Genomic DNA, 111843 nt, shown 5'->3' with positions numbered 1-111843 from the left:
GCCCAGGGCGGCGGCGCCCCCAAAGGCATCGTCTCCAGCAATTTCGAAGCCCCCGATCCGGCAAGCCCGCACGCGAGGGTCTCGCTGGATATGCAGCCGGGGCAGTCGGGCATTTCCCAAGATGACGCGGCCGGGCAGGTTAAGCGGTTGATTGCCGAGGCGCGCAAGCTGATCATCGGCCGCGAACTGCAGGCCGCGGTGCCGCTGGTGCAGCAGGCCATTCAGATCGAGCCTCGGAACGCTGAACTGCATTTCATGCTGGGCGAAACGCTTGAGTTGATGATGCGGCCAGAAATGGCTATCCTGTCCCATTTGGAAGCCCTGAAGCTCGACCCTGGCAACGCCCAGTACCAGTGCAACATCGGGACCTACCTGATGCGGCTGAACCGGGAGCAGGAGGCGATCGGTTTTTTTGAGCTGGCTGCCCAGACGGATCCGAAAAATGCCATCGCGCTGGTTCGGATGATCTTCCTGAAGCTCCGGCACGCGGACTGGTCTGCCTTCAAGAACCTCAGCAAGACCCTGAAGGTCATCAAGAATTCAGCGAGCAACGTGGACCCGTTTGCGATGCTGCCCGTTACCGATGACCCTGCGTTTCAGAAAAGCTGCTCGGTAAAGGTTGCAAGAGCGGCAAAAGCCTCTCTTCAAGAGGAGGCTTTTGTCCGGCCCCAGAGGCAGCCCGGTAAAATCAGGCTCGGCTACTTTTCCAGCGATTTCCACGATCACGCGACCATGTTCCTGATCGGCCGCCTGTTCGAGCTGCACGACCGCGGCCGGTTCGAGGTGATCCTGTACGACTACGGCAAGGCGACCCACGAGGCAGGCCGCCTGCGGGCGGAGCGAGCTGCCGATGTTTACCGCCATGTTGCGGACAAGACTTATGCCGAAATCGTCGAGACCGCCCGCGCCGACGAACTGGATATCGCCATCGACCTGAAGGGCTACACCAGGGGCAACAAGGTCAATGTGTTCCAGTCCCGGCTGGCGCCGGTGCAGGTTGCCTATCTTGGCTATCCCGGAACAACCGGGATCCAGGCAATGGATTACATGGTGGCCGATCAGGTCACCATTCCGGCCAATCTGAGGAAGCACTACACCGAGAAGATCATCTATATGCCTGACTGCTACCAGGTGAATGACAACACCCGTCAGGCAGCCAGCCATGTTCCGTCGCGCGCCGAACTCGGCTTGCCGGAGGATGCATTTGTCTTTTGCTCTTTCAACGGGCCATACAAGGTGTCTCCGGCGGAATTCGATATCTGGATGAACCTGCTGCACAGCGTGCCGGGCAGCGTGCTGTGGTTCTATGCCAACCAGGAGACTGTGCGCACGGCCATCGCCAAGGAAGCAGAGCAGCGCGGTATCGCGGCGGAACGGATCGTGTTTGCCGGTACGCTTCCGCAGGCAGAGCATCTGGCGCGGTTGCGCCACGCCGATCTCTTCCTCGACACGTTCAATGTCAACGCCCATACCACCGCCAGCGACGCCCTGTGGGCAGGGGTGCCGGTGGTCACGAAAGCAGGCAAGCAGTTTGCCGCCCGGGTTGCGGCCAGCCTGCTGCATGCCGTGGGCCTGGATGACCTGGCAGCCGCGACGCCGCAACAGTACGAGGCGCTCGCCCTGAAGCTGGCCCGCGATCCGGCCTATCTGGCAGAGGTGAAAGCCCGCCTGAAGGACGGCATCCAGTCCGGCCCGCTCTATGACACCGAAAGCTTCACCCGCAGCTTCGAGGCGCTGATGGAAAAAGCCCTTGAGCGCTCTGAGGCAGGACTGAAGCCGGACCACATCAGCCTGGCGTAAGGCCAGCGGGAACAGCAAAAGGGCGCGGCATCCGCCGCGCCCTATGCCGTTTGCAGTGGGATCGAACCGGCTGGCAGGCCGCGGTTACAGCAGCCGCACCTGGGTGCCGATCTGCACCAGCTCATACAGTTCCTCGACGTGCTGGTTGTACAGGCCGATGCAGCCTGAGGAGCTTTGGCGGCCGATCTTGCGGGTGTCATGGGTGCCGTGCACCAGATAGGCAGGCCAGTCCAGATACATCGCGCGGGTGCCCAGCGGGTTGTTCGGCACGCCGCCTTCAATTGTCACCGGCAGCGTCGGGTCGCGCTCGCGCATGGAGGCGGTCGGCGTCCAGCTGGGGTTTTCTTTCTTGCGTACGACCTCGGTGTAGCCGCGCTTGGTCAGATCCTCGGTCATCGGCACCGAAGACGGGAACAGCCGGTAGGTTTCGCCGTCCGGTCCCCAGTAATGCAGCGCGCGGGAGCTGATGTCGGCCAGCAGGCAGCCGACGCCCAGGGTCTCGAAATGGTCCTGCCAGTTCTGCTGGGTGAAGGCGGACAGGTTGCGCTGAACCGGCACCTCGTCGCGGATGGCGGGTTCGTTCTGCGGGAAGGCGTCGGTGGACTGCGCACGCAGGAGGGCCGGGGTGGCCAGCGTGGCGCCAAGGCCCATCAGGGTTGCGCGGCGGGTGATGCGGAGTTTGGTCATGTTGCCTCTACCGTGCTGCTCGAAAACTCCGCCGCAAGATAATCATCGCTGCGGGTTTTCCTAGGGGCGGCATAGCGGAATTTCACCGCCTCACAAGCTTGTGTTGCGCCGGGCGGCGGAACACCGCCGCCCCGGCATCAATCGCGTATCAGGCCGGCAGGTTGCGGGCCTGGGCAAAGGACAAAAGACGCTTGCTGTCCTCGTCCCACAGGTGCAGGCGGGCATTGGCCAGGCTTTCGCGGATGGTCATCCTGTTGCCCTCGGCCAGCTCGGAATGGTCGCGCAGCACCTCGGGCAGCCGGTAAAAGGGGATGCGGCTGTAGAGGTGGTGCACATGGTGGATGCCGATATTGGCGCTGAGCCATTGCAGCACCGGCGGCAGCACGTAGTGCGAGCTGCCGTGCAGAGCGGCGTCATGCAGCTGCCATTCGCTGTCCTGCTGCCACTGGGTGTTCTCAAACTGGTGCTGGACATAGAACAGCCACAGGCCCGCGGTGGCGGCGATCAGCGTGGCAGGCAGGAAAATCAGCAGCAAAGGCATCAGCCCGCCGAAATACCAGATCAGCCCCAGCGCCGCGAGGATCGAGGCATTGGTGCCCATGGCGCTGACCCAGTAACGCATCTGCCCGGTCAAACCGTAGGGGATGCGGTTCTGCAGAAAGAACAGGTAGCCGGGGCCGATGCCGAACAAGGTGACAGGGTGGCGGTAGAGCCGGTACATCAGACGGCCCCAGCGGCTTTCGGCGCGGTATTCGGCCACGGTCATCGTGTGGATGTCGCCCATGCCGCGCTTTCCGAGGTTGCCGTGGGTGCTGTGGTGGATCGAATGGGTGCGGCGCCAGACGTCATAGGGGGTCAGGGTGAGCACCCCGATGATGCGGCCCACCCAGTCGCTGACATGGCGGTTGTTGAAGAAGGATCCGTGGCCGCAATCGTGCTGGATGGTGAACAGGCGCAACAGGAAGGCGGCGATCAGCACCGAAATGGCCAGCGTCAGCCAGTAGCTGACCGACAGCGACCACCAGGCCAGCGCCCAGAGCAGCAGGAACGGCACAACAGTCACCGCCAGCTCAAAGCTGCTGCGCAGGGGGCTGGGATCGCGGTATTGGGCCAGGATCTTGACCCAGTCGCGCGCGGGTCGTGCCGCCGCCAGCGGCTGGTTCGGTTCGGAAGTCTTGCTCATGCGCCTGCCGTTTGTCTGTCTGTTGCAGACCGGATAGACGAGTTACGCCGCGGAACAAGCAAAAACCGGCCTCCACCGCCGCTTTTCCGGCAAAAATCCAGTGCCATTGCAGGATCGCCATCATTCCCGCTCCTTTTGCGCCGACGCCCTGCGGAAATGGCCGCAGGGCGGCATTGTGGTCCCGGGTCTGCCTGGCGGCTGCGAGTCATAAGATGCTGGCGTTCCCTGATGCCAGGAACCTGAAGTTGGCCTTCCCGGCGGCCCCAACGGCAATCCGGTCAATCCGAAGCTGCCGGTTGCGGCGCTGTACCGGCAGTTCGAACGACGCATGAATCACCCGGAAAGTCGTCGGATCTGGCTGGACAGCCTGCTAGCGGCGGTGCTGCCGACCGAACAGCGAACGGCAGGAAATGAAAAAGGCCCCGGGATACCCGGGGCCTTTTCCTGATAAGGAGCAGGAGGTTAGTCCATTGCCTTGAAGTTGAACTCGCCACCTTCCTTGATGCCCGAGGGCCAGCGGGAGGTCACGGTCTTGGTGCGGGTGTAGAACTTGAAGCTGTCCGGGCCGTGCTGGTTCAGGTCGCCGAACATCGACTTCTTCCAGCCGCCGAAGGTGTGGTAGGCCAGCGGCACCGGGATCGGCACGTTGATGCCCACCATGCCGATGTTGACACGGGATGCGAAGTCGCGCGCGGTGTCGCCGTCACGGGTGAAGATCGCGGTGCCGTTGCCGTACTCGTGATCCATCGCCAGCTTCAGGGCTTCCTCGTAAGTGCCTGCGCGCACAGTGGAAAGCACCGGGCCGAAGATCTCCTGCTTGTAGATGTCCATGTCGGGGGTAACATGGTCGAACAGGTGGGCACCGACAAAGAAGCCGTCCTCGTAGCCCTGCAGTTTGAAGTCGCGGTTGTCGACCACCAGCTTGGCGCCCTGGTCGACGCCGGACTGGATCAGGCCCAGGATGCGCTCCTTGGCGGCCGCGGTCACAACCGGGCCCAGGTCCACGTCATCGCCGGCGGTGTAGGGGCCGACTTTCAGGGTTTCGATGCGCGGGATCAGCTTCTCGATCAGCTTGTCGGCGGTTTCCTCACCGACCGGCACCGCAACCGAGATCGCCATGCAGCGTTCGCCGGCCGCGCCGAAACCTGCACCGACCAGCGCGTCAGCGGCCTGGTCCAGATCGGCGTCGGGCATGATGATCATGTGGTTCTTGGCGCCGCCGAAGCACTGGGCGCGCTTGCCGTTGGCGGTGGCGCGGGAATAGATGTACTGCGCAATCGGAGTGGAGCCGACGAAGGACACGCCCTGGATGATTTCGCTGTCCAGGATGGTGTCGACGGCTTCCTTGTCGCCGTTCACGACCTGGAACACGCCTTCGGGCAGGCCTGCCTCGATGAACAGCTCGGCCAGCATCAGCGGCACGGAGGGGTCCCGCTCGGAGGGCTTCAGCACCACGGCGTTGCCGCAGGCCAGCGCCGGGCCGACGTGCCACAGCGGCATCATGGCGGGGAAGTTGAACGGCATGATCGAGCCGACAACACCCAGCGGCTGGCGCATGGAGTACATGTCGATGCCGGGGCCTGCGCTGTCGGTGAATTCACCCTTCAGCATCTGCGGCGCGCCGACGCAGTATTCGATCACTTCCAGGCCGCGCTGCAGGTCGCCCTTGGCGTCCGGGATGGTCTTGCCGTGCTCGCGGCTCAGCGCCTCGGCCAGCTTGTCCATGTCGCGGTTCATCAGGCCAACCATCGCCATCATCACGCGGGCGCGCTTCTGCGGGTTGGTGGCGCCCCATGCGGGCTGCGCCGCGGCGGCCTTTTCGATCGCATCGGTGGTCTCGGCAGCGCTGGCCATCGGGCACTGGTACTGCACTTCGCCGGTTGCGGGGTTGAAAACATCGTCAAAGCGGCCCGAGGTGCCGGAAACCAGTTTGCCGTTGATAAAGTGGCCGAGTTCTTTCATCGGATCCTCCTCTGTTCATCTTGCCCTTATCGTAGGCTTGCAAAAAACGTCGGAAAAGAGGAAACATTTCAAAGAGGCTTTGCAGGAACGCAAAAGGTTAATGTTGCGTTCGCAGGAAAACGGAGGACCCGGGGCCAATGGATCCGCAGTGGGATGATATGAAAGTGTTTTTGGCGGTGGCCCGGGAGGCGAGCCTGTCCGGCGCCGGCCGCATTCTCAAGATGGATCCTGCAACCGTCGGTCGCCGTATTGCCCGGTTCGAGGCGGCGCTGGAGACGCCGCTGTTCGTGAAATCGCCGCAGGGCTATGCGCTGAGCGCGGCCGGCGACCGGCTGCTGGTGCATGCCGAGGCGGCTGAACAGGCGATGCGGGCAGGGACCGAGGCACTGAGCGGCCCCAGCGACACTATGTCCGGGCAGATCCGCATCGGCGCCCCGGACGGCAGCGCCAACTACATATTGCCGCAGGTCTGTGCCCAGATCGCCGAGGAGAACCCGGATCTGGACATCCAGATCGTGGCGCTGCCGCGGGTGATCAACCTCAGCCGCCGCGAAGCGGATATGGCGGTCACGGTCAGTGCGCCGACCGCGGGCAAACTGCTGGTGCAAAAGATCTGCGACTATAAGCTGCACCTTGTCGCTTCGCGCCATTACCTGAAGGAGCATCCGGAGATCGAGACGCTGGAGGACCTTAAGGGCCACAAGATGATCGGCTATATTCCCGACATGATTTTCGACAAGGAGCTGGATTACCTGAACGATATCGGCGTCGAGCGCGTGGCGCTGGCGTCCAACTCCGTTTCGGTGCAGATCAAGATGGCAGCACAGGGCACCGCGATCTGCGTGGCGCATGATTTCAGCCTGCCGGCCCACCGGATGCTGCGCAAGATCCTGACCGACAAAGTCAGCCTGACGCGCAGTTTCCACCTGGTGCGGCATCAGGGCGACCAGCGCAGCGAGCGGCTGAACCGCTTTGCCCAGGCGCTGTCCAAGGGCATCCGCGACGAGGTGGCCCGGCTGGAAGCCTTGACTTAAAGCTGCGTTGCGGCAAACCTTGCTGTAACGCAATAAAATTTCGGAGGTTTGCTGTATGCTTGTTCAGGTCATTTTGAAGTCCAAGGCCAGCTCCGGTGTGGTGACAGTCAAGCCGGATGCAAGCGTGGCCGAGGCGGCAAAAGTGATGTCGGACAACCGTTTTGGCACCGTGGTTATTTCCGCAGATGGCGAAACGCCGGATGGCATCCTGTCAGAGCGCGACATTGTAAGGGAATTGTCGAAGGAAGGGGCCACCTGCCTGGATCAGCCGGTCAGCAGTTACATGACGCGGAAACTGGTCACCTGCACCAACCAGTCCAATGTCGGCGAGGTTCTGAAGCAAATGACAGACGGGCGCTTCCGCCACATGCCGGTGGTCGAAGACGGCAAGCTGGTCGGGATCGTGACGCTGGGCGACGCGGTGAAGGCGCAGCTGGCGCAGGTGGCGATGGAGAAAGACGCGCTGCAAGACATGATCATGGGGCACTGAGCCGCAGGCGCGGCGTCCGTATTTCTGCCCCCTTGCATTGGCGGCAGCAAATATGTTTGCGTGTGCAGAAATTTCTGACAAGGCAGGAGGCCGCCCATGCGCGTGGGTCTGTATCCCGGCACCTTCGACCCGATCACAATCGGGCACATCGACATCATCCGCCGCGCCAGCGCGCTGGTGGACAAGCTGGTCATCGGCGTGGCGATCAACCGTGACAAGGGGCCGCTGTTCGGCCTCGAGGAGCGGGTGGCGATGATCGAAGCGGAATGCGCCAAGCTGAGCGATGAGACCGGCACTGAAATCGTGGCGCATCCGTTCGAAAACCTGTTGATCGACTGCGCCCATGATGTCGGCGCCCAGATCATCGTGCGCGGCCTGCGGGCGGTGGCCGATTTCGAGTATGAATTCCAGATGGTCGGCATGAACCGGGCCCTGGACAGCTCGGTCGAGACGGTGTTCCTGATGGCCGAGGCGCGGCATCAGGCGATTGCCTCCAAGCTGGTCAAGGAAATCGCCCGGCTGGACGGCGACGTGTCGAAATTCGTGACGCCGCTGGTAAAGGACAAGCTGCTGCACCGGCTGGGCAAGTCCGGCTGACACCGGCCCGCGCACTGACGGACACAGGCAAAGCCGGGCTGACGCCCGGCTTTGTGCTTTCGGCGGCGCGCTGCGCGCGCAGACGGCGGCTGGCGCCGCCGGAAAATTTCAGAGAAGGGGCCAGGAGCGCGCCGAAGCGGCGGCCGGGGAAGGGCGGGTCAGCGCCAGAACGCCAGCCAGTCGATCAGGGCAAAGAGTTTCTTGCCAAGGAAAATCATGTGGCGGTCGCCCGCCAGGGCAATGTCGATGATAGCTGCGGCAATCAGGAACAGTCCCAAATAGAGTGCAATCCGGTTGGTCATGAAAGCTCCGCCGCAAAGGAAAACGCCCGCCCAGATAACCTGAGCGGGCGTGAATTCTCAAGGGGATGAGGGCGTTTAGCCCAGCTTGCCCATGGCCACGGCCACATCGGCCATGCGCACCGAGAAGCCCCATTCGTTGTCGTACCAGGCCAGCACGCGCACCATGCGGTCCTCGACCACGCGGGTCTGGTCCGGCGCGAAGATGGAGCTTTCCGGGGTGTGGTTGAAATCGGTGGAGACCAGCGGCGCCGGCTCATAGCCCAGTACGCCCTTCATCGGGCCTTCGGCGGCTTCCTTGACGGCGGCGTTGACTTGCTCGGCGGTCACGTCGCGGCCGGCGCGGAAGGTCAGGTCCACGGCGGAGACATTCGGGGTCGGCACGCGGATGGCGGAGCCGTCCAGGCGGCCTTTCAGGTTCGGCAGCACTTCGCCCAGGGCCTTGGCGGCGCCGGTCGAGGTCGGGATCATCGACATAGCGGCAGCGCGGGCGCGGTACAGGTCCTTGTGGCGGCGGTCCAGGGTCGGCTGGTCGCCGGTGTAGGCGTGGATGGTGGTCATGATGCCGTGCTCGATGCCGAACGCCTCGTCCAGCACCTTGGCCAGCGGCGCCAGGCAGTTAGTGGTGCAGGAGCCGTTGGAGATCATCTTGTCGCCGGCTTCCAGCTGGTCGTCGTTGACGCCGAACACGATGGTCTTGTCGACGTTCTTGCCGGGAGCGGACAGCAGCACCTTCTTGGCGCCGCGCTCCAGGTGCGCCTTGGCCTTCTCGCCGTCGTTGAACTTGCCGGTGCATTCCAGAACCACGTCGCAGCCCGACCAGTCCAGCTCGTTCATGTCGTAGGTGGAGAACATCTGCATGTCGCCGCGGCCCAGGTTCATGGTGCCGTCGCCGATGGTCACTTCACCCGGGAAACGGCCATGCACGGAGTCGTACTTGATCAGATGCGCCGCGGTTTCCAGCGGGCCGGTGGCGTTCACCTTGATCACTTCGATGTCGTCGCGGCCCGAGGCGGCGATGTGCGACAGGGTGCAGCGGCCGATGCGGCCAAAACCGTTGATCCCGACTTTGATGGTCATGAGTACGTCTCCAAGCGAGCAAAACCTTTGGCCGCCATATAGACCGGAGGCCCTGTGGTCTAAAGGGGTAAAAGCGTCATTAAATGAAACTGTTAGCGCAAAAAGCGCATGGTGGCGGTAACGGTTTCAGCCGGTGGCGGTAACGGAAATCCGCGCCTCCGGCGCGGTGGCGCTAACGCTTGTGCTGCGGCGCGGAAGCGGGCAGATTGCCACTCAGACGCGAACAGGGATTGAGGAAATTGGCATGAGCGGATTGCTGGCGCTGCTGGATGACGTGGCCGGAATTGCCAAGGTGGCGGCTGCTTCGGTCGATGACGTGGCGGCGGCGGCGGGCAAGGCCGGCGCCAAGACGGCAGGCGTGATCATCGATGATGCGGCAGTGACGCCCAAGTACCTGCAGGGGTTCGCACCTGCCCGCGAGCTGCCGATCATCTGGCGCATCACCCGCGGATCGCTGTTCAACAAGCTGATCCTCTTGATGCCGGTGGCGATGCTGCTGGCAAATTTCGCCCCTTGGCTTATCACCCCGCTGCTGATGCTGGGCGGCGGGTATCTGTGTTTTGAGGGCGCGGAGAAGGTCTTTCACGTGCTGTTCCCCAACGCCAGCCACGCCATCGACGAGGACATGAGCATCAAGGACCCCGGCCACCTGGAGGAGCAGAAGGTCAGGGGTGCGATCAAGACCGATTTCATCCTGTCGGCGGAGATCATGACCATCGCGCTTGCCGCCATCGAGGCGCCGACGGTGTGGATGCAGGCAGCGACCCTGGCGGTGGTGGCGATCGGCGTCACACTGGCGGTCTACGGCTCTGTCGCGCTGATCGTGAAGATGGACGATGTAGGGCTGTACCTGGCGCAGAACGCGCCGACACCGGTTGGGCGCGGGCTGGGGCGCGGGCTGGTCAAGTTCATGCCGGTGCTGATGAAGATCCTTTCGGTGGTTGGTACCGCAGCGATGTTGTGGGTGGGCGGCTCCATCATCGTCCACGGGCTGGAGGTGCTGGGCTTTGGCTGGCTGGGTCATCTGATCCACGACTGGGCCTATGCCGTCGGCCACGCGGTGCCTGAGGGCTGGACCGGCTTTGCCGAGTGGACCGCCAAGGCGGCGATGGACGGCGTGTTCGGCGTCGCGCTGGGGCTGCTGCTGATCCCGCTGGCGACCAAGGTTGTGGGGCCGGCGATTGCGGCGGCTTCGAGACGATAAGATATTGAAATAAATATTTTTTCTTATTTGCGCAGGCGGAAAGAAAATGGATTGGGAATTGTTGGATCCAAACGGACAACGGCTTTGCCGACTGCTTGTCGATCATTTGCTTTTTGACAACTTTGATCTCTACTCTCCAGAAACCTTGCGTGAAGGTGGCTTATACACAGGAACGCTCGTCGCAGGCACAAGGGATGCATGTCATGCGCTGCAAGAGGTTGGGATACTGGAAAGCAGAAAGCCCTACTACTATGTGCCCGCAATCAATGAAGAGGAATTCGAGACCTGGCTGGACAGAAAAGCATTCAGTGAGGTTGAGAGAGACTGGTTGTTGCGGGGAGCGTGTAATCTTTGGAAGTGGTATTATTCTAAGGATGTAACGTATGCTTCATCCCCTCTTGATTTAAGTGCGGACTTTTACAGTGCGCTCCACGCAAATGGTTTCGTGCAGGGTCGTTGGAAGTCATCTTCCTGGACCGTAAAGGCACTTCCATGGCTGATCGAATCCGGCTTAGCAGATTACAAATCTGCTCCTGGGGACGATCTGTCGGAAGGCTCATTATTGTTGTCGGCCATGCCTGGGACCACTGTGCTCGCGTATACGCAGATGGCGAAATCATATCCACGACGTGCGTTTTCACTCCTTTGTGCAAACTGGGATGGAGCGGAGTGGACGGATAAGGGGAATTCCCTCATTCTTCCACGGGAAAGCTGGCTGATGGGAGCGGCCAAGTCTGTGGTTGACACGCTCCGAACGTCCAAAGAGCCACTGTGAGTGCAAGATGCAAAGCATGCCTGTTTTGAGGCATTTACAAGAAAAAGTCATAGAGACGAAAAAGGGACGCTTGTTTGGAGCGCCCCTTAACTGGATTGATGCAAAGCTGCCTCAGCCCAGCAGCTCTTTCACCTTCGCCACGGTGCCTTCGGCGGTGATGCCGAAGCGTTCGAACAGCTCGCCTGCCGGGGCGGAGGCGCCGAAGCGGTCCATGCCGACGAAACCGGCTTTCTTCTCCTGGCCGCGCTCGCCCAAGAGCCAGCGGTCCCAGCCGCCGTCGCGGACAGCGGCCTCGATGCCGACGCGGACGGGGCCTGCGGGCAGGACCTTGCGGCGGTAGGCTTCGTCCTGCGCTGCAAACAGCTCCATGCAGGGCATGGAGACGACGCGGGTGCCGATGCCTTCGGCCTCCAGCTTGGCCTTGGCTTCCATTGCAACGGAAACTTCGGAGCCGGTGGCGATCAGGATCACCTGGCGCTTGTTCTCGGCCTCGGCCAGCACATAGGCGCCTTTTTCGACCATGTTGGTGAGCTTGTGCTCGGTCCGTACGGTCGGCAGGTTCTGACGGGTCAGGGTCATCACCGACGGGGTTTCCTTGGCGGTGAGGGCGATTTCCCAGGCCTCTGCGGTTTCCACGGTGTCGGCCGGGCGGAACACATAGGTGTTCGGGGTCGCGCGGCAGATCGCCAGATGCTCCACCGGCTGGTGGGTCGGGCCGTCTTCGCCGACGCCGATCGAGTCGTGGGTCATCACGAACACGGTCGGGATCTTCGACAGCGCGGCCAGGCGCATCGCCGGACGGGCATAGTCGGTGAAGCAGAAGAAGGTGCCGCCGTAGGGGCGCATGCCGCCGTGCAGCGCCATGCCGTTCATCGCAGCGGCCATGCCGTGCTCGCGGATGCCCCAGTAGACATAGCGGCCCTTGCGGTTGTCGGTGTCAAACACGCCCAGGTCGCCGGTCTTGGTGTTGTTGGAGCCGGTGAGGTCGGCGGAGCCGCCCACGGTTTCCGGCATCAGCGGGTTGATGACGGCCAGCGCCATCTCGGAGGATTTGCGGGTGGCAACCTTGGGCTGCTCCTCGCTCACCTGCTTTTTCAGCGCCTTGATGGCCGCCGACAGCTTCTTGGGGGCGTCCAGCGCATAGGCGCGGTTGAAACGGTCCTGCTTCTGCTGCGACAGCTCGGCAAAGCGGGCTTCCCAGGCTTCGCGCTCGGATTTGCCGCGGGCGCCGATCTCTTCCCATTGGGATTTGATCTCCGCCGGAACCTCGAACGCGCCGCCGGTCCAGCCATAGGCGTCCTTGGCCGCCTGCAGCTGGTCCTTGTCGGTCAGCGCGCCGTGGCCCTTGGAGGTGTCCTGCGCCGCGTGGCCCAGGGCGATGTGGGTCTTGCAGGCGATCATCGACGGCTTCTTCGATTTCTTTGCCGCGGTGATGGCCTCGTCGATGGCTTTGGGGTCGTGGCCGTCGATTTCCAGCACTTGCCAGCCCGACGCCTTGAAGCGCTGCACCTGGTTGGTGCGGTCGGACAGATCAACGGTGCCGTCGATAGTGATGTTGTTGTTGTCCCAGAAGACAATCAGTTTGCCCAGCTGGTGGCGGCCGGCCAGGCCGATCGCTTCCTGGCTGATGCCTTCCATCAGGCAGCCGTCGCCGGCGATCACGTAGGTGTGGTGATCGACAACCTTCTTGCCGTAATGAGCGCGCTGCATTTCCTCGGCCATGGCAAAGCCGACAGCGTTGGAGATGCCCTGGCCCAGCGGGCCGGTGGTGACTTCGACCGCGTCGATCAGGAAGTTCTCCGGGTGGCCCGCGGTGATCGCGCCGGTCTGGCGGAAGTTCTTGATCTGATCCAGGGTGACCTGCTTGTCGCCGGTCAGATACAGCAGCGAGTAGATCAGCATCGAGCCGTGGCCCGCCGACAGGATGAACCGGTCGCGGTCCGGCCAGGCCGGGTTGGATGCGTCGAATTTGAGGTGTTTTTCGAACAGCACGGTAGCCACATCGGCCATGCCGATCGGCATGCCGGTATGCCCGGAGTTGGCGGCGGCAACGGCGTCGAGGGCGAGCGCGCGGATGGCGGCGGCCTTGTTCCAATGCTCAGGGTTGGCGGTGCGCAGGGCTGTCAGGTCCACTGGGATTGTTCCTTTGGCGTTACAGGCAATTGCTGCGCTCAATAACAGCGATGAGCCAAAGATCAAGCGTGGTTGCGCCGATCGCCGTCAATCAGCACGAAGTAGGCGTGGCAAGTGGTTGAAACGCAAAGGGGGGTGTTTTATCCCTGAAAGGGAAGAACTGGCCCATGCCGGTGGCGTCTGCACGATTCGGGCGGGCGGCGGGCAGAAAACGGAACGGCAGGGTGCGGGTGAGGAACAGGCATGAACCAGATTGAAGAATTGCAAGGCCGCATTCAGGCCGCGCTGGAACGGATCAGCGCCGGCACTGCGGCGCTGCAGGAGGCGCGCGCAGCGGACAAGGCCCGGGCAGAGGACGCGGCTGCAGAAGCCGCCAAGGCTGCAGAGACGGCCGCGGCAGGCGCTGCAAATGCGGAGCTGGAACAGGCGCTTGACGAGGAGCGCACCGCCAATGCCCAGCTGGAAGAGCGGGTGAAGGTGCTGCACGCGCGTCTCAAGGAAGCGGAGAGCAGCGCCCCTTCAGGCACTGCCAGCGATGAAGACGTCGCCGCGATGCAGGCGGAACTGGAGCTGCTGCGCAACGAGGCCGGCGACCCGGCTGAAAAGCAGGCGCTGCGGGCCGAAGTGGCACGCCTCAAGGGCGAGCTGGAAGTGGCGGCCAACAATGCGGCCAATGCCCGGGAGGCGCTGGAGGATCAGCTTGCCGAAGCGCAGGCCGCCAACGACACCCTGAAAGCGCAGCTGGCCGCAGCGGACAGCGGCGACGGCGCCGGTTCGCCGGGGATGCAGGACACCGCCGCAGAGCTTGCGCGCCAGAATGATGCCCTGGTGCAGCTCGATGCAGAGCTACAGGAGCTGCGTATGGCCAACGAGGAGCTGCGCGCCTCCAACACGGCGCTGCGCGAGGCCAATGCCCAGAGCCTTGGCGACGCCGGGCTGATCAACGCCTCCATGGAAGCTGAAATTCAGGGCCTGCGCGCGGCCCAGGCCAGCGATCAGGCCCAGGTCAACGCCGTCCTGGCCAAGCTGGAGCCGCTGCTGGCCAATGCCCGCAACCTGCCGGAAGGAGAGGAAGTCTGATGCCCGAAGTGACCATTCATATCGGCGGCCGCGGCTTTGAGGTCTCCTGCCAGGAAGGCGAGGAAGACTACCTGCATTCCGCCGCCAAGATGCTGGACGACGAGGCACAAGTGCTGTCGGACCAGATCGGCCGCATGCCTGAGGCGCGGATGCTGTTGATGGCCGGCCTGATGCTGGCGGACAAGACCGCCGCGGTCGAGGACCGGATCAAGGAAGTGGAGGCCGAACTGGCCGAACGCATGCAGGAACTGGAAGCGCTGAAAAACGCCCCGGCGCCGGAGCCCGAACGCATCGAAATCCCTGTGGTGCCTCCGCAGGTCACGGAAAGCCTGGCCGAGCTGGCCGCCCGCACCGAGGCGCTGGCCCAGCAGGTCGAGGAACAGGCGGCAAGCTGAGGGAAGTCCCGCAAGTCGCTGCAGAAAAAGGAAAAGGCGCCGCTGGGGCGCCTTTTTTTTGTTGCCGCGGATGGCGCCTGGGGTCAGGCGTTGGCTTCGCGGATCTTGTCGGCGGCTTCCTTGTTGAAGGAAATGCCGTTGTCCTCGAACAGCGTGTCCAGCTCCGACGACAGGGCCATCTCGGTGATGATGTCGCAGCCGCCGACGAACTCGCCCTTGACGTAAAGCTGCGGAATGGTTGGCCAGTCGGAGTATTCCTTGATGCCCGAACGGATTTCCTCATCCGCCAGCACGTTCACGTCGGTGTAGTCCACGCCGATGTAGTTCAGCACCGCGGCCACGCGCGAGGAGAAGCCGCACTGCGGCATTTCCTTGGTGCCTTTCATGTAGAGCACCACGTCATTGGCTTTGACAGTTTCGTCGATGCGGGTCTTTGCGTCGGTCATTTACTCAGGTCCTTTTCGTCGTGCCGCCGTGGATGGACCGGCAGGAAGTCTTTGAGTGCGAGATACGTTACAATGGGCAGCATTAAAAGGGCCGCAGCAGGAGAAACTTGTTCTGCCGCAAACTCAAGCAGCCGGTGCAGCGGGTTATTCCGGCGCCTTGGTAGTCAGCGCCAGCGCGTGCAATTCGCCGTCGGGGCCGTCCATCTTGCCTTTCAGCGCGGCATAGACGGCGCGCTGCTGCTGGACGCGGTTTTTGCCGCGGAAGCTTTCGTCGACAACCATCGCCGACATGTGCACGCCGTCGGTGCCAGCCACCTGGATTTCGGCGTCGGGGAAGCTTTCGCGCAGCAGTTCTTCGATTTCGTGGGCTTGCATGGGCATCCGGAGAAGTCCTTTGTCTTGTTTGCCAAAAATGTAGGTGGGCGGCTGGGGCTGTGCAAGCAGGATTACCGGCTGTCCGGCGCAAAAGGCGCGATGGCCTCGACAAAATCCGGCACTGCCGCCAGGGCCTCCTGCACGCTGTCTTCCTCGAAATCCCAGATCGAGGACGGGGCGTCGGGGCACAGCGCCGCGGTCAGCTCCGCGCAGCGGTTTCGCAGGTCCTGGGGCAGCGGCAGCGCGGCGGCTTCCTGCAGCACCAACAGCGCCTCGTGGATCGGCCGCAGCACCCGCAGGGCATAAGTCATATGGGTCAGCAGATCCGGGTCGTCGTGCCAGGTCTCGCCCTCGAACAGGTTTTGCGTCACCCGCTGGCCGGCGCCGGCGCAGGAATAGGCCACACAGCCGCCAAAGCCGCATTTGGCAAGATCGGAATGAATGGAGCAGCGGAAATCGGGGGCGAGGTTGGGGCAGGGCGTGTCTGCCGCCTTCAAGAGGCCGAAATCCTCATGCGCCTCAAACGGATAGGCCACGCAGCAAAGGCCCGCGCAGCGGCTGCAATCCTCTGTCAGCTCAGGAAAAGTCATCGGCCGGTTTCCGGTCAAAGGAAAGGGCGGGACAGCTGCGCCATCCCGCCCGTTTAGTCTCAACGCTTTGCGCTGTTGGTCAAGCCACGGCAGCGGCAAAGCTGGAGCGGAAGATGTCCTTCAGCTCTGCCAGCGGCGCCTCGGAGCCACCGATCTTCACCATGTCGCCGCCGAATTTTCCGACAGTGGCGACCGGGACGCCGGCCTGGCCTGCGGCCAGCATCAGCGCCTCGGCCTGGTCGAAGTTGCAGGCGATCAGGTAGCGCGCCTGGTCCTCGCCAAACACGGTCTGGGTGTCGCCTGCGTCGATTTGCACGCCGACGCCGGCCTCTTCGGCCATCTCGAACGCGGCCAGCGCCAGGCCGCCGTCGCCGAGGTCGGTGCAGGCCTTGATCAGCTCGCGGTTTGCGCGGATGAATTCGCCGTTGCGCTTCTCGGCTTCCAGGTCCACCGCCGGGGCGTCGCCGTCCTCGCGGTTGAAGACCTCTGCCAGCAGCGCCGACTGGCCCAGGTGGCCGGTGGTTTCACCCACCAGCAGCGCCACATGGCCGTCGCGCGCCTCGCCGATGATCGGCTCCTCGCCCGCGGCAATCAGGCCCACGGCGCCGATGGTCGGGGTCGGCAGGATGCCCTTGCCGTCGGTTTCGTTGTAGAGCGACACGTTGCCGGAGACGATCGGCATGTCGAGCGCGGCAACCGCCTCGCCGATGCCCTTGATGGCGCCGACGAACTGGCCCATGATTTCCGGCTTTTCGGGGTTGCCGAAGTTCAGGTTGTCGGTGGTGGCCAGCGGCTTGGCGCCCACGGCGGTCAGGTTGCGGTAGGCCTCGGCCACTGCCTGCTTGCCGCCCTCAAACGGGTTTGCCTTGACGTAGCGCGGGGTCACGTCGGAGGTGAAGGCCAGCTTCTTGTCGGTGCCGTGCACCCGGACAATGCCGGAGCCTGCGCCCGGACGGCGCTGGGTGTCGCCCATCACGGTGGTGTCGTACTGCTCATAGACCCACTGCTTGCCGGCATAGTTCGGCGAGGACAGCAGCGCCTTAAGCCCGTCGATCGGGTCAATGGTCGGCACATCCGCGTCGGTCAGCGGCTCCGCTGCCGGGGTTTCCACCCACGGGCGGTCGTATTCCGGCGCGGTGGAGGACAGTTTCGACAGCACTAGATCGGCTTTCACTTCGCCGTTGTGCATGATCAGGAAGCGGTCCTCGGCAATGGTCTCACCGACGATGGCAAAATCCAGGTCCCATTTCTCGAACACCGCGCGCGCCTCGGCTTCCAGCTCCGGCTTCAGCACCATCAGCATCCGCTCCTGGGATTCCGACAGCATCATCTCGTAGGCGGTCATATTCTCTTCGCGCTGCGGCACCTTTTCCAGGTCCAGGCGCACGCCCAGCTTGCCCTTGTCGCCCATTTCCACGGCAGAGCAGGTGAGGCCCGCCGCGCCCATGTCCTGGATCGAGATCACCGCGCCGGTCTGCATCAGCTCCAGCGTGGCTTCCATCAGGCGCTTTTCGGTGAAGGGGTCGCCAACCTGAACGGTGGGGCGCTTTTCCTCGATGGTGTCGTCGAATTCTGCCGACGCCATCGTGGCGCCGCCAACGCCGTCCCGGCCGGTCTTGGCGCCTAGGTACACAACCGGCATGCCTACGCCGGATGCGGCGGAGTAGAAGATCGCGTCAGTGCGCGCGAGGCCCGCGGCAAAGGCGTTCACCAGGCAGTTGCCGTTGTAGGCGGGGTGGAAGCGCACTTCGCCGCCCGCGCAAGGCACGCCGAAGCAGTTGCCGTAGCCGCCGATGCCCTCGACCACGCCGTTGACCAGCTGGCGGGTCTTGTGGTGCGACGGCTCGCCGAAGGACAGCGAGTTCATCGAGGCGATGGGGCGCGCGCCCATGGTGAAGACGTCGCGCAAGATGCCGCCAACCCCGGTTGCCGCGCCCTGATAGGGCTCGATGTAGGAGGGGTGGTTGTGGCTTTCCATCTTGAACACAACGGCATCGCCGTCGCCGATGTCCACGATGCCCGCGTTCTCGCCGGGGCCGCAGATCACCTGCGGGCCGTCGGTCGGCAGGGTGCGCAGCCATTTCTTGGAGGACTTGTAGGAGCAGTGCTCGTTCCACATCGCCGAGAAGATGCCCAGCTCGGTGAAGGTCGGCTCCCGCCCGATGATTTCGAGGATCAGATCGTACTCATCGGGCTTCAGCCCGTGGTTTGCGATCAGTTCAGGCGTGATGGCGGGTTCCTGCATCCGTAAACGTCCCCAATGGCTGCGATTGCGCGCCTTTTAGAGCAAGCTTTGCCATTGGGAAAGAGGGGTTGCGCAAACGGATGCACGCAGAGTGGCCGCAAGGTCAGAACCGCTGCCCGACATAGACATAAAGCTGGGTTTCCTGCTGGTTGTTGCGGCTGAGATCAATGGAGAAATCGACCGGAAACTTCTTGGACACCCGGTAGCGGATGCCGGCACCGGCGGCGCTGTGGCTGCCGCCCTGCGTCAAATCGCCGAACTCCGCCCCGGTCCAGCCGGTGCCTGCGAAGGCTACGCCGCCCCAGCGCTTGCTGAACCGTCTGCGGTACTCGGCCTGCAGCGAGACAGAGCGCGGGCCGATGAACTGGGTGCTGTTGAAGCCGCGCATGTTGTCGGTGGCGCCGATCGAGCATTGGTCGAAGAACGGCGTGCTGGCGGAGGCGGCGCAGACGGTGCCGCGCAGGGCCAGGACGCCGCGGCGCCCCAGCGGGCGGTAGCCGTCGAGGATGGCATAGCCCCTGTCGTACCGGCGGCTAAGCCCGCCCAGGGCGTGGGAGCGGGTGGCAAAGGCGGTGAGCCGGGTGCCCCGGGTCGGATAGTCGCTGTCATCGCGGCGGTCCCAGTCCAGGCTGAGGCCGAAGGTGCCGATCTCCAGGCTGGCATCGGGCTGCAGCTCGGACGGCAGCAGGCCGGCATCCGGCGCCACCTCGGTTTCCAGGTAGCGCAGCACGATCCCGGCCGACAGATCTGGCGTAAACCCGTAGGCGGCATTGATCCGCACCAGTGACCCGTCCTGGCGGACCGGCAGCACGCCCACCCCCGTATAAAGGTCATAAGCCGCATCTGCCCGCGCCGCGAGCGCCTTGATCTGCCAGCGGTTGCCGGGAAAGGCGAAGCTGACCATACCAGCGGCCGCCTGGCTGCCATTGTCGGACCTGAGCCCGCCCAATCCGATCACCGAAGTATTGGCATCGGGGCTGGTCTTGAACAGATACCCGGCGCCCAGCGCCAGACCGGAGCCGATCATCGGGCTGGAAAACGGCACCGGCGCAACCACGACGGAGCCGTTGCGGAAGCCATAGCCCTCAGCCTTCTGCGCCGTCTCGATATGGCCGAGATGCCGCTCGGTCTGCTCGGGCCCAGCGGCCAGCCCGGCAGAGGCAAGGACCGCCACACCCGCCGCCAGGGCGGCGGACCTGATGGCACGGCACAGGCAGTTACTTCTTCTGCCCGGCACCGTCTTCGGCCCCTTCGGCTGCCTGCTGCTGCGCGGCGCTGCCGGCGGCGGCGGCGATGGCGGCCTTTTCGGTGTCGTTCAGCTGGTCGGAATCCTCCAGCCCCGGAATCGCCACCCGCACTTCGCGGCGGGCAAAGTCGATGCCGTTTTCGGCAAAGGCCGCCTTCACCCGGTTGTAGATCTCCTTGCGGATGGTGAACTGGGTGCCCGGCTTGGCCATGAACTTGCCGCGGATGATCATGCCGACATCGTCGAAGTCAAAGACGCCCTGGCTCTTGAACGGCTGCAGGAAGTCGTCCTTGTAAAGCTCATCCTCCAGCATCGAGGCGCCGATCTTCTTGAAGATCTTCTTCACCTTGTTGGGGTCGGTATCAAACGGCACCGTGAAGCGCAGCTTCATGATCACCCAGTCGCGGCTGTAGTTGGTCAGCTTGGGGATCTCGCCGTAGGGAATGGTGTTGATCGGCCCGCGGTGGTGGCGCAGCTGCATCGAGCGGATCGAGATCTTCTCGACCGTGCCGCGGGTGCCTTCGACCTCGACATATTCGCCGACCCGGAAGGCATCGTCGACCAGGAAGAAGATGCCGGAGACCACGTCTGACACCAGCTTCTGCGCGCCAAAACCGATGGCGAGGCCCAGAATCCCGGCACCGGCCAGAAGCGGCGTGATGTCGATGCCCAGCGCGCCGACCGCCAGCAGTCCGAAGATCACCACGATGGCGATCTGCGCGGTGACCAGCAAGAGCGGCAGCACCGTCGCCAGCCGCGAGCCGCCAGCGCCGCCGCCTTCGCCGCCAACCTCGCCCTCTTCGCCGGAGGTCTGCTCCTTGGCAAGCCGCCGGTTGATCCACAGCGACACGCCCTCGTAAACCACATAGCCCACCGCGATGGTCATCAGGCAGCCGATGATATTGCCTGCAATGCCCTCGGCACCGGAGGCAATGGCCATCAGGTCCACATCCCAGGCGTTGGAGATGATCATCAGCACGATACCGGCCACCAGCACGCGGCCGATCCGGATGTAGCTGCGCTTGGTGGACTTGTAAGCCTCCGCCGCCAGCTGCCCCTCGCCGGACATCGGCGGCACCAGATGCTTGACCAGTCCGCGGATCGCCGTGTCCAGGGCCGGCGCGGCCAGCAGCCAGAACATGGTGATGTAATGGGCGCCGTGGATCAGCTGCGCCACCTTGCCGAGGCCGACAAGCGTGCCGACCGCGACCCAGGTCAGCGCCGCCACCGCCATCGCGAAATAAGGATAGTAATGGGCCGCCACCTCGTCATAGCGGGTGCGGTCCGGATCGGTGCCGCGCATCATGTCGGTCAGGCCCTCGCGCGCGGTCCAGGCGATCCAGATGATGTAGACATAGACCAGGCTGTCCAGCCAATAGGCCAGGCGGATCGATTCCGGCGGCACGCCGTTGGCCGTGTTGAATCTGACCGAGAAGATGGCCAGGCCGGCCAGAAAGATAAGGCCGATGGTGTGCAAATGCAGGAAATCGGCCCAGCGGTCGCTGGCGTTGACCAGCCGCCGGTCCGGCCGCTCTGGCGCCATGATGAAGCGGGACGCCGCCGCGCCGACCCGCGGCAGCCAGATCAGATAGGTGACCATCGGCGCCGCAAATTGCAGCATCTGCGCGTCCAGCAATGTCCGGCCCACCGCGCGGATCACCACATAAAACACCACAAGGCCGACCATCTCGCGCAGGAAACGGCGGCCCAGAAAGCTCAGCGCGCCGGCCAGCGTGTCCGCATCGCCGCTGACCACTTCAAGGTTGCGCCAGCGGGCGATCAGCTGGCGCACGGCGTATTCCGCCGCCAGACCAATGGCGAGCGTCAGGGCTATCAGACCGAACATCGTCAGCACGCCGCCCAGTCCGCCGTGTTTCTGAACAAAATTGCCAATGGCGCGGGACTGGCCCTCCGGCAGCACCGGCAACTTGCGCACCGCATCCGTGACCGGCAGCGTGAAGGCGGTCCACAGCTGCACGGCCCGACCTGTCAGCGTCGCAGGCTGTGCCTCAGCCTCCTGACTGGCTGCCACCGCATCCAGCCGCTCCAGCAGCAGTGCCCGGACCTGATCGTCGGACATCCGGGCAACCATCTCGTGTATGGCCTCCTCGGTCAGCGGGTCGGGCAGGGCAGGTGACTCGTTAGTCTGCGCCATTGCAGGCGCCTGCCAGGCGGTTCCAAGAAGGACAACCGTCAAAACGATGCCGAAAATGTGGGCAAAGCAGTGGAAAAAGGACTTCATATTAACCTCGCGCACCATAAAAACAGGCCAGACAGGGAAAATCCCTGGGCCAATTGAACCGGCGAGTTGTATTCAGGTCAAAGAAAATCGTGTTTTCAGCGCAGGATGCAGCATCGAACATTGCCCCAAAGGTTGCCGTCCGGCCAAAAAAAAGGCCGAGCACTAAGCTCGGCCGAAGTCCAACAGGGAGGTATGAAGGGGGGCAGCGCCGCCGCCTTCATGAGGATCATTTAGGGCTCCGGGCCTGACCCTTCAAGAGGATTAACGCTAAAAGACCATCAATGCTGCTATGCGGTTTTTGCATGGCTCGCGCAGTGCGCAATCTCCTGCCGCGCGCCGGGCCTGCGGCGCAGCCGCCGGAAGGCGGCGGGCTGCGCACTAGGATGCTGAAAACTCAGAGCTTGCCGAGTTCCTTCATGTGTTTGCGGTGGGCCATGATTTCGCTCTGCACGAAGTCGCGGAAGGCGCCCACGCGCTGGGAGTGGCGCAGCTCCTCGGGGTAGGCCAGATAGACCGGAACCTCGTTCTGGTCCTCGTCCGGCAGCACCTCGACCAGCTGCGGGAACTCTTCCGTCACATAATCAGGCAGAATGCCGATGCCCAGATTGTGCAGCACCCCCTGCAGCACCCCGAAGTAGTTGTTGACCGTCAGCAGCGATCCCGGGTCCTGCGCCATCAGCTTCTTGCCCAGCACCGCAGCGGAGCCGACCTGCGCGGAGCGCTGGTTCTGGCAGATCAGACGGTGATTGGAAATGTCGGCGGAGGTTTCCAGGTTGCCGTGCTTCTCAAGATAAGAAGGTGTTGCATAAAGCCCCATGCGCACGGTCATCAGCCGCTTGCGCACCAGATCGGCCTGGCTCGGCTCCTTCATGCGGATCGCCACATCGGCCTCGCGCATCGGCAGGTCCAGCACCCGTTCCTCCAGCATCAGGTCGATCTTGAGGTTGGGGTACTGCTCATACAGTTTGGTCAGCCGCGGTGCCAGCCACAGGGTGCCAAAGCCAACGGTGGTGGTCACACGCAGTTCGCCGAACACTTCCTCCTCGCTGTCGCGGATGCGGGCAGAGGCCGCCTCCAGCCGCGCGGACATGGATTGGGTGGCGTCAAACAGCAGCTCGCCCTGCTCCGTGAGAATCAGTCCGCGCGCATGGCGGTGGAAAAGCGTCGCATTGAGGCTTTCCTCCAGCGCCCGGATCTGGCGGCTGACCGCCGACTGCGACAGATTCAGCTTGTCGCCCGCATGGGTCAGGCTGCCCGCATCGGCCACTGCGTGAAATATTCTGAGCTTATCCCAATCCATATGCGTTACTTTCTGTCCGTTCGGGGCCGACTGTATGAAATCTTAGTTATGTATCAGTTTTCGCGGCGCAAGCGAGCAAAATCGAAAAAAATGCGGCTATTCAGGTCAGCATTTATGACCTATTATTGCGGCCAGAAAGTGCAAGCTAATCCCGGTTGAGGAGGCCACGATGAGCACGCCGAAAATCTCGCTGAACGACAAATACGACCTGACCAAATCGCCGGTTCTGCTGAACGGCACCCAGGCGCTGGTGCGGCTGATGCTGATGCAGAAGCACCGCGACATGGCGGCGGGTCTCAATACCGCCGGGCTTGTTACCGGTTACCGCGGTTCGCCCCTGGGGGCAGTGGACCTGCAGATGTCCCGCGCCGAAAAGCAGCTGAAAGAGGCTGACGTCACCTTTCAGTACGGGTTGAACGAGGATCTGGCCGTCACCGCGCTCTGGGGCGCGCAGCAGGCCGAGGTCCGCGGCGAAGGCAAATACGACGGCGTTTTCGGCCTGTGGTACGGCAAGGGTCCGGGCGTCGACCGCTCCGGTGACGCGATCCGCCATGCCAACATGGCCGGCTCCTCCAAGCACGGCGGTGTGCTGCTGGCGATGGGCGATGACCACACCGGCGAAAGCTCCACCGTGCTGCACCAGTCGGAATGGTCGCTGTTGGACTGCTACCTGCCGATCGTCAGCCCGGCCGGCGTGCAGGAGATCCTGGACTACGGCATCTACGGCTATGCGCTCAGCCGGTTCTCCGGCCTCTGGGTCGGCCTCAAGACCATGAAGGACACCATCGAGGTGACCTCGGTTGTCGATGCCCGCCCCGAACGCATGCAGCTGGTCACCCCGGAATTCGACATGCCGGCCGACGGTCTGAACATCCGCCTGGATGACGACCGCTTCCGCCAGGAAAACCGCATCATCGACTACAAGCGCTTTGCGGCAGAGGCGTTCAGCCATGCCAACAAGATGGACAAGCGCATGTGGGGCAAGCCCGGCGCCAAGATCGGTTTTGTCGCCGCGGGCAAGAACTGGCTCGACCTGGTGCACGCGCTGAAGCTGTTGAACATCGACGAGACCATGGCCGAGCGTCTGGGCATCACCACCTACAAGGTGGGCCAGACCTGGCCGATGGACATGAAGGGCTTCCACGACTGGGCCCAGGACCTGGACCTGATCGTCGTGGTCGAGGAAAAGCGCAAGCTGATCGAGATCCAGATCAAGGAAGCGATCTTTGACGACCGCCAGGGCCGCCGCGTCTATGGCTGGTACAAGGGCGGCGCCGGCAGCATGCACCGCGAGGAGCTGTTCCCGACCCGCTATGCGCTGGACCCGATCATGATCGCCGAGAAGCTGGGCGAAATCCTGATCGAGGAGGGCCGCGAGACCGAGGCGATCCGCGCCGGGATGGAGGCGCTCGGCGAAGCCCGCCGCGCCGACAACGCCGAGGAAATCGCCACCCGCCTGCCGTATTTCTGCTCCGGCTGCCCGCACAATTCCTCCACCCGCCTGCCGGACGGCTCCCGCGCCTATGCCGGCATCGGCTGCCATTTCATGGTGCAGTGGATGGACCGCGAGACCACCGGCTTCACCCATATGGGCGGCGAGGGCGTCAACTGGGTCGGCGAGGCACCGTTCTCCAAGCGCAAGCATGTGTTCCAGAACCTGGGCGACGGCACCTACAACCACTCCGGCGTGCAGGCGATCCGCGCGGCGCTCGCCGAGGGCACCAACATCACCTACAAGATCCTCTACAATGACGCGGTGGCGATGACCGGCGGCCAGCAGGCCGAGGGCGGCCTTACCGCGCAGCAGATCGCGCATGAGCTGAAGGCGATGGGCGTCAAGACCATGGCCGTGGTCTATGACGAGAAGGAGGACGTGGACGCCGCCCTGTTCCCGGCCGGCATGCGGATGCACGAACGCGCCGAGATGATTAAGATCCAGCGCGAGTTCGAACAGGTCGAAGGCGTCTCCGCCATCATCTACATCCAGACCTGCGCCGCCGAGAAGCGCCGCCGCCGCAAGAAAGGCCAGTTCCCGGATCCGGACCAGCGGGTGTTCATCAACACCGACGTCTGCGAGGGCTGCGGCGATTGCGGGGTGCAGTCGAACTGCGTCTCCATCGTGCCCAAGGACACCGAACTGGGGCGCAAGCGCGCCATCGACCAGTCGTCCTGCAACAAGGACTTCTCCTGCCTCAACGGCTTCTGCCCGTCCTTCGTGACCGTCGAAGGCGCCAAGATCCGCAAGGAAGCAACCGCCGACATCGACCTGCCGCATCTGCCCAAACCGGTGCTGCCGGAGATCAGCGGCACCCACAATGTGGTGATCACCGGCGTCGGCGGCACCGGCGTGGTGACCATCGGCGCGGTGCTGGCGCAAGCGGCGCAGATCGACGGCAAGGGCGCCGGGCTGATGGAAATGGCCGGCCTCGCCCAGAAGGGCGGCGCGGTGCATATCCACTGCCGGATTGCCAACAACCCCGAGGACATCTCGGCGATCCGCGTCGCCACAGGCGAGGCGCATGCGCTGATCGGCGGCGACCTGGTGGTCAGCGCCGGCGCCAAGACCCTGGGCCTGACCACCTCCGGCCAAACCGGCGCGGTTGTGAACAGCCATGAGATCATCACCGGCGAATTCACCAAGAACACCGAGTTCAAGGTGCCGGTCGACCGTCTGGAAGTGGCGCTGCAGGCGCGTCTGCGCGACCGGCTGGACCTGTTCGATGCGTCCGAGCTGGCCCGCGCCACCATGGGCGACTCGATCTTCTCGAACATGATGGTGTTCGGCGGCGCCTGGCAGAAGGGGCTGGTCCCGGTCAGCCACGAGGCGATCGAACAGGCAATCGAGATGAACGGCGCCGCGGTGGAACGCAACAAGCGCGCCTTCGACATCGGCCGCTGGGCGGTGCTGCACCCGGAAGAGGCCGCCAGGCTGATCCAGCCCAAGGCCGCGGCAGCGCCGAAGACGCTGGAGGAAAAAATCGCCTTCCGCGCCGATCACCTGGTCGCCTACCAGGGCAAGGGCCTGGCCAAGCGCTATGGCAAGCTGTTGGACGGCATCAGCGATCCCGCGCTGAAGGAGGCCGTGGCAAAAGGCTACCATAAGCTCCTGGCTTACAAGGACGAATACGAAGTAGCCCGGCTGCTGCTCGACAGCCGCGCCAAGGCGGAGGCGGAGTTCGAGGGCGACCTCAAGCTTTCGTACCACCTGGCGCCGCCGATGATGACAGGCACCGACCCTGACGGCCGCCCGAAGAAGCGCAAATTCGGCGCGGGCATGGAGCGGTGGTTCCGCCTGCTGGCCAAGCTGAAGTCCCTGCGCGGCACGCCGCTGGATGTCTTCGGCTACACCGACGAGCGCAAGATGGAGCGCGCGCTGATCAAGCAGTATGAGGCCGACATGCAGGAGTGGCTGCCCAAGGCCAGCCCGGCGATCATGGAGCCGCTGATGGCGCTGGCAGAGCTGCCGCTGCAGATCCGCGGCTTCGGCCCGGTCAAGCTGGCCAACGAGCAGAAGGCCGCCAAGCGCCGCGAGGAGCTGCTGGCCGCACTGCGCCAGGGCGGCGTGCCGGTCAAGCAGGCCGCAGAGTAACACTGCAGAGTAATACCGGGGCAGGGCGGGCACTCCCGCCCGCCTTGATCCTTTCGAAGAAAGGCCCAAGACAGTTGGGCCCGGCGCCGCGCTGACGCGCGGCGTTTGCCGTTCCGCTGCTTCTGGCCGGCCGGGGTGCGGCGGCCGGCATTTTGCGCCGCAGTCTGCAGATTTCTGCTGCAGCGGTCGTTTTCAGCGCATTTTTCAGCGATTGCGGCGCGCGCTTTGGCGCGCCGCCGCTAGGCTCTGCCCGGATTGCATGTTCTTGCTGCACCGGAAAGGAGCCGCCCGATGTCCCTCTCACAGGCCTTGCAGGCTGCCCGCAACCTGCACACAAAACTGCCCGCCTTGCAGGAGTTCGCGCCCTGGCCCAGCGATCTGGAGCCCGCCGCGCTGGCACCCGCGGCGATGCCTGCGCAAGACCAGGTGGCGGGGTTCAGCCAGCCGGGCACGGCCGAGACCCAGCCCCTGATCGACGCGCTGCGCTGCGCAGCGGGCCAGGCGCATTGGACGCAGACCTACACCGAGGCAGAGGTGGGGGCGCATTTCCTGCAGAACTACGGCTATTTCGAGCTGTTCGGACCAACCGGCCATTTCCGCACCACCCAGCTGCGCGGCTATATCGCCTATTGGGGCGCCGGGCTGAAATACGACTGGCACAGCCACGAGGCCGAGGAACTGTACGTGGTGCTGGGCGGCGGCGCGCAGTTCCTGACCGAAGAGGATGAAAGCTGGCTGGGCGCCAGCGGCACGCGCCTTCACGGCGGCTGGCAGCCGCATGCGATGAATACCGGCGCGCAGCCGATCCTGACCTATGTCCTGTGGCGCGGGGCCGGGCTGGCGGGCCTGCCGCTGATGGGCGGCAAGCGGACTGCCGCAGCCTGAACTGCCAGAACAGGCCGGCCGGCTGCCGGGAACCGGCCTGTCACGCGGCTGTTACAGCCGTCTTGCACACTGCGCTCCCGGCCTTATACCGCCGGTGAATGCCAGACGGAGCCTCCCCTCAAGATGCACGCGCACCACCGCCTCGCCCGTGATATTTCCTATGCCCATTCGGCCTCCACCCGCGCAGGCCGCGCGGTGATCCGGCTGATGGAGAACTCCACCGGGCGGCTGAAGCTGATCCGCCGCGCCGCAGGCTATGAGCAGGAGGTGGCAGCAGGCCGCAGCTTCTGGTCGGTCATGGCAGAGCGCTACGGGCTGACGCTGGACGTGGCCGGCGGCGCGCTGAGCAATATCCCGCGGGACAAGCCGGTCATCCTGATCGCCAACCACCCCTACGGCATCCTCGACGGGCTGATGATGGGGCATATCCTGGCCGAGACCCGCGGCGATTTCCGCATCCTGGCGAACCAGGTGTTCCGCCGCGCCGAAGACCTGAACAAGATGATCCTGCCGGTAGATTTCGCCGAAACCCGCGAGGCGGTGCAGACCAACCTTCAGACCCGCAAGGACGCCCTCGGCTATCTGGCGCAGGGCGGCGCCATCGGCATCTTCCCGGGCGGCACGGTGTCCACCGCGGCGCACCCGCTGGGCCACCCGATGGACCCCGGCTGGCGCGGCTTCACCGCCCGGATGATCGCCAAATCCGATGCGGTGGTGGTGCCGGTGTTCTTTGACGGGCACACCTCGCGCCTGTTCCAGATCGCCAGCCACCTGCACGCGACCCTGCGCATGGGGCTGTTGATCCAGGAATTCCGCAAGCGTGTCGATACGCCGGTCCGGGTGGTGATCGGCGAGCCCATAGGCCGCGACGTTCTGGCGCCGCTGGCAAAAGACACAAAAGCAATGATGGATTTCCTGCGCAAAGCGACGTATGAGCTTTCTCCAGTACCTCTCAAATCCTACGGTTACGGGTTTGAGTTCGAAGAGAAACACCGCGCGTGAGAAATCGGAATGGCTGTAGGCATCTTTGATTCAGGCCTGGGCGGGCTGACCGTCCTGAACGCCGCGCAGCAGCGGCTGCCGGATGTGAATTTCCTGTATTACGGCGACAACGCCCGCGCGCCTTACGGCGTGCGCGATGCCGAGGATGTGTACCAGCTGACCAAGGCCGCGGTGCAGGACATGTGGGACAAGGGCTGCGATCTGGTGATCCTTGCCTGCAACACCGCCTCTGCCGCCGCGCTGCGCCGGATGCAGGAGGGCGGGCTGCCCCAGGGCAAGCGGGTTCTGGGCGTGTTCGTGCCGCTGATCGAGGCGCTGACCGAGCGGCAGTGGGGCGACAACTCGCCGCCGCGCGAGGTTGCGGTGCAGCATGTGGCCCTGTTTGCCACCCCGGCCACCGTCGCCAGCCGCGCCTTCCAGCGGGAACTGGCGTTCCGCGCCATCGGCGTCGATGTCGAGGCGCAGGCCTGCGGCGGCGTCGTCGACGCGATCGAGGACGGCGACATGATCCTGGCCGAGGCGCTGGTGCGCTCCCACGTCGATGCGCTGAAGCGCAAGATGCCGCACCCGGAGGCCGCGATTCTCGGCTGCACCCATTACCCGCTGATGGAGCAGACCTTCCAGGAGGCGCTGGGGCCGGAGGTCAAGGTGTTCAGCCAGGGCAGCCTGGTGGCCGACAGCCTGGCGGACTATCTGACCCGCCACCCGGACATGTACGGCAACGGCGCCGGCGGGTTCTTCACCACCGGAAACCCGGGCCGCGTCAGCGACCGCGCGACCCAGTTTCTCCGACGGGAAATCACCTTTCAGGCAGCCTGACCGCATCCGTCCGGAACCTTGTTCCAGGTCAAAGTGCGCGGGCGCAGTTTTCCCTATTTCTCTCCGCAGATGGCTGCGGAACCGGCATATCACATCGAAAGACGAGGTCTGACATGACCCATAAAGTGGCTATTCTTGGCGCTTCCGGCTACACCGGCGCCGAACTGGTGCGGCTGATCGCCCAGCATCCGAACATCGACATCGCGGCGCTGTCCGCCGACCGCAAGGCCGGCATGACCATGGCCGAAGTTTTCCCGCACCTGCGCCACATGGAGCTGCCGGTGCTGTGCAAGATCGACGAGATCGACTTTGCGGGTATCGACCTCTGCTTCTGCGCGCTGCCGCACAAGACCAGCCAGGAAGTGATCGCGGCGCTGCCCAAAAACCTGAAGGTCGTTGACCTGTCGGCGGACTTCCGGCTGCGCGACCCGGCGGAGTACGAGAAGTGGTACGGCAACAAGCACGCCGCGCTGGAGCAGCAGGAAGAGGCCGTCTATGGCCTGACCGAGTTCTACCGGGAAGAGATCAAGGCCGCGCGCCTGGTTGCCGGCACCGGCTGCAACGCCGCCACGGGCCAGTTTGCCCTGCGGCCGCTGATCGCGGCTGGCGTCATCGACCTGGACGAGATCATCCTGGACCTGAAATGCGCCGTCTCCGGCGCCGGCCGGTCGCTCAAGGAAAACCTGCTGCATGCGGAGCTGAGCGAGGGCTACAACGCTTATGCCATCGGCGGCACCCACCGGCACCTGGGCGAATTCGACCAGGAGTTCAGCAAACTCGCAGGCCGGCCGGTCAAGGTGCAGTTCACCCCGCACCTGCTGCCCGCCAACCGCGGCATCCTGGCGACCGTCTATGTGAAGGGCGATGCAAGGGCGATTCATGACACCTTTGCCAAGGCCTATGCCGATGAGCCCTTCATCGAGCTGCTGCCCTTTGGCGAGGCGCCCTCGACCCATCACGTGCGCGGCTCCAACTTCTGCCATATCGGCGTCGCGCAGGACCGGATCGAAGGCCGCGCCATCGTCTTTGCGGCATTGGATAACCTGACAAAAGGAAGCAGCGGCCAGGCCTTGCAGAACGCCAACCTGATGTTAGGTGAGGAAGAAACCGAGGGCCTGATGATGGCGCCGCTGTTCCCGTAAACGGGGGCGGCGCTGGCCTGGGCCTGATATGAGGACACCATGAAGAACCTGAAGAAACAGCGCCGTATCCAGGTCATCGCGGTAGCCGCGGTGGCCCTGATCGTAGCCACCGCCCTGATCGGCTATGCCATGCGGGACGGGATCAACTATTTCCGCTCGCCCAGCCAGGTGGCCGAGGCTCCGCCGAAACCGTCCGAGGTGTTCCGCATCGGCGGGCTGGTGGCCGAAGGCTCGCTGGAGCGCGGCCAGGGCGAGACCGTGCGCTTTGCCGTCACCGACGGCGGCGCCACGGTGCAGGTGGCCTATACCGGCGTTCTGCCCGACCTGTTCGAAGAGAACCAGGGCATGGTCGGCACCGGTAGCTACGTAAACGGTGTGTTCGAAGCCACTGAAATCCTGGCAAAACATGACGAAACTTATATGCCCAAAGAAGTCATGGACGCGCTGAAGGAGCAGGGGGTTTATCAGGAACCCGAGACCTGATCTCTTTCACGACTTAATGCAGATAGTCCCGCAGGGCTGGCGTCCTGCCGGGCTCATCGCCTCGGGGCTCACCAGCACACAGAACCAGGGTGTTGCGCACCCGGCGCACGGTGGTGTCAGGGGATATTAGCGCCTTTGCGGCATCCTGTTTTAGTTGGAAGTGGTGAGGTGATATGCAGACAGTAACGGAAATTGCGGAACAGATCGTGGCACGCGAAGGCGGCTTTGTGAATGATCCGGATGACCCGGGCGGCGCCACCAAATACGGGGTAACCATCGGCACCCTGCGGCGGCTGGGGCTAGACCTGACCGGCGACGGGCAGGTCGGTGTTGCGGATGTGAAGGCGCTGAGCCGGGCACAGGCAACGGACCTTTTCGTCCGCCACTACTTCGAGGCTCCCGGCATCGGCCGCCTTCCCGCATGCCTGCAGGCGTCAGTCTTCGACATGTATGTGAACGCGGGCAGCAATGCGGTGCGAATCCTGCAGCGGCTGCTGAAGGAAATGGGATTTGGTGTTGCGGTGGACGGCGCCATCGGCCCGCAGACCGCCGGCGCCGCGCATCAGGCCGCAGCGGTGGATGCAGGCGCCTTGCGCGACGCTTATGGGATTGCCCGCCGCAACTATTACTTCCGCCTCGCGGACCGCCGCGCGGCCAGCCGCAAATACGCCCGCACCCGCGGCGGCGCCAAGGGCGGCTGGATCACCCGGGCCGAGGAGTTCATCTCCGCCCAGTACCATCTGAGCCGCCAGGCATTTCAGCGGAGGACCGCGGCATGGGGCTGATTGCAAATGTCTTGGGATTGATTTTCGGAAGCCGACGCAATGTCTTGCGGGAGACCGTTGAAGTTTTCCGCGAGAACACAGAGGCCGGCGCGGCGCGGGCGCATCAGATGCAGTCCGCCGCGCTGAGCCAGCTGGCGGCGGAATTCCAGTATGGCGGCAAGAGCCGGTTCGACCGGTTCATGGACGGGGTGAACCGGTTGCCGCGGCCGATGCTGGCGCTGGGAACCCTGGCACTGCTGGCCGCAGCCCTCAGCGATCCGGTCTGGTTCGCCGCCCGGATGCAGGGGCTGGCGCTGGTGCCGGAACCGCTGTGGTGGCTCCTGGGCGTCATCGTCTCCTTCTACTTCGGCGCCCGCCACCAGGTGAAAAGCCAGGAGTTCCAGCAAGGGCTGGCCGCCAGCATCGCGCGGGTGCCGCAGGTGGCGCAGGAGATTGCGGTGCTGAACCGCCTGCGGTCAGACTCACCGGCAGCAGCCAGCACCGGCACCGATGCGGCTGCCCTGCTGGAAACCACCGCTGCCGATGCCAATCCGGCGCTGGAGGCCTGGAAAACCCGACGCAGCTGATCACAATTTGCCCTCTGCGGCGGCGTGGCGCGGCGTTTGCCATTGGCCCCCCCGGCAGACAGGCGTATAGGAAACCCCATGATTACAGAGCTTGGCCACTTCGCCCTTATCCTCGCCTTCATGATCGCCATCGTGCAGGCCGTTATCCCCTTGATCGGCGCCCATAAACGCTGGCCCGGCTGGATGGCCGTGGCAGAGCCGGCGGCGCAGGCGCAATTCCTGTTCACTGCCTTTTCCTTTGGTGCGCTGATGTGGGCGTTCATCACCTCCGACTTCTCGCTGAAGCTGGTGACGCTCAACAGCCATTCGGCCAAGCCGATGCTCTACAAGATCTCCGGCACCTGGGGGAACCACGAGGGCTCGATGCTGTTGTGGGTGCTGATCGTCAGCCTGTTCGGCGCTATGGCCTCGGTCTTTGGCGGCGGCCTGCCGCCGACGCTCAAGGCCCGCGTGCTGGCGGTGCAGGCGTCGATCGGGGTGGCCTTCTTTGCCTTTATCCTGTTCACCTCCAACCCGTTCCTGCGGCTGATGGTGCCGCCGTTTGACGGCCAGGACCTGAACCCGCTGCTGCAGGACCCGGGGCTGGCGTTCCACCCGCCGTTCCTCTACCTCGGCTATGTGGGGCTTTCGATGGCGTTCTCCTTTGCCGTCGCCGCCCTGATCGAAGGCCGCATCGACGCCGCCTGGGGCCGCTGGGTGCGGCCCTGGACGCTGGCGGCCTGGGTGTTCCTGACCATCGGCATCGCGCTGGGGTCCTGGTGGGCTTATTACGAACTTGGCTGGGGTGGCTTCTGGTTCTGGGACCCGGTGGAAAACGCCTCCTTCATGCCCTGGCTGCTGGCTGCCGCTCTGCTGCACTCCGCCATCGTGGTTGAGAAGCGCGAGGCGCTGAAGAGCTGGACCATCCTGCTGGCGATCCTGGCGTTCGGCTTCTCGCTGATCGGCACATTCATCGTGCGCTCCGGCATCATCACCAGCGTGCACGCCTTTGCCAACGACCCGGAACGCGGCGTGTTCATCCTGTTCATCCTCGCCTTCTTCACCGGCGGCGCGCTGACCCTGTTTGCTGCCCGTGCCCAGGCGATGGAGGCCAAGGGGCTGTTCGGCATGGTGAGCCGCGAAACCGCGCTGGTGGTGAACAACATCCTGCTGGCCGTGAGCTGCTTCGTGGTGTTCTTCGGCACCGTCTGGCCGATCGTCGCGGAGATGGTCTTTGCCCGCAAGCTGAGCGTCGGCCCGCCGTTCTTCAACTCTGCCTTCACGCCGTTCATGGTGGTGCTGGGTCTAATCATGCCGATTGGCGCCATGCTGCCGTGGAAGCGCGGCCGGATCGGCCGGGTGGCCTGGCAGCTGCGCTACATGTTCCTGCTGGCGGTGTCGCTGGGCGTCTTGGCCTGGGCAATGCAGACCGGCCGTTCCGCTCTGGGTCCGGTGGGGCTGTTCCTAGGCTCCTGGATGGTCTTTGGCGCGGTGGCCGACCTGTGGCTGCGCAGCGGCCGCGAAAACCGCCTTGGCCGCATGCTGCGGCTGCCGCGGGCGGACTGGGGCAAGGCCGTGGCCCATGGCGGCCTGGGCATCACCATCTTTGCCATTGCGGGCCTGACTGCCTGGGAGCAGGAGGATATCCGCGTGGCCCGCATCGGCGAGCCGTTTGAGGTCGGTGCCTTCACCCTGGTGCTGACGGACGTGAGCCGCGAGCAGGGGCCGAACTATTTCACCACCAAGGGCCGGGTCGAAGTCACCCGCAACGGCCGCCCGGAGGCGGTGATGTTCCCGGAGAAACGCGACTATCCGGTCAGCCGGATGCCGACCACCGAGGCGGCCATTGACTACCGCGTGACCCGCGACCTTTACGTGGTGCTGGGAGACGAGCAGGCGGACGGCAGCTGGACCATGCGCACCTATATCAAGCCCTTTGCCAACTGGATCTGGGCCGGCTGCATCCTGATGTCGCTGGGCGGTCTGCTGAGCCTTAGCGACCGGCGCTTCCGGGTCGCGGCGGGCGCGCGGAAGACTCCATCGGCGGGAGTGCCTGCGGAATGAAACTGCTGCGTTATCTGATCCTTGCCCTGGCCGGCGTGCTGGCTGTCTCCTTGGTGGTTCCGGCGCCTGCGCTGGCGGTGGAGCCGGATGAGGTGCTGGCCGACCCGGTGCTTGAGGGCCGTGCGCGGGAGCTGTCCAAGGACCTGCGCTGCCTGGTCTGCCGCAACGAGAGCATTGATGAATCCAACGCCGAACTGGCCCGCGACCTGCGTGTCCTGCTGCGGGAGCGGCTGGTGGCCGGCGACAGCGACCGGGAAGCGATGGATTTCATCGTCGACCGCTACGGCGAGTACGTGCTGCTGCGCCCCACCACCAGCGGCGCCAACTGGCTGCTGTGGGCGGCAGGGCCGCTGATGCTGCTAACAGCACTGGTCATCGGCATCTTCTATGTCCGCGGCCGGGCCAGAAAGCCCAAGGCGGCCGAACAGCGCTTGAGCGAAGAAGAGCAGGAACGGCTGCGGAAAATCCTCGAGGATTGACGCCGGGTCTGTCTTTCCGGCCAGCCCGCTTTGCGTCACCATGCCTGCCAACCGGCTGCGGGGTTTAAACAATCCTGTCGGCCAATTGGACTTTAGTTGGGGCAATCCGATGGAATACAAAGAAATCCTGTTTTCGATAGAGGACGGGCTGGCAGTCGTCACGCTGAACCGGGAAGCGCGCAAGAACGCGCTGACCAGCCAGATGCGTTCGGAAATCACCCATGCCATGGGGCTGGCCGCGCGCGAGGCGCGGGCCGTGGTGCTGACTGGCGCAGGCGATGCCTTCTGCTCCGGCCAGGACCTGAGCGACGCGGGCAGCGGCGGCGGTGCGCTGGACCTGGAACGCACCCTGCGCGACGAATACCTGCCGATGCTGCAGGCGATCTATGACTGCCCGGTGCCGGTGGTGGCAGCGGTCAACGGCGCTGCAGCCGGGGCCGGGGCCAACCTGGCGCTGGCAGCAGATGTGGTGATCGCCTGCGACAGCGCGTTCTTCATGCAGGCGTTCACCAGGATCGGCCTGATCCCGGATGCCGGCGGCACCTGGTTCCTGCCGCGCCAGATCGGCCTGGCCAAGGCGATGGGCGCGGCGCTGTTTGCCGACCGCATCAGCGCGCAGCAGGCCAGCGACTGGGGCATGATCTGGGAGGCGGTGCCGGACGCGGAATTCGAGGCCCATTGGCGCCAGCGCGCGGCCTATCTGGCCAGCGGCCCCAGCAAGGCCTTTGCCGCCACCAAATCCGCCCTGCGCGAAAGCTACGGCCGCACCCTGGCGGAGCAGCTCTCGGTCGAGGCGCATCTGCAGGGGGAATGCGGCAAGACACGCGATTTCCTGGAAGGGGTAACCGCGTTCATGGAAAAACGCCCCGCGAAGTTCGAGGGGCGCTGACGCCTGGGCGAGGCCGCCTGTTTTGCCCTGATCCCTGGAAGCGCCGCCGCAGCGTTTCCGGGCCGCCTTGAACCCCGGCCCAGACTTGCCCTTCCAAACAGAAAAACGCCCCGCAATGTGCGGGGCGTTTTTTGCTTTACGGCGGGCGCTTAGCGGCTTTCGATGTCCACGTAGTCGCGCAGTGTCTCGCCCAGGTACAGCTGGCGCGGGCGGCCGATCTTGTTCTGTGGATCGGCGATCATCTCTTTCCACTGCGAAATCCAGCCGACGGTGCGCGACAGCGCGAAGATCGGGGTGAACATCGAGGTCGGGAAGCCCATCGCCTCCAGGATGATGCCGGAGTAGAAGTCGACGTTCGGGAACAGCTTCTTCTCAATGAAGTAGGGGTCATTGAGGGCGGTCTGCTCCAGCTCCTTGGCGACCTGCAGCAGCGGGTTGTCGTCGACACCCAGCAGTTCCAGAACCTCGTCCGCGGACTGCTTGAGCACTTTGGCGCGCGGGTCGGTGTTCTTGTACACGCGGTGGCCAAAGCCCATCAGGCGGAACGGGTCGTTCTTGTCCTTGGCGCGGGCGATGAACTCCGGAATGCGGTCGACTGTCCCGATTTCCTTGAGCATCTCCAGGCAGGCCTGGTTGGCGCCGCCGTGGGCCGGGCCCCAGAGGCAGGCGATGCCGGCCGCGATACAGGCAAACGGGTTGGCGCCGGAGGAAGACGCCAGGCGCACGGTGGAGGTCGAAGCGTTCTGTTCGTGATCCGCGTGCAGGGTCAGGATGCGGTCCATCGCCCGGCTGAGGATCGGGTTCACGTGGTATTCCTCGGCCGGGACCGAGAAGCACATGTGCAGGAAGTTGGCGGCGTAATCCAGGTCGTTGCGCGGGTACACGAACGGCTGGCCGACCGAGTACTTGTACGCCATTGCCGCAATGGTCGGCAGCTTGGCGATCAGGCGCACCGCGGCAACTTCGCGCTGCCAGGGGTCGGTCACGTCCAGCGAGTCGTGGTAGAAGGCCGACATCGCGCCGACAACACCCACCAGGGTCGCCATCGGGTGCGCGTCGCGGCGGAACCCGCGGAAGAAGTTGTGCATCTGTTCATGCACCATGGTGTGGCGGGTCACGCGGGTCTCGAAGTCCTCCAGCTGCGCCGCGGTCGGCAGTTCGCCGTACAGCAGCAGGTAGCAGACTTCCAGGTAATGCGATTTCGCCGCCAGCTGGTCGATCGGGTAGCCGCGGTGCAGCAGCTCGCCCTTGTCGCCGTCGATGAAGGTGATGGTGCTGTCGCAGCTGGCGGTGGAGGTGAACCCCGGGTCATAGGTGAACACGCCTGCCTGCGCGTAAAGCTTGCGGATGTCGAGAACATCTGGCCCGGCCGTCGGTGAGAAAATGGGCAGCTCGTAGGTTTCGCCATTGAGGCTGAGCTTGGCAGATTTCTGTGTCTCGGTCATAGATGTCCCTTCCTGTTGCGGGCACGAAGGCTGCCCCGTTCGGGCGGCCTCATGCGGGGCAGCGCCTGCGCGGAACCGCGCAGGGGTTGTCGTCTCAAAAACAGGCGCGCCCGGGTGTCAGAACCGCAGTCAGCCTGTTGCGTCCTTGAGCCGGGCGAGGGTTTCCTCGCGGCCCAGAATCAGCATCATGTCGAACACCGAAGGCGTTACCGCCCGGCCTGCCAGCACTGCCCGCAAGGGGCCTGCAAGCTTGCCGAACTTGGTATCATGGGCTTCTGCAAATGCGTTCAGAAGCGCCTCCAGATCGTCACGGACCCAGCTAGCATTTTGCAGCTGCGGCGTCAATTCTTCCAGTATACCATCGGATACAGAAGACAGGGCCTTTTCTGCCTTCTCATCCCGTTCAAGAGGCCGTGAAGCAAGGATAAAATGCGCTTTTTCAAGCAGTTCAGGAAAAGTGCGCGCCCGGTCCTTGAGGCAATACATCGCACGTTCCAGCCCTTGTGACTGCGCGTCAGTCAGGGCGGGTTCCCCGGCAGCTGCCAGATAGGCGCTGATTTCCTGCCGCAGTGCGGCATCATCGCTAACAGCAATGTGCTGGCCGCAGAGATTCTCCAGCTTCTTGGTGTCGAACCGGGCCGGGCTTTTGCCGATGCCAGCGAGATTAAACCACTCTTTGGCCTGGCTGTCCGTAAAAAACTCGTCATCGCCATGCGACCAGCCAAGACGCGCCAAATAGTTGCGCATGCCGGCAGCCGGATAACCCATCGCCTGGTATTCCTGCGCGCCAAGCGCGCCGTGGCGCTTGGACAGCTTCTTGCCGTCGGCGCCGTGGATCAGCGGGATATGGGCCCAGACCGGCACATCCCAGCCCATCGCCTGGTAGATCATCATCTGGCGGGCGGCGTTGTTCAGGTGGTCGTCGCCGCGGATCACATGGGTCACGCCCATATCGTAGTCGTCGACCACCACCGCCAGCATGTAGACCGGGGTGCCGTCGGAACGCAGCAGGATCATGTCATCGAGTTGGTCGTTGCGGATGGTCACATCGCCCTGGACCTCGTCCTTGATCACGGTGGCGCCGTCCTGCGGCGCCTTGATGCGGATCACGTAAGGCGCGTCCGGGTGGCTGGCTTCATCGGCGTCGCGCCAGGGTGAACGGTAGAGGGTGGATTTGCCCTCTGCCTTGGCCTGGTCGCGGAAGGCGGCGATTTCCTCCTGGGTGGCAAAGCACTTGTAAGCCTTGCCTTCGGCCAGCAGCTGTTTCGCGACTTCCGCGTGGCGGTCTGCGCGCTCGAACTGGCTGATCACTTCGCCGTCATGGTCCAAGCCCAGCCATTCCATGCCCTGCAGGATGGCGGCGGTGGCCTCCGGCGTGGAGCGTTCGCGGTCGGTGTCCTCGATCCGGAGCAGGAATTTGCCGCCGCGGCCGCGGGCGTAAAGCCAGTTGAACAGCGCAGTGCGGGCGCCGCCGATGTGCAGATAGCCGGTGGGAGAGGGCGCGAAACGGGTGACAACCGGTTGGGTCATGTGCAGGATTTACCTTTTGGAAACCATGTGAGGCGTAGTGTTTCCGCCTGTCTACCGGGCCAGAAGGCGGGGGGCAAGCATGCGCCTTGGCACTGCCATCAGCGACGTTCTGCAAGCACAGCGCGGCAGCCTGTTTCCCTGGGCGCCGGTGTTTCTGGGCGCAGGGATCGGGGCCTATTTCAGCCTGAAAGCCGAACCTAACGCCGCGGCGGCCGCGGGTCTGGCCTGTGTTTCTCTTCTGTTTTGCGCGGGCGCGCTGCTGCGGCGGCCTTTGGCCTTTCTGCTCTGGGCGCCTGCACTGCTGGCGGCAGGGGTGTGCCTGGCTTATGCGCGGACGCATCTGGTGGCGGCCCCGGTTCTGGATTTCCGCTATTACGGCCCGGTTGAGGGGCGGGTGGCGGCGGTGGACCGGTCGCCCACGGATGCGCTGCGGCTGACCCTTGATCAGGTCAGGCTGGACCGGGTACCGCCGCTGGATACGCCTGCGCGGGTCAGGGTTTCCTTGAAGGGGCAGACAGGCATACCGCCGCCCGGCGCGCGGGTAATGACCACCGCGCATCTGCTGCCGCCGCAGGGGCCGGCGGAGCCTGGCGGCTTCGACTTCCGCCGCCACGCCTGGTTCAAGCAGCTTGGAGGCTTGGGCTATACAAGGGTGCCAGTGCTGCTGGCGGAAGCGCCGGGCAGCGAGGTGCCGGTTGAGCAACTGCGCCGCAGGCTGGCGCAATATCTGCAACAGCAAATACCTGGGGAGACCGGCGGGTTTGCCGCTGCCGTCACAGCCGGCGACCGCAGCGGCGTCGGCGAGGAGACACTGACCGCGCTGCGGAAAAGCAACCTGGCGCATCTGCTGGCAATTTCCGGCCTGCACATGGGGCTGCTCACGGGGTTTGTGTTTGCTGCGTTGCGCAGCCTGATGTGCCTGGTGCCCTGGATTGCACTGCGCTGGCCGGTCAAGAAACTGGCCGCCGCGGCGGCGCTGGCAGCCGGGGCCGGCTATCTGCTGCTGTCAGGCGGCAATGTGGCGACAGAGCGCGCCTTTGTCATGGTGGCCGTGATGTTTGGCGCTGTTCTGCTGAACCGGCGGGCGATCACCCTGCGAGCAGTGGCGGTGGCGGCGCTGATCGTGCTGCTGAGGCGTCCCGAAAGCCTGCTGAGCCCCGGCTTTCAGATGAGCTTTGCCGCCACCGCCGCGCTGGTGGCGGCGTTTGCCGCGATCAGGGACGGGGAGGTGGCGCTGGGGCCGCTCTGGCTGCGGCCCGTTGCTGCTTTGGTGATCTCCTCCGCCGTCGCCGGGGCCGCGACGGCCCCCTTTGCGGCGGCGCATTTCAACACCATCCCGCACTACGGTTTGCTGGCGAACCTGCTGTCAGTTCCAGTGATGGGCACGGTGGTGATTCCCGCCGCCGTGCTGGCGCTGTGCCTGGCACCGTTCGGGCTGGAGTGGATCGGCCTCAGGCTGATGCAATGGGGTATGGACTGGATCCTGTGGGTGGCCCGAAGTGTCTCCGGCTTTGACGGCGCGGTTTCCCATGCGGCGGCGCCGGGGCCTTGGGTGCTGCCGCTGCTGGCCGGCGGTTTTGTCTTTGCGGTGGTCTGGCAGGGACGGCTGCGGCTGGCAGGGCTGCTGCCTGCCGCAGCGGCGCTTTGGATGTGGACCATGGCGGAGCGCCCGGACATCCTGATCGCCGAGTCCGGAGGGCTGGTCGGGGTGATGGAGGCGGAAGGCCGCGCATTGTCACGGGCCAAGGGGCAGGGCTTCACCGCGGAGATCTGGCTGGAGAATGACGGCGATCCTGCCTCTCAACCCGTTTCTGCGTCCCGCTGGGCCGCCGAACTGGACGGCCTTCCGGTCTGGCAGGGCGACGGATTCCGCATTATACATGCGCCGGGCAAGCGCAAACTTTCGGCTGCAAGCAGTTGCAAAGACAGGGATATCGTTATTTCCACCGTGACGGGCTCGAGCAGCTGCCTGCTGCTGACACCGGAGGTAATGCGGCAGACCGGCAGCCTGGCCCTGACCCGTACAGGCAAACTCCTTACGGCGCGGGATGCGGCGGGCGAGCGCCCCTGGACCGGCTGGCAGCCGGAGGGGCGGGAAATCCGCCGCCTGCGGCAGCTGCTGACCGGCGCGGGAGGTCAGTAAGTGCGGATCAGCCCGACCAGGCGGCCCTGGACCTCCACCATATCCTCCGGGTAGCGGCGGGTTTCATAAACCGGGTTGGCGGCCTCCAGCGCGATCATCGAACCCTCGCGGAAATAGCGCTTCAGCGTTGCCTCCTGGCCTTCGACCAGCGCCACCACGATATCGCCATTGTCCGCCGCCGAAGTTTCGCGGATCACCACAATGTCGCCGTCGTTGATGCCGGCCTCGATCATCGAGTCGCCCTTGACCTCCAATGCGTAGTGCTGGCCGGAAGGAGCGATCATGCCGCCGGGCACCGAGACCTGGTGCGAAACCTGGCTGATCGCCTCGATCGGGACACCGGCGGCGATGCGGCCCATCACCGGCAGTTCGACCGCCGCCTGGCGCAGCGGGTCTGCTGATGCCGGGGCCGGCGCCGTGGTTTTCGCCTGGCCGCCCTCGATCACCTTGGGGGCGAAGCCCTGCGGCTCGCCGGTGCCGCCAAGGCTTTCGGGCAGACGGATGATTTCGATGGCGCGGGCGCGGTGCGGCAGGCGGCGGATGAAGCCGCGCTCCTCCAGCGCCGTGATCAGCCGGTGAATGCCGGATTTCGACCTGAGGTCGAGTTCGGTCTTCATTTCGTCAAAACTGGGGGGCACGCCATCGCGCTGCAGGCGTTTGTGAATGAATTCCAGCAGTTGAAGTTGCTTCTTTGTGAGCATCGCCGCTCCCTCCGTGCCTCGTGTTTTCTTTTGTTCTACGCATGTTCACGTTTTGTGTCAACATGGCTGTATTGCTGGAAAGGCAGGAGGACGCGCCAAGGGCGCGTGCTTCCCTTACGGTGGCAAAGCCGCCTGCCGGGCAATGGGGCAAGAGTATTTGTGCAAAGAAGAGGAGGGATCAGATCGGCAGGTATTGCACAGTTTCGCCGGCTGGGCGGGCGCCGTCGCTTGGCGGGCGCACCAGCAGGGCGTTGGCGTCTGCCAGAATGGTGAGCAGCGAGCTGTCCTGATTGTCAAAGGCCGTCAGCTGGCCGTTTTCGACCTGCGCCCGCATGTAATGCTCCCGCGGGCCGTTTTCCGGCAGGGGGGCCGCCAGGGCGGCTGTGCGCAGCTGCGGGGCCTCCGCCGGCAGGCCCAGCATGGTGCGGACCACCGGCGCCAGGAACACATGGCCGCAGACCATGGCGGAAACCGGGTTGCCGGGCAGGCCGACCATTGCAGCACTGCCCATGCGGCCTGCCATAAGCGGTTTGCCGGGGCGCATGGCAACCTTGTAGAAGCTGCGCTCCATCCCGAGGTCCTGCGCCACCTTTCCGACCAGATCGTGATCGCCGACCGAGGCGCCGCCGATGGTGACAACCAGATCAGCGCCCTCGGCCAGCTCAAACGCAGTGCGCAGGGAGCTCTCGGTGTCGCGGGCGATCGGCAGGATGCGGGCGCGGGCGCCCAGATCCTCGAGCATCGCCTTGAGGCCGAAGGTGTTGGAAGCGATGATCTGGTCCGGCCCCGGCGTGCCGCCGGGCATCACTAGCTCGTCGCCGGTGGAGATCAGCGCGACCTCCGGGCGGCGGGTGACGGGGACCGAGGGAATGTTCATCGCGGCCAGCAGGGCGATGTCCGCAGGCGTCAGCAGCTTGGGTGCGCTGACGGTCTGGCCATCGGTGAAATCACCGCCGCGGGGGCGGATATTGTGGTTGCTGCCGGGCTCATCCGTGATGGTGATGAGGTCGCCGTTGCGGGTCACATCCTCTTGAATGACAACGAAACTTGCGCCTTCCGGAACCGGGGCGCCGGTGAAGATCCGCACCGCCTGGCCTGCGCCCACACGGCCAGCGAAAGCGTGGCCGGCCGCGGCTTCGCCGATCACCTTGAACATGGCGTGCAGCTCAACCTCGGCGGCGTTGACCGCATAGCCGTCCATGGCGGAGGCGGAGAACGGTGGCTGGTCGCGGCGGGCCTGCACATCGCGGGCAAGCACCCGGCCTGCGGCCTGGTCCAGCGGCACTTCCTCGGTTTCCAGCTGGCTGACAAGCGCCAGAAGATGCGCGCGGGCTTCGCTGACGGGGATCATTTACGCCTCATACCTACCTGATTTTCCGCCATCTTTCAGCGTGACTCGGATGCCGCCGATCTGCATTGCCTTGTCCACTGCCTTGGCCATGTCATAAACGGTGAGCGCGGCGGTGGAGACGGCGGTGAGCGCTTCCATCTCGACCCCGGTCTGGCCGGTGGTCTTGACGGTTGCCTCAATCCGCACGCCCGGCAGGTCCGGATCGAGCGTCAGTTCCACCGCGACCTTGGTCACCGGCAGCGGGTGGCAGAGCGGGATCAGGTCCGGCGTCTTCTTGGCGCCCATGATGCCCGCGAGTCGGGCCACCGACAGCACATCACCCTTCTTGGCGCGGCCTTCGGCAATAATATCAAAAGTTTCCTGCGCCATGGTGATGTGGCCCTCGGCAGTAGCGATGCGCGAGGTCACCGCCTTGTCCGAGACATCGACCATATGGGCGTCGCCCTTGGTGTCGAAATGGGTGAGGCTCATGCCGCTCTCCTTTACATCATGCCCGGCATCAGCGGGTTGGCGAGCAGCGCGCGGGTGGCGCCGGCGACGTCGTCCTGGCGCATCAGGCTTTCGCCGATGAGGAAGGTACGGGCGCCGTAGCGGGCCATGTCGCTGAGATCCGCGGGTGTGAAGAGCCCGCTTTCGCAGACGATGGTGCGGTCAGCGGGCACCATGCGGGACAGGGTGCGGGTGGTGTCCAGCGTCGTCTCAAACGTCTTGAGATTGCGGTTGTTGATGCCCATCAGCGGCGATTTCAGATTGCAGGCGCGCTCAAGCTCTTCGGCGTCATGCACCTCCAGCAGCACGTCCATGCCCCATTCAAAGGCGCTTGCCTCCAGCTCCTGCGCCTGGGCGTCGGAGACGGAGGCGAGAATGATCAGGATGCAGTCGGCGCCAAGCGCGCGGGCTTCAGCCACCTGGTAGGTGTCATACATAAAGTCCTTGCGCAGTGCGGGCAGGGAGCAGGCCTCGCGGGCCTGGGTGAGGAATTCCTTGGCGCCCTGGAAGCTGGGAGTGTCGGTCAGCACCGACAGGCAGGTGGCGCCGCCGTCTTCATAGGCCTTGGCCAGTTCCGCCGGTTCGAAATCGGGGCGGATCAAACCCTTGGAGGGGCTGGCTTTCTTGATCTCGGCAATCAGGCCGTAACCGGTACGGCTGGCCTGCATCAGGCTTTCGGCAAAGCCGCGCACCGGGGAGGCCTCGCGCGCCTCGGCCTCGACCGCTTCCAGCGGTTTGGCGGCCTTGTCTGCGGCCACTTCCTCGAGCTTGTAGGCCTTGATCTTGTCGAGCACGTTTTCGGTCATACCGGCGTCTCCGTTCCTGCGTTCCAGTCTATGGCAGTTTCACCGCGGGCGGCGAGCCAATTGTTCACTTTTGAAAAGGGCCGGGACCCGAAGAAACCGCGCCGCGCCGACAAGGGCGAGGGGTGGGCGGTTTTCAGGATTAGGTGATCGCCCGGTTTGATATGTTTTTCAAGCTTTTGCGCGGCATTTCCCCAGAGAATATATGCCGTTGGGGTTTCCGAGGTCAGCGCCAGCACCTGGTGCACCAGATGGTGCCAGCCGAGGTGTTTGTGGCCGTTGGCTTCGCCTGCCGGGACCGACAGGGCGGTGTTCAGCAAAAGCACGCCCTGACGCGCCCAGGGGCGCAGGTCGGCGTTTGCAGGGGTTACGCCAAGATCCTCCTGCAGCTCCATGTAAATATTGGACAAGGATCGGGGAAACGGGCGCACATGCGGTTCCGCCGAGAAGGCCAGCCCGTGGGCGTGGCCGGGTGTCGGATAGGGGTCCTGGCCGAGGATCACCACCCTTGTGTCCTCAGGCTGGGTCAGTTCCAGCGCCGCAAACCGCTGGTGCGCGGGCGGCAGGATGACCCGGCCATCCGCTGCGATTGCAGCGGAGATACCGGGCCAGCGGTCGTTGAAAAAAGGCAGGCTGGACCAGGTGCCCAGCCCCGGCGGCAGGTCGGTCATGCGGCTGAGGTGATCCGGGCCAGCGCCTCGACCTTGGCCTTGGCCGCGCCGCTGTCGATCGATTCCGCAGCGCGGGCGACGCCATCCCTGAGATCAGAAGCCTTGCCCGCAACAACCAGCGCGGCGGCGGCATTCAGCAGCACCGCGTCGCGGTAGGCCGAGGGGGTGCCCTGCAGGAGCACGCGGAAGGCCATGGCGTTTTCCTCCGGGGTGCCGCCGACAATCTTGTCGAAGGAATGCACCGGCAGGCCTGCGTCCTCCGGGTGCAGTTCAACCTCGCGGATTTCGCCGTCCTCCTCCAGCGCCGAGACCCAGCTGACGCCGGTGATGGTCAACTCGTCGGTGCCGTCGGAGCCGTGGACCAGCCAGGCGCGCTCGGAGCCGAGGGCCTTGAGGGTTTCCGCCATCGGGCGGATCATCGCGCGGCTGAAGGCACCGGTCAGCTGCCGCTTGACGCCTGCCGGATTGGTCAGGGGGCCGAGGATGTTGAAGATGGTGCGGGTGCCCAGCTCCTGCCGGGTCGGCATAACATGCGCCACCGCCGGGTGGTGCATCGGCGCCATCATGAAACCGATCCCGGCCTCATTGATTGCCTTTTCAACAACTTGCGGGCCAACCATCACGTTGATGCCCATCTGGGACTGCATGTCGGCAGTGCCGGATTTCGAGCTGAGGTTGCGGTTGCCGTGCTTGGCGACCACAACGCCGGCGCCCGCCGCGACAAAGGCGGTGGCGGTGGAGATGTTGAGGGTGTTCTTGCCGTCGCCGCCGGTGCCCACGATGTCCATGGCGCCGGCGGGCGCCTTTACCGGGTTGCATTTGGCGCGCATCACGGCGGCGGCTGCAGCGTATTCGTCAACACTCTCGCCGCGGGTGCGCATCGCCATCAGCAGACCGCCGATCTGGCTTGGGGTGGCTTCGCCCTCGAACAGCAGGGTGAAGGCCTTCTCGGCTTCTTCGCGGGTCAGGGAACGCTCGGCGGCGGCGCCGATCAGCGGCTTCAGCTGGTCGCTCATGCCGGCACCTGCATCACGTCGAGGAAGTTCTTCAGGAGCGCGTGGCCGTGCTCCGAGGCAATCGATTCCGGGTGGAACTGGACGCCGTGGATCGGCAACTCCTTGTGCTGAAGGCCCATGATGGTGCCTTCTTCCAGCTCAGCGGTGATTTCCAGGCATTCGGGCAGGCTTTCGCGCTCCACCACCAGGGAGTGGTAGCGGGTTGCCTCAAAAGGCGATGGCAAGCCTTTGAAAACGCCGGTGTCCTTGTGATGCATCATGCCCATCTTGCCGTGCACGATCTCGTGGCAGCGCACCACCTTGCCGCCGAAGGCCTGACCGATGGTTTGGTGGCCGAGGCATACGCCCATCAGCGGCGTGCGGGTCTCCGCCGCCGCCTCGGTCAGGGCAAGGCAGATGCCTGCCTGATCCGGGTCGCAGGGTCCCGGCGACAGCAGGATGCCTGCGGGCTTCATCGCCATTGCTTCCTGCACGTTGATGGCGTCGTTGCGGTGCACTTCCATTTCGGCGCCAAGCTCGCCGAGGTAGTGGACGAGGTTGTAGGTGAAGGAATCGTAGTTATCGATCAGCAGCAGCATCTTGCGGGCTCTTTTAAGGGTGGCGGGCGGGGTGCGCGCCGCAGTATAGTGGTTGCAACATACTTGTTCAGGGATACGGGGCAGCGTCAAGGGCAGGATAGGCGAATGCAGGGGCGAACCGGCACAAGGGGCGCGCAGGCAGGCCGGGACGGCGCAGCACGGCAGAAAGATTGAGAGGCAAAACGGGCATGCGGGGATTTCTGGGCGGCGTGAGTGTCGGGGCATTGCTGGCCGCGGGCGGGCTGGCGATGCTGTCTTTGTCGGTGCCGCTTCCGGACACCGGAGCGGTGCAGGAGATGGCGCCGGAGCCGGCGGCGGACAGCACAGGCAAGGCACCGGAACCTGCTGCGCACGATCCGGGCGACGCCCCGTCAATGCCGAATGGCGGCAGCAAGGCGGTGGAGGCGCCTGACAGCGCCCAGGGGCCGGATGCCGACCTCGCCGAAGTGCAGCCGGAGGCGCCCGAAACGACAAGCGCGGATGATGATCTGAGCGCGCTGGCAGGCGCGGATACCGCCCCGGCAGGCAAACCCAAGGTTGGACTGGCGGCGGAAGTCGCCGGGGCCGGCGGGCTCACACCCGCATCGGCACCGGGCACTGCCGCGGTGACGGAGCGGCACCAGCCGCAAGCCGTCCAGCCGGCGGTGCCTGCGGCGCCGGGCAGCGAAAGCGCAGTGGTTGCGGCAACGGAGCCTGCGCCGGAACCCGCGCAGGAATCCGGGGCGCGCGAGGAGCCTGAGGACGCCGCAGAGCCGGTTGCCGCGGCGGAACCGCTGGAGCAGGCCGGTGCGCCCAGGGTTGCAGTGGCACCATCCGCCGCGGCGGTGCAGGCCCCGGAGATCGGCAGCGCGCCGCTGGCGACGACTCTGCCGGTGATCGGCGCAGCGCCTGAGGCGGCCGCCGGGGGACCCGGCATCGAAACCGTTGAAGACATTGAACCGGAGCTGTCCGTGCAAGCGGAGGAAGCTGCGCCGCTGTCACCCGGAATCGGCACGCCGGTGGTGCCGCTTACCGAACGGGACGAGGCGGAGGGTCTTGGCGCCGGGCAGCCGGGAGTTTCCCCTTTCACAGCCCATGCGGAGCCGTTCTTCAACCCGGAAGACCGGCCTCTGATGTCGATCGTGCTGATTGACGGCGCTGGCGCTGTCGGTTCTGAAGCGCTGGAGGATTTTCCCTATCCCCTCACCTTTGCCATCGACCCCGAGGATCCGCAGGCCGCTGAAAAGATGGCGGCGCGCCGGGCAGCCGGGTTCGAGGTGCTGATGCTGGCCGACCTGCCGCGCGAGGCCTCGCCGCAGGATGCGGAGACCGCCTTTGAAGTCTGGCGCGGGCAATTGCCGGAAGCGGTGGCGATCCTGGAAGGGGTGGAGACCGGCGTGCAGGGCAACCGGGCGCTGGCGGATCAGGTGGCGGCGTATGCGGCGTCAGCCGGCTACGGGCTGGTGACGCAGGACAGCGGCCTCAACACCGTGCAGAAGCTGGCGCTGCGCGATGGCGTGCCGGCCGGCGTTGTGTTCCGCGATTTCGACGGCGCGGGCCAGGACCAGCGGGCGATCCGGCGGTTCCTGGATCAGGCGGCGTTCCGGGCCGGCCAGGAGGGCGCGGTGATCATGCTGGGGCGGCTGCGGCCGGACACGATTTCGGCACTGCTGCTGTGGGGCTTGCAGGACCGCGCCGCACGGGTTGCGCTGGCGCCGGTGTCCGCCAGCCTGGTGTCGCTGCTGCCGGGCAAGTAAAAACGGCGCCCGATATGCGGGCGCCGCAGTCTCCGGCTGGAGTATTTCGGCAAAGCAGAAGGCCGGGGGACGGCCCTTTCAAGGCTAGCGGTTGCCGTTGCCGGTGAACCGGGCCGCGTCGGCGGCGGCGCGGCGGATGGCGTTGGATTTGTGCACCGTCTCCATATACTCTGCCTCAGGGTCGCTGTCGTAGACAACGCCGCCGCCGGCCTGGATATAGAGGTTCTGGTCCTTGACGATGGCGGTGCGCAGCGCAATGCACATGTCCATGTCGCCGCCGGCCGAGAAATAGCCGACGCCGCCGCCGTAGATGCCGCGTTTTTCCGGCTCCAGCTCATCGATGATTTCCATCGCCCGGACCTTGGGCGCACCGGAAACGGTGCCTGCGGGCATGCCGGCAAAGAAGGCGTCCAGCGCGTCCTTGTCGTCTGCCAGCTCCCCAACGACGTTGGAGACGATGTGCATGACGTGGCTGTAGCGTTCGATAATGAATTTCTCGGTTGGGCGCACGGTGCCGATCTTGGACACCCGGCCGGTGTCGTTGCGGCCCAGGTCCAGCAGCATCAGGTGCTCTGCCAGCTCTTTCTTGTCCGCCAGCAGATCGGCCTCCAGCGCCTTGTCCTCCTCCGGGGTGGCGCCGCGCGGGCGGGTGCCTGCGATCGGGCGGATGGTGACCTCCTGCCCGAAGACGCGGACCAGGATTTCAGGGGAGGCGCCCACCACCTGGAAGCCGCCGAAGTTGAAGTAGAACATGAAGGGCGACGGGTTGGTGCGCCGCAGCGAGCGGTAGAGCGCGAAAGGCGGCTGGCGGAATTCCTGGGTCCAGCGCTGCGCCGGCACCACCTGGAAGATGTCGCCTGCGCGGATGTATTCCTTGGCCTTCTCCACCGCGGCCATATAGCCCTCCTTGGTGAAGTTCGACTGCGGCGGGGCAACCTCGTCCGCGTCGCCAAGGTCGCGGCTTTCGGCGGGCATGGCGCGTTCCAGGTCTCGCACCGCGTCCATCACCCGCTCCGCGGCCTGGGCATAGGCCGCCTTGGCGGTCTGGCCGTCGCTGGCCCAGGCAGGGGACACCACGGTCACCTCGCCCTTGACCCCGTCGAGAACTGCGATGACCGAGGGGCGCAGCATCAGGGCATCGGGCAGCCCCAGCGGGTCCGGGTTGACGTCCGGCAGGTGTTCAACCAGGCGGATCATGTCATAGCCGAGATAGCCGAAGAGACCGGCCGCAGCCTGCGGCAGGTCATCGGGCAGGGCTATCTTGCTTTCGGCAATCAGCGCCCGCAGGTTGTCCATCGGGTTGCCGTCCTGCGCGGTGAAGTCATCCGCATCAAACCGGGCCGAGCGGTTCAAGGCGGATTGCTCCCCATGGCAGCGCCAGACCAGATCCGGTTTCATGCCGATGATCGAATAGCGCCCGCGCACCTCGCCGCCGGTCACCGATTCCAGCATGAAGGCGTCCTTTTGGGCGCCGGTCAGCTTGAGCATCAGCGACACCGGCGTATCGAGGTCGGCGGCAAGGCGGGTGTAGACGACCTGGTTCTCGCCGGCTTCATAGGCCTTGGCGAACGTGTCGAAATCGGGGGTCAGGGCCATGGGTCGGGTGCCTTGGTTACTGGAAGTTTGCCTGCGCTGCATTCAGCGCCTGCTGGTCTACACGGGGTTCGGCGCGGATCTGGACGTCCTGCACATAGGCCTGAAACAGCTCCTGGGCCAGCGACTGGTCCAGCTGCGCCTGCAGCGCCTGGGTGAGCAGGGTCATGTCGTCGCTTTGCTCCGGCGGCAGAATGGCGTCGAGACGGACAACCACGGCAGAGTCCGCGTCCTGCACCAGCCGGAAATCCCCAACCTCCATTTCGAACACCCCGGCGACCAGACCGGCCGGCACGGTGTCGATATAGGCGGTGCGGGTCAGGCCGCTTTCGGTTTTCACCTCGGCATCCTCCGCAAAGCTGCCCGCGGCCTCAGCCTTGGCCAGCAGATCTTCGCCGAGCGCTGTCAGTGCGCCGGCCAGGCGGTCGGCCTGCCAAGCAGCCAAGACCTTGTCCTTGGCATCTGCAAAAGGTTCCGGGCGCTCCGGCAGGGTGTCGTCCAGGCGCAGGGCAAAAAGGCTGCCGTCCTCCAGGAAGCCCACCTCCGGGAAATCGTCGGCGGTGACGGCGGCGGCAGCGGTGCGGAAGGCCTCGTAGGCGGCGATATCGTCGCTGCTTTCTTCGGTCCAGTTGATCTGGGCCAGCTCCAGCCCGCTTTCGGTTGCCAGCTCCTCCAGCGTGGCACCGCCGGCCAGCATGTCGTCGATGTCCTCAGACTGGGTTTCGACCAGGCGGCGAGCGCGGTCGGAGGCAAGCTCCTCGCGCAGTTCCGGCTCGGCCTGCTCAAAGGTGGTGATCTGCGCCTCCAGGCGGCCGTTCACGCGGTACAGCGCCGGGCCAAGGTTGGAGGGCAGGGGGCCGGCCACGGTGCCGACCTCAGCGGCGAAGACTTCAGTGCCGGCCGCACCCAGGTCGCCCATGGTCACGTCGCCCATGTCGATGTCCTGCAGGCTGAGGCCGCGGCCCTCAACCAGGCTTTCAAAGGTGGCGCCGCCGGTTTCCAGCTGCGCCTTGGCGCTAGCAGCGGCCTCGTCATCGGCAAACACCAGCCGTTCGACCAGGCGGCGTTCCGGCACCTGGTACTGGTCCGAACGGTCCTCGAACAGACGCTGCAGCTGGGCCTCGTCCACCTCGATTTCGTCCAGCAGCATGGAGGGGCGCAGGGCGGCATAGGTGATGACCTTGGTTTCCGGCAGCATGAACTGGTCCTGGTTTGCCTCGTAGAAGGCCTTCAGATCCGCGTCGGAGGGCGCTTCGGCGGTCAGCGCGATATCCGCAGCGTTGATCTGCACATAGGAGAAGCTGCGGCGGGCGCCGATGAAACCGGTCAGGGTTTCCGTCAGGGTTTCAGGCATCTTGGTGCCGGAAAGGACCGCATTCTGCACGATGGTGCGGGCGGCCTCGCGGCGCAGGTCCTCTTCGAATTCCTTTTCCGACAGGCCCGCATTGCGCAGGGCAAAGCTGTAGGCTTCGCGGTCGAACTGGCCGTTCACGCCCTGGAAGGCGTCAATGGCGGCGAGCTCTTCGATCAGGTTTTCATCGCCCAGCGACAGGCCCAGGCCCTTGGCCTCGTGATCAAGCGCTGCCAGCGAGATCAGGCGGCCCAGAACCACGCGGTCGAGGCCGAAGGCGGTCATCTGCGCCATCGAAACGGCCTGGCCGGTCTGCGCCTGCATGGCGCGCTGTTCGCGCTGCAGCTCGCGCACATAGTTGCCGATGCTGACTTCCTCATCGCCGACTGTGGCGATCGAGGAGGACGAGCTGGTGAAGTTCACCGCGCCAAATCCGGCAAGGCCGACAATCAGCATCCCCATCAGGATCCAGACAAAGGTTTTGGATAGGTGTTTCATGCCTGCGGCCATGATGCCCTCTTTATTGTTCTGCTGCCCCGAAATGCGGGCAGCGGGAAATGCCGCTGACTGAATACGCGGCTGCCCGCAGAGGGGCAAGATGATTGCGGATCAAACTGCTGGATGATCAGGGATTAAAGGCGGCGAGCCGGTCAAACAGCGTCCGGATGCCTGCGCGGTCCACATTGGCAAAGGCAATGCGGAACTGGCGGGCGCCGTCCGGGTCGCCCTCGGGCATGAACATGGAGCCCGGCAGCATCAGGACGGAAGCCTCTGTTACCAGTTTGCGGGCGATCTCCTCCGACGGCTGATCGAAAGGGTGTTCGACATAGGCGAAATAGGCGCCGCAGCCGAGCAGTTTCCAGCCTTTCGCCGCCAACACCGGAAAGCCTTCCTCGATCGCGAGGCGGCGGTCGAGGATTTCCTGGCGTTCGCCGCCAAGCCACTCCTGCAGGTTTTCGATGCCCCACAGCGCGCCGGCCTGGCCCAGCTGCGAGGGGCAGATCGTGACTGTGTCCAGAAACTTCTCCATTTCGAACAGGCGGTCCGTCGAGGCGGCGATGGCGCCGACGCGGTGGCCGGTCAGCCGGTAGGCCTTGGAGAAGGAATAGAGGTGGATCAGCGTCTGGTCCCACTCCGGCATCCGGAACAGCCCGTGCGGCGCGCCCTCGCGGCTGTCGAAGTCGCGGTAGGTTTCGTCCACGATCAGCGCCAGGCCGCGGGCGCGGGCGAGGCTGAAGAAGGCCTGCACCAGGCCCGCCGGGTATTCGACTCCGCAGGGGTTGTTGGGAGTGACCAGCACGATGGCGCGGGTGCGCTCCGTTATCAGGGCCTCGGCGGCGGCCACGTCCGGCAGCATGCCTTCGCCGACGTGCAGCGGAACGGCGGTGACGCCCGCCATGTCCAGCCACATTTTATGATTGAAGTACCAGGGCACAGGGATGATCACCTCGTCGCCTTCGCCGCAAAGCGACGCGATGGCGGCGGCAAAGGCCTGGTTGCAGCCGGAGGTGATGCCGACCTGCGCCGGCTGGACGTCGGCCCGGTAATGGGCGGAGATCTGGCCCGCCAGCGCCCGGCGCAGCGGGTCATTGCCCAGCACCGGTCCATAGAGATGAGCGGAGACGTCGTTTAGCGCGGCATCGGCCAGCGCCTGGCGCAGCCCTTCGGGCGGGGCTTCTGCCGGGGCGGCCTGGCTGACATTCAGGAGCGGGCGGTCCGGCGGGAATGCCGCTCCGGCCACCCAGCGGCGCGATTCGACGATGGGCGACACAAAGGTGGCTTGGGTGCGGGGCAGGGACATGGGCGGCTCCGGGCTGCGGCAGAAACTTGCGGCGCGCCGGCGTGCGCGCCGGCGTATGTCTGGCACGGCGGCCCGGACGGCTCAAGCGGGAACGGCGGTGCTGGAACGGCCAAAGAAAAAGGCGCGCAGTGATGCGCGCCTTTGAAATTCAAACACGGGGCCGGATCAGTCCTTGCCGCGGTAGGGCTCGACATACTGCAGGGCCATGTCCCAGGGGAAGAAGATCCAGGTGTCCTGGCTCACCTCGGTGATGAAGGTGTCCACCATCGGGCGGCCCTTGGGCTTGGCATAGACGGTGGCGAAATGCGCCTTGGGGTACATCTCGCGCACCAGCTCCAGGGTTTTGCCGCTGTCGACCAGGTCGTCGATGATCAGCACGCCCTCGCCGTCGCCCATCAGGCCCGCATCGGGGGATTTCAGCACTTCGGCTTCGCCCTGGGCCTGGTGGTGGTAGGAGCGCACCGAGATTGTGTCGACGGTGCGGATGTCCAGCTCGCGGCTGACGATCATGGCCGGCGCCATGCCGCCGCGGGTGATCGCCACAACGGCGCGCCAGGCGCCATCGTCAGGGCCTTGCCCGTCCAGGCGCCAGGCCAGCGCGCGGCTGTCGCGGTGGATCTGGTCCCAGCTGATGTGAAAGCCTTTTTCGTGCGGCAGACGATCGGTCATTTTTGGTGCTCCCCGCGGTGTCGCGTCAGCTGGCGCAAACCCGGGCGCCTGCCCGGGCTTCGCCGTTTTCAGTTACTTGGAAATATCCGGTGCATCCACCGCCTTCATGCCGACGACGTGGTAGCCTGCGTCCACATGCAGGTTCTCGCCGGTGACGCCGGAGCTGAGGTCGGACAGCAGATACAGTGCGGAATTGCCGACATCGTCGATGGTCACGTTGCGGCGCAGCGGCGAGTTGTATTCGTTCCATTTCATAATGTAGCGGAAATCGCCAATACCCGACGCGGCCAGGGTCTTGATCGGGCCGGCGGAAATTGCGTTGACACGGATGCCGTCCTTGCCCAGGTCCTCAGCCAGGTACTTGACCGACGCCTCCAGCGCGGCCTTGGCAACACCCATCACGTTGTAATGCGGCATCACCTGCTCGGCACCGTAATAGGTGAGGGTCAGCAGCGAGCCGCCATCCTTCATCATCTTCTCGGCGCGGTTGGCAACTGCAGTGAAGGAGAACACCGAGATGTCCATGGTCATCTGGAAGTTGCTGCGGCTGGTGTCGACGTAACGGCCGCGCAGCTCGTTCTTGTCGGAAAAGCCGATGGCGTGGACAACAAAATCCAGCTTGCCCCATTTGGCTTCCAGCTCGGCGAACAGGGCGTCGATGGACGCCTCGTCCGACACATCGCACGGCAGGACGATATTGCTGCCCAGCTGTTCGGCCAGCGGGTCGACCCGCTTCTTCAGCGCATCGCCCTGATAGGAAAAGGCAAGCTCGGCGCCGGCGTCGGCGCAGGCCTTGGCAATGCCCCAAGCAATGGATTTGTCGTTGGCCAGGCCCATGATGAGGCCGCGCTTACCGGCCATCAGTTGACTAGACATGCAGGTTCTCCGCCTGTGATCTCTTGAATTAGACGGTGTTTAATATGCTGGGCGGGCCGCTTCAAGAGCGCATCCCCTTGCCGCAGGGCAGTAAGCTGCATAGGTTGCTGCAAAATCCCCCGGAGAGGTGCCAGATGTCAGACCGTACAGGTATTTTTGCAGGTGAGGACCCGTTTGCCATTGCCCGGTCCTGGCTGAAGGAAGCGGAAGCATCCGAACCCAATGATCCCAATGCCATTGCGCTGGCAACGGTGGATGAAACCGGGCTGCCGAACAGCCGCATGGTGCTGCTCAAGGAAATCGAGGACGGCGCCTTTGTGTTCTACACCAACTATGAGAGCGCCAAGGCGCAGGAGCTGGATCACGCGGGCAAGGCAGCCTTTGTGATGCACTGGAAATCGCTGCGCCGCCAGATCAGGGTGCGCGGCGCCATCACCCGCGAGGACGGCCCGCAGGCGGATGAATATTACAAGTCGCGCTCGCTCAAGAGCCGCCTGGGCGCCTGGGCATCGAAGCAGTCGCAACCGCTGGACAGCCGCGGCTCGCTGATGGCGGAAGTGGCCAAGATAACTGCCATGAAGGGCCCCAATCCGGAGCGGCCGCCGTTCTGGGGCGGCTACCGGCTGGTGCCCGTTGAGATTGAATTTTGGGCCGATGGCGCGTTCCGTTTGCACGACCGTTTCCGCTGGCGGCGCAGGAACGCTAACGACGAATGGGAAATTGTCCGGCTCAATCCCTGACTGAATCAACCAGGGCTTACCTAGGGTCAACCCCTGTTTCATGACATTTTCAAGACTTTTTTGCTTGAATTCCAAGGTCAGATTGGCGCATCAGGGCACAAGCAAAAAAACAAGAAACGCGGTAGGGAAATTAACGTGGCAGAAGATCTCAGCAGCTTGCAGCAAATTCAGGGGCTGGTGAAATGGTTTGACCCCGCCAAAGGGTATGGGTTTGTCGTTTCCGACCTTGGCGGCCCGGACATTCTTCTGCACGTGAACGTGCTGCGCAATTTCGGGCAAAGCTCGGTTGCAGACGGCGCCCGGATTGAGATCGTCACCCATCAGACCGGCCGCGGCGTTCAGGCCGTCGAAGTGATTTCCATCCAGCCGCCGGAGCGCGAGGACACCCCGGTGCTGAGCGACTTTGCCGAGCTGGACATGGACAGCCTGCAGAACGAGCCGCTGGAACCTGCCCGGGTGAAATGGTTCGACAAGGGCAAGGGCTTCGGCTTTGCCAATGTGTTCGGCCGCAGCGAGGACGTGTTCCTGCATGTCGAGGTTCTGCGCCAGTCCGGCCTTGCCGACCTGCAGCCCGGCGAAGCACTGGCTATGCGGGTGATCGACGGCAAGCGCGGCCGCATGGCGGTCGAGGTGCTGGCCTGGGAAGCCGCTCTGGCTGCCGAAAGCCAGGACTGAACAAATGCTGCGGCGTCTTCTTTGCTGGAGTTTCGCCGCCGCCGCTTTGATTGCCGCCCCGGCCCTTGCCGCGGACTGCCAGCCTGGCAGAGTGGATCTGCGCGGCAGTTGGGGGCAGACCGGGTTTTCCGTTGAAATCGCCGATGACGAGCAGGAGCGCGCCCAGGGGCTGATGTTCCGGGAGAACCTGCCGCGCGGGGCAGGGATGCTGTTTGTCTACGACCACCCCCAGCCTGCCGCGTTCTGGATGAAAAACACGCTGATCCCGCTCGACATCATTTTTCTGGACAAAAGCGGCCAGGTGACCTCGGTTCACGAGAACGCCAGGCCGGGCGACCTGACACCGATCCCGGGCGGGGATCAGGTGTTTGCCGTGCTGGAAATCAATGGCGGGCTGGCACGCCGCTACGGCATTGCCGCAGGCACTGAGATGCGCCACGAAATTTTTTCCGCAAGCGGCGCAGTTTGGCCCTGTTAGGGGTTTTCAAATCATTCCGCCGGAGATAGGAAGGCGCACGGTCCGGGGCGTGGCGCAGTCTGGTAGCGCACCTGTTTTGGGTACAGGGGGTCGTGAGTTCGAATCTCGCCGCCCCGACCACTTCTCTCCATAAGATTGCAGCGAATCTCCGCTCACCTCAAATCCGGGGAAAGACTCTCTTCGCGCATAGGGTGTATTGTTTTCCACACCTGCAATCCCAAGTATTAACAGCCCGTTAACCGCCTGTTAATACACTCTTAACCAAATGCCGCTGACTCGCATCAGAATGCGCAAGCAGGCGCGCCCGGTGCAGGGAAGGCAGCATCAATCCCGCAACAGTTCAACATTAAGGAGAGTCCGGATTCGCTCTGCATGCTGTGCACGGAGATTGTGCACTATCAGCCGGCCCGGCGCTCCTGTTCGCCTCTCTGCAAGGCAGCAAGTCACTCGCTGGGCGGCATAAATCCGGTTCACTCAAGTATCCGCCCGAGGCGGAGGCAACGGCGGCGGGCTGTGGATGAATCGTAGCTGCGGCCGGGACCCGGCAATCCGCGGATAGCGTCAACAGCAAAGATCGTTGCCAACAGGTAAATTTAGCGTTGACCCCTTGTGTCAGAATACGCCAAATTGTGTTCACCGGTTGCATCGGCACTAGATCTGGTGGGTTCCAGAGCCGCAGCAACAACGCTGAAAACAGCACACAGTCCTGGAAGAATGGCCGGCGAGGGCCGCAAGTGCGCCAGATGCGGCGGGCACAGGCTGTTTGCGCGTTCTGCGGCCGGGAATGGCTGGTGCGGGGGCACCATGACACTTGACCGATGTGTGCTTGAGAAGGGGCAGAGCATGAAGATCGAACGGAAATTCACCAAACCCGGCCAGGATGCCTATTCCGAACTGGCCTTTGTCTCGGCCACTTCGGAAATCCGCAACCCGGACGGGACCATCGTTTTCCGGCTCGACAACATCGAAATCCCCGCGTCCTGGAGCCAGGTGGCCAGCGACGTCATTGCCCAGAAGTATTTCCGCAAGGCTGGTGTGCCGTCCCGCCTGAAAAAGGTCCGCGAGAAGGGCGTGCCGGAGTTCCTCTGGCGCTCTGTCCCCGAAGAGGGCGCCGAGCTGCGCGGCGAAACCTCCTCCAAGCAGGTGTTCGACCGTCTGGCGGGTGCCTGGGCCTATTGGGGCTGGAAGGGCGGCTATTTCTCCTCTGAGGAGGACGCGCGCGCCTATTACGACGAGATGCGCTATATGCTGGCAACCCAGCGCTCGGCGCCGAACTCGCCCCAGTGGTTCAACACCGGCCTGCACTGGGCCTATGGCATCGACGGCCCGGCGCAGGGCCATCACTATGTCGACTACAAGACCGGCAAGCTGACCAAGTCGGACAGCGCCTATGAGCATCCCCAGCCGCACGCCTGCTTCATCCAGTCGGTCTCTGATGACCTGGTCAAGGACGGCGGCATCATGGACCTGTGGGTGCGCGAGGCGCGGCTGTTCAAATACGGCTCCGGAACCGGCACCAATTTCTCCCATCTGCGCGCCGAGGGCGAGCCGCTGTCCGGCGGCGGCAAATCCTCCGGCCTGATGGGCTTCCTCAAAATCGGCGACCGCGCGGCGGGCGCCATCAAATCAGGCGGCACAACCCGTCGGGCAGCAAAAATGGTGATCGTCGACGCCGATCACCCGGATATCGAAGACTTCATCCAGTGGAAGGTGATCGAGGAGCAGAAGGTCGCGTCCATCGTCGCGGGCTCCAAGATGCACGAGAAGATGCTGAACGGCATCTTCGAGGCGATCCGCAGCTGGGACGGGGCTGAGGCCGATGCCTATGACCCGGCGGTCAACGACGGGCTTAAGAAGGCCATCCGCGAAGCCAAGAAGGTTGCGATCCCGGAAACCTACATCAAGCGGGTTCTGGATTACGCCAAGCAGGGCCATACCTCGATCGAGTTCCCGACCTATGACACCGACTGGGATTCGGAGGCCTACAGCTCTGTCTCCGGGCAGAATTCCAACAACTCGATCCGGGTTACAAACGCCTTCCTGCATGCGGTCGAAAAAGACGCCGACTGGGAACTGTTCAACCGTACAGACGGCAAGGTCGCCAAGGTGATCAGGGCCCGTGATCTGTGGGAGAAGGTCGGCCACGCGGCTTGGGCCTGTGCCGATCCGGGCATCCAGTTCCACGACACCGTGAACGAGTGGCACACCTGCCCGGAAGACGGTGAGATCCGAGGCTCAAACCCTTGTTCGGAATACATGTTCCTGGACGACACCGCCTGCAACCTGGCGTCGCTGAACCTGCTGAGCTTCCTGAAGGACGGGCAGTTCCAGGCGGATGACTTCATGCATTCCTGCCGCCTGTGGACGCTGACGCTGGAAATCTCGGTGATGATGGCGCAGTTCCCGTCCAAGGAAATTGCGCAGCGCTCCTACGACTTCCGCACCCTGGGCCTGGGCTATGCCAATATCGGCGGCCTCCTGATGAACATGGGCTACAGCTACGACTCGGATGAGGGCAGGGCGCTTTGCGGTGCGCTGACTGCGCTGATGACTGGTGTCGCATATGCCACTTCTGCCGAGATCGCATCGGAGCTGGGTGCGTTCCCGGGTTATGCGAAAAACGCGGACCACATGCTGCGTGTGATCCGAAACCACCGCACCGCTGCAAAGGGCAATGCTGACGGCTATGAAGCGCTGTCGGTCAAGCCGGTGCCGCTGGATATCGCCAGCTGCCCTGATGCGCTGCTGACCGATTTGGCTGCCAGCGCCTGGGACGAAGCGCTGGAACTGGGTGAGAAGCACGGCTACCGCAATGCCCAGACCACGGTGATTGCACCGACCGGCACCATTGGCCTGGTGATGGACTGCGACACCACAGGCATCGAGCCTGACTTTGCACTGGTGAAGTTCAAGAAGCTGGCCGGCGGCGGCTACTTCAAGATCATCAACCGCTCGGTGCCGTCGGCGCTGGAGGGGCTGGGCTACAGCTCCTCGCAGATCGAGGAAATCGTATCTTATGCGGTGGGCCATGGCTCCATCGGCAACGCGCCGGGCATCAACCACACCTCGCTGGCAGGCCACGGCTTTGGCCCCAATGAGCTTGCCAAGGTGGATGCAGCACTGGAATCGGCCTTTGACATCCGCTTCGTGTTCAACCAGTGGACCCTGGGCGAGGATTTCTGCACCGGCGTGCTGGGCATCCCGGCAACCAAGCTGAACGACCCGACCTTCGACCTGCTGCGCCACTTGGGTTTCACCAAGAAGGACATCGAGGCCGCCAACGACCACGTCTGCGGCACCATGACCCTGGAAGGCGCGCCGCATCTGAAGGAAGAGCACTACGCGATCTTTGACTGCGCCAACCCCTGCGGTAAGAAAGGCAAGCGTTTCCTGAGCGTTGACAGCCACATCCGCATGATGGCGGCAGCGCAAAGCTTCATCTCCGGTGCGATCTCCAAGACCATCAACATGCCAAATTCGGCGACCATCGAGGATTGCCAGAAGGCCTATGAGCTGAGCTGGAGCCTGGGCATCAAGGCGAACGCCCTGTACCGCGACGGCTCCAAGCTGAGCCAGCCGCTGGCGGCGGCGCTGGTCGAGGATGACGACGATGCGGCGGAGGTGCTGGAAAGCGGTGCTCCGCAGGAGAAGGCTGCGGTGCTGGCCGAGAAAGTCGTCGAGAAAGTGGTCATCAAGGAAGTGCTGAAATCGCACCGCACCAAGATGCCGCAGCGGCGCAAGGGCTATACCCAGAAGGCGGTTGTCGGCGGCCACAAGGTGTATCTGCGTACCGGCGAATATGAAGACGGCAACCTCGGTGAGATCTTCATCGACATGCACAAGGAAGGCGCAGGCTTCCGGGCGATGATGAACAACTTCGCTATCGCGGTGTCGGTCGGCCTGCAGTACGGCGTGCCGCTGGAGGAGTTTGTCGACGCCTTCACCTTCACCAAGTTCGAGCCCGCGGGCATGGTCCAGGGCAACGACTCGATCAAGAACGCGACCTCGATCCTCGACTATGTGTTCCGCGAGTTGGCGGTATCGTATCTCGACCGCACCGATCTGGCGCATGTGAAGCCGGAGGGCGCGACGTTCGACGATCTGGGCCGCGGCGAGGAAGAAGGCGTGTCGAACCTGTCCGAACTGAGCGAAACCGCGGCGACCCGGTCGCTGGAAGTGCTGAAGCAGATCTCCTCGACCGGCTATCTGCGCAAGCGCCTGCCGCAGGAACTGGTGGTGCTGCAGGGCGGCCAGCCGGAAGCCGGCGTTCTGGGCACAGGAACCGATCCGGTGGCGGCACTGCAAACCCTGGTGCCAGAAACCACAGAAGCACCGGCGCAAGCCACCGGCGGCATGGACGCGCGCACCAAGGCAAAAATGCAAGGCTATGAGGGCGAAGCCTGCGGCGAATGCGGCAACTACACGCTGGTGCGCAACGGCACCTGCATGAAATGCAACACCTGCGGGGGAACCTCTGGCTGCAGCTGAGGACCTTCGCTTGCGGCGCCGGTCAGCAACCCCCGACGGCGCCGCAACCAATGACCTGAAGCGGAAGCGGTTCTGCTTTTGACGAAATCAGGAACGGGTGCGCCCGTTCTGAACACCGGGATGGCCCAGGTAAGAAAATACTTTCGGGCAGTCAATGAAGGAGCCTGACCGGTGACAACTGGCTTCCTCTGGATCAGAGGGAGCCATTTTCTTTTTTTAGGGGGGCTCTGTTTTAGGTCGACTCAACACCCTTATAATCAGAATTATGTTAAATAGTGAGGCGGTCAGCGTAGCTGTGACAGCCAATTCCACATAAAATCAGCGTTTTAACGGCCTCAGCAGACCTTCCTGGGCCACGCTGGCGACCAGTTGCCCGTCTTCGGTATAGATAGATCCGCGGTTGAAACCGCGGGCGCTGCCGGTGAATGGCGCATCCATCGAATACAGATGCCAGTTCTGCAACTGCACCGGCGCGTGGAACCACATGGCGTGGTCAAGGCTGGCCGTCATCGCTTCCGGATTGTGAAACGTCAGCCCGTGCGGACGCATCGACGACCCCAGCAGCCCGAAGTCCGACACATAGGCCAGCAGGATGTGCTGCAGCTCAGGCCCTGCGCCTTGCGCCGCTTCCATACGGATCCACATCTGGTTGGCATCGCTGGTCTTTTCCGGTGCCAAGGGATCGCGCGGTTCGACCTCCCGGATTTCAAACGGCCGCGGCCGCAGCAGTTCGGCCTGTTTCTCCGGCGCAAAACGGCTGGCGTTTCGTTTGAGGATCTCGTGGCGCGGCTCCAATCCGCCGGGCACCGGGACATCCGGCATGGCGTGCTGGTGGTCCCAGCCGTCTTCCTGGGCATGGAAAGACGCCGCCAGGTTCAGGATCTGCTTGCCGTTCTGCATCGCAACCACCCGCCGCGTCGTGAAACTGCGGCCGTCGCGGGCTGGATCGACCTCATAGATCACCGGCCGCGACGGATCGCCCGGGCGAATGAAATACGCGTGAAGAGAATGGCATAACCTGCCAGAAACAGTGGCATATGCCGCTGTCAGCGCCTGCGCGATCACCTGGCCGCCGTAGATGCGCGTCGGAGTTTCGCCGCCGGATCCGGAGCCGCGGTAGAGATTGGTATCCAGCGTCTCAAGATCCAGCAGATCAAGCAGAGCTTTGGCGGTATCTGTCATGTGCATCGTCGTCCTTTGACCGGCCATCAGCGGGCCTTGCGTCCCGGCCGGGTGTGCCGCGCCTGAGGTTAAGCTGTCATGGCACCGTGCACCAGTGCCTTGAGTTCGGGCCGCGACGGGTAAGAGCTGGACGGCGCCAGTTGCGTCAGAAAAACCACCGTGAGATCAAGCTGGCGATCTATCCAGAAAAAGGTCGACGCAATGCCGCCCCAGCTGAAATCGCCAACCGACCCGGGACAGCGGGCGCGCGCCGGATTGAGCACCACGGCACCGCCAAGCCCGAAGCCCATGCCCTCCATCGGTTGTTCGGCAAAACTGCTGGGCCCCATTGACGCGATGTCGCCATCAAGGTGATTTTGCATCATGATATCAGCAATTTGCGGACTGATAATGAAGCCGCCGTCATAGCTGCCGCGGCGCCGGAGCATCTCGGCGAACTTCATGTAATCGTCAATTGTGCCGACCAGCCCGCCGCCGCCGGAGTGCATCGCGGCCTGCTCAAACGGAGAGTTGCCGCAGCGATCCGTCAGGCGCAGGCTGTCACTTCCGGTTTCGGCGGAATTCAGCGCCATCGCATCGCCTTCAAGCGGCGTGTAAAGGGAGGCAAAGCGGTTCTCTGCCCCGTCCGGCACCCGGAACCCGGTGTCCGCCATGCCCAAGGGTTCGAAGATTTCCGAAGCCAGAAACGCGCCCAGCGGCCGTCCGGCCACCACCTCGACAACCCGGCCAAGCACATCGGTTGCAACCGAATACTCCCATCGGGTGCCGGGCTGGAACGCCAGCGGCAGCTCTGCCAGCCGTGTGACCATGGCGGACAGCGGTCCGTGGTCCGGTTTGAACAGAAGATCCTCCGCCGCCATAGCCTCCGGCAGGACGCCCGGGTTGAACGGATAGCTCAGCCCGCTGGTATGGGTCAGCAGCTGATGCAGCGTCGGCGGCGGGCAGGCTTCGGTCTGATCAATGGTCGTTGCCCCGGGTACCAGAGCCCGCATGTTTTTGAATTCCGGAAGAAAGTCGCTCAGCGGCGCGTCCAGGTGAAACAACCCGCGCTCCAGCAGCATCAGGATTGCAACCGATGTCACCGGTTTGGTCATCGAATACAGGCGCACCAGCGTGTCGCGGGTGAACGGCAGGTTCTCTTCAATGTTGCGCAGTCCCTCAGCGCCGAAATAGATCTCCTCTCCGCCGCGCCGGATCAGCAGCGCGCTGCCAGCATATTTCCGTTCGGCCACATAGCGTTGCTGCCAGGACCTGATCCTGTTCAACCGCTCTGAAATCATTACTGCCTCCTGCTGTCTGCCGGCCTGAGCGTGTCCGGAAGTTCCGCGATGATGCGGATACAGACCAGCCGCGTCGAGCGAAAACGCACAAATCCGAGCGCTCTGTAGCGCCCGCGAGTTTCTGCAACCCAGAGCAGGTTACGCAGTGTTTTTTTCTGCCGCGTGCGTTTGTGTATTCGCTTTCGAAACAAATTTGTCTTAGTAGTTCAAAGGGAAAGACGGCAAGGAAATAAATCTTATGGCGAGTATTCTGGTATTGAACGGACCCAATTTGAACCTGCTGGGCACGCGCCAGCCGGAAGTATACGGTTCTGTCACTCTAGCCATGGTAGAAGAGGCCTGTGTAGAGCACGCCAAAAAACTGGGTTTGGACGTGGCCTGCCTGCAGTCCAACCATGAGGGCGCCCTGATCGACGCCATCCACGAGGCCAAGGGCCAGCATCAGGGAATCATTCTGAATGCCGGCGCCTATACCCACACATCGATCGCGCTGATGGACGCGCTGATTTCCGTTGAGATTCCTGCCGTTGAAGTGCATCTCTCAAACATTCACGCGCGGGAGCCGTTCCGCCATACGTCCTATATCTCCAAGGTGGCACTGGGGCAGATCTGCGGTTTTGGCGCCCAGGGTTACCTTCTGGCGCTGGATGCACTGGCAGCGCGGCTGAATGAGGCCCCCGCAGCATGAACTTAAAATCTTATCTGAGCTTTGTCTGCAGCGCGCAAAGCCTGGAGGAGCTTTGGGACGGCCACGTCCGGCAAATGGCGGAATACGGGTTCGACAGGCTGATCTACGGCCATACGCGCTACAAGACCGAAACGTCGCTGGGAGACCCGGATGACTTTGTCATCCTGTCAAACCACGACAGCGCCTATCTGGAAGGATTCCTGCACCAGGGGCTGTACTCCCAGGCGCCGATGCTCCGCTGGGCGCTGGATAACGAAGGCGCCGGCAGCTGGCGGATCGTGCAGGAGCTGGCCGCCAGCGGCAAGCTAGGCGCGGCAGCTAGCAAGGTTCATGAGTTCAATCAGGCCCTGGGCCTGACAGCCGGATACACGGTCAGCTTCTCCTCCGTATCACCGCGGTTCAAGGGGGCGATCTCGCTGGCCGCCCGGCCGGGCATGACACAGGATCAGGTGGACGCCGTGTGGCTGGACGCAGGCGATGACATCGTGCTGATGAACAATGTCGCCCACCTGAAGATCCTCACCCTGCCCTACGCTGCGCCGAACCGCAGCCTTACCAAGCGGCAGCGGGAGGTTCTGCAATGGGTCGGCGACGGCAAGACCACCCAAGACATTGCTTTGCTGATGGGTCTGACGCCTGCGACCATCGAAAAGCACCTGCGGCTAGCCCGGGAATCCCTGTCGGTGGAGACCACCGCGCAGGCGGTTCTGAAGGCGGCGCTGCACAACCAGATGTATCCTATGGACGCTTGACCACGCTGATACGCAGCGGCACCGCGGACCTTATCTTTGCGGCGCAGTATTATGTAATTACAACGTTTTTCTGCTGTTGCGCAGCGCTTTCCCTGGTGCGGCCCAGTGATGTTTTTAGCAAGACGCCAATTAGCGTCAAAAAGTATGGTTTTCTGTACTACCGCTAAAGGGTAATTCGTTGCAATTTGCACATGTTCCGTGAGTGGTGGCTTTGGCCAAGGAACTTTGGGTATCGAACCTTGCGATTACAAGGCTCTCCTACCTGATCGGGGGCAGGCGCGTATAGATCCGCGACCTGCCCCGATATTTGAGGGGCCCTGCCCATCCCCATCAGCGGGGCCCCTCGCTCTTCTCCCAAGACACATCCAATCAAGGCATGCTGGTCCTCGTGCGGAACGGGCGGCTGCATGCGCACAAAAAAACCGGCGGGACTGATGTCCCGCCGGCCTATCATTTCCGGATTTCCGGGGCCGATCAGCCCTGGGCAGCCTTGGCCACTTCGGCTGCGAAGTCTTCTTTCTCGACTTCGATGCCTTCGCCCACTTCCACGCGGACAAAGCCGGTGATGGTGGCTCCAGCTTCCTTGGCAGCGGCTTCCACGGTCAGGTCCGGGTTCACCACGAACTGCTGGTTCAGCAGGGTCGACTCAGCCACGAATTTCTTCATGCGGCCTTCGATCATCTTCTCGATCACCTGCTCCGGCTTGCCGGATTCGCGGGCGATGTCCATCTGGACCTGCTTTTCCTTCTCAACAACGGACGCGTCCAGGTCAGCTTCGGACAGCGCGGCCGGGTTCACGGCTGCGATGTGCATTGCAACCTGCTTGCCGATGGCCTCGTCGCCGCCGTTCATGGCAACCAGAACGCCGATCTTGCCCATGCCGGCGATCGCCGCGTTGTGGACGTAGGAGATGACGGTTTCGCCTTCCAGCTTCTCCATGCGGCGCAGCGACATGTTCTCGCCGATGGTGGCGATCTTGTCGGTCAGGGTGTCGGCAACGGATTTGCCGCCCAGGTCGGCAGCGGCCAGCGCTTCGATGTCGCCGGCGCCCAGGGCTGCGGTGGCGATCTTGCCGACCATTTCCTGGAATTCGCCGTTTTTGGCAACAAAGTCGGTTTCGGAGTTCACCTCAACAGCAACGCCTTTGCCGCCTTCGACGACAACGGCCACCAGGCCTTCGGCTGCGGTGCGGCCGGATTTCTTGGCGGCTTTCGCCAGGCCTTTGGTACGCAGCCAGTCAACAGCGGCTTCCATGTCGCCGTTGTTTTCGACCAATGCTTTCTTCGCGTCCATCATGCCTGCGCCGGTGGATTCGCGCAGTTCTTTCACCATTGCTGCAGTGATTGCCATCTTGGGCTCTCCTCAATTCAAAAACGGATTTGGGGCAGGTGATACCCTGCCCCGCATGTCAGTTCCGTGACAGGACGGATCAGGCTTCGGCGGCTGCTTCTTCAGCCACGGCTTCTTCTGCCGGTGCTTCTTCCAGCGCGCCCAGGTCAACGCCTGCTGCGCCCAGCTGAGCCGACATGCCGTCCAGAGCTGCGCGGGCAACCAGGTCGCAGTACAGCGAGATGGCGCGCGATGCGTCGTCGTTGCCCGGGATGATGTAGTCCACGCCATCGGGGGAGCAGTTGGTGTCGACGACGGCCACAACCGGGATGCCCAGTTTCTTGGCTTCGGCGATTGCCAGTGCTTCTTTTTTCACGTCGATGACGAACAGCAGGTCCGGCACGCCGCCCATTTCGCGGATGCCGCCCAGGGAGGCCTGCAGCTTCTCCTGGTCGCGTTCCATGCCCAGACGCTCTTTCTTGGTCAGGCCTTCGGCGCCGCCCGCCATTTTCTCGTCGATTTCCTTCAGGCGGTTGATCGACTGGGAAACGGTTTTCCAGTTGGTCAGGGTGCCGCCCAGCCAGCGGTGGTTCATGTAGTACTGAGCGGACTTCTCGGCGGCTTCGGCGATCGGGCCGGCTGCCTGACGCTTGGTGCCGACGAACAGCACGCGGCCGCCTTTGGCGACGGTGTCACGGACAACCTGCAGAGCCTGGTCCAGCATCGGGACAGTCTGGGTCAGGTCCATGATATGGATGCCGTTGCGCGAGCCGTAGATGAACGGCGACATGCGCGGGTTCCAGCGCTGAGTCTGGTGGCCGAAGTGAACGCCAGCTTCCAGCAGCTGACGCATGGTGAACTCGGGAAGAGCCATGCTATTCTATCCTTTCCGGTTTCTATCCTCGGCGGGGGTTCAGAGCATTTGCTCCAACCGGAGGTCCGTCAGGGATGTCTCCCCTGATCAGGCCAAACCCCGCCTGCGGGTTCGTAGGCGCGCCTATAGATCAGAAATTGCCGACTGGCAAGGGCCGTGCCGCAGAAATCGGCGCCCTGCCCCGCATTTCAGGCCTTCAGGGCCTCTTGATGACCGCTGCGCACCAATGCCTCAGCCCGGGCAGCCAGCGCCTTGCGGTCCGGGAAATCCGCCACCTTCAGCGGCGGGTGATAGATCAGCTCCACCCCGCCTTGGCGCGGGGCGGCCAGAATCTTGAGAAGATGGGGGCCGAAGTCCATCTCCCCCCACCAGCCGTAGAATCGGGCGGGCGCCCCCTTGGGCGCGTGGTACACCACGGAAACCGGCTGAACAAACAGGCCGTTGCGAAGCTGATCGGTGAAAAACGCGGCAAAGAGTGTTGTTTTGAAACGCAGAACCCGCAATCCGTCCGTCGACGTGCCCTCCGGGAAGAACAGCAGCTTATGCCCTGCGTGCAGCCGCTGCTCGAACAACTCTGCCTGCTCCCGGGCTTTCTTTGGGTTTCTCTCGATGAACACGGTGCCGGTGGCCCGCGCCAGCCAGCCGATGCCCGGCCATCCGGCAACCTCGGCCTTGGACACGAAGTAAATCCGCTTTCGCGCGTTCAGGGCGAAAATATCCAGCCAGGAGGAGTGGTTGGCAACGACCGGCCCGCGCTGCCGCATCAGCGTGCCGCGGGTCTGGTAGCGGATCCCCATGATACGGAAGGCATTACGGCAGACGAACTGGGTGATGAACGGTGTGACCGGCCGCTGGTGCCCGAACAGCGGCCGCTCGGCCAGCCGCACGGTCAGCAAAACCAGCAGCCCGCCGAACACCAGCAGCGCTAGCGGCAGGCCGCGCAGCAGCACCAGAACCCAGCCCAGCGGCCTGATCCGGACCGGATCAGGCCTGTCCTCGCTTTGCCAGCTGATACTCATCCGCGTCCCTTTCCACCAGTATAGATCTTGCGCTGACGCTCGTTCATCCGCGCGGTGTCCAGGATCAGGCAGACGTCGGTGGTGTTGAACGCATGGTCAATGTAGGCGCCCTCGCCAACAAACCCGCCAAGCCGCAGGTAGGCCTTGATCAGCGCGGGCGTATCCACCATCGCGCGCTTTCGGTCCAGATCATCAGCGGCAACCAAGTCCATGGACTGAAACGCTTTCGACCTGACGCGCAGCTCCGGCGGCGCCAGGTGGTTGTGATGCAGCATGGCCAGCGGATTGGCCAGTTGCTGCGGATCGGTGCCATGGAAGCTGGCAACGCCGAACAGAATCTCGATCCCGTGGCGCTCGACATACTCCGCCAGGCCGGACCAGAGGTGAAACATCGCCATGCCGCCGCGGTAGTCGGGGTGCAGGCAGGAGCGCCCCAGTTCCAACAGACGTCGGCCAGAATCCTTGAGAATACTCAGGTCGTATTCATCCTCGGAGTAGAACTGCCCAGCCTTTGCCGCCTGGTCATCGCGCAACAGCCGGTACACGCCCACCACCGCGCCCCTGGCTTCATCCGTCACCAGCATGTGGTCAAAGAACGGATCGAACCGGTCCCGCTCCAGCCCGGCCTCGTGATCGACCATCTCGCCGCCGCCGCCCAGTTCGCGTACGAACACGTCATACCGCAGCGCCTGCGCGGCCTGCAGCTCGTCCTCCGTTTCGGCGATCTTTACGGAAAATTCCGGGGCGGCGTCTGGCATTCGGTCACCTAGCGTAGTTCAGGCTTGAGCGCCTTCCGCCAATGAGGCAAAGAACGCGCAGCAAATCGGGAGAATTTGAGGGAATTCGTTAACTCTTCATAAACCGTTATGGATCAAAGACGGGAATAAGGGAGACACGCGCTCCGTCAATCACGAGCTTGCCCTGATCGGGAAAGTTCACCGTGATCTTGCCGCCCGCGTTCGACTGCACCTGGCCGACGCCCCATTCGGGGTGGTCCGGGTGCCGGACAAACATGCCGGGGGCTAAAATAGCGTTAAGGTCATTCATATGCGGGTGGCCCAGTTCGGAGGAAGTATACGTTATGGGTGTAGATAACGCCAATCTGGCCGCATTGGTAGGGTCCCGGATCTGCCACGATCTGATCAGCCCTGTCGGCGCCATCAACAACGGCCTGGAACTTCTGGGTATGGCCGGCAGCATGTCGGGGCCGGAGCTGGAGCTGATTTCCGACAGCGTTGCAAACGCCAATGCCCGCATCCGCTTCTTCCGCATCGCTTTTGGCGCCGCGGGCGACCAGCAGATGGGCCGGGCCGAGGTGGTTTCGGTTCTGGAGGACGTCAGCAAGGGCGGACGGATCCAGTACCAGTGGTCGCCGCTGGAGGGCTGCACCCGAAGCGAGGCACGGCTGGCGCTGCTGTCGGCACTGTGCCTGGAATCAGCCCTGCCATATGGCGGCACGGTCAAGATCTTCTCCGCAGACGGCAAATGGACGGTTGTGGGCGAAGGCCGCAAAGTGACCGTCGATGATGAGTTGTGGGCGCGGGTCAGCGGCGGCACCTCGAACGCGGAAATCACCCCGGCGCTGGTGCAATTTGCGCTGCTGCCAGAGGCCGCCAAGGAAGCCGACCGCACGGTGCGGCTGGAGCTGAACCTGGAGAAGATCACGCTGCAGTTCTGAGCAGCCGGATCCCCTGCATGGAAACGCCGAGCTGCCCGCCCGGCGTTTTGCTTTTTGTGCTGGTCAGGCGCGGATGGTTCCGTTGCCGCGCACCAGGTATTTGAAGCTGGTGAGCTGCGTTGCGCCGACCGGACCCCGGGCATGCATCTTGCCGGTGGCAATGCCGATCTCCGCACCCATCCCGAACTCGCCGCCATCGGCAAACTGGGTCGAAGCGTTGTGCATCAGGATGGCGCTGTCGAGTTCGGCAAAGAACTTCTGAACCGCGTCCTCGTCCTCGGTGATGATGCAATCGGTGTGCTGTGAGTGATGCGTGCGGATGTGCTGGATCGCTTCATCAATGCCTGCTACCTGCTTGGCAGCAATAATGGAATCCAGATACTCCTTACCCCAGTCCCCAGCCGTGGCAGCGGTCATGCCGTCCGGTCCGGGCAGCCCTGCCTCGGCACGGATTTCAACGCCGGCAGAGGCCAGGGCCTCCAGAACCATCTTGCCGAGCGTTGCCGCGATGTCCTGATGGATCAGCAGGCATTCCGCGGCGCCGCAGATGCCGGTGCGGCGGGTCTTGGCGTTCAAGACCACATCCAGCGCCTTCTGCGGATCGGCAGCCTTGTCGAGGTAGATGTGCACGATACCCTCAAGGTGGGCAAAGACCGGCACCCGCGCCTCGCGCTGGACCAGGCCGACCAGCCCCTTGCCGCCGCGGGGAACAATGACATCGACATAGTCCGTCATCGTCAGCAGCTCCTGCACCGCGGCGCGGTCGCGGGTCGGCACCAGCTGCACGGCGTCTTCCGGCAGGCCTGCGGATTTCAACCCCTCTGCCAGGCAGGCATGGATGGCTTGCGACGAATGGAAGCTTTCGGAGCCGCCGCGCAGGATCACCGCGTTGCCCGATTTCAGGCACAGCGCGCCGGCATCGGCGGTCACATTGGGACGGCTTTCATAAATCACGCCGATGACGCCCAGCGGGGTGCGGACGCGCTGGATTTTCAGGCCGGTGGGCTGTTCCCACTCCTCCATCACCTCGCCCACCGGGTCGCGCTGTTCCGCGACCGCGCGCAAACCGTCGACGATGCCCTGAATGCGGGCTTCGTCCAGCATCAGCCGGTCCATCATCGCGTCCGACAGGCCCTTGCCGCGACCGAACTCAAGATCCTTGACGTTTGCGGCGATGATCTCTGCCCGGCGGTTCCAGACCGCTTCTGCGGCGCCGATCAGTGCCGCGTGTTTGCGTTCCGCGCTGGCTGTCGCCAGGATTTGCGCCGCTTGCTTTGCACGTTTGCCAAGCTCCGCCATCACGGCGGGGATATTTTCATTTTCTTTCATATGTCTCGTGCCCTTGCCGGTCCCTGTCTGGCACTGGGTGCCGTCCCGGCTGGAATAAACCATCAGTGGATGCGGTCAAAGCGCCATATCATCGCGGTGGATCAGCGCGGCGCGGCCGGGATAGCCCAGCGTGGCCTCGATCTCCTGCGACTGGCGCCCCTGGATGGCACGGGCCTCATCGGCGGTGTAGCGCGACAGACCCTGCCCCAGTTTGCGCCCGTCTGGGCCGAGGATGGCCAGCGGATCGCCGCGGCCAAAGTCACCCTCCACATGACGAACACCTGCGGGCAGCAGGCTCTTGCCGGACATCAGCGCGCGGGCGGCACCCTCATCGATCGTCAGCACGCCGCGGGTCTTCATCGCCGCAATCCAGTGCTTGCGCGCGGCCTGCGGATCACCCTGCCCTGCAAACCAGGTGCAAGGCGCGCCTTCTTGAAGTGTTTTCAGAGGGTTCAAGGGAGAACCTTCAGTGATCGCCATGGCGCAGCCTGCGGCGGTTGCCATCTTGGCGGCCAGCAGTTTGGTGATCATTCCGCCCTTGGACAGGCCGGAGACGCCATCGCCGGCCATCGCCTCGATCTCCGGGGTGATCGCGTCAATCCGGTCAAAACGCTTGGCGTCCGGGTTCAGCGCCGGGTTGGCGCTGTAAAAGCCGTCAACGTCGGACAGCAGGATCAGGCAGTCGGCCCCGACCGTCACCGCGACCTGCGCCGCCAGACGGTCGTTGTCGCCATAGCGGATCTCATCCGTGGCGATGGTGTCATTCTCGTTGACAATGGGCACGGCCCCCATTGCCAGCAGCGTTTCCAGCGTCGCGCGGGAATTCAGGTAGCGGCGGCGGTTTTCGCTGTCCTCCAGCGTCACCAGCACCTGCGCCGTGGTGATCCGGTGCGGCGCCAGGGCCTCCTCATAGGCGCGGGCCAGACGGATCTGGCCAACCGCGGCGGCCGCCTGGGATTGCTCCAGAGGCAGGTCGGCGCGCGGCAGGCCCAAAACGCCGCGGCCCAGGGCGATGGAGCCGGAGGAAACCAGAACCACATCGGTGCCACGCGACTTCAGCCAGGCAACGTCATTGGCCAGCGAATGCAGCCAGCCTGCGCGTAACTCGCCGCTGTCGCGGTCGACCAGCAGGGCCGAGCCGATCTTGACGACAATCCGTTTTGCCGACGTCAGGGCTGCCAAGGCTTTTCCTCCTCGGCGGGCTTCATCCGCAGGCGGTCGTCGTCGATCTCATTGCGCAGGGCGCGCAGGATCTCGTTCACCCCTTCGCGGCTGACGCCGGACATCAGATACACCGGACCGCCCACGGCCGCTTCCAGGGCGGCGCGTTTCTCGTTCAGCTCTTCGGGATCGATAGCATCAACCTTGTTGAGCGCGGTGATCCGGATCTTGGTGGCGAGAACACCGCCATAAGCCTCCAGCTCTCCGATGATGGTCTCGTAATCCTCGACCACAGTGTCGGAGGTGCCGTCTACCAGGTGCAGCAGCACCGCGCAGCGCTCTACATGGCCCAGGAACCGGTCGCCAATCCCCTTGCCCTCATGCGCGCCTTCGATCAGGCCCGGGATGTCAGCCACCACAAATTCGGTGTTGTCGATGCCGACCACGCCCAGGTTCGGGTGCAGCGTGGTAAAGGGGTAATCCGCAATCTTGGGACGTGCGTTGGAGGTGACCGACAGGAAGGTCGATTTACCCGCGTTCGGCAGTCCTAGGAGGCCCGCATCGGCGATCAGCTTGAGCCGCAGCCAGATGGTACGCTCGACACCCTCCTGCCCCGGATTTGCGCGTCGCGGCGCCTGGTTGGTGGCGGATTTGAAGTGCAGGTTGCCAAAGCCGCCATTGCCACCCTTGGCCAGCAGCACGCGCTGCCCGGGTTCGGTGAGGTCCGCCAGAACGGTTTCCTCATCCTCGTCCAGGATCTCGGTCCCCACAGGCACGCGCAACACGATATCGTCGCCGTCCTTGCCGGTGCGCTGGCGGCCCATGCCGGACTGGCCGTTCTTGGCAAAGAAATGCTGCTGGTAGCGGAAGTCGATCAGGGTGTTCAGCCCCTCGGTGACCTCAGCCCAGACCGAGCCGCCCTTGCCGCCATCGCCCCCGTCCGGGCCGCCGTATTCGATGTACTTTTCACGGCGGAAGCTGACGCAGCCGTTCCCGCCGGCGCCCGAGCGGATGTAGACCTTTGCCAGATCGAGGAATTTCATGACAGCTCCTTAATGCGGCAGGCCCCTGTGCCCGCCCGTGCAGTACAAGTGTCCCGCCAAAGCCCAAGGCCATGGCGGGACTGTTTCGATTGCCTTACCGCAAAGCGCGCGCCGCGCCAATCACAGTTTTCGGCTGTATGTCCAGGTTGGAACGGAGGCGTCACGCGCCACCGAATAGCTTTCGGCATCGCCGAGATAATCAAAACCGCAATGGATCAGCACCCGGGCCGAGGCCGGGTTGTCTTGAAAGACGGAGGCAAACATCGCGTCATTCTTCTGCGGGTTGGCATCAACCAGCGCCTTCAGCGCCGCAGAGGCAAGCCCGGTGTTCCAGAACGGCGGCGCCGTCCAATAGGACACTTCGGACTGGTTGCGGTCCATCCGCTTGAGGCCGATGACGCCTTTCAGCTCGGAATCTCCCTCGACGGTGCCGTCGATCACCCAGACGTCCTCATCCCGCTCTTCCGCCATGGTGCGGGCCACAAAGGCCTCAGCCGCGCCGGGCGGCAGCGGGTGCGGAACCGACCGGGTCATGCGGGCAACGCGCGCATCGCTGACATAGTGTTCAATCAGGCCGGCGTCGGACTTTCGCAGTGGCCGCAGGACAAAACGCTCAGTTTCAATCACCTGCTGGCACACGATCTGCTCCAAATTCATGGATGTGCTCCTCCTCTGCCTAAATTTATGTGGCGGCAAACGCCTTTGTTGTTGTTGCGACGAATTCCAGATGTGCATGCCAAGCCGTCACGGCAAGTCACGCGGCCTTCAAATATTGCAAAACTTCCCGTTCGCCCGGCGTGAACACCAGGCTGGGACACTGCACTGTGCTTGGTTCCGGCCACCAATGGAAAACTCATCACAAGCTCAAGTTACAAAACAGAAAGGGGGACCGGCCTTATAGCCGATCCCCCTAAAGATTTCTTCACCCTTCGGGTCGGCTTACTCAGCGGCCTCCGCCACTGGGAGAACCGATACAAAGGTGCGGCCTTTCAGGCCCTTGCGGAAGCTTACAGCACCGTCAGCAGTTGCAAAGAGAGTGTGGTCTTTGCCAATGCCCACGCCTTCGCCCGGCCAGAACTTGGTGCCGCGCTGACGCACGATGATGTTGCCTGCGATGGCTGCCTGGCCACCGTAGAGTTTCACGCCAAGGCGGCGACCGGCAGAGTCGCGGCCGTTACGGGAGGAACCGCCAGCTTTTTTATGTGCCATTCTCTCTCTCCTTAGCCTTTGGCCAGCTCTTTGGCCTGCTCAACCCACTCGGGCTTCACTTTGATTGCTTCGATACCAGCAATGTCGTCTGCGGACAAGGCTGCGATCTGGGCAAAGCTGGTGAGGCCTGCTTCTGCCAGTTTCTTGGCAGCTGCGGGGCCGACGCCGGTCAGCTGGGTCAGGTCGTCCGAACCTGCAGCAGCTTCAGCAGCCGGAGCGGCCTTGGCTTTGGCAGCAGCTTTCGGAGCGGCTTTGGTTGCGCCCGATGCCAGGATCTCGGTGATCCGGACCAGGGTCAGTTTCTGACGGTGGCCTTTGGTGCGCTTGGAGGAGTGCTTCCGGCGGCGCTTGACGAAGTGGATCAGCTTCTCGCCTTTGATCTGCTCGATCACTTCTGCCTTGACGGCTGCGCCGTCAACCAGCGGAGCACCGACAACCGGAGCGTCGCCGCCCAGCATCAGAACTTCGTCGAATTGGATGGTGTCGCCGGCATCTGCAGCAAGTTTCTCAACGCGGAGCACGTCGCCCGCCTGAACCTTGTACTGCTTGCCGCCAGTCTTGAGGACCGCAAACATGTGCGTCTTTCCTTTTCTAACCGCGTCCTACGGCCCCCTTGCGGGCGTTTCGGCAGATGCCGCCTCGAACAGCGCGCCCTTGGTTGGGCGTATGACAAATAAACCCCGGCGCACGGATTCCGGGCCGGGATGCGGGCTTATGGTTCGGAACAGGCAGTGTGTCAACCGTTTTCCACAGGCTTTTCAGACAACCCGCGGAACTCAGATATCCTCGCCCGGTGTCAGCTCCGCCATCCGGTGGGCCAACTCCTCAAACCGGTTTGCGGTGATTTCGTACTGCACTGCGTTTAGCAGCTCGTAAACCCGCTGCATCGGCGCCTCCTCCAGCGCCTCGACATAGGCCTGAACTTCGGCATCGGTAAATTCCTGATAGGTATAGGCAGCTGCGGCAAGGCTTGACGCCTGCAGGCTGAGCCGCAACTCGCCCTCCTGATCCTTCATCAGCGCGCGCAGCTCATCCGCGTCCAGTTCCAGTTCGATCACGCCCGCCGCGGCTGCCGCCATGAGAAACCGGAACTGGATCTGCTGCAGCGCCTTCACGCCTGTGCCGGCAGCATCAATCGCCGATCCCATCCGCTGGTACATCGCGACCCGCTTGCTGCCGGCCTTGACTAGGTCGGAAATGATGCGGTTTCCCGCCAGCTGCTTGACCTCGTCATCCTCCACCAGGTGCGAGGAGTTTTCCGCCCGCACCAGCCGCTTCCCGAGATCGCTGGCATAAAAGGCGGCGGCGTGATCCAGCGCCTCGTCATCCAGGGTGCTTTCCAGGATATCCAGGGCCAGGCCGCGCATCTGCGTGGTATCAAAGACTTCCTCAGACATTTCGGTCCACTGGCTGCCGAAGGCGCCCGCATCGACTCCCAGCATATCCGGGGCGCTGGAAGCCGACAGCGCGATGCTGTCGAGCGCCACATCAAACCCCGTGACCTCCAGAAACGCCTCGACCCGTTCGCGGTCTGCGGCCGCGGCCGGGTGGGCCATTGCCCAGCAGGCCAGGCACAGAGCGGCAAGGATGCGCAGCGGAAAAGCGGGAATTGAGAGGATCATCTGCATATTGCAAATTTAGGCAAAAAGCCTTGGCTGGCAACGGAAATCCGGCTTTTTTTGCCGAAGCTGCAATTCGCCCCTTGCGCCGGTCCGGAATCAACATTAAACCGCGCCTCACCCCCCGCGGAGAGGTGCCGGAGTGGTCGAACGGGGCGGTCTCGAAAACCGTTGTGGGTGCAAGCCCACCCAGGGTTCGAATCCCTGTCTCTCCGCCACTTTCCCTTACAGATCGCTTCTGATTTTGTGATATCGCCCTTGGAGTCACGGACGCCTTCACCCCTAGCCTGTTTTCATCAGACGGTTTTGTCATGGCTGGCAGCCGACGAAGCTATCTTTTAGTTGCAGGAATTGGCTTTACTCAACCTTAAGTCCAAGCTGTTTCAATTTGCTGGCCGGACCCGACCCTTACCGGCGCTTCGCCTGACCGGTCTTAGGGCATTGGGCTGCAGCGGACAGGATTTCGCAGACGGAGGCAAAGTGACAGATGGAAATACTGCACCGGATTGTTTACCTCAGCTCGGCCGCCCGGGCGCTGTCAGACTCCGACATCGAAACGATCCTCGCCACGGCCCGGCAGCGCAATGCGCAGGACGGGATCACCGGGCTTATGCTGTTCCATGACGGATCCTTCCTGCAGGTTCTGGAAGGCCCGCGCGCAGCAGTGGAAGCCTGCTACGCCAGGATTGTCAGCAACCAGCGGCACCACCAGATCGCCAGGATGAGCAGCAAGGACGTCGACAGCCGGATTTTTAGCGAATGGGAGATGGCGTCGCTGCCGTTCAGTCAAGTATCCCGCGAAGCCCAGGACAGCTTTCACAATATCCGGGACTTGCAGGCCAGCGAAACGATGAAACGGGCAGAGAATGATCCTGTGACCAAGGCCTTCCTAAAGACGTTTCTGCTTTCGCTGAGATAGGCGGCGGCATCGGGCCGCCGAACGGCCAAAACAATGCCATGTAAAACGAGGACAGCAACCGGTTTATCCGGAAACGAAAAAGGCCAGGCACACCGCCTGGCCTTTCCACTGTTGCGCTGACGGCAAATCAGGCGCGGCGGCGACGTCCGCCGGCGCGGCCGCCACGGCCGCGGCCTTCTTCGCCTTCCGCTGCCGGAGGCTTGTTGAACTTGATCCAGTCGCCGCCGTGCGGGTCGTTGTTGGTCAGCAGGTTGGCGGCACGGATGGCCTCCATTTCCTTGCCCGCGCGCGGTTTGGTCGAGCCCAGGCCGAACATGGTCACAAACGCCTCGTCGTCCATGCCTTCCGGCAGGATGATGCCGGCCGCTTCCACCAGGGCCTTCTTCTCGGCGATTGCCTTCTGGGTCACCGGCAGCGCCACCGGGTTCATGATCGCAGAGGTCATGCCCGCGCCCATTGCCATCGGCAGGAAGGCGTTGTTGATGCCGTGGCGGTTCGGCAGGCCGAAGGAGATGTTGGACGCGCCGCAGGTGGTGTTCACGCCAAGCTCTTCGCGCAGGCGGCGCACCAGGGCAAACACCTGCTGGCCGGCGGTCGCCATGGCGCCGATCGGCATCACCAGCGGGTCGACCACGATATCATGCGCAGGGATGCCGAAATCGGCCGCGCGCTCGACGATCTTCTTGGCCACCGCGAAACGGACATCGGGGTCTTCCGAGATGCCGGTATCGTCGTTGGAGATCGCCACAACCGGCACGTTGTACTTCTTGACCAGCGGCAGAACGTGCTCCAGGCGCTCTTCCTCGCCGGTGACGGAGTTCAGCAGCGGGCGGCCTTCGGCAGCCTGCAGGCCGGCTTCCAGCGCGCCCGGAACCGAGGAGTCGATGCACAGCGGCACATCGGTGAGGCCCTGCACCAGCTCGACGATCTTGGTCATCAGCGGCGGCTCGGTCTCGTTCGGGTTCGGGTTGGAGTTGTAGACCACGCCCGCGTTGATATCGAGGATGTTGGCACCCGCCATCACCTGGGCCAGCGCGTCCTTCTCGACGGTGGAGAAATCGCCGGCTTCCAGTTCCGCTGCGAGTTTCTTGCGGCCGGTCGGGTTGATCCGCTCGCCGATCACGCAGAACGGCTGATCAAAGCCCAGGATCGCGGTTTTGGTTTTTGATTCTACGACTGTACGGGTCATTTTTGATCCTTAGGCTCTTAGGAGTTGACCGGCTTTGCCGAGGCGCCGCCGTTGTTGATGGCCCAGGTGGCATTGGTCTTGATGCCGCCCAGCGGGAAGAAATGCACGTTGGTGATGTTGAAGTCCGGGTTTTCCGCCTTGTAGGCGGCCAGCTCGGCAACCACATCGGTCGGCTCGTAGGGCAGCAGCAGCTTGGACACGTCCATTGCACGCTTCTGCAGGACCTTCAGCGACGGGCCGACACCGCAGGCGATGGCGAACTTGATCAGGGTCTGCAGCTTGGCCGGGCCGGCGATGCCGATGTGGATCGGCAGGTCCACGCCCGCGGCCTTCAGCCCGTTTGCCCATTCGATGATCGGCTTGGCCTCAAAGGCGAACTGGGTGGCCAGCGCCATTTTGGCGTCGGTGCGCTCGGAGAACTTCTGCTTCCACTGCACTGCCTCGGAGACGTTCTTGGTGGAGCCGTCCGGGTCGATGTCCTTGTTGCCTTCCGGGTGGCCGGCAACGTGCAAGTTGGTGAAACCCGCCTTGTCGAACAGGCCGGTTTCCAAGAGCTGCATGGAGCTGTGGAATTCGCCATGCGGCTTGGCAACGCCGCCTGCCAGCATCAGCGCCTGCTTGACGTCGGCTTCGCCTTGGTAGCGGGCAATCCAGTCGGCCAGGGTGGCCTCGTCCTTGATGATGCGCGCCGGGAAGTGCGGCATCACAGGGAAGCCTTCCGCGTTCAGGCGCTTGGCAGTGGCAACCATGTCCTCGATCGGGGTGCCTTCGATGTGCGCGATGTAAACGCGGGTGCCGGCCGGCAGCAGGTCGCGGAAATCGTCGACCTTCTCGGCGGTGCGCGGCATCACCTCGATCGAATAGCCCTGCAGGAAGGCCTCGACCTGCGGGTTGACGGGCTGGGCAGCGCCAGAGTCACGTTTTTTAAAATTCAGCAAAGCCATCACGGCCTCCCATAAGTGGTGTCAGGCTCACGCCCATCCGTCATTTGCGATCAGCGCCTTCAGGCGGTCCTGATCGTATTCCGTTTCCAGGCGGGTTGCTTCGGCCTCGGCAATCTCAGCAGCCTCGCCCTCGGCAGCGAAAGGCTCGGCCTTGCGCCACTCGGCAAGATAGGCGTCCGCGTCCTTGGCGTTCACCTTCATGGCCGCGCGGTCAATGGCCTGCTCGAACCGCTCTTCGAGCTGCCGTTTGGCGCCGCGGCGGCCTTTGCCAACGATGACCTGCGCGGGGATATCGCGCCAGTATACGATCGTAACGTCGGGCATGCCTTGCTTTCCTCCTAGCCTGGATAGACCACGTTCTAGTGCGGTGGCGCGCCGCAAGTTGGTCGATTTTCGACAACACGATGGGATTGAGCGACGTTTTGCTGCCGCGACACTAGCTTTGTACACCTGCGAATGCCACAGCGGCTTGGTGCCAAAATATTCATGTGGATTATGAGTTTTCCGGGAAGCGGCGGAAATTGCTTCACTTCTGCCTCCGGGGCGCTTGCGCCGCCGCATCTGCGCACCTATTGTCACAGTTAACACGATAATCGGAGGGCGTGAATCATGGCGCCCAGGCGCTCGAAAGGTGCGGGCGCGTTTCCCAAGGCGGTTGAGACCCCTGCACCGGCCCGTCCCGATCCTGATGCGCTGTATGCGGCGCTGGATCTGGGTACAAATAGCTGCCGCATGCTGATCGCCCAGCCCAAGGGCAGCGGCATTCATGTGGTCGACAGTTTCTCCAAGTCGGTGCAACTCGGCGCCGGGCTGGAGCGGACCGGACGGCTGTCGCGGTCCTCGATGGCGCGCACCATTCAGGCGCTGCGGATCTGCCAGCAGAAACTCAAGCGCAACAAGGTCAAGCGGATGCGGCTGGTGGCGACCGAAGCCTGCCGCAGGGCCAAAAACGCGCGCGACTTCATCCGCCAGGTGAAACGGGAAACCGGGCTGACACTGGAAATCATCCAGCCGGAGGAAGAGGCGCGGCTGGCAGTGATCTCCTGCGCGCCGCTGGTCTCCACCAAGACCGAGCAGCTGCTGGTGGTCGATATCGGCGGCGGCTCCACCGAACTGGTGTGGATCGACGTCTCCTCGGTGCCGCGGCGCGACCGCCCGTCCGCCATCATGCGGCTGCACAACGGGTTCCACCCGACCGAAAGCCCCTTCCCCGCCGCCAAGGTAGTGGACTGGATCTCGGTGCCGCTGGGGGTTGCCACGCTGCGCGACCAGTTCAACGATGTGGAGGACGACGCCGCGCGCTTTGCCCTAATGAGCTGGTTCTTCGAGGAGAACCTCGCCGATTTCGCCCCCTACAAGGACGAACAGGCGCGCGAGGGCTTTCAGATTGTCGGCACCTCCGGCACGGTCACCACCGTGGCCGCGTCGCATCTGGGGCTGAAGCGCTACGACCGCACCAAGGTCGATGGCCTGCGGATGACCAGCGATCAGATTGACAAAGTGATCCGCGGTTATCTAGAACTCGGCCCTCAGGGCCGCCGCCGCGACCCCCGCATCGGCGAGGACCGGCAGGCGCTGATCATGTCCGGCTCCGCCATTCTGCAGGCACTGTTGCGCTGCTGGCCCACCGACCGGCTGTCGGTCGCGGACCGCGGCCTGCGCGAAGGCCTGCTTTATGCGCAGATGAGCGCGGATGGCGTTCTGGAAGACGGCCCCTATTAACTGGGGCCTGTAGTATTGGATTTTTCCGGGCCGGAGGTGTCGAAACTCCGGGCACCCGGCGCAAATGGTGGCAGTCATGGCAAAGACACCGACAGGAAAGAACACATCCGGCCGCGGGCAGCGCGATCTGAAGGTGAACGTGAAAACGGCGCGCGGGCGCAAGCTCAGCTCGACCCGCTGGCTGCAGCGGCAGCTGAACGACCCCTATGTCAAACGCGCCCAGGCCGAAGGCTACCGCGGCCGCGCGGCCTTCAAGATCATGGAGCTGGACGACAAGTTCCGCTTCCTGGTGAACGGCGCCCGGGTTGTCGACCTGGGCTGCGCACCGGGCGGCTGGGCGCAGGTTGCGGTGAAGCGGATCAATTCCCTGGGCGAGAAGCCGGGTAAGGCCGTCGGCCGCATCATCGGTGTCGACCTGCAGGAGGTCGAACCGCTGGCGGGGGCCGAATTCCACCAGCTCGACTTCATGGATGACGGCGCTGACGAGCAGGTCAAGGAATGGCTTGGCGGCAAGGCGGATGTGGTGATGTCGGACATGGCGGCGGCCAGCTCCGGCCACAAGCAGACCGACCATTTGCGGATCATCTCGCTGTGCGAAACCGCTGCCTACTTCGCCTTTGACGTGCTGGAAGAAGGCGGCACCTTTGTTGCCAAGGTTCTGGCCGGCGGTGCCGAGGGTGAGCTGCAGAAGCTTCTGAAGCAGAAGTTCACCAAGGTGATGAATATCAAGCCGCCCTCCTCGCGGTCGGACAGCTCTGAAAAGTTCGTGGTGGCAACCGGTTTTCGCGGCTGAGCCGGATCAGACCCGGCGGCTGTGCGGAACGGTCAGCGACCGCGCCGCCAGAGTGCGCAGCATGACGGCCTCCTCGCCTTCTTCTTCGGTCAGCCGGGACACCCGCAGCTTGCGGCTGGCATGGCCGGCCATCCCGCGCTGGCGCATCAATTCGAACAGGCGCATATGGCGAAGTTTGCTGTGCAATTTTGTCATGGTGGCCCCTTCTGGATCGTCTGCTTTCCAGCAGAACTAAGGGGCAATTGGGATCTCAGATGGGCGCAATTGTGGCAACGTTGCCTTATTGTTGAATAAACGGAAACAGTTGCACGTAAGCCGCAGCTGCTATGTCCGCCCCATGCCGTTGGCCATGTCGATCAGCGCACCGTTAAATTCCGCCCCCAGGATCAGGATGGCGGAATTCAGGTACAGAAATATCATCGCCGCCATGGCGCCGGCAAGACCGGCGTAGGTGGCGGAATATTGTGCAAATGAGCCCACATAAACCGCAAACCCGCTGCCGCAGGCCAGCCACAGAACAAGTGTCAGAACCGCCCCCGGCAGGATCCGCCGCAACCGGTGCACGCGGCCCGGCAGCAGGACGTGAAACGCCAGCACGGCTCCAACAGGCAAGGCCAGCGCCAGCAAACCTCTCAGCCCCTGTTCCCAGCCTTGCGGCACAGTGGCAAACGGCAGCAATTTCGTAATGTGGCGAACGTACAGCGGCATGATCACTTCGAAAACGGTGACCGCCAGAATGCCGGCCCCGCCCAGAATGACCAGCCCGATGCACAAAGCACGCGACCGCCAGAATGGCCGCGTGTCGGTGTCGTGATAGGCCTGCACCATGGCCGTCCGAACGGCATCGACCCCGTTTGAGGCAAAATAGAGGGCAAACAGGCCGCCCAGGGTGACAAGCTGCGTATTGGACTTTTCCAGAACAGATTGCAGCTCGCGCAGGATCGGGCGGGCCACCGCATCCGGCCAGACGCTGAACACCTGCTCTGTCATCGCTTCCATTGCAAATTCCTGCGACAGCAGCCCGGCCACCGTGCCCGCCAGTGCGACGGTAAACAGAACAAAGGGAAACAGCGCCAGCATCATCGACATGGCAATATGGCTGCTCATCACCCAGCCGTTTTTCCGGTTGAAACGGCGGGCGGCAGTCAGCAAAGCGGCTGGCCACATGGGGATTGGCGGCAGGATCGGCATAGCGGCAAGGTTCCACAACTGCAGGGAAAATGCCAGCGGCAATGCACCCCTGCTGCCAAACAGCCCTGCACGCGGCGGCGCCGGGTATGGCAGGCAGCTGCAATCGGCATTAGGTTGACTCTAAGGCAGTTTTTGGAGCCATCGATGTTCGGGATCGTTCTCAGCACCGCCGCCCTGGCCGCAACCTGGACGGCTGCCGGGCTTGCCGCGCTCAGCGCGGCCCGCACTGCGCGCACCCCGCAGGGGGCAATCGGCTGGGTGGTATTCCTGCTGGCAGCCCCCGTCCTCGCGCTGCCAGCTTATCTGATTTTTGGCCACCACCGGTTCAGAGGTTACTGGAAAGCCCGACGGGCGGCGGAACAGGCGGTAATCGCAAAACGCAATTACACCTCTGCCCAATCCGAAGATGTGCCGGCGCTGAGCGTCAAAACCGCCCCTTTTGAAGCCATTGCAGGTCTGCAGGTTTGCCGCGGTAACGGCATGGAGCTGCTAATTAACGGTTCAGAAACATTCAATTCTATCTTCGAAGCCATTGAAAACGCGCAAGAGTACGTCCTTGTACAATATTACATTCTGCACGCTGACGATCTGGGAGCACAGTTGCAATCCCGGCTGATTGCGGCAGCAGAGCGCGGCGTGACCGTCTGGTTCATGACCGACAGCATCGGCAGCCGGAAGCTCCCCCGCGAGTACAAGCGCGCGCTGGAAGCTGCGGGTGTCAACATGATCGACCCTGCTGTCCAAAGAGGCCCCTGGCACCGTCTGCGCATTAATTTCCGCAATCACAGGAAAACCGTCATTGCAGACGGCCGCGTCGGGTTTACTGGCGGCCTGAACGTCGGTGATGAGTACATGGGGCTGGACCCGGGGTTCGGCCCTTGGCGGGACACGCATGTGAGGCTGTCCGGCCCTGTTGTCCAGCAGCTTCAGCTGTCGTTTGCCGAAGACTGGCATTGGCGCACCCAGGAACCGATCCTGGATCTGCTGAACTGGGAGCCTGAGGCCTCGCCCCAGGATCGCCCTGCCCTGATTGCCTCCACCGGACCGGGCGACACTATCGGCAACGGGTCCATGCTCTACTTTTCTGCAATCACCGCGGCCCAGTCCAGGATCTGGATTGCATCCCCCTACCTCGTGCCCGACCAGGACGTTTTTGCTGCCCTGAAACACGCAGGCTTGCGCGGTGTCGATGTCAGGATACTGCTGCCAGAGACAATCGACCATTACCTGCCCTGGCTGGCTGGTTTCGCATTCTTTGATGAATTAAGGGCGGCCGGCGTGCATATCTTGCGCTACCAGGGCGGCTTTATGCATCAGAAGTGTTTTGTGGTCGATGACACGATTGGCGGTGTCGGCACCTTAAACTTGGACAACCGCTCTTTCCGGCTCAACTTCGAAACCATGGCTCTGTTTTTTGACCAGGCGACGGCATCGGCCATTGCGGACATGCTGGCCGAGGATTTCAGGCGTTCGACAGAACTTTCCGCCAGCCTTGAGCAGCAGACCATTGCAATCCGTCTGCTGGCCCCGGCGGCGCGGCTGCTGGCGCCCGTGCTTTAACTGCTGCTGCCAGAACGCTGGCCGTTAAAGGAAAACAGGCGCCCCATCGCGCTGACGAGAAACGCGGTGCTGATCCCGAAACCGAACAGGCCGGTCACCGCAGCGAAAGCGGCGAATATCCGCAGCGCTGGTCCCAAAACGACATCGCCGTAGCCAAGCGTGGTATAGGTCACCAGCGAGAAATAAACCGAGGTGTTCCAGTCCTCGATCGCGCCGACCAGCACAAATGCCGAGGACCAGATCCAGACCTGCGCGGTGTGGCTGCCAAGGATTATGAAAATTGCCACTACAAGGATCAGGCCAAGCTGCCAGGGCCTGTAGGGTTTTGCAAACTTGCAGGACAACCTGTTCAGCACTGAGGCGCACCAGACCAGGATCGAGATTTCTAGGATCAGGCAGGCGCTGAGATAAATTGACCCCCACAGCAGCTGGTTCCACAGCGTCATGCCGGACCTCCCGTTCTGATCGTGCTCTGGCAACCCATAGCTGCACCTTGGCACCGCTGTCTGCAATACGAAAATTGCCGCGTTCCGTCTTGCCGCAGGTCCGTTGCTGCGCCGGTACCGGGCTGGACATCCCCGGGTCTTGGGTATTGAGTGCCCTTGCAGCACGTGCAATCCAAGCGCCCGGAAAGTTGCCGACAATGGTTCTGACGATCCGCAATGTGACCAAGTCCTACCCCGGCCAGCAGGCGGAAACGACCGTGCTGCGCGGGGTGTCAATGGACCTGGCAGCAGGCAGCAGCCTGGCGCTGACTGGCGACAGCGGCTCCGGCAAGAGCACCCTGCTGCATCTGGCTGGGGCCTTGGACCACTTCGACAGCGGCGAAATCGAGATTGACGGAACCCGCCTCTCAGACCTTGGGGACCGCCAGCGGGCAGCGCTGAGGCGGCACAAGGTTTCCCTTGTTTTCCAGCAGTTTAATTTAATCCCTTCACTTGATGTCCGGAAAAATATCGCGCTGCACGCCCGGCTGGGAAACAGATGGGACGAGGACTGGGGGCAGCATCTGGCCAGCCAACTGGGCCTCTCCGGCCTGCTGGAACACTACCCCGAGCAGCTGTCCGGCGGGCAGCAGCAGCGCGTGGCGATCGCGCGGGCACTGGCCCTGCGGCCCAAGCTGCTGCTGGCGGATGAGCCTACCGGCAACCTGGATGAAACGGCCAGCGCCAGGGTGATGGAGCTGATGCTGGAACTGGTGCGGGAAAGCAGCGCGGCGCTGTTCCTGGTGACCCACTCATCCGCCATAGCGCAAATGCTGGACCGGCGCCTGCATCTGCAAAACGGCTTGGCTGCATGACAGGCGCTGCGCTGCTGGCCATCCTGTCGCACTGGCGGCGGCACCCGCTGCAGCTGGCAACTCTGATCCTGGGTATCGCGCTGGCGACCGGCCTGTGGTCGGCGGTGCAGGCGATCAACACTGAAGCCCGCGCAAGTTATGCCCGGGCGGCGGAACAGCTTGGCACCGCAGGGGCGGATCGGCTGATTCCAGAGACGGGAATGATCCCGCTTGGCCAGTATGCGGCATTGCGCCGGGCAGGATGGCAGCTCGCGCCGGTGCTGGAAGGCACTGTCAGGTTCGAGCGGCAAAGCTTTGATATCATGGGGGTTGACCTGCTGCAGCACCCGCTGGCAGCCGCGCTGTCCGAAGCCGCAGAGCATGACGGTGTTCCGCCCCTGGATGCGCTGCTGCCGCCCGGACGGCTCTTTGCGCATCCTGAAACGGCGGTTCTGCTGCAGGCCTCCCAGACTGTGCACCCGGTGACTGCTTTGGCGGATCTGCCGCGCGGCGTGGCCGTGGCCGACATCAGTCTCGCCAGTACACTGCTGCGGCGGCCGGACAGCCTAAGCTACCTGCTGGTGCTGCCGGACCAGCGCCCCGGGTTGTCACCGCTCAAGGAACTGGCACCGGAGCTGAGGCTTGCAGCGGCCCGGTCAGCCGCCTCCGACACCGCGCGGCTTACCGACAGTTTTCACCTGAACCTCACGGCTTTCGGCCTGCTGGCCTTTGCCGTCGGCCTGTTCATTGTCCAGGGCACCATTGCGCTCAGCATTGAACAGCGCCGCGGAATGATCCGAACACTGCGGAGCCTTGGGGTGCCAATGCAGCTGCTGACAGGCCTCTTTGCTGCGGAACTGGCCGTTGTCGCGCTGGCCGCCGGTGCAGCGGGGCTTGCAGGCGGCTTTGTCGTTGCGGCAGCCTTGCTGCCGGACGTCAGCGCCACCCTGGCCGGGCTTTACGGAGCACCGGTGGATGGCGGCCTGTCGCTGCGTCCCGGCTGGGCAATATCCGGACTGGCAATGGCGCTGGGCGGTACTTTCCTGGCAGGGTCGCAGGCGCTTATTGCGCTGTGGCGGATGCCGCTGCTGGCTGCCCCTGCCACTCGTGCCCGGGGTCAGCAAGCCAGCCGGTCGCATATTGCCGGAGCGGTGTCCGGTGCCCTTCTGATCGCGGGCGGCTTCCTGGTGCTGAATATTTTTCAAGGGCTTATTGCAGGTTTCGCATTCCTGGGCGCATTAATGCTGGGGGCCGCGCTGCTGCTGCCGATGCTGATATCAGCCGGGCTACGCTTCGGGGCGCGGCTGGCCAAAAGGCCCTTTGCCGAGTGGCTCTGGGCCGATACACGCGCACAGCTTCCAGGCATGTCGCTTGCCCTGATGGCCCTGCTGCTGGCGCTGGCGGCGAATGTCGGGGTTGGCACCATGGTCTCCAGTTTCCGCCTGACTTTCACCGGCTGGCTGGATCAGCGGTTGTTCGCGGAGGTATATGTCACCGCCAGCAGCGATGACCAAGGCGCCGCATTGGCAGAATGGTTTGATGCAAAGGGCATCACAGCCCTTCCGCGCCGCTATAGCGACACCCGGTATCAGGGCGCACCCTTGCGGATCTACGGGGTAACGGATGATCCGGCCTTCCGGCAGAACTGGCCGCTGCTGGACGCGCTGCCGGATGCCTGGGATCAGGTTGCGGGTGGTCGGGCCGTTATGGTCAATGAGCAACTAGCCCGCCGCTACGGAATAGCCCCAGGCTCTCTCCTGCAGCTTGAACCCGGATGGGATTTGACCGTCGCAGGGATCTATTCCGACTATGGCAACCCAAACGGCCAGGTGATGGTTTCCCTGCCTTCGCTTCTGGCCCGCGCCCCGGGCATTCCAAACCGTCACTTCGGAGTACGGGTGGCCCCTGAGCAGATTTCAATTCTTATCAGAGACATCAGGGAACAATTTGATCTCCCGCGTGAAAACATTACCGATCAGGCCACAGCAAAGGCGCGCTCGCTTGCCGTGTTCGAAAGAACCTTTGTCGTCACCGCGGCGCTGAACCTGTTGACGCTTGGTGTTGCAGGGTTTGCCCTGCTGACCAGCCTGCTTACCCTGTGGAACCAGCGCCTGCCGCAGCTTGCGCCGGTCTGGGCGATGGGGCTGACCCGCCGCCAGCTCGCCCGGACCGAAATCCTGCGCAGCTTGCTGCTGGCGGCGGTTACCGCGGTTCTGGCGCTGCCGCTGGGCCTTGTCCTGGCCTGGGCATTGTTGTCGGTAATCAATGTGGAGGCCTTTGGCTGGAAGCTGCCCATGTATCTGTTTCCCCTAGACTGGCTGCGGCTGTTCCTGCTGGCGCTGCTGGCCGCGGTTATTGCCGCCGCGCTGCCTGCCCGGCGGCTCAGCCGGATCGACCCGGCAGAACTGCTCAAGGTGTTTGCCAATGAACGCTAAGTTTTTCCTTTGGGCCGCCGCCGCAGGCTGGGCCACCACCGCACAGCCACAGAGCTACGCCGGGCTGGGAACCGAAGCGGAGGGGTTCGCCATTCCGCAGCCCGGCACCCAGCTGTCCTTTCCTGCGGACCATGGCCCGCATCCAGATTTCCGCATTGAATGGTGGTACTTGACCGCCAACCTTGAAGGACCCGACGATGCAGATTACGGCATCCAGTGGACGCTGTTTCGCTCCGCTCTGGCGCCTGGCGAGGCGGACGGCTGGCAAAGCCCGCAAATCTGGATGGCTCATGCGGCTGCGACCAGCCAGGACCAGCACCTGTTTGCAGAGCGCATAGCCCGCGGCGGGGTTGGTCAGGCTGGGGTCCGGGCGGCTCCGTTTGAGGCTTGGATTGATGACTGGCAGATGCTCTCCACTGGAGAGTCTCTTGAAAACATATCACTTTCCGCCGCAGGCAACGGCTTTTCATACGACCTCAACCTCACCGCAGATGGCCCGCTGGTGCTGCATGGGGACGCCGGATATTCGGTGAAATCCGCCAGCGGCCAGGCGAGCCATTATTACTCCCAGCCGCATTATCAGATCTCTGGCACGCTTGAGCTGCAGCAGGGACCGGTAAAAGTCACCGGCCGCGGCTGGCTGGACCGGGAATGGTCCAGCCAGCCTTTGGCGGAGGATCAAAGCGGCTGGGACTGGTTCTCTCTCAGCTTTGACAGCGGCGGCAAGCTGATGGGGTTCGTGCTGCGCGGCGAATCCGGTGATTTTACTTCCGGAACCTGGATATCCCCTGACGGCACGGCGGAGCCATTGGCACCGGGGGCCTTTCAGGCTGCCCCCCTGGAATACAGCGATGTTGAGGGCCGCAAGATACCGACGCGCTGGCAAACCAGTCTGCCCGAAAAGGGGGTTTCCGTTGAGGTTCAGGCGCTTAACCCGCAAAGCTGGATGGGCACCTCGTTCTCTTATTGGGAGGGGCCGGTCACGGTAACCGGCAGCCACAGCGGCACAGGATACCTTGAGATGACCGGATATGAATAAGGGCGCCCGAAGGCGCCCTTATTTTCTTCAGCGGACCACGAAGACCGAACAGTCAGAGTGGCGGATCACCCGGGCCGCGTTTGGTCCCAGCAGGTAATCCTTCAGGTCCGGTTTGTGCGCCCCGATCACGATCAGGCCGCTGCCAGCGGTTTCGGCAACCTTCAGGATCTCCTGATAGGCGGTACCGGTTGCAACCAGGTGGCGGACCTTGGCATTGCGGTCCTTGCCCAGAACTTGGGCACACAGATCGCTCAGACGCTGGGTGGCGTCCTTGACCGCCTTTTCGTGGTGATGCTCCTCGAAGAAGCCGGACACCCAGCTTTCGCCGAAATCCGGCAGGACATTGACGACATCCAGCTGTGCCCCGTCCAGTTCGGCCAGCCGCCCAGCCTGGGACAGGACCATTTCGTCCAGGTTCTGATCGTTCAGCTCCAGAGCGCAAAGAACGGGTTTGCTCATGCTGTTACTCCTTCTTCTTCACGCGCGCGCCCGCGCTGCATCAGGGCAACCAGCGCCACCAGCAGAAGCGCCGGCAGGAACATCAGCTCCTTCGGCAACTGGCTGGCGGGTGCTTGGATAGCAATGATCTGCACCGGCGCGTCGGCGTAGAAATCAAAGCTCTCAAGATTGGGGGCTGCCGGGGTGCCGAACATCGGCTCTTCCAGCTTCACCGCGCCATCTTCCTCCAGCAGCAGCAGGCCGTAGGCATCCACCGCCGCCTGCCCGTCCGTGCCATCGGCGGTTATGATCATCGTGGTGCTCTTGATCTCAGAAGTGTCGAAATCCGGGCCTTCCACGGTGATCCGCAGCTCTGAGCCAGGTTCCGCATCGTCCAGCGCCTGCGCCAGCTGGGCCGGCGGGACCTGGGCAAAGGGAGGCATCACCCGGTCCATGAAGAAGTCCGGCCTAAACAACGCAAAGGCTGCAAAGACCAGCAGGACGCTTTCATAGATGCGGCTGCGGCTCACGAAATACCCCATGGTGCCGGCGGTAAAGACCAGGATGGCAATGGTGGCTGAGATGGCAACGATGATGCCCTGTATCCAGTTCACGTCGATCAGCAGCAAATCGGTGTTGAAAATGAACACAAACGGCAGGGCCACGGTCCGCAAGCTGTAGAAGAAGGCGGTGAAGCCAGTGCGGATTGCATCCCCGCCCGACACCGCCGCCGCCGCAAAGCTGGCAAGCCCCACGGGCGGCGTCACATCGGCCATGATCCCGAAGTAGAACACAAACAGGTGCACGGCGATCAGCGGCACGATGAGACCGGACTGCGCGCCCAGTTCCACCACCACACCGGCCATCAGCGAGCTGACAACGATGTAGTTGGCGGTGGTCGGCAGCCCCATGCCCAGCACCAGCGACAGCAGGCCGACACAAGCAAGTACAAAGACAAGCGTTGTTCCGGTCATGTCCGCAGCCCGTTCAGCAATCGTACCCTCAAAGCTCGTGATTCCGACAAAATCGGTCACCGGGCTGATTGCGTGAACACCAATTGCGGAAAGATAGGTCAGACCATAAGCCATATTCTCGACAAGATCCGCCATCACTTGGCCAATTCCGGTGAGCGTAACCGTGCCAACAATCACCCCGGCCGTGGCAGTGGCCAGTGCAATGCCGATCATATTACGCGCACCGTCGATCAAACCGGTCCACAGATCCTGCACTCCTTCCACAAAGGCGTTGGCCATATTGCTTTGCCCGCGGAAAATAGACTTAAGCGGCTTCTGAGTCAGCAGGATCACAAACAGCAGCGCAGTCGCCCAGAACGCCGACAGGCCTGGAGACTTCTGTTCAATCATGAGGAAGTAGACCAACACCAAAATCGGCAGAAGGTAGTGCAAACCTGCCTTGTAGATCTTGGTTACATCCGGCAGCTCCACATCTTTTGCATTAGGGTCGTCTGGCTCCAAATCGGGGATTTGCGCTGCCAGTGCTACCATGGCGACATAGATAAGCATAATCACCGCGAACATGACCAATCCAGCTGCGCTCGGCACCCATGCATAAGCCAAATCCACCGGGAATTGCGATCCATAACACAGTCCCGCAAACACAGCGAAGAAGCTGAACATGCCCAGTACCGTGCGTGCCAAATGCACTTCGCGGTTGCCCAGCGTCGGCATGTTCCGCTTCACGGCCTCCAGATGCACGATATAGACCAGCGCGATGTAGGAAATCGCAGCCGGCAGGAAGGCATGGGTGATCACCTCGACGTAAGAGATGCCCACGTATTCCACCATCAGGAAGGCTGCAGCGCCCATAACTGGCGGCATGATCTGGCCGTTCACGGAGGACGCGACCTCGACCGAGCCTGCCTGCTCAGAGGTAAAGCCCACCCGCTTCATCAGCGGGATCGTGAAGGTGCCGGTGGTGACCACGTTGGCGATGGACGAGCCGGAAATCAGGCCGGTTGCGGCAGACCCGACAACAGCCGCTTTGGCCGGGCCGCCGCGCAGGTGGCCAAGCGCGCCAAATGCCATCTTGATGAAGTAGTTGCCCGCACCTGCCTTATCCAGCAGCGCACCGAACAGCACAAAGAGGAAGACGAATTTGGTGGAGACACCCAAGGCAATGCCAAACACGCCTTCGGAGGTGATCCACATATGGCTCATCGCCTTTTTCAGGCTGGCGCCCTTCCAGCGGATGACTTCCGGGACGTACTCGGAAGATCCGAAGAACACGTAGAGCAGGAAAATCGTCGCGATGATCGCCATCGCCGGACCGAGCGCACGGCGGGCGGCTTCGAACAGCAGGATCAGGCCAGCGAGGGCAAACCACTTGTCCATGTCGTCGGCAAGGCCGCCGGAATCAACGATCTTCTGATAGAAAATATAGCCGTACATCGCGATCGCAGTGCCGGCCAACGCGAAAATCCAGTCTTGCACCGGGATGTAATTCCGCGGGCTGGACTTCAGCGCGGGATAGGCCGCGTAAGCCAGGAAAATGGCAAAGGCCAAATGGATTTGGCGCGAGTTGTTCACCACGCTGCCAGGCAGCAGCAAGTTGGCCACCGGCGAGGCCAGGATGACTTGGAACACGGACCAGATGACGGCGACGATCGCCAGGAACAGCCCCACGCTTCCCACCGGGTTGCGGGCGCCGGCGTCGGAGGACGCGACCAGTTCCTGAAGCTCTTCTTCGCTAAGCGGCCGATTTCCCTGAGCATCGGATGTCATGGATAATCTCCCCTGCGGCCGCCGTTTCTTCGGGGCCGGAATAGTCATGCCCGGGCCTTTGGCCTCAGGCGAAAACGGGGCGCCTGATGCGCCCCGTTCCTATTGTCTGGCGGATTATTCGATCCAGCCTTTTTCTTTGTAGTACTTTTCTGCGCCCGGATGCAGCGGTGCCGACAGGCCGTCCGCGATCATCTCTTCCGGCTTCAGGTTGGCAAAGGCCGGGTGCAGTTTCTGGAAGGCCTCGAAGTTTTCAAAGACCGAGCTGACCACCGCGTACACAGCATCTTCGGACACGTCGGCAGAGGTCACGAAGGTCGCGCCGACGCCAAAGGTGTTGGTGTCGTTGTCGGACCCGCGGTACATGCCGCCAGGAATGGTCGCGGTGCGGTAGAAGGAGTTGTCTGCAACCAGTTTCTCAACCGCTTCGCCGTCCACAGTCACCAGGACCGAGTCACAGGCGGTGGTGGCTTCCTGGATGGAGCCGGACGGGTGGCCAACGGTATAGATCATCGCGTCGATCTGGTTGTCGCACAGCGCTGCGGACTGCTCCGCCGCCTTCAGCTCAGTCGCCAGGGCGAAATCTTCCATGCCCCAGCCCTTGGCTTCCATCAGCACTTCCATGGTGCCGCGCTGGCCGGAACCAGGGTTGCCGATGTTGACGCGCTTGCCTTTAAGGTCATCAAAGGTGGAGATACCTGCATCCGCACGGGCAACAACGGTGAAGGGTTCCGGGTGCACCGAGAACACGGCACGCAGACCTTCGAACGGGCCTGCTTCCTCGAACTTGGAGGAACCGTTGTAGGCATGGTACTGCCAGTCGGACTGGGCCACGCCGAACTGCAGCTCACCTTCGCGGATGGTGTTGATGTTGTAGACCGAGCCGCCGGTGGACTCGACGGCGCATTTGAAGCCGTGTTCCTTACGGCCCTTGTTCACCAGACGGCAAATGGCGCCGCCGGTCGGGTAATAAACGCCGGTCACGCCGCCGGTGCCGATGGTGATGTATTCCTGAGCAAATGCTGCGGGTGCCCCAAAGGACGCCGCCACCAATGCACCGATAGCCAGCTTGGTGTGTTTCATGATCAAGTCTCTCCCACTTGTCTTATGATTTGCAGCCCTGCTTGAACGGCTGTCCAACTGGTGTCCGGATTTCGTCCCGGTGAGGGAAACTGGCCTGCCAATCAGGGTGCGTGCCGAAATTTTTTGCACGCGCAGAAGGGTTTCACTGCCACCTGTCCAAGTCAAGGGTGCTATTTATTGCCGCACCCATTTTGCCCGCCTTTTTCGTGCTGCTGACGACAGTTAGCCATTTTTCCCCGTAAAACCTCCGGCTTCTTCACCCGCTGGGCCGCAAAGTTTTTTCTTGCAAGGAAAATCACCTTGTACGCGATTCCACCTGCCCGGTGCCGGCTAGGGGCACCCGGGACCGGAGGTACAGTTCCCAAAGCGTCTTCTGCAAACTTGCCCGCTTGTAAAACAGAATGGTGACAGACGCTGAAAACGCCGCTATCAAGCGTCACACAAAAAAAATACGCGGCACGGTCATTTGGGACCGAAGCCGCATCAGAATTGACAGGGAGCTTGCAGCGATGCTGCTTAGCCAAGTGATATTTGACAACCCGTCCCTGACGGATTTCTGGGCTTTGGAGCGGTGCGTCTCCGCCGAGGCCCGCAAAATGCCGAAAGGCGCCAGCGCGCCGTTGACTTGCGATGTGGAGCCGGAGTTCCGAAGCACGCCGCGGAAGTGGGAGCTGATCCTGGCGACTGCCCATGAACGCGGTCTTCGCGCGCGTCTGGGCTGACACCGCGCGCCGCGCCGAATTCCCAGCCATGGATTGAAACACCCCGCCAGCCGGCCGGCTGGCGGGGCAAACTGTTTTAGTCTGCCGGGCTTGCCGCAGGCGCTCCTTTCACCCGCTCCCGCAGGCCTTGCATCATCGCATAAAGCACCGGCACGACAATCACGCCGACGACGGTGGCCGCCAGCATGCCGCCGAAGACCGCGATACCAATGGCGCGCTGGCTGGCAGCCCCCGCACCGGAGGCGATCATCAGCGGCACCACACCCAGCAGGAAGGACAGTGCCGTCATCATCACCGCGCGGAAACGCTGTTTGGCAGCTTCCTGCGCGGCTTCCCTGATGGTCAGGCCCGCGGCCCGCTGCTCCATCGCGAATTCAACGATCAGGATGGCGTTCTTTGACGCTAGGCCGATCAGCATGATCATCCCGATCTGGGTATAAAGGTTGATGTCATTGCCGGCGATTGCCACCGCTGCCACGGCCCCGAACAGCGCGACAATGACTGACAGCAGAATTGCCACCGGCATCGTCCAGCTTTCATACTGCGCCACCAGGAACAGGTAGCCGAACAGAACCGCCATCGCCAGAATGACGGTGACCATCCCTGCTGAATCCAGCTGCTGCTGCGCGGTGCCGGTCCATTCAAACGCATAGCCCGGCGGCAACGCGGTCGCGGCTTCCTCCTGCATCACCCGGATCGCGTCGCCAGTGGACAGGCCAGGCGCCGGAACCGCGGTCACCGTGGCGGAGCGGAAGATGTTGTGGCGTTTCAGAAGCACCGGCCCCAGCACATTCTCGACGTCGATAAGCGTGGACAGCGGCACCATCTCCCCGGATTGCGCCCGCACGTACAGGCCGCCGATGTCCTCGATCTTGTCGCGGTAGGACCCCTCCGCCTGCAGCATCACCTTGTAGACGCGGCCGAATAGGTTGAAGTCGTTGACATAGTACGATCCCAGATGCGCCTGCATGGTCTGGAACACCTCGGCAATCGGCACGTTCAGCGTCTTGGCCTTCTCGCGGTCCAGATCGACAAACACCTGCGGAACGTTGGCCCGGAAGGTGGTGTAGGACTGGGCGATCTCGGGCCGCTGATTGGCAGAATAGACCAGCGAGCCGACAGACTGCGCCAGATCCTGCGGGGTGCCGCCAGCGGTCTGCTGCACCGCCATTTCAACACCGGCCGACATGCCCAGACCGGAGATCGGCGGCGGGTTGAAGGCAACAATGCTGGCCGCGGCCTCGCCGTTGGCGATGCCGTAGATCTGGCCAAGGATGGCATCGGGTTGCAGCGCTTTTTCCTGCCGGTCATCCCAAGGCGCCAGGTTGGCAATGATCATCGCCCCATTGGCACTGGAGCCGTTCAGCAAGCTGAAGCCGTTCACCAGAACAGTGCCCTTGACCCCGGGGATCTGGCGGATCTGCTCGTCGATCCGGCTGGTCACCGTCTCGGTCCGCCCCAGCGCCGCGGCATCGGGCAGCTGAACATCCACAAACAGATAGCCGTTGTCTTCCAGCGGCAGGAAGCCCTTGGATGTCGAATTGAAGACCAATCCGGTGCCGAAGGCCACGGCGGCAATGATCGCAAGCCCGATCACCGGCAGCCGCAGCAAACGGGTCACGATGCTCAGGTAGCCGCCGCGCACACCGCCGATCATGTTCTCGAACATCGCCAGCAGCCCCTTAGGCGGGCCGGACCGCGGTTTGAGAACAATGCCGCAGAGAGCAGGCGACAGCGTCAGCGCGTTTACCGACGAAATGACCACGGCGACAGAAATCGTCACCGCAAACTGCGAGTAAAGCCTGCCGGTGATTCCCGGCATGAAGGTAACCGGCACAAACACCGCCAGCAGCACCAGCGTGGTGGCAATCACCGGGCCGGTGATCTGGCCCATTGCCTTGCGGGTTGCCTCAGGCGGAGACAGCCCCTCCTCGGCAATGATGCGCTCGACGTTTTCGACCACCACGATGGCGTCATCCACCACGATGCCGATCGCCAGCACCAGTGCAAACAGCGAGATGGTGTTGAGCGACATGCCAAGCGCCAGCAGGAAGGCAAATGTGCCGATCAGCGAAACCGGAATCGCCACCGCAGGAATGATCGTGGCACGGAACGACCCCAGAAAGATGAACACGACCGAGATCACCAGCACGAAGGTCATCATCAGCGTGGTGATCACGTCGTTCAGCGACTGTTCGACAAAATCCGTGGTATTGAACGGCACCGAATAGGCGACATCCTCGGGGAAGTCCTCCGAAAGCCGGTCAAGCTCTGCCAAAACGGCCTCCGATACTGCCAGCGCGTTGGCGCCAGGAGCCTGGTAGATGGCCAGAATGGTCGCCGGCACGCCGTCGAAATAGCCGGACGCGCTGTAGTTGGAAGCGCCCAGTTCGACCCTTCCAATATCGGCAAGGCGCACAGTGCTGCCGCCCTCGCCGGTGCGGATCACGATGTCTTCGAACTCGCTGACCTCGGTCAGGCGACCCTTCGATTTGATCGTGTACTGAAACACCTGGTCACTTGGCACCGGGGGTGCACCCACCTGCCCGGCTGACACTTCAATATTCTGTTCCTTCACCGCATTGATGACGTCACCAGGCGAAATCCCCAGTCCCGCCATCTTGTTCGGGTCCAGCCAGACCCGCATGGCGTATTCGAAATTGGTCAGAATATCCGCCTTGCCGACGCCGCTGACCCGCGCCAGCGCATCCTTGATGTTGATGGCGGCATAGTTCGACAGGAACACGCTGTCATAGGACCCGTTGGGCGAAGTCAGCGCCGTCACCAGCAGCATGTTGGAAGAGCTTTTCTGGGTGACAACGCCATTGGCATTGACCTCGGAAGGAAGGGCTGCGGTTGCCTGTGCCACCCGGTTCTGCACGTTGACCGAGGCGATATCCGGATCAGTTCCGACCTCAAAGGTCACCGCCAAAGAATAGCTGCCGTTGTCGGCGGACGTGGAGGACATGTAGAGCATTCCGTCCACGCCGTTGACTTGCGCTTCGATTGGTGCGGCGACGCTCTTTTCAACGGTTTCCGCATTGGCGCCGGTGTATGTGGCGGTGACATTCACCACCGGCGGCGTGATTTCCGGGAACTGCGCCACCGGCAGCGCGAAATAGCCGATGACACCCATAACCGTCAGCACCAGGGAAATGACGATCGCGAATTTCGGCCTTGAAATGAATGTGGAGGAAAACATCGCTTACTCTCCAGACTGGGCGGCCATGACCGGATCCACCTCAACGCCGGGGCGGATCTTCTGCAGCCCCTCGACCACCACGGTTTCACCATTGGTCAGCCCGTCCAGCACGATGATCCCCGTGCCCTGCACATCGCCCGTCGCAATGTAGCGCTGCTGCACCTGGTTGCTGTCATCCACCACCAGAACAAACGGCCCCTGCTGATCGCGCTGGATCGCGGCCTGGCTGATGACAATCCGGTCGACCGCTTGCTGGGATTGCAGGCCCACGGTGAGGAAAGCACCGTCCAGGATCAGCCGGTCCTCGTTCTGGAACTTTGCCCGCACGGTGACCGCGCCGGTCGCGGGATCCACCCGGTTGCCGGCAAAGGCAATCCGGCCCTTCTCCTCCAGTTCTGCGCCGTTGGGCAGCACCACGAACACCTCCGGCGCGGATTCGGTGTTGCCGCGGTCGACGCCGTTGGCTTCCAGCTCCTGCAGGATCTCGACGAACTGCTTTTCATTCAGCGAGAAGGACACATAAACCGGCGCTTCGCGCACGATGTTGACCAGCGGTGAGCCGCTGGGGCTAACCACGTCGCCGATACTGACCTCGACACGCCCGACGCGGCCCGAGAAGGGGGCGTGAATTTCGGTGTAGCTCAGGTCCAGCTCTGCCTGCTGGATGGCCGCCCGGGCAGCCCGCACCTGCGCCTCTGCCACAAGTTCATTGGCGCGGGCGGTGTCGCGGTCGGTTTCCGGGACAGAGCCGCGCTCGAACAGCTCCTGCTTGCGCACCAGTTCCAGCGACGCCAGCTCTAGGTTGGCTTCTGCCTGTGCCAGTTCCGCCCGGCGGCTTTCCAGCACCGCTTCATAGGCGCTGCGCTCGATCCGGAACAGAATGTCACCCTTTTCAACTTCTGCGCCGTCCTGGACCAGCACTTCCTCCAAGTAGCCGCTAACCCGGGCCATGATATCGGCTTTGTCGATCGCCTCGCCGCGGCCGATAAAGGTTGCGGTGTCCTTGATCGGCTTGATCACCGCCTCGGAGACCGACACCTTGGGGGCGCCACCCTGCTGCTGCGCCAGCGCCGCATCCGCAGCTGCCAGGCCTAGCGCGGCCACCATTGCAAGCCCGGTCCGGCCGGTCAGGCCCCTGTTCCAGAAACACGTCATTCTTGAGCCTTTCAATTAAACAGAAAATTTCAGCGCAGCCGTAAACCCGGCGTGCCGCCCCGTATCCAAATCGTTGCCCTATTGAATACCGTCCCAGCACACATCTGCAAGCTGCACACGCGTTGCCCTGAAACTTCCGTCGTTTCCGGAAGGCCACCAGTGACCAGATATCAATGGAACCGCGGCCCGCAGGCAGGCGTTCTTGGTATGCAGGGGCGGGCCACCCGTGCTTACGGGATTTGATAACGGGTGCAAGGCCGTTACCTTGTTCCGGCAAAGAAGCCTGGCCTGCAAGCAAGGAGAATGACATGCGGTGGAGAGGGCGGCGGGGAAGCCGGAATATCGAGGACCGGCGGGGCCGCCGGATGACAGGCCGGACTGCAGGTTTCGGCGGGGCCGGCCTTCTTCTGATCGTTGTTGCAGGTGCCTTTTTAGGGGTGGATCTGACTCCGCTGCTGCAAGGCTCCGCACCGCAAAGCGGCAGCCCGGCGCCGGTCACGGCAGCCGACCAGGAAGCCGCGGAATTCGTCAGCGTTGCCCTCGCCGATACCGAAGACGTCTGGGCCTCCGTCTTCAAACAGCAGCTCGGACGCCGATACAGCCCGGCGGTTCTTGTTCTGTACAAAGGGGTGACACAATCGCCCTGCGGCGGGGCCTCCGGTGCAACCGGACCGTTTTACTGCCCGCTGGACGAAAAGGTTTACCTCGACACCTCCTTCTTCACCACACTCAGCCAGCGGCTGGGCGCACGCGGCGATTTTGCAGCAGCCTATGTCGTCGCCCACGAAGTTGCCCATCATGTCCAGAACGAGCTTGGCATCCTGGGCGAAACCCAGCGCATAAGGGCCCGCGTGAGCGAGGTTGAGTCCAATGCCATATCTGTCCGCACAGAGCTGCAGGCCGATTGCTTCTCCGGGATCTGGGCACGCTACGCACAGGACGCGCTGGGCACGCTGGAACCCGGCGACGTTGAAGAGGCGATGAACGCAGCCAAGCAGATCGGCGATGACACGCTGCAGCGCAATGCCGGCCGGGTGCCGCAGCCGCATACGTTTTCCCACGGCACCAGCGCACAGCGGCAGGAATGGTTCGCCCGCGGCTATCAAACGGGTGATGTGAACGCCTGTGATACCTTCTCTGCCAATTCCCTGTGACACTTTTATAGTCCAGGCCATTGAAATCTCTTGAAGCTGATGCTTGTGTAACCCCACAGGCAGCACCGCACCGGGCGTGCCCGGCCGGCCGTTTCCGGCCGCCTGTGCAGTGCCGCGCCAACCCAAGGGAGACAGCCGAATGAAAGTTGACGGGACGCACTACCGGTCGCTGTGGTGGGACTACGAACGGGATGCGTTGCAGATCATCGACCAGCGCTGGCTGCCGCATGAGTTCCGCATTCAGCAGGTGGACACGCTGCAGGAGTTTGCCGATGCAATTGTTGAGATGCGGATCCGCGGCGCCCCCCTGATCGGGGCGACGGCCGCCTATGGGATGGCGCTCGCAATGCGGCTGGACCCGTCTGATGCGGCCATGGATCAGGCCTGGAGCTTCCTCAACGCAACACGCCCGACCGCGATCAACCTGCGCTGGGCGCTGGACCGCTGCCGCAGCCGCCTGAGGCCGCTGGATGAGGGAAAGCGTGCCGCAGCTGCCCTGGCCCTGGCGCATGAGATTGCGGATGAGGATGTCGAAATCAACCGCAGCCTCGGCGCGCACGGGCTGGAACTGATCCGGCAGATCGCCGCCGGAAAACCCGCGGGTGAGCCGGTCCGGCTGCTGACTCACTGCAACGCCGGCTGGCTGGCAACTGTCGACTGGGGCACTGCCACCAGCCCGATGTACCAGGCGCATGAGGCTGGCATTCCGATTCACGTCTGGGTCGACGAAACACGGCCCCGCAACCAGGGGGCGCTGACCTCCTGGGAGCTGGGCAGCCACGGCATCAGCCACAGCTACATCAGCGACAACGCCGGCGGCCACCTGATGCAGCACGGCCAGGTCGATCTGGTCATCACCGGCACCGACCGGACCACCCGCCAAGGCGACGTTTGCAACAAGATCGGCACCTATCTGAAGGCGCTGGCCGCCCGCGATAACGGAGTGCCGTTCTATGTCGCCCTGCCCTCGCCGACCATCGACTGGACGGTCTCCGACGGCGTTGCCGAGATCCCGATCGAGGAGCGCAGCGAGCGGGAGATCACCCATGTTCAGGGCAAGACCGAAGACGGCGCAATCAGCGTTGTACAGGTGACACCGGACGGCACCCCCGGCGGCAACCCCGCGTTTGACGTGACGCCAAACCGGCTGGTTACCGGGCTGATTACCGAGCGCGGCATCTGCGACGCCTCCGAGGAAGGCCTGGCAGGCCTGTTTCCGGAAATGGCCGCAGCAAAATCCGCCTGATGCCGGACGCCGCACCATGAAGCCGCCGTATCACGACTGCACCGAACTACGGCAGGCGGTGATTGACGCCTGCCTGGAAATGAACGCCGCGGGCATCAATCAGGGCACCTCCGGCAACATCTCGGTTCGCGCGGAAAATCACATGCTGATCACCCCGTCCGGCGTTCCTTATGAGAAACTGGCACCTGAAGATCTTGTGCTGATACCGCTGGGCGGCAGCCCTGAACAGCAGGGGCAGCTGAAGCCCTCGACCGAGTGGCCTTTTCACATGGCGATCCTTCAGGCCAAACCCGGCGTGAATGCCGTGGTCCATGCCCATCCCGTCTACTGCAGTGCGCTGGCGATGAACCGTCAGACTATACCGGCGTGCCACTACATGGTCGCAGCCTTTGGTGGCAGCGATGTTCCAGTAGCGGATTACGCGCTGTTCGGCAGCCGGCATCTGTCGGAAAATATCATCCGCGCCTTGCAGGAACGCAGCGCCTGCCTGATGGCCAACCATGGTGCGGTGGCAACCGGGGACAGCCTGCCGCGCGCGCTGTGGCGCATGGTGGAATTGGAAACACTGGCAAAGGGTTACACGGCAAGCCTGACCATCGGAAAGCCGCACATCCTGAGTGAAGACGAAATGGCGGAAGTGATCGCTGCCTTCACGGACTACGGGCTGAAAGACAGCCGCTGATCATGCGTTGACGCAAAATGGAGGCTGAATGAAACACCCGCTGATCTTCGACGGGCACAACGACCTGCTGCTGCAGATTCAGTCTGGCAGTGTTGCTTCTGACAAGGACGGTTTCTTGGGCTCTGGCGGCCATCACATCGACCTGTTCAAAGCGACGATGGGCGGTTTTGCGGGCGGGTTCTTTGCCATCTTCGTCCCGCACGACGGTGATGCTTCCTTCATGGAAGATATGATGGCAGACAGCTACGACCTGCCGCTGCCACCCGCAGCGGACTGGCCGCGGTCTGCGCCGATTGCCCTTGCTCAGGCCGCAATTCTGATCCGTCTGGAAACACAAGGCGCGCTCAAGATATGCCGCACTGCGGCTGACATTCGCGGCGCAATGCAAGACGGTATCATGGCAGCCGTCATGCATATGGAAGGCGCCGAAGCAATCGACCCGGATTTCCATTTGCTGGAGGTGCTGCACTCCGCGGGATTGCGCTCGCTCGGCCCGGTCTGGAGCCGCCCCACGATATATGGCCATGGCGTGCCGTTCCGCTTCCCCTCCAGCCCGGACACCGGCCCCGGCTTGACAGCCGATGGTGTTCGCCTGGTGAAAAAGTGCAATGAACTGAACATCCTGATTGACCTCTCTCACCTGAACGAAGCCGGGTTCTGGGATGTTGCAAGACACTCCAGAAAGCCGCTGGTGGCGACCCATTCCAATGCTCACGCTCTCTGCCCGCACAGCCGGAATCTGACAGACAGGCAACTGCACGCCATCCGCGACAGCGACGGCCTGGTGGGGCTGAACTTCGCCGTCGCCTTCCTGCGCGAAGACGGGCGGATGGACGCAGACACGCCGGTCAGCCGGATGATTGACCATCTAGATTACCTCATCTGCGAACTTGGTGAGGACAGGGTCGGACTGGGTTCGGATTTTGACGGCGCAACCGTGCCCGCCGAGATCAAGGATGTCTCAGGGCTGCCGGTTCTGCGCAAGGCAATGAAGGCGCGTGGGTACGACGACAGGCTAATGGCAAAGCTGTGCCATGGCAATTGGCTGCGCCACTTGGAGCAGACCTGGGCCTAACAGCGCCCGCGCATCACAATCACGGCACAAGCACTTGGTTTTCATAGGATTGCGGTGGTGCCCAAGGAGAGACTCGAACTCTCACGATGTTGCCATCGGGGGATTTTGAATCCCCTGCGTCTACCATTCCGCCACTTGGGCCACGGTCTGTTCCTAGCCAAGCAATCAGCCGAGGTCCAGAGGCAAATCGGGGCTTCGCCGCTGAAATTACTCTGCGCGGCAAATTCAGCAGCCTCGCAGCTTGACGGAGCGCCGCGCGCATGCCACCTCCCATGGCAAAAGCCGTTGAGGACGCAGGACCCAGCATGCTGAAACCGCTATATGACCGGACGATGGCCCTGGCCGATCATCCCAGGGTGCTGTGGTGCCTGGCTGTTGTCGCCTTTGTCGAAAGCTCGGTGTTCCCGATCCCGCCGGACGTTCTGATGATCCCGATGATCCTGGCCCGCCCGTCGCGTGCCTGGCTGATCGCGCTGGTGGCGCTGATCGCCTCCGTGGCCGGGGGTGTGCTGGGATACGCTATCGGTGCCTTTTTCTACGAGGGTATCGGACAGCCGGTTCTGGAAGCCATGGGCAAGGGCGACGCCATGGCGGAGTTCAACACCCGGTTCAACGATTTCGGGTTCTGGGCAGTGCTGGGCGCAGGCATCACGCCATTCCCCTACAAGGTGATCACCATCATGTCGGGCTGGACCGGGATGCCGCTTGGCACATTCATTGCCACTTCTATCCTGGCGCGCGCACTGCGTTTTTTCATCGTCGCGGGCCTACTGTGGCAGTTTGGCGCCCCGGTCCGGGATTTTATTGAACGCCGCCTGGGGCTGGTTTTCACAGCCTTCATGGTGCTCCTGTTCGGCGGCTTCCTGATGGTGAGGTACATTTGATCATGCACAGGCTTTTGATCGTATTGGCCGCCGGCGGCTCTGCCGCGCTGCTTCTGGGCGCGCTGGGTTTTCAGTACATCGGCGAAATGGCGCCCTGCAAGCTCTGCTACTGGCAGCGCTACCCCCATGCCGCTGCCGCTGGGATCGGCATCCTTGCGCTGATTATCCCAGGCGCAGTTCTGCCGTATCTGGGTGCGCTGGCGGCGCTGGCCACCGCCGGGGTCGGCGCCTATCACACCGGGGTGGAACGCGGCTGGTGGGAAGGGCCCACCACCTGCACCTCCGGCCCCATTGGCGGGCTGTCACCCGACCAGCTGATGGAGCAGATCATGGCTGCGCCGCTGGTGCGCTGCGACGAAGTCCCGTGGGAGATGCTGTCGCTCTCCATGGCCACCTGGAACGCCATCGCCTCCTTCAGCCTTGCGCTGCTGTGGATTGCCGCAGCCAACCACATCCGCAAACAGAGTTAACATTCCAGCAGGCTGCAATGCGGCCGCCAAACCACTGGCCGCATTGGAGCACCTGAACTTCTCAGGTGTCTTTTTTGGTTGCCAGCAGCAGATTGGTTTCACTGCTCACGACGCCTTCGAACGTCCGGATTTTGGCCAAGGCGGCATCCAGGGTTTCCAGCGTCTCGGTGCCCAGTTCAACAATCAGATCCCAGCGCCCGTTGGTGGTATGAATCGCCCGCACTTCCGGCAGCCCCTGCAACTGCCTGGTGATGCGGCTGGTGCCGCGGCCTTCGATCCCGATCATCATCAGCCCGCGCACCGGGTCGCGCAAGACATCCTCCTTCAGGACAACGGTAAACCCCAGGATATCGCCGCGCGCCTGCAACCGCTCGATCCGCGCCCGCACGGTGGTCCGCGACAGGTTCAGCTCCAGCGCCAGATCCGAAAGCGACGCCCGTGCATTGTGCCGCAGGGCTGACACCAGCCGCTCATCCGTTTTGTCCATACCTTACCCCGTTTTGATCAATTGCCCCTCATCATGGGCAAATTGATTGCTGGATTCCATCACGTTTCGGAAGTTTCTAGTATTAAACCTGAGATTTTGGGAGATCAAAACAGTGACCTCACAACACTGCATCCTGATTGGCGCCCCGGTAGACAGCGGCAAACGCCGGGCGGGCTGCCTGATGGGCCCCGACGCCTACCGCACCGCCGGCATCACCGAAGCCCTGCAAAGCCTGGGCCACACAGTGGAAGACCTTGGCAACCTGGCCCCGGACACCCACGCCAAGGACACAAACGACGGGCTGGTCTATGCCCGCAACGAAACCATCGGCTGGACCTCGCGCCTGGCGCAGGCCGCCGAAGACGCCCTGGGGCGCGGCATGCCGGTTTTCCTCGGCGGTGACCATTCGCTGTCGCTGGGGTCGGTTGCCGGTGCCGCCAACCATGCCGCCAAGGCAGGCCGTCCGCTGTTTGTCCTGTGGCTTGACGCGCATACCGACTTCCATACGCCGCAGACGACCGACAGCGGCAACCTGCACGGCACGCCGGTTGGATATTTCACTGGCCGCAACGGCTTCGAAGGCTTTCCTGCAGTGAACAACCCGGTGCCGCAGGAGAATGTCTGCATGATCGGCCTTCGGTCTGTCGACACGCAGGAAAGGCTTGCGCTGGAAGGCAGTGCCATCCGCACCCACGACATGCGCCACATCGACGAAAACGGTATTGCCGGACCTCTGAACCGCTTCCTGGATCACGTCGCGCAGGCCAATGGCATGCTGCATGTCTCGCTGGACGTCGATTTCCTGGATCCCTCCGTGGCCCCGGCCGTCGGCACCACCGTACCGGGCGGCGCCACCGTGCGCGAGGCGCACCTTGTCTGCGAGATCCTGCATGATTCCGGCCTGATGACTTCGCTGGACCTGGTTGAACTGAACCCCTTCCTGGACGAGCGCGGCCGCACCGCGCATCTGATGGTGGACCTCTGCGCCTCTGCGCTTGGCCGCCGCGTCTTTGACCGCCCGACACGGAGCTACCAGTGAGCAGCCTGCAAGCCCCCTCAGCGGTGGTGATGGTGCGCCCGCACCACTTCCGCTCCAATCCTGAAACACAGGGTGATAACGCCTTCCAAACGCTTGCGAATACCTCGGCGGAGACCACCGCCGCGCAGGCGCTGGCGGAGTTCGACGGCGCGGTCGAGACCCTGCGCGGCGCCGGAGTCACGGTGCATGTCTTTGACGACACCACCACTGAAACGCCGGACAGCGTGTTCCCGAACAACTGGTTCTCCACCCATGCCGGCGGCCACGTAGCGGTTTATCCGATGTACGCCGAAAACCGTCGCAAGGAACGCCGCTGGGATGTTATCGAGCTTCTGAAACGCGACTACCGGGTGCAGGACGTGATCGACTATTCCGGCCTGGAACAGGACGGCCTGTCGCTGGAGGGCACCGGCGCCATGGTGCTCGACCATATCGGGCGCATTGCTTACACGGTGAAATCCAACCGCGCAGACCCGGTGCTGCTGGAACGGTTCTGCACCCATTTCAACTTTGAACCCATGGTGTTCGAAGCCAAAGATGATGCAGGCCGCGACGTTTACCACACCAATGTCCTGATGGGCATCGGCACCGAATACGCGCTGATCTGCCTGGACATGATCGTTGATCCCGCCCGCCGTGCGGAAGTTGCGGCGCGGCTGGAGGAAACCGGCCGCCAAGTCATTGACCTGACACCGGAACAGATCGCCAGTTTCGCCGGCAACGCGCTGGAGCTGACAGGCCGCAGACGCCTCTTGGCGCTTTCCGCAACGGCACTGCAGGCGCTGCGTCCGGATCAGATCGCCATCATTGAGCAGAGCGCTGAGCTGCTCCCCTTGACCATTCCAACCATCGAAACCGCAGGCGGGTCGGTGCGCTGCATGCTGGCAGGCATCCACCTCAGCCCCCGTGAAAGGAAATCCGCATGACACAGCCTTCGGACAAGGCACTGGTGCCTTTTGTCAGCGTCGACAACATGATGCGCCTCATTCATCACGTTGGCATCGAGCAGATGCTGCGCGACTTGGCGGATTATGTCGAAGAGGACTTCAAGCGCTGGGAGCTGTTCGACAAGACCCCGCGCGTTGCCAGCCACTCGGATGTCGGCGTGATCGAACTGATGCCGACCTCAGATGGCGAGGCCTATGGCTTCAAATACGTGAATGGCCACCCCAAGAACACCTCCGAAGGGTTGCAGACCGTCACCGCCTTTGGGCTTCTGGCGGATGTCTACACCGGTTATCCGGTGCTGCTGACCGAAATGACCATGCTGACCGCGCTGCGCACCGCGGCAACGTCAGCAATGGCCGCCAAGTATCTGGCGCCCAAGGGCGCGACCACCATGGCGATGATCGGCAACGGCGCCCAGTCTGAATTCCAGACCCTCGCAATGAAGGCGATCATCGGCCTGAAATCCGTGCGCCTGTATGACAAGGATTCAGCTGCCACCGAAAAATGCGCCCGCAACCTGCAAGGCCTTGGGATCGAGGTCGTTAGCTGCAAGACACCGGAAGAAGCCATTGAAGGCGCGCAGATTCTCACCACCTGCACCGCCGACAAGCAGTATGCCACCATCCTTACCGACAACATGGTCGGCAGCGGCGTCCATATCAACGCCATCGGCGGCGACTGCCCCGGCAAGACCGAACTGGCAGCCGGCATCCTCAGCCGCTCCGACGTGTTTGTCGAATACCCGCCGCAAACGCGGATCGAAGGCGAGATCCAGCAGATGCCGGAGGATTTCCCGGTCACCGAATTGTGGGAAGTGATTTCCGGCAAGAAACAGGGACGTACCGGCGACCGCCAGATCACCCTGTTCGACAGTGTTGGTTTCGCGATCGAGGATTTCTCGGCGCTGCGGTATATCCGCGATCGCATCAAGGGCACGGATTACTTTATCGACCTGGATATGCTGGCCGACCCCGACGATCCGCGCGACCTGTTCGGCATGCTGCAGCGGGCCAAGAGCTGACTTAGGCCAGCATAGGGCATCTCCCTCCCGGCAGCCCTTTGAAAAGATCTGCAGCCGCGCGGGAACCAACGCCCGCCTGCAGGCGTAGAGCACCTGCAGGCAGCCTGAACCTGCTTCAGGACCAATACCAGTCTGGTCCTTCAACGGCCCCCGCTACTGTCCCGGCGGGGGCCGTTTTCCGTTTCAGCGCCAGCCTTCCGCGTTTCCAGCTGTCGGCGCGGAACCATTCGCCCGCCCAGCCGTTGTTCTGTCACACGGCGCTAAGAGCGGCGCACAACTGAAACAGGAACGAGAGACATGCTTGGCTGGGCATTCACATTCTTGATCGTGGCACTTATCGCTGCCCTTTTCGGCTTCAGCGGCATTGCGGGCGCGTCAGCCGGGATCGCAAAGATCCTGTTTGTGATTTTCCTGGTGCTCTTCGTCCTTTCGATTGCCCTGCGCCTGATCCGCAAGTGATCCAGCTCACCCCCATCCGAAAACCCAAGAGGAAGTTGATATGACCAGCACGACCGAAACCACGCGGCGTCCCGACACCAAGGCCAGCGCCAAGGACTCTTCCGCTGACAGCCTTGCGGACCGCGCCAAAGAGCAGGCCTCCCAGGCTGTACAAACGGCGCAGGAACACTTGGATGCCGGGATGAAGTACAGCTCGGGCGAGGTGCAGCGCTTTGCCGGCCAGACCCAGGACTTCGTCAAGAAGAACCCGGGGCTTGCACTTGCAGGCGCACTTGGCGCGGGCATTCTGCTGGGGCTTGCCATGCGCAGGCGCTACTGATCCGAACTGCGGACAGCCGTATTCCGACCAAGCCGCGCCAAACGCGCGGCTTGGTCGTTTGTCACGCTGTGGCGCTCTGCGAACAGCGGGGTCCCAGTCGATACAAAAAACAAGGAACCATCTCCTGCTGCCCGCGTTGAGCTTGCGGAACCGTTATTTCCAAGGGGGGCCAAGTCATGATCTACGAACTTGCCGGACAGCTGTTTCTGTTGTCGTTGATCCTCGGCTTTTGCCGCTTTGCAGCAGCTTCCGGGGCAGTTTCCTTGCCAGTTCGCGCTTGACGTTTCGATGCGTCCGGATCCAACCCACTTTTCCCCGGTACGTTTCCCTGTGACAGCCCGGCAGCAGAAAGGCAGATGACATGACCGATACGTCCGATCTGGAACAGCAGGCCCGACGCAAGGCTGCGGATCTGTGGCACCGGGCCAAGGGCGCCGTGGAGGAGACGCTCCGCACAGGCGCCGGGCCCGCGGCGCAGGCCTTTGATCCCGGCCAGCGACTGCGCCGCCTCCATCTGGAGGAAACCGTGCAACAGGTGAGTGCCTTTGCCCGCCTCAACCCGCTGCTGTTCCCTGGCGCCGCCGCCCTGGGCGACAGCGCCGCGCCCCGCACACTCAAGGCCACTGCGCCGCAAAACGCCGCGCACTGATGCCTGGTGTCCTGATAACAGCTCTCAGCGGCCGCGGCGTGCGGGTGATGCTGCTCATCCTGACGGTCATAGCTGTCACCACAGCCCTGCAGCTGGCACAGCAAATCCTGGCGCCGATGAGCTTTGCCCTGGTGCTTGGCGTCGTGGTGTCGCCGCTGGCGGACAAGCTGGCACGCCACGGGGTGCCGCGGCTGGTGATCGCCCTGTCGCTGCTCCTGCTGTCTACCCTGTTTGTGGCGGTGATCCTGTTGCTGATCGAGCCGCTGATCAACGTGCTTATCGAGGAACTTCCCCGCATCAAGGCGGTGATGGCACGCCTGATCGGCGAGGCATCGCATCTGCTGCGCGGCATCGAGACGATCAGCCAGGAAATCGAGGAAAGCGTCGGCGCCGAAGCGGTGGAGCCGCAGACGGCGATCCCTTCGGTGGGCGATGCGCTTTGGCTGGCGCCCAGCTTTGTCTCGCAGGTGTTCATCTTTGTCGGCACACTGTTCTTCTTCACCCTGACACGCAACGATCTCTACCGGCTGACCGGGCCGCTGAAAGACCGGCTCAAGCACGCTGACACGGTTGTGGCGCGCTACTTTGCAGCAATCACTCTGGTCAACGCCGGACTCGGCGCGGCCACGGCGGCGGCGATGATGGCGCTGGGAGTTGAATATGCGCTCCTGTGGGGGCTTGCCGCGGGGCTGTTGAACTATGTGCTGTATCTTGGCCCGCTGCTGGTGGCATCGGGGCTGGCGCTTGCAGGCATCTTGCAGTTCCATGGCGCCTATGCGGTGCTGCCGCCGCTGGCGTTCCTCGCGCTCAACATGGCAGAGGCGAACATCGTCACGCCGCTGGTGGTCGGCCAGCGCATGGCGATCAACCCGCTGCTGATCTTTCTGTCGATTGTCTTCGGCCTGTGGCTGTGGGGACCGGTTGGCGCCTTTGTAACGCTGCCCCTGCTGTTGTGGCTGGGTGTGCTGCTGGAGCCGAACCCCGGCGCTGCGGACGACACCGCGGACGACCCTTTGCAAAAGGTAGTCTGATAGCCGCTGCTGCGCGCCTGGAAGCTCGCCGCCGAGGCCTGCCCGCTACCCGGCCCCGCATCGCGGCGCCGGGACTTAAACCATGACAATTCGAAGAAGCGCGGCCTGCCGCCCAGGCACTGCAAAAACTTACTACAGCCACGCTCCAGGACTGTAACTTATATTTATTTTATCAATATCTTACAGCTCACTCCTTGTGTTTAATCATCCTCCGAGCTTCCCAGGCCCGGCTCTGAGGTTGCAGTCAGCTGCGGATTTTTTTCTCCCTGATATGTCACAGTTTAATGAGAACCCCGAGTGCCGGTGGCAATTCTCCTCCACAATTTGAGGAGACCTTATGGGTACTGAGACTACCGGTGCGGAAGCACCCATTCTGATCCTGACCGGAAACACGTTGGAAGCTGTCGATATCACCGACTATCTTATGCGCCGCGGTCTGGACAACGTTATCAGCGCAACCAAGATCGAGCTTTGCACGGCCTTTCTCGATGACCGCACGCCGCCGCCGCGGCTGGTGTTTTTTGCCTTTTCCCTCAGCGATCCGGCGGCCCGGGACTGGCTGCTTACGGCCCGTGCCAAGGGCTGGCGCATTATTCTGGTGAACGGGGAAAGCACGGAGCCGGAGCTGCAAGACCTGCCGATGCTCACCCGGCCGTTTTCGACGAGCCATCTGGACGCGGTTATGATTCTGGCCGGTGAATAGGCCAAAGCCAGCAGTGCTGAGCAAGGTGAAAAGGCCGGTTGGCCTTTTTGCAGTCCGCAACAGGCCTGTCCGGCCGAGAATTGCATCTTGTCTAAAGAGCCGCAGCGATGCCGTGCACGGCCCTCGCGGCAGTGTCCTCGTGTTTCAGGCTTGGCAGCGCCGAACCAGGCGGTCTTTCTCAAGCGTCCAGCTCGGTATCCCAGTAAAGGAAGTCCATCCAGCTTTCGTGCAGGTGGTTGGGCGGGAACTTGCGTCCCGTGTTGCGCAACTCCTCCGCGCCCGGGCGCCGCGGCGGTTTGCGCAGCGACATTCCCGCCCGGTGCAGCGACTTTGACCCCTTCTTGAGGTTGCAGGGGCTGCAGGCCGCAACCACGTTTTCCCAGCTGGTCACACCGCCGGCGGCGCGCGGCACCACATGGTCGAATGTCAGTTCGCCCTTGCTGCCGCAATACTGGCAGCAGAATTCATCCCGCAAAAACAAATTAAAGCGCGTGAAGGCCACGCGCTTTTGAGGTTTTACATAATCTTTCAGAACCACCACAGACGGTATTCGGATCTCGGTGCTCGGACTGTGCACGACCTCGTCATACTCGGCCACGATGGCCACCCGGTCGAGCCATGCTGCCTTAACTGCATCCTGCCAGGACCATAGAGAAAGCGGGTAATATGATAGCGGCCGGTAATCCGCATTCAGCACCAGCGCGGGGTGCTGTTTCAGCGCCCCTGGAGATCTGACAAACTCTGCTCTGAAATCGCCATCCATTTTTGAACGTCTTCCTCGCCCTGATCTTCCGTTTCCCGGAACCAGAGCGGGGAACCCGCCCCAGCCTCACTTTGACTATATATCGTGGTTGGCACCTGACAAGCCCCAATGATCCACAACATGTCGGGAGCTTTTTAGCCGCTTCCGGTAACACAACGGTGACAGTTATCCACAAGCAGCTGCGCCTCGGGCCTCTTGCTCTGCCGTCCCACCCCGCCTATTGCCCTGCCATGACCCGTTTGATCCGCTTCAACAAACCCTATGACGTGCTGCCCCAGTTCACCGACCGCGGCAGCCAGGACAGCCCGCGGGCAACGCTCAGCCAGTATATCGACTGCCCCGGCGTCTATGCCGCCGGCCGT

Annotated in this window: 105 protein-coding genes and 3 tRNA genes (2 of these 108 cut by a window edge); 53 read left to right on the top strand and 55 right to left on the bottom strand. The window is 63.2% G+C overall.

The window, feature by feature from the left end; translation table 11 throughout:
- Window positions 1-1800, top strand: the 3' portion of a protein-coding gene (locus KUW17_RS03275; protein ID WP_222475874.1) for a hypothetical protein. 30 nt of this gene lie to the left of the window's left edge; only the last 1800 of its 1830 coding nucleotides appear in the window; its start codon lies off the left edge, out of view; the stop codon is at window positions 1798-1800.
- Between the two features lie 84 nt (window positions 1801-1884).
- Here KUW17_RS03275 and KUW17_RS03270 read toward each other — a convergent pair whose 3' ends face one another.
- The 3 genes from KUW17_RS03270 to KUW17_RS03260 all read right to left on the bottom strand — a co-directional run bounded on the left by KUW17_RS03270 (window position 1885) and on the right by KUW17_RS03260 (window position 5632).
- Entirely contained in the window at window positions 1885-2487 is a 603-nt protein-coding gene (locus KUW17_RS03270) for a L,D-transpeptidase (protein ID WP_222475873.1), read from the bottom strand.
- A gap of 148 nt (window positions 2488-2635) precedes the next feature.
- Window positions 2636-3670 (bottom strand): fatty acid desaturase, encoded by a 1035-nt coding sequence (locus KUW17_RS03265; protein ID WP_222475872.1) that lies wholly within the window; start codon window positions 3668-3670, stop codon window positions 2636-2638.
- 462 nt (window positions 3671-4132) lie between these two features.
- Window positions 4133-5632: a CoA-acylating methylmalonate-semialdehyde dehydrogenase gene (locus KUW17_RS03260; RefSeq protein WP_222475871.1), complete on the bottom strand. Its 1500-nt coding sequence runs from the start codon at window positions 5630-5632 to the stop codon at window positions 4133-4135.
- 137 nt (window positions 5633-5769) lie between these two features.
- On the opposite strand from KUW17_RS03260, the gene KUW17_RS03255 reads away from it, so the two are divergent.
- From KUW17_RS03255 to coaD, 3 genes are all read left to right on the top strand, one after another.
- A complete protein-coding gene (locus KUW17_RS03255; RefSeq protein ID WP_222475870.1) occupies window positions 5770-6666 on the top strand; it encodes a LysR family transcriptional regulator in 897 nt (298 codons plus the stop codon).
- Window positions 6667-6721: 55 nt separating this feature from the next.
- Complete coding sequence (locus KUW17_RS03250; RefSeq protein ID WP_222475868.1) at window positions 6722-7156, top strand: CBS domain-containing protein; 435 nt, start codon at window positions 6722-6724, stop codon at window positions 7154-7156.
- Window positions 7157-7252: 96 nt separating this feature from the next.
- Window positions 7253-7753: a pantetheine-phosphate adenylyltransferase gene (coaD, locus tag KUW17_RS03245; RefSeq protein ID WP_222475866.1), complete on the top strand. Its 501-nt coding sequence runs from the start codon at window positions 7253-7255 to the stop codon at window positions 7751-7753.
- Window positions 7754-7911: 158 nt separating this feature from the next.
- On the opposite strand, the gene KUW17_RS03240 is transcribed toward coaD, so the two are convergent.
- Together KUW17_RS03240 and gap are read right to left on the bottom strand one after the other, a co-directional pair.
- On the bottom strand, window positions 7912-8055 hold the full coding sequence (locus KUW17_RS03240) for a hypothetical protein (RefSeq protein WP_222475863.1): 144 nt from the start codon (window positions 8053-8055) through the stop codon (window positions 7912-7914).
- A gap of 75 nt (window positions 8056-8130) precedes the next feature.
- Entirely contained in the window at window positions 8131-9132 is a 1002-nt protein-coding gene (gap, locus tag KUW17_RS03235; RefSeq protein WP_222475862.1) for a type I glyceraldehyde-3-phosphate dehydrogenase, read from the bottom strand.
- Between the two features lie 244 nt (window positions 9133-9376).
- Here gap and KUW17_RS03230 point away from each other — a divergent pair, with 244 nt between their 5' ends.
- Both KUW17_RS03230 and KUW17_RS03225 read left to right on the top strand, forming a co-directional pair.
- Window positions 9377-10336 (top strand): DUF808 domain-containing protein, encoded by a 960-nt coding sequence (locus KUW17_RS03230; RefSeq protein WP_222475861.1) that lies wholly within the window; start codon window positions 9377-9379, stop codon window positions 10334-10336.
- Between the two features lie 46 nt (window positions 10337-10382).
- Window positions 10383-11111, top strand: coding sequence for a hypothetical protein (locus KUW17_RS03225; protein ID WP_222475860.1), 729 nt, complete (start codon window positions 10383-10385; stop codon window positions 11109-11111).
- Between the two features lie 111 nt (window positions 11112-11222).
- On the opposite strand, the gene tkt is transcribed toward KUW17_RS03225, so the two are convergent.
- Window positions 11223-13244, bottom strand: a complete 2022-nt coding sequence (gene tkt / locus KUW17_RS03220) for a transketolase (RefSeq protein ID WP_222475859.1) — start codon at window positions 13242-13244, stop codon at window positions 11223-11225.
- A 243-nt stretch (window positions 13245-13487) separates the two neighbouring features.
- On the opposite strand from tkt, the gene KUW17_RS03215 reads away from it, so the two are divergent.
- On the top strand, window positions 13488-14324 hold the full coding sequence (locus tag KUW17_RS03215) for a colicin transporter (protein ID WP_222475858.1): 837 nt from the start codon (window positions 13488-13490) through the stop codon (window positions 14322-14324).
- Window positions 14324-14719, top strand: coding sequence for a cell division protein ZapA (locus tag KUW17_RS03210; RefSeq protein WP_222475857.1), 396 nt, complete (start codon window positions 14324-14326; stop codon window positions 14717-14719). The genes KUW17_RS03215 and KUW17_RS03210 overlap by 1 nt, the downstream gene beginning before the upstream one ends.
- An 83-nt stretch (window positions 14720-14802) precedes the next feature.
- Here the strand turns inward: KUW17_RS03210 and grxD are convergent, their stop codons facing one another.
- The 7 genes from grxD to KUW17_RS03175 form a co-directional block, all read right to left on the bottom strand.
- The gene (grxD, locus tag KUW17_RS03205; protein ID WP_222475856.1) at window positions 14803-15165 is read right to left on the bottom strand and encodes a Grx4 family monothiol glutaredoxin; all 363 of its coding nucleotides are present in this window, start codon (window positions 15163-15165) and stop codon (window positions 14803-14805) included.
- Window positions 15166-15309: 144 nt separating this feature from the next.
- Window positions 15310-15546, bottom strand: a complete 237-nt coding sequence (locus KUW17_RS03200) for a BolA/IbaG family iron-sulfur metabolism protein (protein WP_019297755.1) — start codon at window positions 15544-15546, stop codon at window positions 15310-15312.
- A gap of 65 nt (window positions 15547-15611) precedes the next feature.
- Window positions 15612-16130, bottom strand: a complete 519-nt coding sequence (locus tag KUW17_RS03195; protein WP_226428363.1) for a hypothetical protein — start codon at window positions 16128-16130, stop codon at window positions 15612-15614.
- Window positions 16131-16209: 79 nt separating this feature from the next.
- Entirely contained in the window at window positions 16210-18375 is a 2166-nt protein-coding gene (gene purL, locus KUW17_RS03190; RefSeq protein WP_222475854.1) for a phosphoribosylformylglycinamidine synthase subunit PurL, read from the bottom strand.
- A gap of 103 nt (window positions 18376-18478) precedes the next feature.
- Complete coding sequence (locus tag KUW17_RS03185) at window positions 18479-19549, bottom strand: BamA/TamA family outer membrane protein (RefSeq protein ID WP_315899379.1); 1071 nt, start codon at window positions 19547-19549, stop codon at window positions 18479-18481.
- 43 nt (window positions 19550-19592) lie between these two features.
- Window positions 19593-21776: a mechanosensitive ion channel family protein gene (locus tag KUW17_RS03180; RefSeq protein WP_261396951.1), complete on the bottom strand. Its 2184-nt coding sequence runs from the start codon at window positions 21774-21776 to the stop codon at window positions 19593-19595.
- 481 nt (window positions 21777-22257) lie between these two features.
- Complete coding sequence (locus KUW17_RS03175) at window positions 22258-23163, bottom strand: LysR family transcriptional regulator (RefSeq protein WP_222475851.1); 906 nt, start codon at window positions 23161-23163, stop codon at window positions 22258-22260.
- 169 nt (window positions 23164-23332) lie between these two features.
- Here KUW17_RS03175 and KUW17_RS03170 point away from each other — a divergent pair, with 169 nt between their 5' ends.
- The 11 genes from KUW17_RS03170 (at window position 23333) to KUW17_RS03120 (ending at window position 35845) form a co-directional block, all read left to right on the top strand.
- Window positions 23333-26752 (top strand): indolepyruvate ferredoxin oxidoreductase family protein, encoded by a 3420-nt coding sequence (locus KUW17_RS03170; protein ID WP_222475849.1) that lies wholly within the window; start codon window positions 23333-23335, stop codon window positions 26750-26752.
- Between the two features lie 291 nt (window positions 26753-27043).
- On the top strand, window positions 27044-27637 hold the full coding sequence (locus tag KUW17_RS03165; RefSeq protein WP_222475847.1) for a dimethylsulfonioproprionate lyase family protein: 594 nt from the start codon (window positions 27044-27046) through the stop codon (window positions 27635-27637).
- A gap of 123 nt (window positions 27638-27760) precedes the next feature.
- On the top strand, window positions 27761-28639 hold the full coding sequence (locus KUW17_RS03160) for a lysophospholipid acyltransferase family protein (RefSeq protein ID WP_222475846.1): 879 nt from the start codon (window positions 27761-27763) through the stop codon (window positions 28637-28639).
- A 9-nt stretch (window positions 28640-28648) separates the two neighbouring features.
- Window positions 28649-29458, top strand: a complete 810-nt coding sequence (gene murI, locus KUW17_RS03155; RefSeq protein ID WP_222475845.1) for a glutamate racemase — start codon at window positions 28649-28651, stop codon at window positions 29456-29458.
- Window positions 29459-29571: 113 nt separating this feature from the next.
- A complete protein-coding gene (argC, locus tag KUW17_RS03150; protein ID WP_222475844.1) occupies window positions 29572-30600 on the top strand; it encodes an N-acetyl-gamma-glutamyl-phosphate reductase in 1029 nt (342 codons plus the stop codon).
- Window positions 30601-30639: 39 nt separating this feature from the next.
- Window positions 30640-31083 carry a cytochrome c maturation protein CcmE gene (gene ccmE / locus KUW17_RS03145; protein ID WP_222475843.1) on the top strand — a complete coding sequence of 148 codons (444 nt, stop codon included), beginning with the start codon at window positions 30640-30642 and terminating at the stop codon, window positions 31081-31083.
- A gap of 173 nt (window positions 31084-31256) precedes the next feature.
- On the top strand, window positions 31257-31868 hold the full coding sequence (locus KUW17_RS03140) for a holin-associated N-acetylmuramidase (protein ID WP_222475842.1): 612 nt from the start codon (window positions 31257-31259) through the stop codon (window positions 31866-31868).
- Window positions 31859-32434, top strand: coding sequence for a holin family protein (locus KUW17_RS03135; RefSeq protein ID WP_222475840.1), 576 nt, complete (start codon window positions 31859-31861; stop codon window positions 32432-32434). Before KUW17_RS03140 ends, KUW17_RS03135 begins: the two co-directional genes overlap by 10 nt.
- Before the next feature lie 78 nt (window positions 32435-32512).
- The gene (locus KUW17_RS03130) at window positions 32513-34477 is read left to right on the top strand and encodes a heme lyase CcmF/NrfE family subunit (protein ID WP_222475839.1); all 1965 of its coding nucleotides are present in this window, start codon (window positions 32513-32515) and stop codon (window positions 34475-34477) included.
- Complete coding sequence (locus tag KUW17_RS03125; RefSeq protein ID WP_222475838.1) at window positions 34474-34956, top strand: cytochrome c-type biogenesis protein CcmH; 483 nt, start codon at window positions 34474-34476, stop codon at window positions 34954-34956. Before KUW17_RS03130 ends, KUW17_RS03125 begins: the two co-directional genes overlap by 4 nt.
- Before the next feature lie 109 nt (window positions 34957-35065).
- On the top strand, window positions 35066-35845 hold the full coding sequence (locus KUW17_RS03120; RefSeq protein WP_222475837.1) for an enoyl-CoA hydratase-related protein: 780 nt from the start codon (window positions 35066-35068) through the stop codon (window positions 35843-35845).
- A 149-nt stretch (window positions 35846-35994) separates the two neighbouring features.
- On the opposite strand, the gene KUW17_RS03115 is transcribed toward KUW17_RS03120, so the two are convergent.
- Both KUW17_RS03115 and gltX read right to left on the bottom strand, forming a co-directional pair.
- Window positions 35995-37290: a citrate synthase gene (locus tag KUW17_RS03115; protein ID WP_222475836.1), complete on the bottom strand. Its 1296-nt coding sequence runs from the start codon at window positions 37288-37290 to the stop codon at window positions 35995-35997.
- Between the two features lie 129 nt (window positions 37291-37419).
- Complete coding sequence (gene gltX, locus KUW17_RS03110; protein ID WP_222475835.1) at window positions 37420-38820, bottom strand: glutamate--tRNA ligase; 1401 nt, start codon at window positions 38818-38820, stop codon at window positions 37420-37422.
- Between the two features lie 79 nt (window positions 38821-38899).
- Here gltX and KUW17_RS03105 point away from each other — a divergent pair, with 79 nt between their 5' ends.
- Complete coding sequence (locus tag KUW17_RS03105; RefSeq protein WP_222475834.1) at window positions 38900-40963, top strand: ComEC/Rec2 family competence protein; 2064 nt, start codon at window positions 38900-38902, stop codon at window positions 40961-40963.
- Here the strand turns inward: KUW17_RS03105 and lexA are convergent.
- The 7 genes from lexA to KUW17_RS03070 form a co-directional block, all read right to left on the bottom strand.
- The gene (gene lexA / locus KUW17_RS03100; protein ID WP_222475832.1) at window positions 40957-41664 is read right to left on the bottom strand and encodes a transcriptional repressor LexA; all 708 of its coding nucleotides are present in this window, start codon (window positions 41662-41664) and stop codon (window positions 40957-40959) included. The genes KUW17_RS03105 and lexA overlap by 7 nt on opposite strands.
- Before the next feature lie 178 nt (window positions 41665-41842).
- On the bottom strand, window positions 41843-43015 hold the full coding sequence (gene glp, locus KUW17_RS03095; protein ID WP_222475831.1) for a gephyrin-like molybdotransferase Glp: 1173 nt from the start codon (window positions 43013-43015) through the stop codon (window positions 41843-41845).
- The gene (gene moaC, locus KUW17_RS03090) at window positions 43016-43486 is read right to left on the bottom strand and encodes a cyclic pyranopterin monophosphate synthase MoaC (RefSeq protein ID WP_039170178.1); all 471 of its coding nucleotides are present in this window, start codon (window positions 43484-43486) and stop codon (window positions 43016-43018) included.
- 11 nt (window positions 43487-43497) lie between these two features.
- Window positions 43498-44310 (bottom strand): indole-3-glycerol phosphate synthase TrpC, encoded by an 813-nt coding sequence (gene trpC, locus KUW17_RS03085; protein WP_222475830.1) that lies wholly within the window; start codon window positions 44308-44310, stop codon window positions 43498-43500.
- The gene (locus KUW17_RS03080; RefSeq protein WP_222475829.1) at window positions 44307-44978 is read right to left on the bottom strand and encodes a uracil-DNA glycosylase; all 672 of its coding nucleotides are present in this window, start codon (window positions 44976-44978) and stop codon (window positions 44307-44309) included. The genes trpC and KUW17_RS03080 overlap by 4 nt, the downstream gene beginning before the upstream one ends.
- A complete protein-coding gene (gene trpD, locus KUW17_RS03075) occupies window positions 44975-45994 on the bottom strand; it encodes an anthranilate phosphoribosyltransferase (RefSeq protein WP_222475828.1) in 1020 nt (339 codons plus the stop codon). Before trpD ends, KUW17_RS03080 begins: the two co-directional genes overlap by 4 nt.
- Complete coding sequence (locus KUW17_RS03070) at window positions 45991-46572, bottom strand: anthranilate synthase component II (RefSeq protein ID WP_222475827.1); 582 nt, start codon at window positions 46570-46572, stop codon at window positions 45991-45993. Before KUW17_RS03070 ends, trpD begins: the two co-directional genes overlap by 4 nt.
- Before the next feature lie 188 nt (window positions 46573-46760).
- Between KUW17_RS03070 and KUW17_RS03065 the strand changes: the two genes are divergently transcribed.
- The gene (locus KUW17_RS03065) at window positions 46761-48308 is read left to right on the top strand and encodes a divergent polysaccharide deacteylase family protein (RefSeq protein WP_222475825.1); all 1548 of its coding nucleotides are present in this window, start codon (window positions 46761-46763) and stop codon (window positions 48306-48308) included.
- An 84-nt stretch (window positions 48309-48392) separates the two neighbouring features.
- Here KUW17_RS03065 and trpE read toward each other — a convergent pair whose 3' ends face one another.
- From trpE to fabI, 5 genes are all read right to left on the bottom strand, one after another.
- Window positions 48393-49904, bottom strand: a complete 1512-nt coding sequence (gene trpE / locus KUW17_RS03060) for an anthranilate synthase component I (protein ID WP_222475823.1) — start codon at window positions 49902-49904, stop codon at window positions 48393-48395.
- A gap of 16 nt (window positions 49905-49920) precedes the next feature.
- Entirely contained in the window at window positions 49921-51762 is a 1842-nt protein-coding gene (locus tag KUW17_RS03055) for a peptidylprolyl isomerase (RefSeq protein WP_222475821.1), read from the bottom strand.
- 115 nt (window positions 51763-51877) lie between these two features.
- Window positions 51878-53053: an aminotransferase gene (locus KUW17_RS03050; RefSeq protein WP_222475819.1), complete on the bottom strand. Its 1176-nt coding sequence runs from the start codon at window positions 53051-53053 to the stop codon at window positions 51878-51880.
- A gap of 165 nt (window positions 53054-53218) precedes the next feature.
- Window positions 53219-53722, bottom strand: coding sequence for a xanthine phosphoribosyltransferase (gpt, locus tag KUW17_RS03045; RefSeq protein WP_174144832.1), 504 nt, complete (start codon window positions 53720-53722; stop codon window positions 53219-53221).
- A 72-nt stretch (window positions 53723-53794) separates the two neighbouring features.
- Window positions 53795-54598 (bottom strand): enoyl-ACP reductase FabI, encoded by an 804-nt coding sequence (gene fabI, locus KUW17_RS03040; RefSeq protein WP_222475817.1) that lies wholly within the window; start codon window positions 54596-54598, stop codon window positions 53795-53797.
- A 134-nt stretch (window positions 54599-54732) separates the two neighbouring features.
- On the opposite strand from fabI, the gene pdxH reads away from it, so the two are divergent.
- The 5 genes from pdxH to KUW17_RS03015 all read left to right on the top strand — a co-directional run bounded on the left by pdxH (window position 54733) and on the right by KUW17_RS03015 (window position 60979).
- Complete coding sequence (pdxH, locus tag KUW17_RS03035; RefSeq protein ID WP_222475816.1) at window positions 54733-55338, top strand: pyridoxamine 5'-phosphate oxidase; 606 nt, start codon at window positions 54733-54735, stop codon at window positions 55336-55338.
- Window positions 55339-55473: 135 nt separating this feature from the next.
- The gene (locus tag KUW17_RS03030) at window positions 55474-56013 is read left to right on the top strand and encodes a cold-shock protein (RefSeq protein ID WP_222475815.1); all 540 of its coding nucleotides are present in this window, start codon (window positions 55474-55476) and stop codon (window positions 56011-56013) included.
- 4 nt (window positions 56014-56017) lie between these two features.
- Window positions 56018-56491, top strand: a complete 474-nt coding sequence (locus tag KUW17_RS03025; RefSeq protein ID WP_222475814.1) for a DUF192 domain-containing protein — start codon at window positions 56018-56020, stop codon at window positions 56489-56491.
- A 43-nt stretch (window positions 56492-56534) separates the two neighbouring features.
- A tRNA-Pro gene (locus KUW17_RS03020) sits at window positions 56535-56611 on the top strand.
- 723 nt (window positions 56612-57334) lie between these two features.
- Window positions 57335-60979 (top strand): vitamin B12-dependent ribonucleotide reductase, encoded by a 3645-nt coding sequence (locus tag KUW17_RS03015; protein ID WP_222475813.1) that lies wholly within the window; start codon window positions 57335-57337, stop codon window positions 60977-60979.
- Between the two features lie 318 nt (window positions 60980-61297).
- On the opposite strand, the gene KUW17_RS03010 is transcribed toward KUW17_RS03015, so the two are convergent.
- Together KUW17_RS03010 and KUW17_RS03005 are read right to left on the bottom strand one after the other, a co-directional pair.
- Complete coding sequence (locus KUW17_RS03010) at window positions 61298-62161, bottom strand: acyl-CoA thioesterase (protein WP_222475812.1); 864 nt, start codon at window positions 62159-62161, stop codon at window positions 61298-61300.
- Window positions 62162-62229: 68 nt separating this feature from the next.
- Entirely contained in the window at window positions 62230-63441 is a 1212-nt protein-coding gene (locus tag KUW17_RS03005; protein ID WP_222475810.1) for a serine hydrolase domain-containing protein, read from the bottom strand.
- 238 nt (window positions 63442-63679) lie between these two features.
- On the opposite strand from KUW17_RS03005, the gene aroQ reads away from it, so the two are divergent.
- A complete protein-coding gene (gene aroQ, locus KUW17_RS03000; RefSeq protein WP_222475808.1) occupies window positions 63680-64129 on the top strand; it encodes a type II 3-dehydroquinate dehydratase in 450 nt (149 codons plus the stop codon).
- Entirely contained in the window at window positions 64126-64881 is a 756-nt protein-coding gene (locus tag KUW17_RS02995) for a LuxR family transcriptional regulator (protein ID WP_222475806.1), read from the top strand. Before aroQ ends, KUW17_RS02995 begins: the two co-directional genes overlap by 4 nt.
- Before the next feature lie 474 nt (window positions 64882-65355).
- On the opposite strand, the gene tsf is transcribed toward KUW17_RS02995, so the two are convergent.
- The 5 genes from tsf to KUW17_RS02970 form a co-directional block, all read right to left on the bottom strand.
- The gene (tsf, locus tag KUW17_RS02990) at window positions 65356-66231 is read right to left on the bottom strand and encodes a translation elongation factor Ts (protein ID WP_222475804.1); all 876 of its coding nucleotides are present in this window, start codon (window positions 66229-66231) and stop codon (window positions 65356-65358) included.
- A gap of 79 nt (window positions 66232-66310) precedes the next feature.
- Complete coding sequence (rpsB, locus tag KUW17_RS02985; protein WP_222475802.1) at window positions 66311-67084, bottom strand: 30S ribosomal protein S2; 774 nt, start codon at window positions 67082-67084, stop codon at window positions 66311-66313.
- Window positions 67085-67272: 188 nt separating this feature from the next.
- Window positions 67273-68103, bottom strand: coding sequence for a lysophospholipid acyltransferase family protein (locus tag KUW17_RS02980; RefSeq protein WP_222475800.1), 831 nt, complete (start codon window positions 68101-68103; stop codon window positions 67273-67275).
- Window positions 68100-68861 carry a GNAT family N-acetyltransferase gene (locus KUW17_RS02975; protein ID WP_222475798.1) on the bottom strand — a complete coding sequence of 254 codons (762 nt, stop codon included), beginning with the start codon at window positions 68859-68861 and terminating at the stop codon, window positions 68100-68102. The genes KUW17_RS02980 and KUW17_RS02975 overlap by 4 nt, the downstream gene beginning before the upstream one ends.
- Window positions 68862-68967: 106 nt before the next feature.
- Window positions 68968-69150 carry a DUF3553 domain-containing protein gene (locus KUW17_RS02970; RefSeq protein WP_039145992.1) on the bottom strand — a complete coding sequence of 61 codons (183 nt, stop codon included), beginning with the start codon at window positions 69148-69150 and terminating at the stop codon, window positions 68968-68970.
- A gap of 34 nt (window positions 69151-69184) precedes the next feature.
- Between KUW17_RS02970 and KUW17_RS02965 the strand changes: the two genes are divergently transcribed.
- A complete protein-coding gene (locus tag KUW17_RS02965) occupies window positions 69185-69781 on the top strand; it encodes a histidine phosphotransferase family protein (RefSeq protein ID WP_222475797.1) in 597 nt (198 codons plus the stop codon).
- A 63-nt stretch (window positions 69782-69844) separates the two neighbouring features.
- Here the strand turns inward: KUW17_RS02965 and KUW17_RS02960 are convergent, their stop codons facing one another.
- The 7 genes from KUW17_RS02960 to KUW17_RS02930 form a co-directional block, all read right to left on the bottom strand.
- On the bottom strand, window positions 69845-71110 hold the full coding sequence (locus tag KUW17_RS02960; protein ID WP_222475795.1) for a glutamate-5-semialdehyde dehydrogenase: 1266 nt from the start codon (window positions 71108-71110) through the stop codon (window positions 69845-69847).
- 75 nt (window positions 71111-71185) lie between these two features.
- Entirely contained in the window at window positions 71186-72292 is a 1107-nt protein-coding gene (proB, locus tag KUW17_RS02955; RefSeq protein WP_222475793.1) for a glutamate 5-kinase, read from the bottom strand.
- Complete coding sequence (obgE, locus tag KUW17_RS02950; protein ID WP_222475792.1) at window positions 72280-73314, bottom strand: GTPase ObgE; 1035 nt, start codon at window positions 73312-73314, stop codon at window positions 72280-72282. Before obgE ends, proB begins: the two co-directional genes overlap by 13 nt.
- A gap of 120 nt (window positions 73315-73434) precedes the next feature.
- Window positions 73435-73971: a GNAT family N-acetyltransferase gene (locus KUW17_RS02945; RefSeq protein ID WP_222475791.1), complete on the bottom strand. Its 537-nt coding sequence runs from the start codon at window positions 73969-73971 to the stop codon at window positions 73435-73437.
- A 282-nt stretch (window positions 73972-74253) separates the two neighbouring features.
- The gene (rpmA, locus tag KUW17_RS02940) at window positions 74254-74523 is read right to left on the bottom strand and encodes a 50S ribosomal protein L27 (RefSeq protein ID WP_222475790.1); all 270 of its coding nucleotides are present in this window, start codon (window positions 74521-74523) and stop codon (window positions 74254-74256) included.
- 11 nt (window positions 74524-74534) lie between these two features.
- Window positions 74535-75098, bottom strand: coding sequence for a 50S ribosomal protein L21 (gene rplU / locus KUW17_RS02935; protein WP_222475789.1), 564 nt, complete (start codon window positions 75096-75098; stop codon window positions 74535-74537).
- 201 nt (window positions 75099-75299) lie between these two features.
- Complete coding sequence (locus KUW17_RS02930; protein WP_222475788.1) at window positions 75300-76151, bottom strand: DUF2059 domain-containing protein; 852 nt, start codon at window positions 76149-76151, stop codon at window positions 75300-75302.
- A 119-nt stretch (window positions 76152-76270) separates the two neighbouring features.
- Here KUW17_RS02930 and KUW17_RS02925 point away from each other — a divergent pair.
- Together KUW17_RS02925 and KUW17_RS02920 are read left to right on the top strand one after the other, a co-directional pair.
- Window positions 76271-76360, top strand: a tRNA-Ser gene (locus KUW17_RS02925).
- Window positions 76361-76629: 269 nt separating this feature from the next.
- Window positions 76630-77061, top strand: coding sequence for a BLUF domain-containing protein (locus tag KUW17_RS02920; RefSeq protein ID WP_222475786.1), 432 nt, complete (start codon window positions 76630-76632; stop codon window positions 77059-77061).
- Window positions 77062-77188: 127 nt separating this feature from the next.
- On the opposite strand, the gene KUW17_RS02915 is transcribed toward KUW17_RS02920, so the two are convergent.
- The 3 genes from KUW17_RS02915 to KUW17_RS02905 are packed head-to-tail and all read right to left on the bottom strand — an operon-like array spanning window position 77189 to window position 79518.
- Window positions 77189-78250 (bottom strand): methyltetrahydrofolate cobalamin methyltransferase, encoded by a 1062-nt coding sequence (locus KUW17_RS02915; protein ID WP_222475784.1) that lies wholly within the window; start codon window positions 78248-78250, stop codon window positions 77189-77191.
- A 17-nt stretch (window positions 78251-78267) separates the two neighbouring features.
- Window positions 78268-79194 (bottom strand): methylenetetrahydrofolate reductase, encoded by a 927-nt coding sequence (locus KUW17_RS02910; RefSeq protein WP_222475783.1) that lies wholly within the window; start codon window positions 79192-79194, stop codon window positions 78268-78270.
- 27 nt (window positions 79195-79221) lie between these two features.
- On the bottom strand, window positions 79222-79518 hold the full coding sequence (locus KUW17_RS02905; RefSeq protein WP_222475782.1) for a virulence factor: 297 nt from the start codon (window positions 79516-79518) through the stop codon (window positions 79222-79224).
- A 285-nt stretch (window positions 79519-79803) separates the two neighbouring features.
- On the opposite strand from KUW17_RS02905, the gene KUW17_RS02900 reads away from it, so the two are divergent.
- Both KUW17_RS02900 and KUW17_RS02895 read left to right on the top strand, forming a co-directional pair.
- Window positions 79804-80916 carry a Ppx/GppA phosphatase family protein gene (locus KUW17_RS02900; RefSeq protein ID WP_222475781.1) on the top strand — a complete coding sequence of 371 codons (1113 nt, stop codon included), beginning with the start codon at window positions 79804-79806 and terminating at the stop codon, window positions 80914-80916.
- A gap of 76 nt (window positions 80917-80992) precedes the next feature.
- Window positions 80993-81709 (top strand): RlmE family RNA methyltransferase, encoded by a 717-nt coding sequence (locus KUW17_RS02895; RefSeq protein WP_222475780.1) that lies wholly within the window; start codon window positions 80993-80995, stop codon window positions 81707-81709.
- A gap of 6 nt (window positions 81710-81715) precedes the next feature.
- Here KUW17_RS02895 and KUW17_RS02890 read toward each other — a convergent pair whose 3' ends face one another.
- Window positions 81716-81904 carry a hypothetical protein gene (locus KUW17_RS02890; RefSeq protein ID WP_222475779.1) on the bottom strand — a complete coding sequence of 63 codons (189 nt, stop codon included), beginning with the start codon at window positions 81902-81904 and terminating at the stop codon, window positions 81716-81718.
- 129 nt (window positions 81905-82033) lie between these two features.
- Window positions 82034-82900, bottom strand: a complete 867-nt coding sequence (locus KUW17_RS02885) for a YihY/virulence factor BrkB family protein (protein ID WP_222475777.1) — start codon at window positions 82898-82900, stop codon at window positions 82034-82036.
- A gap of 144 nt (window positions 82901-83044) precedes the next feature.
- Between KUW17_RS02885 and cls the strand changes: the two genes are divergently transcribed.
- Window positions 83045-84460, top strand: coding sequence for a cardiolipin synthase (gene cls, locus KUW17_RS02880; protein ID WP_222476296.1), 1416 nt, complete (start codon window positions 83045-83047; stop codon window positions 84458-84460).
- On the opposite strand, the gene KUW17_RS02875 is transcribed toward cls, so the two are convergent.
- On the bottom strand, window positions 84457-84906 hold the full coding sequence (locus KUW17_RS02875; RefSeq protein ID WP_222475776.1) for a potassium channel family protein: 450 nt from the start codon (window positions 84904-84906) through the stop codon (window positions 84457-84459). The genes cls and KUW17_RS02875 overlap by 4 nt on opposite strands.
- A 197-nt stretch (window positions 84907-85103) precedes the next feature.
- Here KUW17_RS02875 and KUW17_RS02870 point away from each other — a divergent pair, with 197 nt between their 5' ends.
- From KUW17_RS02870 to KUW17_RS02860, 3 genes are read left to right on the top strand one after another with little or no spacing between them, the layout of a single operon-like run.
- A complete protein-coding gene (locus KUW17_RS02870; RefSeq protein ID WP_222475774.1) occupies window positions 85104-85760 on the top strand; it encodes an ABC transporter ATP-binding protein in 657 nt (218 codons plus the stop codon).
- Entirely contained in the window at window positions 85757-88174 is a 2418-nt protein-coding gene (locus tag KUW17_RS02865) for an ABC transporter permease (RefSeq protein WP_222475772.1), read from the top strand. Before KUW17_RS02870 ends, KUW17_RS02865 begins: the two co-directional genes overlap by 4 nt.
- Complete coding sequence (locus KUW17_RS02860; RefSeq protein WP_222475771.1) at window positions 88164-89213, top strand: lipocalin-like domain-containing protein; 1050 nt, start codon at window positions 88164-88166, stop codon at window positions 89211-89213. Before KUW17_RS02865 ends, KUW17_RS02860 begins: the two co-directional genes overlap by 11 nt.
- A gap of 27 nt (window positions 89214-89240) precedes the next feature.
- Here KUW17_RS02860 and KUW17_RS02855 read toward each other — a convergent pair whose 3' ends face one another.
- The 3 genes from KUW17_RS02855 to KUW17_RS02845 all read right to left on the bottom strand — a co-directional run bounded on the left by KUW17_RS02855 (window position 89241) and on the right by KUW17_RS02845 (window position 93472).
- The gene (locus KUW17_RS02855) at window positions 89241-89672 is read right to left on the bottom strand and encodes a universal stress protein (protein ID WP_222475769.1); all 432 of its coding nucleotides are present in this window, start codon (window positions 89670-89672) and stop codon (window positions 89241-89243) included.
- On the bottom strand, window positions 89669-92392 hold the full coding sequence (locus KUW17_RS02850) for a TRAP transporter permease (RefSeq protein WP_222475767.1): 2724 nt from the start codon (window positions 92390-92392) through the stop codon (window positions 89669-89671). Before KUW17_RS02850 ends, KUW17_RS02855 begins: the two co-directional genes overlap by 4 nt.
- A gap of 114 nt (window positions 92393-92506) precedes the next feature.
- On the bottom strand, window positions 92507-93472 hold the full coding sequence (locus KUW17_RS02845) for a TAXI family TRAP transporter solute-binding subunit (RefSeq protein ID WP_222475765.1): 966 nt from the start codon (window positions 93470-93472) through the stop codon (window positions 92507-92509).
- Between the two features lie 401 nt (window positions 93473-93873).
- On the opposite strand from KUW17_RS02845, the gene KUW17_RS02840 reads away from it, so the two are divergent.
- The gene (locus tag KUW17_RS02840) at window positions 93874-94194 is read left to right on the top strand and encodes a hypothetical protein (protein WP_261396950.1); all 321 of its coding nucleotides are present in this window, start codon (window positions 93874-93876) and stop codon (window positions 94192-94194) included.
- Between the two features lie 76 nt (window positions 94195-94270).
- Here KUW17_RS02840 and KUW17_RS02835 read toward each other — a convergent pair whose 3' ends face one another.
- Window positions 94271-97396 carry an efflux RND transporter permease subunit gene (locus KUW17_RS02835; protein ID WP_222475764.1) on the bottom strand — a complete coding sequence of 1042 codons (3126 nt, stop codon included), beginning with the start codon at window positions 97394-97396 and terminating at the stop codon, window positions 94271-94273.
- A gap of 3 nt (window positions 97397-97399) precedes the next feature.
- Window positions 97400-98551: an efflux RND transporter periplasmic adaptor subunit gene (locus tag KUW17_RS02830; RefSeq protein WP_222475763.1), complete on the bottom strand. Its 1152-nt coding sequence runs from the start codon at window positions 98549-98551 to the stop codon at window positions 97400-97402.
- A gap of 308 nt (window positions 98552-98859) precedes the next feature.
- Between KUW17_RS02830 and KUW17_RS02825 the strand changes: the two genes are divergently transcribed.
- The 4 genes from KUW17_RS02825 (at window position 98860) to KUW17_RS02810 (ending at window position 102708) form a co-directional block, all read left to right on the top strand.
- Window positions 98860-99705: a neutral zinc metallopeptidase gene (locus KUW17_RS02825; RefSeq protein WP_222475762.1), complete on the top strand. Its 846-nt coding sequence runs from the start codon at window positions 98860-98862 to the stop codon at window positions 99703-99705.
- Between the two features lie 139 nt (window positions 99706-99844).
- Window positions 99845-100951 (top strand): S-methyl-5-thioribose-1-phosphate isomerase, encoded by a 1107-nt coding sequence (gene mtnA / locus KUW17_RS02820; protein ID WP_222475761.1) that lies wholly within the window; start codon window positions 99845-99847, stop codon window positions 100949-100951.
- Window positions 100952-100967: 16 nt separating this feature from the next.
- Window positions 100968-101633 carry a class II aldolase/adducin family protein gene (locus KUW17_RS02815; protein ID WP_222475760.1) on the top strand — a complete coding sequence of 222 codons (666 nt, stop codon included), beginning with the start codon at window positions 100968-100970 and terminating at the stop codon, window positions 101631-101633.
- A gap of 28 nt (window positions 101634-101661) precedes the next feature.
- On the top strand, window positions 101662-102708 hold the full coding sequence (locus tag KUW17_RS02810; protein WP_222475759.1) for a dipeptidase: 1047 nt from the start codon (window positions 101662-101664) through the stop codon (window positions 102706-102708).
- Between the two features lie 55 nt (window positions 102709-102763).
- Here the strand turns inward: KUW17_RS02810 and KUW17_RS02805 are convergent.
- A tRNA-Leu gene (locus tag KUW17_RS02805) sits at window positions 102764-102849 on the bottom strand.
- Between the two features lie 164 nt (window positions 102850-103013).
- Between KUW17_RS02805 and KUW17_RS02800 the strand changes: the two genes are divergently transcribed.
- Window positions 103014-103592 carry a YqaA family protein gene (locus tag KUW17_RS02800; protein WP_222476292.1) on the top strand — a complete coding sequence of 193 codons (579 nt, stop codon included), beginning with the start codon at window positions 103014-103016 and terminating at the stop codon, window positions 103590-103592.
- Window positions 103593-103594: 2 nt separating this feature from the next.
- Window positions 103595-104062: a disulfide bond formation protein B gene (locus tag KUW17_RS02795; protein ID WP_222475757.1), complete on the top strand. Its 468-nt coding sequence runs from the start codon at window positions 103595-103597 to the stop codon at window positions 104060-104062.
- Between the two features lie 61 nt (window positions 104063-104123).
- Here the strand turns inward: KUW17_RS02795 and KUW17_RS02790 are convergent, their stop codons facing one another.
- On the bottom strand, window positions 104124-104549 hold the full coding sequence (locus KUW17_RS02790; RefSeq protein WP_065267363.1) for an Lrp/AsnC family transcriptional regulator: 426 nt from the start codon (window positions 104547-104549) through the stop codon (window positions 104124-104126).
- A 112-nt stretch (window positions 104550-104661) separates the two neighbouring features.
- On the opposite strand from KUW17_RS02790, the gene rocF reads away from it, so the two are divergent.
- From rocF to KUW17_RS02750, 8 genes are all read left to right on the top strand, one after another.
- Window positions 104662-105588, top strand: a complete 927-nt coding sequence (gene rocF, locus KUW17_RS02785; RefSeq protein ID WP_222475755.1) for an arginase — start codon at window positions 104662-104664, stop codon at window positions 105586-105588.
- Window positions 105585-106514, top strand: a complete 930-nt coding sequence (gene ctlX / locus KUW17_RS02780) for a citrulline utilization hydrolase CtlX (protein ID WP_222475754.1) — start codon at window positions 105585-105587, stop codon at window positions 106512-106514. The genes rocF and ctlX overlap by 4 nt, the downstream gene beginning before the upstream one ends.
- Window positions 106511-107557 carry an ornithine cyclodeaminase gene (locus KUW17_RS02775; protein ID WP_222475753.1) on the top strand — a complete coding sequence of 349 codons (1047 nt, stop codon included), beginning with the start codon at window positions 106511-106513 and terminating at the stop codon, window positions 107555-107557. The genes ctlX and KUW17_RS02775 overlap by 4 nt, the downstream gene beginning before the upstream one ends.
- Before the next feature lie 297 nt (window positions 107558-107854).
- The gene (locus KUW17_RS02770; RefSeq protein ID WP_222475752.1) at window positions 107855-108016 is read left to right on the top strand and encodes a DUF1328 domain-containing protein; all 162 of its coding nucleotides are present in this window, start codon (window positions 107855-107857) and stop codon (window positions 108014-108016) included.
- Window positions 108017-108056: 40 nt separating this feature from the next.
- Window positions 108057-108335, top strand: coding sequence for a hypothetical protein (locus tag KUW17_RS02765; protein WP_222475751.1), 279 nt, complete (start codon window positions 108057-108059; stop codon window positions 108333-108335).
- A gap of 361 nt (window positions 108336-108696) precedes the next feature.
- Window positions 108697-108984, top strand: a complete 288-nt coding sequence (locus KUW17_RS02760; RefSeq protein ID WP_222475750.1) for a hypothetical protein — start codon at window positions 108697-108699, stop codon at window positions 108982-108984.
- Window positions 108984-110015, top strand: a complete 1032-nt coding sequence (locus KUW17_RS02755; protein ID WP_222475748.1) for an AI-2E family transporter — start codon at window positions 108984-108986, stop codon at window positions 110013-110015. Before KUW17_RS02760 ends, KUW17_RS02755 begins: the two co-directional genes overlap by 1 nt.
- Window positions 110016-110352: 337 nt before the next feature.
- Complete coding sequence (locus KUW17_RS02750; protein WP_222475746.1) at window positions 110353-110718, top strand: hypothetical protein; 366 nt, start codon at window positions 110353-110355, stop codon at window positions 110716-110718.
- A gap of 178 nt (window positions 110719-110896) precedes the next feature.
- Here the strand turns inward: KUW17_RS02750 and KUW17_RS02745 are convergent, their stop codons facing one another.
- The gene (locus KUW17_RS02745; RefSeq protein WP_019297838.1) at window positions 110897-111481 is read right to left on the bottom strand and encodes an HNH endonuclease; all 585 of its coding nucleotides are present in this window, start codon (window positions 111479-111481) and stop codon (window positions 110897-110899) included.
- Between the two features lie 230 nt (window positions 111482-111711).
- Between KUW17_RS02745 and KUW17_RS02740 the strand changes: the two genes are divergently transcribed.
- Window positions 111712-111843: the 5' end (the start) of a pseudouridine synthase gene (locus tag KUW17_RS02740; protein ID WP_222475745.1), read on the top strand. It continues 522 nt past the right edge of the window; 132 of the gene's 654 nt are visible here — the first part of the coding sequence; its start codon is at window positions 111712-111714; its stop codon lies off the right edge, out of view.

This window comes from Leisingera aquaemixtae (genome assembly GCF_019801145.1).
GTDB lineage: Bacteria > Pseudomonadota > Alphaproteobacteria > Rhodobacterales > Rhodobacteraceae > Leisingera > Leisingera aquaemixtae_A.
The sequence above is the reverse complement of the archived record's forward strand: the minus strand, read 5'-3'. Positions and strand labels throughout refer to the sequence as shown.

What these genes read in the sequence shown, in the direction of transcription:
- KUW17_RS02890 (WP_222475779.1), bottom strand. Translation starts at nt 81,904, where the DNA reads ATGACAAAATTGCACAGCAAACTTCGCCATATGCGCCTGTTCGAATTG.
- glp (WP_222475831.1), bottom strand. Translation starts at nt 43,015, where the DNA reads ATGATCCCCGTCAGCGAAGCCCGCGCGCATCTTCTGGCGCTTGTCAGC.
- KUW17_RS02960 (WP_222475795.1), bottom strand. Translation starts at nt 71,110, where the DNA reads ATGAAAGAAAATGAAAATATCCCCGCCGTGATGGCGGAGCTTGGCAAA.
- trpD (WP_222475828.1), bottom strand. Translation starts at nt 45,994, where the DNA reads ATGAGCGACCAGCTGAAGCCGCTGATCGGCGCCGCCGCCGAGCGTTCC.
- KUW17_RS02815 (WP_222475760.1), top strand. Translation starts at nt 100,968, where the DNA reads ATGAAGCCGCCGTATCACGACTGCACCGAACTACGGCAGGCGGTGATT.
- KUW17_RS03200 (WP_019297755.1), bottom strand. Translation starts at nt 15,546, where the DNA reads ATGCCCATGCAAGCCCACGAAATCGAAGAACTGCTGCGCGAAAGCTTC.
- KUW17_RS02930 (WP_222475788.1), bottom strand. Translation starts at nt 76,151, where the DNA reads ATGCAGATGATCCTCTCAATTCCCGCTTTTCCGCTGCGCATCCTTGCC.
- cls (WP_222476296.1), top strand. Translation starts at nt 83,045, where the DNA reads ATGTTCGGGATCGTTCTCAGCACCGCCGCCCTGGCCGCAACCTGGACG.
- KUW17_RS03175 (WP_222475851.1), bottom strand. Translation starts at nt 23,163, where the DNA reads ATGGATTGGGATAAGCTCAGAATATTTCACGCAGTGGCCGATGCGGGC.
- KUW17_RS02765 (WP_222475751.1), top strand. Translation starts at nt 108,057, where the DNA reads ATGACCAGCACGACCGAAACCACGCGGCGTCCCGACACCAAGGCCAGC.
- trpE (WP_222475823.1), bottom strand. Translation starts at nt 49,904, where the DNA reads ATGGCCCTGACCCCCGATTTCGACACGTTCGCCAAGGCCTATGAAGCC.
- KUW17_RS03005 (WP_222475810.1), bottom strand. Translation starts at nt 63,441, where the DNA reads ATGATTTCAGAGCGGTTGAACAGGATCAGGTCCTGGCAGCAACGCTAT.
- gpt (WP_174144832.1), bottom strand. Translation starts at nt 53,722, where the DNA reads ATGACCGATCGTCTGCCGCACGAAAAAGGCTTTCACATCAGCTGGGAC.
- KUW17_RS03165 (WP_222475847.1), top strand. Translation starts at nt 27,044, where the DNA reads ATGTCCCTCTCACAGGCCTTGCAGGCTGCCCGCAACCTGCACACAAAA.
- KUW17_RS03230 (WP_222475861.1), top strand. Translation starts at nt 9,377, where the DNA reads ATGAGCGGATTGCTGGCGCTGCTGGATGACGTGGCCGGAATTGCCAAG.
- KUW17_RS03225 (WP_222475860.1), top strand. Translation starts at nt 10,383, where the DNA reads ATGGATTGGGAATTGTTGGATCCAAACGGACAACGGCTTTGCCGACTG.
- KUW17_RS02875 (WP_222475776.1), bottom strand. Translation starts at nt 84,906, where the DNA reads ATGACGCTGTGGAACCAGCTGCTGTGGGGGTCAATTTATCTCAGCGCC.
- aroQ (WP_222475808.1), top strand. Translation starts at nt 63,680, where the DNA reads ATGGCGAGTATTCTGGTATTGAACGGACCCAATTTGAACCTGCTGGGC.
- tsf (WP_222475804.1), bottom strand. Translation starts at nt 66,231, where the DNA reads ATGGCAATCACTGCAGCAATGGTGAAAGAACTGCGCGAATCCACCGGC.
- KUW17_RS03065 (WP_222475825.1), top strand. Translation starts at nt 46,761, where the DNA reads ATGCGGGGATTTCTGGGCGGCGTGAGTGTCGGGGCATTGCTGGCCGCG.
- KUW17_RS03260 (WP_222475871.1), bottom strand. Translation starts at nt 5,632, where the DNA reads ATGAAAGAACTCGGCCACTTTATCAACGGCAAACTGGTTTCCGGCACC.
- KUW17_RS02775 (WP_222475753.1), top strand. Translation starts at nt 106,511, where the DNA reads ATGACACAGCCTTCGGACAAGGCACTGGTGCCTTTTGTCAGCGTCGAC.
- ccmE (WP_222475843.1), top strand. Translation starts at nt 30,640, where the DNA reads ATGAAGAACCTGAAGAAACAGCGCCGTATCCAGGTCATCGCGGTAGCC.
- KUW17_RS02965 (WP_222475797.1), top strand. Translation starts at nt 69,185, where the DNA reads ATGGGTGTAGATAACGCCAATCTGGCCGCATTGGTAGGGTCCCGGATC.
- KUW17_RS03240 (WP_222475863.1), bottom strand. Translation starts at nt 8,055, where the DNA reads ATGACCAACCGGATTGCACTCTATTTGGGACTGTTCCTGATTGCCGCA.
- KUW17_RS02885 (WP_222475777.1), bottom strand. Translation starts at nt 82,900, where the DNA reads ATGCCGATCCTGCCGCCAATCCCCATGTGGCCAGCCGCTTTGCTGACT.
- KUW17_RS02755 (WP_222475748.1), top strand. Translation starts at nt 108,984, where the DNA reads ATGCCTGGTGTCCTGATAACAGCTCTCAGCGGCCGCGGCGTGCGGGTG.
- rpmA (WP_222475790.1), bottom strand. Translation starts at nt 74,523, where the DNA reads ATGGCACATAAAAAAGCTGGCGGTTCCTCCCGTAACGGCCGCGACTCT.
- lexA (WP_222475832.1), bottom strand. Translation starts at nt 41,664, where the DNA reads ATGCTCACAAAGAAGCAACTTCAACTGCTGGAATTCATTCACAAACGC.
- KUW17_RS02790 (WP_065267363.1), bottom strand. Translation starts at nt 104,549, where the DNA reads ATGGACAAAACGGATGAGCGGCTGGTGTCAGCCCTGCGGCACAATGCA.
- murI (WP_222475845.1), top strand. Translation starts at nt 28,649, where the DNA reads ATGGCTGTAGGCATCTTTGATTCAGGCCTGGGCGGGCTGACCGTCCTG.
- KUW17_RS03160 (WP_222475846.1), top strand. Translation starts at nt 27,761, where the DNA reads ATGCACGCGCACCACCGCCTCGCCCGTGATATTTCCTATGCCCATTCG.
- KUW17_RS03210 (WP_222475857.1), top strand. Translation starts at nt 14,324, where the DNA reads ATGCCCGAAGTGACCATTCATATCGGCGGCCGCGGCTTTGAGGTCTCC.
- KUW17_RS02835 (WP_222475764.1), bottom strand. Translation starts at nt 97,396, where the DNA reads ATGTTTTCCTCCACATTCATTTCAAGGCCGAAATTCGCGATCGTCATT.
- KUW17_RS02795 (WP_222475757.1), top strand. Translation starts at nt 103,595, where the DNA reads ATGCACAGGCTTTTGATCGTATTGGCCGCCGGCGGCTCTGCCGCGCTG.
- KUW17_RS02865 (WP_222475772.1), top strand. Translation starts at nt 85,757, where the DNA reads ATGACAGGCGCTGCGCTGCTGGCCATCCTGTCGCACTGGCGGCGGCAC.
- KUW17_RS02850 (WP_222475767.1), bottom strand. Translation starts at nt 92,392, where the DNA reads ATGACATCCGATGCTCAGGGAAATCGGCCGCTTAGCGAAGAAGAGCTT.
- KUW17_RS02905 (WP_222475782.1), bottom strand. Translation starts at nt 79,518, where the DNA reads ATGCCCGACGTTACGATCGTATACTGGCGCGATATCCCCGCGCAGGTC.
- KUW17_RS03010 (WP_222475812.1), bottom strand. Translation starts at nt 62,161, where the DNA reads ATGACAGATACCGCCAAAGCTCTGCTTGATCTGCTGGATCTTGAGACG.
- KUW17_RS02750 (WP_222475746.1), top strand. Translation starts at nt 110,353, where the DNA reads ATGGGTACTGAGACTACCGGTGCGGAAGCACCCATTCTGATCCTGACC.
- grxD (WP_222475856.1), bottom strand. Translation starts at nt 15,165, where the DNA reads ATGACCGACGCAAAGACCCGCATCGACGAAACTGTCAAAGCCAATGAC.
- KUW17_RS03250 (WP_222475868.1), top strand. Translation starts at nt 6,722, where the DNA reads ATGCTTGTTCAGGTCATTTTGAAGTCCAAGGCCAGCTCCGGTGTGGTG.
- moaC (WP_039170178.1), bottom strand. Translation starts at nt 43,486, where the DNA reads ATGAGCCTCACCCATTTCGACACCAAGGGCGACGCCCATATGGTCGAT.
- KUW17_RS03115 (WP_222475836.1), bottom strand. Translation starts at nt 37,290, where the DNA reads ATGACCGAGACACAGAAATCTGCCAAGCTCAGCCTCAATGGCGAAACC.
- KUW17_RS03270 (WP_222475873.1), bottom strand. Translation starts at nt 2,487, where the DNA reads ATGACCAAACTCCGCATCACCCGCCGCGCAACCCTGATGGGCCTTGGC.
- KUW17_RS02840 (WP_261396950.1), top strand. Translation starts at nt 93,874, where the DNA reads ATGGTGACAGACGCTGAAAACGCCGCTATCAAGCGTCACACAAAAAAA.
- KUW17_RS02975 (WP_222475798.1), bottom strand. Translation starts at nt 68,861, where the DNA reads ATGCCAGACGCCGCCCCGGAATTTTCCGTAAAGATCGCCGAAACGGAG.
- mtnA (WP_222475761.1), top strand. Translation starts at nt 99,845, where the DNA reads ATGAAAGTTGACGGGACGCACTACCGGTCGCTGTGGTGGGACTACGAA.
- KUW17_RS03255 (WP_222475870.1), top strand. Translation starts at nt 5,770, where the DNA reads ATGGATCCGCAGTGGGATGATATGAAAGTGTTTTTGGCGGTGGCCCGG.
- KUW17_RS02845 (WP_222475765.1), bottom strand. Translation starts at nt 93,472, where the DNA reads ATGAAACACACCAAGCTGGCTATCGGTGCATTGGTGGCGGCGTCCTTT.
- trpC (WP_222475830.1), bottom strand. Translation starts at nt 44,310, where the DNA reads ATGACCGAAAACGTGCTCGACAAGATCAAGGCCTACAAGCTCGAGGAA.
- KUW17_RS02910 (WP_222475783.1), bottom strand. Translation starts at nt 79,194, where the DNA reads ATGGCTTTGCTGAATTTTAAAAAACGTGACTCTGGCGCTGCCCAGCCC.
- KUW17_RS02770 (WP_222475752.1), top strand. Translation starts at nt 107,855, where the DNA reads ATGCTTGGCTGGGCATTCACATTCTTGATCGTGGCACTTATCGCTGCC.
- KUW17_RS03025 (WP_222475814.1), top strand. Translation starts at nt 56,018, where the DNA reads ATGCTGCGGCGTCTTCTTTGCTGGAGTTTCGCCGCCGCCGCTTTGATT.
- KUW17_RS03105 (WP_222475834.1), top strand. Translation starts at nt 38,900, where the DNA reads ATGCGCCTTGGCACTGCCATCAGCGACGTTCTGCAAGCACAGCGCGGC.
- rplU (WP_222475789.1), bottom strand. Translation starts at nt 75,098, where the DNA reads ATGTTTGCGGTCCTCAAGACTGGCGGCAAGCAGTACAAGGTTCAGGCG.
- KUW17_RS03130 (WP_222475839.1), top strand. Translation starts at nt 32,513, where the DNA reads ATGATTACAGAGCTTGGCCACTTCGCCCTTATCCTCGCCTTCATGATC.
- coaD (WP_222475866.1), top strand. Translation starts at nt 7,253, where the DNA reads ATGCGCGTGGGTCTGTATCCCGGCACCTTCGACCCGATCACAATCGGG.
- KUW17_RS03120 (WP_222475837.1), top strand. Translation starts at nt 35,066, where the DNA reads ATGGAATACAAAGAAATCCTGTTTTCGATAGAGGACGGGCTGGCAGTC.
- KUW17_RS02860 (WP_222475771.1), top strand. Translation starts at nt 88,164, where the DNA reads ATGAACGCTAAGTTTTTCCTTTGGGCCGCCGCCGCAGGCTGGGCCACC.
- KUW17_RS02920 (WP_222475786.1), top strand. Translation starts at nt 76,630, where the DNA reads ATGGAAATACTGCACCGGATTGTTTACCTCAGCTCGGCCGCCCGGGCG.
- KUW17_RS02945 (WP_222475791.1), bottom strand. Translation starts at nt 73,971, where the DNA reads ATGAATTTGGAGCAGATCGTGTGCCAGCAGGTGATTGAAACTGAGCGT.
- fabI (WP_222475817.1), bottom strand. Translation starts at nt 54,598, where the DNA reads ATGTCTAGTCAACTGATGGCCGGTAAGCGCGGCCTCATCATGGGCCTG.
- KUW17_RS02825 (WP_222475762.1), top strand. Translation starts at nt 98,860, where the DNA reads ATGCGGTGGAGAGGGCGGCGGGGAAGCCGGAATATCGAGGACCGGCGG.
- KUW17_RS02830 (WP_222475763.1), bottom strand. Translation starts at nt 98,551, where the DNA reads ATGACGTGTTTCTGGAACAGGGGCCTGACCGGCCGGACCGGGCTTGCA.
- KUW17_RS02970 (WP_039145992.1), bottom strand. Translation starts at nt 69,150, where the DNA reads ATGAATGACCTTAACGCTATTTTAGCCCCCGGCATGTTTGTCCGGCAC.
- KUW17_RS02855 (WP_222475769.1), bottom strand. Translation starts at nt 89,672, where the DNA reads ATGAGCAAACCCGTTCTTTGCGCTCTGGAGCTGAACGATCAGAACCTG.
- KUW17_RS02745 (WP_019297838.1), bottom strand. Translation starts at nt 111,481, where the DNA reads ATGGATGGCGATTTCAGAGCAGAGTTTGTCAGATCTCCAGGGGCGCTG.
- KUW17_RS02800 (WP_222476292.1), top strand. Translation starts at nt 103,014, where the DNA reads ATGCTGAAACCGCTATATGACCGGACGATGGCCCTGGCCGATCATCCC.
- KUW17_RS02900 (WP_222475781.1), top strand. Translation starts at nt 79,804, where the DNA reads ATGGCGCCCAGGCGCTCGAAAGGTGCGGGCGCGTTTCCCAAGGCGGTT.
- KUW17_RS03195 (WP_226428363.1), bottom strand. Translation starts at nt 16,130, where the DNA reads ATGACTTTTCCTGAGCTGACAGAGGATTGCAGCCGCTGCGCGGGCCTT.
- gap (WP_222475862.1), bottom strand. Translation starts at nt 9,132, where the DNA reads ATGACCATCAAAGTCGGGATCAACGGTTTTGGCCGCATCGGCCGCTGC.
- rpsB (WP_222475802.1), bottom strand. Translation starts at nt 67,084, where the DNA reads ATGGCTCTTCCCGAGTTCACCATGCGTCAGCTGCTGGAAGCTGGCGTT.
- KUW17_RS03055 (WP_222475821.1), bottom strand. Translation starts at nt 51,762, where the DNA reads ATGGCCGCAGGCATGAAACACCTATCCAAAACCTTTGTCTGGATCCTG.
- KUW17_RS02895 (WP_222475780.1), top strand. Translation starts at nt 80,993, where the DNA reads ATGGCAAAGACACCGACAGGAAAGAACACATCCGGCCGCGGGCAGCGC.
- pdxH (WP_222475816.1), top strand. Translation starts at nt 54,733, where the DNA reads ATGTCAGACCGTACAGGTATTTTTGCAGGTGAGGACCCGTTTGCCATT.
- argC (WP_222475844.1), top strand. Translation starts at nt 29,572, where the DNA reads ATGACCCATAAAGTGGCTATTCTTGGCGCTTCCGGCTACACCGGCGCC.
- KUW17_RS02995 (WP_222475806.1), top strand. Translation starts at nt 64,126, where the DNA reads ATGAACTTAAAATCTTATCTGAGCTTTGTCTGCAGCGCGCAAAGCCTG.
- KUW17_RS02870 (WP_222475774.1), top strand. Translation starts at nt 85,104, where the DNA reads ATGGTTCTGACGATCCGCAATGTGACCAAGTCCTACCCCGGCCAGCAG.
- KUW17_RS03070 (WP_222475827.1), bottom strand. Translation starts at nt 46,572, where the DNA reads ATGCTGCTGCTGATCGATAACTACGATTCCTTCACCTACAACCTCGTC.
- KUW17_RS03215 (WP_222475858.1), top strand. Translation starts at nt 13,488, where the DNA reads ATGAACCAGATTGAAGAATTGCAAGGCCGCATTCAGGCCGCGCTGGAA.
- purL (WP_222475854.1), bottom strand. Translation starts at nt 18,375, where the DNA reads ATGCAGGAACCCGCCATCACGCCTGAACTGATCGCAAACCACGGGCTG.
- KUW17_RS03170 (WP_222475849.1), top strand. Translation starts at nt 23,333, where the DNA reads ATGAGCACGCCGAAAATCTCGCTGAACGACAAATACGACCTGACCAAA.
- KUW17_RS03180 (WP_261396951.1), bottom strand. Translation starts at nt 21,776, where the DNA reads ATGGCGCAGACTAACGAGTCACCTGCCCTGCCCGACCCGCTGACCGAG.
- KUW17_RS03140 (WP_222475842.1), top strand. Translation starts at nt 31,257, where the DNA reads ATGCAGACAGTAACGGAAATTGCGGAACAGATCGTGGCACGCGAAGGC.
- obgE (WP_222475792.1), bottom strand. Translation starts at nt 73,314, where the DNA reads ATGAAATTCCTCGATCTGGCAAAGGTCTACATCCGCTCGGGCGCCGGC.
- KUW17_RS03080 (WP_222475829.1), bottom strand. Translation starts at nt 44,978, where the DNA reads ATGACCGACCTGCCGCCGGGGCTGGGCACCTGGTCCAGCCTGCCTTTT.
- KUW17_RS03015 (WP_222475813.1), top strand. Translation starts at nt 57,335, where the DNA reads ATGAAGATCGAACGGAAATTCACCAAACCCGGCCAGGATGCCTATTCC.
- KUW17_RS03135 (WP_222475840.1), top strand. Translation starts at nt 31,859, where the DNA reads ATGGGGCTGATTGCAAATGTCTTGGGATTGATTTTCGGAAGCCGACGC.
- KUW17_RS03125 (WP_222475838.1), top strand. Translation starts at nt 34,474, where the DNA reads ATGAAACTGCTGCGTTATCTGATCCTTGCCCTGGCCGGCGTGCTGGCT.
- KUW17_RS02915 (WP_222475784.1), bottom strand. Translation starts at nt 78,250, where the DNA reads ATGACCCGTACAGTCGTAGAATCAAAAACCAAAACCGCGATCCTGGGC.
- KUW17_RS02980 (WP_222475800.1), bottom strand. Translation starts at nt 68,103, where the DNA reads ATGAGTATCAGCTGGCAAAGCGAGGACAGGCCTGATCCGGTCCGGATC.
- KUW17_RS02810 (WP_222475759.1), top strand. Translation starts at nt 101,662, where the DNA reads ATGAAACACCCGCTGATCTTCGACGGGCACAACGACCTGCTGCTGCAG.
- gltX (WP_222475835.1), bottom strand. Translation starts at nt 38,820, where the DNA reads ATGACCCAACCGGTTGTCACCCGTTTCGCGCCCTCTCCCACCGGCTAT.
- KUW17_RS03050 (WP_222475819.1), bottom strand. Translation starts at nt 53,053, where the DNA reads ATGTCCCTGCCCCGCACCCAAGCCACCTTTGTGTCGCCCATCGTCGAA.
- KUW17_RS03265 (WP_222475872.1), bottom strand. Translation starts at nt 3,670, where the DNA reads ATGAGCAAGACTTCCGAACCGAACCAGCCGCTGGCGGCGGCACGACCC.
- KUW17_RS02760 (WP_222475750.1), top strand. Translation starts at nt 108,697, where the DNA reads ATGACCGATACGTCCGATCTGGAACAGCAGGCCCGACGCAAGGCTGCG.